This is a genomic window from Paenibacillus rhizovicinus, assembly GCF_010365285.1.
GTDB lineage: Bacteria > Bacillota > Bacilli > Paenibacillales > Paenibacillaceae > Paenibacillus_Z > Paenibacillus_Z rhizovicinus.
This window is the reverse complement of sequence record NZ_CP048286.1, coordinates 4,245,001-4,360,343: the sequence shown is the minus strand read 5'-3', so window position 1 is coordinate 4,360,343 and position 115,343 is coordinate 4,245,001. Positions and strand designations below refer to the sequence as shown.

Below are 115,343 nucleotides of genomic sequence, written 5' to 3'. Positions count from 1 at the left end.
TTCGGCCTTAACGGCAAAACGTTTCGCCAACATAAATGCCGGCTCCGCCTGCGATTCGATTGCCGAAGCCGCCGGGGTAATCCAATTCGCCTGCCATTCCTCCGGCTCGAAGAACGCCGTCTCCCACCAAACGAACGCGCTCCAGGCCGACTCGCGGCCGAAACTGTCCCATGCTTTCACCCGCGCTTGGTAGCGCGTCCGCGAACGCAGCTCGGGCCCGGCATACGCGACTTGAATGGACGCATCCGACTGCACGCGGCCCGAATCCCAGACGGGCGCCGAGTAATCGCCGTCCGCTCCGGCAACCTGAAGCTGGTAAGCCGTCTGCAGCGTGCCTCTGCGGTCCGATCGCAGCTTCCATCCAAAACGCGGCGCCCTGACATCCGTTCCCAGCAGCTCCGTACGATATTCGCAAGTAAGCGATTCCAAGATAAAACCCATCGTTTATCCACACTCCTATTTTCATGTCGCTTGTCCGTTCCTTGCACTCAGTATAAGATGGAAACAAGCGAAATAGTGTGGGGTAATGAGACTTTCAATAAGGGTTAATCAGACAAAATAAACCGAGGTGAAACGGGCAATGACGATCCAGCGATCGATCTTCATGCTTGCCGGGAAAGACCTCTTCGATCCCGCGCTGCCGATCTATGTGAACCGGTCCGTCGAGGACTACAACATTACGGAGCACCGCCATGATTTTCTCGAAATCGTCTACGTCAGCGAAGGGGCGGGCACGCACCATCTCGGCGAAGAGGCGTTCCCGGTCGCGCATGGCGATATTTTCTTCCTGCCCGTGGGCATCTCGCATGTATTTCGTCCTGCGTCGACCTCTCCGCAGCACCCGCTCATCGTCTATAACTGCGTCATTGCGCCCGATGCCGCCCTGCAGCTGCTGAGATCCATACCCGGAGGGACGACGCTGCAGCCTTTGTTGGAATCGCCCAGGTACCGCATGTACCGTGATCCGTACGGCGAATTCCATCGTTTGTTCCAGCGGCTGCATTACGAATATCTCTCCGACCAGCCCGGCCGGGAAACGGCGCTCTATCAAGGCGTTCTCGGCCTGCTCCTGCATCTCTTCCGCTTGGACGGCAAGAGCGAAGCCGCCGGCGCGAATGCCATTGTGCCGAACGGACTCGAGACGGTGATCTCGGCCGTCCACAGCCGCTTCGAACAGGAGCTCCCGGCCAAAGGAATGGCTGCCATCGCCGGCATCGGGGAGCGCCAGTTCCACCGTCTGTTCCTGAAGCAGACCGGGATGTCGTTCAAAGCCTATCATCAGAACGTCCGCATCAACGAAGCCTGCCGCCTGCTGCGCACGACCGACCGCAAAATCAGCGACATCGCTTCGGCCGTCGGCTACCAGGACATGCCGTATTTCAATGGACTGTTCAGGCGGAAGAACGGCGTCTCGCCGAGGGAATACCGCAAGCAAGCATCATCGTGACAATCGAATACGCGGCGGCCATGGAGCAGCATGCTTCGCGCATCAAACCGTGATCGGCCGGCATTGCAGCAAGAACAGCTTGCCCCCTGAGTATGCCCACTCCATATCGAGAGCCGGACCATATAAACGCTCGCATGCGCTTGCCAATGCATCGAGCGCAAGCAAATGTTCGGCAGCTAAACAGTAGGTCTGTCTGCCCGGCGCGGCAATCTCTTCCTCCCGGGTCCCCCCGTCCGGAAGCGGACGAATAGCCGTTTCCTTGCTCCCCAGGCTGGCATGAACGCCAACGCTCCGGCCGCGGCGAAAGCTGTACTGGTCGGGAATAATTCTCCCCGCAGCAACGCTCTCGCCTAGCCCCCATCCAGCCTCGACGAAGCGGATATCTTCACCCGTCACCGGATGACGCGTGAACAGGACGCCCGAGATTTCCGCGGCTGCCATTTGCTGCACGAGCACAGCCATCCGATTGGCAGGTTGATCCCCATTGCCGTCACTGCTATAGGCGGTTGTTCGTCCGCTAGATGCAGAGGACCAGACATCTTGGACGGCAGACAAGACCTGATCGGCATCCGCGGCGTTTAGGACGGTTTTGAAAATGCCCGCATAACTGCTCTCTGCCCCATCCTCGGCCACTGCGGAGGAGCGGACGGCAACGGGGAGCTTGATCGTCGCCAGCGCGGACAACAGCTGCTTCGCGGCATCCGGTTGACCGGCTGCAATCCGTTCAGCTGTCGCAAAGGAAACCGCCAATCCTTCCGGGACAGGAAGCCCGGCCCCGATTGCGTTACATAAACTGGCTGCTTTTCCGCCATATTGAGACCGGTCCGCGGCTTCGCGCAGGGGTACGATGCTCATTTGGCGATCCTCGTGACGATCCCGGCGGTCGTGTCCATCATGATCGGCTCGCCGTCAGGAATGACCTGCGTAGCGTTCCGGCAGCCCACGATGCAAGGCAAGCGGAACTCCCTGGCAAGTATAGCCGCATGGCAGACCAGACCGCCGCGGTCCGTAATCAATCCGGCGATTCGATCGGCGACTTCAAGGAACGAAGGATCCGTCATCGGCGTCACTAGAATATCCCCAGGCTGGACTTTCGCAAGCGCGACAGAATCGAGAATCACCCGCGCGACTCCGGCCGCTTCCCCTCTCGAGGCTCCTACCCCGCTCGTTAAGAAATCGACGCGCTCCGTATCAGCCGCATCATCGCCTTCCGTACTCTCAGGCGCCGGTTCCTGCCGTTCGTTCAACAAATCGCGCAATTCCTTGCTCCACGGCAGCCGATTGGCAATCTCGCCCGACTTTAATCGCGTATGAAGCTCATAGATCGCACGGTCGAAGCAGATGATCAAATCATAGGGGGCCATACGGTCCGGCTGCTTCAGCAGCTCGATATAACGCTGTTTATACGCCGGAATATGCGGTTTGAACCGTTCCAGGAAAGGCATGCAGGATTGTATGGCTGCTCGCATGGATGCTTCAAGCCGAGCCGAACGGTCATGCTGATACAAGTAGATCGCCCGATAAACGGTTTGCAGCAGATGCCGCAGCTCCTCGATGTCTTCGGGAAATAAATTACGGATCGTATTCATCGAACACCTCTTCTATGTGGGATGTTTATTGGGCCTGCACGGCCGCATCGCGGAAAAAGACGGCAAAAAACCCGGGCAATAAGCTGCCCGGGTCGATCCATCGCAAAATAACGGATTAAATACGACGATTTAATCCCGCGTCCGATGAATGAGCGAGGCAACGAAATATGCGGTTGCAGCAGAATTGTAACTTTTCATCGCGCCTCGACTCCTTCCAGTAATTTGTAATCCGAGTTTATTATGATCCGAACCAATAGTCAAGCCCAACAATCAGGAACACGGGAACCGCTATCGCCGGTCGTCCCCTGCCATCCTTAGCGCCGCGGTATTCGTTAACGCCGCAGCAGTGCCTCGATCGCCGGCGCCAACGACTCCGGTTCGACCGGCGTTTCGAATCTTTCCGCCGGGCGCCCGTCCCGGTCGATGAGGAATTTGGTGAAATTCCATTTGACTCCGTTGCCGGCATAGATGTCCGGATATTTCTCCGTCAGAAAATCCCGCATCCACCTTCCGTTCTCGGTCGATGCATCAAAGCCCGCGAACGGCAGCTGCGCCGTTAAATAAGAAAACAACGGATGCGCGTCCGGCCCGATTACGTCCGTCTTCGCCGCAAGCGGAAACGTCACGCCGAATTCGCCCCGGCAATACGCCAGCACGGACGCATCCCCGTCCGGTTCCTTGGCATTGAACTGATTGCAGGGGAAGCCCAGCACTTCGAAACCCTGCCCGCGGTAGGTTTCATACAGCTTCTGAATACCCGCGAAATGGCGCGAATAGCCGCAGCGGCTGGCCGTATTGACGATGAGCAGCACCTTGTCCCGGTATTCGGACATGGCAATCTGTTCGTGATCGTTCCCTTTGACTGCATACGTATAAATCGACATTTTAGATAACCTCCTAGGCCTTGACGGATTTGATTACCATCTTAAGCCGTGAAAAGCCGGAGATCCAATATCCCTTTGGAATAGTCTATATAGGCCGATCCAATAACCGCGCAAGCATCGCTCACACCACTTCGCCCCGCCTGCGCAGCTTCACGTAGAGCACCACGCAGCAGATTGAGCAGAGCAGCGCCATGGCGGCGATGAACTCGTACCCGGCCTGCAGGCCAAGGATACGTCCCCGGTCCGAGCCGTCGCTTCCCTCGAATATGCCGCGGACAAAATCAATGACAAATCCGATGAAGAGATTTCCGATGACGCTGGCAATGCCCATCAGCGTAACCGTGAACGTGATCGCCGTATCCGTTCCCCGCGGATAGCGCTTCGTGATCATCGCCATCACCGTCGGGTAGATCGGCGCAATGCCTGCGCCCGCGATCGCAAACAGAATCGCGCCCTGCTCGCCGATCGCGATCGCCGCCAGGCTGCACAGCCCGGAGAACGCAGCGAAAATCATCACCGACAGCGTATAGCCGATACGGTCGGTCACCGGACCGAGGAACAGCCGGGCGAGCGTGAAGAAGAGGAAGAAGGCGGACAGCATGCCGGACGCGTCGCTCATGCTCCAGCCGTACGCTTTCTCCAGGAAGTTGACCAGCCAGCTCCCCACCGCAAGCTCGGAGACGACGCCGAACGACAGGATCGCGACGATCAGCCAGGCAATCGGATCGCGCATCAGCGCCCGGTACGAGGTCTGCTCCCCCGATTCATGCTTCTCCTCTTCCGGGAACTTGCCCCATAGCGACGGAATGATCGGCAGCACCGCCAGCGCAAGCATGATCAAGTACATCCCGCGCCAGCCCAGCGTTCCGCCGCCGGGTACATGCCAGCCCATCATGGAGGCGGCGATCAGCGGGGCGACGATCGAGCTCAGCCCGTAGAAGAAATGCGCCACGTTCATCATCGTCCCCGTGTTGCGGGTGAAAATCCGGGCGGCCATAATCGCCAGCCCGATCTCCAGCATGCCGTTGCCGATATACATCAGGAAATATGAGGCCGAGAGAAATCCGTAGCCGGATGCCGCGTGCATGAGCACGCCCGAGACGGCCATCGAACCGAACGCCGCAACGCCCGTCCACTTGATGCCGATGCGCCTCGACAAAGCCGACGTGAACGAACAAGCCACGAGATAACCGAGCGAATTGAGCGCGAGCAGCATGCCGAGCTGCCCCTCGTCCAAGCCGAAATCCGCCTGCATGCGGGGGATGGCGGGTCCTTTGATATTTTCAGAGAAGCCGAAGATCAGGAAGCCGCCGAACACGACGAGCAGCAAGAGAATGTCGTTTAATCGGAACGTAAGTTTTCGCAAGCGCGCAACCCTCTTTAAAATCGATTAGGGCCCCGCGGTCGCCCGCGGAGCCCTCTTCATATTCCGCCCGATGGAACAGTTTGTCAACAGCGTTTTCCGAACGGGCAATGCCTTTATTCAAACGTAATCCCTCTCGCAAGCTCGACGACCATTCGCGCTTCGTTCGCGCTGCGCAGCAGCTGCCCGTAGGCGGTGAGGTTCGTGAACGACACGTCCTCGATCAAATGGGCCTCGTCGAAGCCGCGGATGACGGATACGGGAAAAGGACCGTCCACGATGTGGATGTTGCTGAAGCGGATATTACGGACGAAGCCCCGCTCCTCGTCCTTGGAATATTTGGAATGGAGCACCTTGATATCGACCAGCTTCTCCTGCGAATCCTCGATGCGAATATTGTCGTAGCGCACGTTCTGGACGACGGCGCGGTCGCCGTTATGGATCGTGAACGTGCCGCCGGACTGCCAGCCCTCGAATTCGCAGCGGATGATGTCGCAATCCTCGAACACGATGTTCTCGATCGTCTCGCAGCTCGTTTCGTAGCCGATTTCGAGCGCGTTGCCCCATGGCGCGTTCCACATGACGCAGCCCGATACATGCACGTTGCGGACGTCCTTGCAGCCGGCAGGATGGAAATAGCCGACGGCCTTGACCGCGATGCAATCGTCGTTCGAGCGGATGAAACAGCCGGCCACCGTGACGTCTTCGCAGCCGACGATGTCGATGCCGTCGCCGGTTCCCTCGAACGTAATGATGTTCAGATCCGTGATCGCGACATCCCGGCAGGCGATCGGCAGGACATGCCAGCTGTCGCCGTCGAGCACCGTCACGCCCTCAAGCGCGATCCGCTCGCAGTTCACGAGCCTGATCATGTTGCGCCGCTCGTCGTCCGACGTTCGGACGCCGCGCCAGCCGGAACCGTCCAGAACGCCTCGGCCCCGGACGGAAATGCCGGCCGCGTCTTCGGCGACGACCGTGCCGCGGACGACCGCGCCTTCCTCGATGTACAGCGTCTCGTTCGAGCGGAGCACGATGCGTCCGGCATCATATACGCGTCCGCCGGCGTAGTAGTGAACCCGCGGGTCATTCGCATCCGGCTTCGCGCTTTCCTCGGCCTGCACGAACAGCAGCAGCGGACGCTTCGCGCTGCCGTCCAGCTCCACGCTCAGCTTATGTCCGGCGCGCACGGCAAAACGCAGCTTGTAACCGACCGCGGACGGCGTAATGCCCGTGCTCAAAGGGCGCACGACCGCGCGGCTGAACGCGGCGGCCGATTCCACTTCGAGGACAAGCTCCTCCGCGGCCGGGCAGACGATGATCGCGAAGCTCGTGCCTTCGCTGCAGTGGACGTTCACTTCGCGGCCGCCGGCGTAAACCCGATAATCCGCGGAAGGTTTCCAATCCTTCGTTAAGAGCAGCGGCTGCTGCTCTGTCTGCGTCTGCATGCCGTTGCCGCTTCGTTGAACGGCTTGATCTATTCTATCGTTAAGTTCCATATGCGGTAGCACCTCGTTATATAGGAATGTCGCCGAATGTTGGCGGAGCTGCTCGCTGCGCCTCTAACGCTAGCTAGACTAACCCCGCTAATGATCTGTCAAAAGAAGTGTGCAAAACGCCGGCGACGGGCCTCATCGCACGCTACTTTGTACGATTTTTCGTACAAAACCCCGGCGACGGGCCTCATCGCACGCTACTTTGTACGATTTTTCGTACAAACGCCGGCGGCGGGCTTCTTCGCACGCGTACGATTCGTTAGCCGCGTTAATCGTTTGAACCATTAATCAATCGCTTGTGTGGTTAGTCCGCAAGAACCGTTCGCACTCCGCTCCCTCCGCAACGCCCTGCACTCGGCCATTTACAACGTTCCGCTATGCCTTAAGAAGCAGCGCTTCATCGTAACGAATCGGCACGATGCCGAGCCGCTCGCAGCAGGCGAGCACGTCCGGATGCGTATAGATCAGCCGCTCGTTGATTCGGTCCGATACGACCCGTTCGGACGGATAGTCCGGGGAACCCATCCGGCGCATTTCCGCATCGTCATAGCCGGGATGGCCGACGATGAGGTATTGGCCAGGCGGAGCGCTTTCCAGCCGGGCGATGAATGCCGCGACGGGATCGCGCTGCTGCACTTCGCCGTCCGCATGCACTTCGCCGTCCGCATTCGCCGCTTGCGGCAGCGGCTGGCCGTAGCGACGGAAGTTGCGAATGCCTTCGCGCTCGCACCAGCGGTCGAACGGCTCGGCGATTTGCGGCATGGCCCATTCGAACACCATGTGCTGATCCGCGTAGCCGATCGTGAAGCCCAAGCTTCTGACGCGTTCAAGCTGCGCCTGCAATTCCGTCAGCACATCCTCCACCGACGGCGGATGCTGCAAGAAGGCTTGCGGCGTCTGCTTGAACATGCCGCTGCCGGGCTCGACCAGCGATGGAACGGAACTCGCCGGAGCAGCCGGTCCCCAGCGGACATCGGTCCACTCCGCGTTCAACGTCGCATGGATGCCGAAGCAGACCTCTTGCTTGCTTGCCAGCAGTTCAGCCGCATGCTCGATGCTCGGCCCGACGGCCATGACGGAGACGTTGCGGACGATGCCGCGCTCGATCGTCTCCAAGATGGCGCGGTCCGCCGTCCTTGCGCTTCCGGCATCGTCGGCTCTCGTAATGAGCCGGATTCGTTCATTCAATGGATGCATTTTCGGTTCCTCCCTTATATGTTCATCCCTGCTTCGTACTTGCATCGTATTCGAGCGGTCACCGACTCTTCATGCCCGCCATATCCAGCGCGGCGGATCATCGCCAATTCGGCCAATGGCCGCAAGCGTCCCGCACTCCGCATTTCCCTCCCATTATACAGACCGCGCAATCGGCAGAGTGAGGGAAAGCTGTCCGATACGGGTGGATTCCCGTACGCTTCTTCCCGGCGGCGGGCGGGCTGATCCCCCTGCAAAGCTGCTCCAGCGACAGCCTCCGCTGTCACGCACGATGTGTTCGCTGCTCCTGCGGCTGCCTCCGCCGGCACGGGCGATGTGTTCGCTGCTCCTGCGGCAGCCTCCGCCGTCATGGACGACGTATTCACTGCTCCTGCGACAACGCCGTCACGGACGACGTGACCACGAGAAGAGCTGCTCCTGCAACAGCAAACTTCCGCGTCATGAACGTGCGGACATGCCTCATAAGCTGCGCACCGTCAGCCTTTCTGCTGCATCCTACAACGCCAACAAAACCTCCGGCACACTACAACGCCGGAGGCTCCATGGACGATCTTTAAAACTGCAGCACGACTTGCAAAGCAGGCTCCGACTGCGCATCCAGCATCCGGTACGCGTCCGCCGCCTGCCCGAACGGCACGCGGTGCGTGATCAGCTCCGTCAGTTTCAACCGGCCGGATTGCGCCAGTTCCATGACGGTGCGCTCCATCCGAAGCCGGTCCCAGCGGTGCGTGAGCTGCGGATTGATGCCGCTGATCTGCGAACAGATGAGCTGCGCGCGGTTGTGATGAAACTCCTCGCCTAGATACAGCTGCGTTGCGCCCTCTTGATAGAATCCGGCCGTCACGACGCGGCCGTTATACGCGAGACAACGGATCGCCTCATGCAGTGCCGCGGAAACGCCGGTGAACTCGATCGCGATATCCGCGCCCATGCCCCGCGTCAGTTCCTTAATGCGTTTGGCCACGTCGCAGCTGCTTGAATTGATCGTATGATCCGCGCCCAGACGTTCGGAGAAACCCAGCCGATAGTCGTCCAAATCGACGACGATCACGCGCGATCCGTTCAGCCGCGCCAATTGCGCCGCTAGCTGGCCGGGCACTCCCTGCCCGAAGATGGCGACCGTTTCGCCGAGATGAATGTCCGCATCCAGAATGGCGTTCAGCGCGATAGCGCCCATTTGCGAATAGATGCCCGCGACCGGGTCGAGTCCCGCCGGCAGCAGGTGATCCTTGGCGAATTGCCCCGTGACGACATGCGAAGAACGATGTCCCCATGTGCCGTATACGACATCTCCTTCACTGACACCGGTTACCTCGGGCCCAACTTCGGAAACGACGCCAACCTCCTCATAGCCCCAGCCGCCATGAACCGGGTACAGCGAAGATGAAGGCTCCGTGCGCGGTTCGAAAACCCGCAGCTCGTTGTTGAATTGCTTATGCACGAACGGATTGATGCCGCGATAGGCCGTCAGCTGCGTGCCTGCGCTGATGCCCGAATACAGCGTCGTCAGCCTGACCTCGCCTGCCGCCAGCTGCTTCTCTTCCACCTCATGAAACGCGATTTCCTTCGGCGCGATAAAATCCATTCGTTTGCCCATTTATAAACCCTCCCGGTTCCTGCTCATTGTCAGGCCTATCGTACCACCCGCCCAACGCATACTCCATCTCCTAAAGAAAGCTTTTTTTGTCATCGTTACAGGCAGGCCGCAGCAGGCAAAAAGAAAGAGCCGCTCTCTCGAGCGGCTCCGGCCGATACGCAGGGTTATGGAGAACGCGGTCTCCGGCCCTGCGATGTAATTATGAATTCGCCAAGAAAGCGGCAACCTCGGCCAAGCGGGAGGCATAGCCCCATTCGTTATCGTACCAGGTCGCAACGGACAGCAGCTCGCCCTGCACTTGAGTCAGCGGCAGATCGATGATCGAGGAATGAGAGTCGCCCACGATTCGCGATGACGCCCATTCGCCTTCCAGCACGTCCAGCACGCCTTTCAGCTCGCCTTCCTTGGCAGCCGCGCGGAACATATCGTTGATCTGCTCGGCGGTGACCGGCTTCTCCGTCAGCAGGTTCAGCTCGGCGATGCTTCCGGTGCGCGTCGGGATGCGGTACGCTTTGCCCGTAATCTGCAGGTCGTTCCAAATGAATTTGAGCGCCTTCGCCGCACCGGACGAAGAAGGAATAATATTCTCGGCCGCCGCCCACGAATCGCGGCGATCTCTCATTGGCTGATCCGTCAGCGACTGCGTATTGGTGTAGGAGTGAACGGTGGAGAACAGGCCGTACTTGATGCCGAAGTTTTCTCTGACCAGCTTAACGACCGGCGCCAGCGCGTTGGTCGTGCAGCTCGCCATGCTGATGATGCGGTGCTTGTCCGGGTCGAAGCTGTCCAGGTTGATGCCTTTCAGCAGCACGGCATCGCAATCCTCAAGCGACTTGCTCGGCCCGCTGACCAGCACGCGTTTCGCGCCGCGGTCCAGATGGACCTGCGCAACGGGACGAGTTACGGCTCTGCCCGTGCAATCGATGACGAGATCGACGCCAAGCGCGTTCCAGTCCGGTACTTCCTTGGACGAATTGATGTACGCAATCTCGCGGTCGCCGATGATCATCGTGCCTTCCCGGGAGGATACCGCCTCCGGCCAGCGTTTATAGTTGGTATCCACCTCGAACAAGGCGGCCAACGTGCCTTCATCCTTAATATCCGAAATGGAAACCGGTACGAAAAGCTTGTCCTGCAGCGCGACGCGAAGCATCTGTCTTCCGATACGGCCAAAGCCGAATAGTGCGATTTTCCCCATACTCCTCAACCTCCATTGCATGTGATAGTCGACGGCTATAGTTTACTAAATGCCGGACATGGCTGTCTATTCGCCAAAGCTCCTATTCCGTGAAGATCACGTAAAGACCGTCCGGCGGCATGCCGCATGCGTGCCGTACCTATGCCACCGCGTGCCGTCGCTCCATATCGCCGCTCATCGGCTATTCCTCGCCACGACTCCATCGCACCGCTCCATTTACTCCACAGCCAATGGCCGTACGGACACGCCTTCAAACGCCGCCGACCCGAATTGGGCGAAGAAGCGCAGATGAAGATGCCCGTTTGCGCCGTCGATTCTGGAGATCAGCGTCCGGCTGCCGTTGACGCACAGGTCGATCCAGCCGGACTTGACGACCGCCTCCACGGACACCTTCTCCGTCAGCCCCTCGACGTGATAGATGGAGGACGATTCGTCCTCCTGCAGCGAGCGCGCACGGATACGATGGACGCCGACCTTGCGGGCCGACGGTTCGAAACGAACGTCGTGACCGTCCGCGAAACCTGCCGCTCCCGAAACGGAGAAGCCGAAGTACATGTTCGGATACTGCGCGGTGACGTCGAACGCGAGCACATAGTCTGACTGAAACGCCCCGATGCTGCGCGAGACGAATCCGTTGAAGTCAGCCAGCGTGCAGCTATCGATCGACAGCGCCGGACCTGACGCCTCTCTCAGCTCCGGCACGAATGCCAGCCCGAGCGAGCCGTCCGCATGCTGCACCAGCTCGCGGAAGACCAGCTCTCCGGCGTACTGGCCCGGCGAAGACAAGAATCCTGCAGCGATGCGCCGATCTTCCGGGAACGGTGCCGTCTTGGGAACGCGCCACTGCACGCAGTCGAGCACGTCCATCGCCGGCCGCAGCCACGGCCCCGCCATCGTGCGGGAATGCCGGTAACGCGCCAGTCCGTCATTGCTGAAGATGAGATAATACCAGCCGTTCCACTCGAAGATATCCGAGCATTCCGGCTCGTCGTGATAGCCGGGAACGATGAACGGTCCGCGCTCTTCCCATTCGGTCAGATTGTCCGATACGAGATGGACAAGGCAGCCCTGATGGTTAACTTCGCCGCCGAGGCCCGGCGCGACAAGGCTCGTCGTCACGAGCATATGGTACGTCCCGTCCGCATCTTGAAACACATGGGGGTCGCGGACCGAGGAAAGCGTGAATCGCGCGGACAGACGGATCTCGGCATCTGTCTTCGCGAACCGGATACCGTCTTCGCTGACTGCATAGGTCAGGCGTGCCGGCGAACCGTCGACCGCCCGGACGGCATAGTAGGCGTAATAGATCCCGTCTTTCAAGAAGACGGAGCCCGTACAGATCGATCCTTCTCCTTCTTCCGTAATGCCCACCGCGATGGGGTGATGCTCCCAATGGATAAAATCCTTCGTCGAGATTTGCCCCCATTGATGCGCGCCGAGCCCCCACTTGCTGGCATGGCCGCGCCGGTCGTAGAGATAATAGAGCCGGAACGTCGTGCCGTCGAAGAACGGCATGCAGTCGCCGACGCCCGTTCGCATGCCGCGCGGACGCCAGTACTGCACCGTTGCCGGCTCTTTGCCTAGATAGCGTTCGGCAAGCTCCGCCTGCCCCTCAAGTTCGGCACCCTCAGCTTCGGGCGCTGCCGCATCCCTGCTTAGGATGATATTGGCAGTGCCGGCATACGCCCGAACGGCTGCATCGCTCCAATCGACGGTTCCCATCGGCCAATCCTCGTCGACGAGAATGCCATCCACGTACAGCCGAACCGCATGTCCCTCATCATGCAGCAGCACGTCGTGACGTCCGTCCCCGATACGCGCCCATGGAATGGACAGCGAAAGCGGCTCCGTCCGTGCGTCCGTATGCATCTCCGCAATCAAGGATAGCGCTTCCATCTCAGACGTCGACCCCACGTAAATTCGTACCCCTCGGCCTATTGCGGAGGAAACCGCGCTGACCAATTCTCCCTCGCCGGCTCCCGCCGCGATTTCAAAGCCGATCGCGAAGCGGTTCACGCGTCCCCAACTGAACGGCTGCGACGCATCGCCTTGTTCAATGACCAAATCGGCGTACAACGGCGCCTCTGTATTCCCCTGTAAATGGCTCATCTCCGGCTACTCCCCCGATTATGCCGACCGCCGCTTCCGGACGATCGACGCGAATGGCATGTCCTGTATCTTCGACTCTCCCTGAGCCGCCCGATCACTCTGCCTCAATCACGATTTCAACACTGCTCCGCCGCTGCTTGAACGCGTTCCCGGACTCCTTGAACACGAAAGCCAGACCGGACAGGTCGTCGGGCAGCGGCGGCGAAATGACGTAGTTCGCAGCCGAATGCCCGGTGCTCCCTCCCCCGCTCTCGAAGCGGCAGTCGTACTTCTCCCCGACGGAGAGTTCGAAATGACGTGGCCTGTCGGACAGCGATTCCCGTTCGTCATTCACATCCCAGTCGGCCGCAAAAGTGAGCACGCTCGCATTCCCGTATTGCCGGATGGAGGTCACCGTATAGAAGAACGGGCCGTGCTGAGCGGATCGCAGGACGGGGATAAGCGTTCGGAATCCGGCCGGTTCGACTTGCGGCCTGTAATGCTGCTCTCCGATGAGAGTGCTGAAGAATACCTTCAAGTAATCGTCATAAAATCCGTAATCGGCTGCCCATTTCGTTATGTACTCGAACGGCGGATATCCGGGATCGTTCGACAGGTCCTTGCGTTGTTTCAGCAAAGCGCAGAGTTGCTCGTCTATCGGGAACAGCCGCTCGTCATAATGCTCGGTCGGCCGCTCGAAAGGCATCCGTTTCATCTAGATCCTCCTTCGATATCAGAAAACTTTCCCAGCTTGCGCAGCGGTAAGAAAAGCGCCGGTACTCCCCTGACCAGCGCTTCCTTTCATGCATCTACTTGCTATTTTCGCCGATAATACTTGTGCCAATTCATCAGCGCTTGCTCTAACGTATGGCGGCGGTACGCAATATCCCGCTCCCATTCCAATGCGGCCTGCTGTTTGGTTTGGATAAACCGGTAATCGCAGAGGTTCCAGGAACAAAATACTTTGCGGTACCCGCCTCCGGCATTCAGATCGGCGTCGTATCGTCTTACTGCCTTGCTTGCTTGTCGTTTCATCCATTTCGAGCACGGGTCTTTGCAGACCGGCGTCTTCTTGAAGCTTCTGCTCATCATCTCTAACCTCCTTGGGGGAAGTTAGAGATCGTCCAACAATTTCATGCGTTCACCTCCAGAGATACGGTTAGAACTGAAATTCCGAAGCCATTACCGGGATTTCTTCACCAGCCGGGTTGCCGCGAAGCAGGCACAGAAGGTGAGACCGGCAATAATCGCTACGTCCAGCACTTGGGAGTTCGTGATGAGATAGAAATGGAAGGTTTGCGGAAAGTATTGAATGATGTTCGCGGACGGGCTCGTTTCAAGGCTATGAACGATCTCCCGCCTCCGATAGTCATGATAGAGCTCGTCGAGCAGATTCATCAAGCCCCCTGCCAGCGCTGCATAGAGGATGCATCGCATAACGGCTTTCATAACGATTCCTCCTTCGATAACGCTATCCTTAGAGACGTATCCGATCGCAAAAAGTTACGCTGACGAACCCCCTGTGTTCTGCCGCCCCTCGCGTACGCAAGACTGGCCTTCACGCTTGCCCTATCTACGACAAAAGGCCGCCGAAAACCGGCAGCCTTGTCTTGTACTCAAACGATGATCGCCGGACGCATCCGTTTCTCCATCGTGGCCTTAATATCGTGAACGAGCTGGATGGAGGCCTCGATTTCCACTTTTCTCGTCGAGACGCTTTCCACGCTGCAGCCGAGCGGAATGCCTTTCTCCAGGCCGAATTCGAAGATTTCCTCGAAAATCTTTTGCGACAGCCGGATGGACTTGTCCAGCACGTCGTTGGAATGCTTCAGATCGTTCTCCAGCCACTTCGGAATGCTGATGCCGAGCCACTTCATGAAGTCCAGCGTCTTGGCGGATCCGCAAGGGGCCAGGTTGATCAAGATCGGCACCATGTCGATTTCTTGGTTCTGGCAGTGATAATAGTAATCCGACAGGAAGTCTTTCGCCGCCTCGACGTTGTACGCGGCTTGGGAGATGAAGAACTGGCAGCCGCTGCGGATCTTGTCCGCAATGCGCAGATGCTCGTCGTGCTTCTTCTGGTGACGCTCGGGAATGACCACGCCGCCGAAAGCCAGCTTCGGATTCACCGTGCTGCTCAGCTCGTAAGCGGCCGGCAATGTCAGGCTGACCGCCTGCTTGCTGGAGGAAGCACCGACGAACACGGAGAAACGCTCTTGCCCAGGATCGGCTTGCAGCCACTCCGACAGCTGCGATTCCGAGTCTTTGCCCACGCAGCGATAAATGATCTTGGGTACGCTTAATCGGCTTAAATAGTCCCTGCTGTATGTCGTCGGCTCCACCGTCCGCAAATAAGGGAACGGCCTGTCCTGATCGATACGGTCGCTCTCTTCCTGCACGTCGTACAAAATCAAGCCATCTATAGGAAGTCCTTCAAGCCGTTCGCATTGCTTGCGCGAAATTTCGGCGATCTGATCGGGCGGATAGGTTTCCTTCGGCGGCGTCATGCCATAAGTAATTATACCGGTTTCTCTGTTGCGTATTTTCTCGCTTAGCATCGGCTCACGTCCTTGACCACATCATTGTCTGAAATCAAATCTGATCGGAATACTTACTATAGCATACTAATTCGTCTCAAGCACCGGTTATTCCTTTAGGAGATTAACCATTTAGGATGGAAACACTGGCACGCTCGTCCAATTATAGTCGAAAAAGGACTGCCGGCGCGCGGCAGTCCTTCGTTTGCTTATACAATCATTGGACACGCTCGGCATGCCCTGCACGGGGTGCAGTTCTTTGCACAAGATCGGCGTCTCTACGACTGCTTCTCCTTCAGCTTCGCGTTCACCCACTCGCGCTTGGCAAGCAGCCATTCCGCCTCCCGCGGATAACGGCTGAAGCTGATCGGCTCGTCCAGCCCTTCCTCCAAGCCCGCGATTACATAGTCCCTGCCGTACAGTTCCTCCAGCAATCGGAGCGCGCGCAAATCCTGCAGCGCCTCGCGCATGACCTCCAGCCTGATCGACTCGACCGGCTTGCCGTCTTCGCCCGGATAGACGAGGAAAGCGTCGCCGGAAGGGAACGCGTGAATCGCGTCCGTCACCTTGTAAGGGTCGATTTCGTGGCGGGACTGCTGCGAATACCAGAAGTTATAGCCCCATTGCAGAAATCCGGCCAGGTTGAACTTGTACAGCTGGATGCCCAGAATCCGATTGCGCGCCGAAGGCATGCAGAAGAACCGGTTCGCGACCTGCTTGTACTGCCCGCAGCAATAATACGTCCACAGATTCTCGACGCCATGCTCGAGGAACGGCTCGATATGGTCGTTGGCCGGAATCGGGTTCTTCACCAGCCCCCGCTCGTAGAAATCATAATCCGACAGCGCGTCGATGACCGGATAATCCTGCAGCAGCTCCCCCAGCATCTTGCTTGCGGATTCGTAGGATTCCAAATGGTGGATCGAAGGCTCGTCGGATACGTGAAAATAACTGCGGGCTCCCAATCCGTTCTCTTCGATCCACGACGTCAACGCGGGAAGGAACGCATGGATGAATTGGCGGTATTCCTCGCCGCCCGCATCCGTTTCCCAACCGAAGATGCGCTTGTATTCGCCGCCAACCGTCGCCATGATTTTCGGCGCGTGCTTCGCTCCCCACTGCGTGAACAAATGCGAGAATTCGAAATATCGGACGCCCTGCCGATCGCACAGCTCCACCCATCTTGCCAGCCGATCGAAGCCGAACCGATAGGTGCCCGCGTCCGTCTTCGTCACGTCGACCAGCTGAACGGTAGGACGCTCCCCGCCGATTTGGGTATCGAGCGGCGGCGTGAAGAGCGGCGTGAGAATCATATTGATGCCGTGCTTGACGGCCGTTCCGATGAAGCGTTCGACGGTCGCCCAATGCTGCTCGCTGAACACGTCGGTTTTATAATACGTGGCCAGGCAGTCCGTATGGAACCATTCCGTATGAATGAGGCTCTGCTCCGGAAGGGAGAGAGGCAGTACGTCCAGCTCGAAATCCGCTTCGCCTAGCCGCTCGCCGGATTCTGAATCGAAGCAGATCCGAATACCGAACAGTCCCGGCTGCACGGCTGCATCCGGCTCCACCGTTACCCATAGGGAACGCCATTGTCCAGGCAGAACGGTCAATCCTTCCTCCGCCGACAGCTCCAAGAGCGGGTCGGGATACAGGCCGGGAGTCGTACGCAGCACATGCTCGTCATGATCGTGGTAGACCGGCATCTCGGACGGGACAAGGCCAGCGGAGCGCAGCGTGATCGCAGCCGCGAGGTCCGATTCGGCGGTAACCCGCAGGCCCTTGGCCAGACGGTTCGAGCGATAGGCGATCTGAAAAGCGGCCGTCTCGTTGGACAGCGCGCTCGCTTTGCGGTACGGCTGCTCGTTTAATTCCTCGTCCGCGAATACTTTGGCCAGCGAGCTGACGCACCGCAGTTCGAGCTTGAATGGATCATTTCCCATGCAGGTATGGCCTCCCTTAAGATTGAAGTCGAATGTGAATGATAAACATCGCAAAGGTCAGAACACGGCGTGTTCTGACCAGGCGATCAAGCGTATTGCATGCCTATTTTGTTGGGATTACCGTCCTCTTGCCGGTCCGCTTTACTTCACGAATGACAGCGCGCCGAAGTACTGCGGCCTATGATAATTGACCGCCCCGGTCGGACGCCACGCCCAGTAATGGCGCACGCCCTGCCGATCCTCGTCGATCCGGTACGCGTTCCAGCGCCATACCGTTCCTTCGACCGGCATTCGCTTGAAGTTGAGCATCGGAATCCGGACTTCATAGACTCGTCCGCCTTCCGCCTCGGTAACGCTGGTCGTCATACCCGCGGGATGCCAATCCAAATCCGCTTCGATCGAGCCTTGCAGATCATTCCGGACGAGCGCGTCGAAGACGACATTCAGCGGACTGACCTCAAGCTCGTAATATTCCATGCCGTCGCCGGTCTCATCGAGGAAGATCTCCACGACGTCCTCTTCGTATAAGGGGTCGTCATGGCCCGTCATGCGGGCCGCTACATGGTCGTCCTCGCACTCGAAACGGAACCGGAGATCGGCGTCGGTCCAGCATGCCCGAACAGACGTCGCAAGCGCCGGACGGGCGCCCGTGACAACCTCCGTAAGTCCGATCGCTTCGAGCTCGGACCAAGGAACGGAGCCGTCCGGCAGCGGTTCGACGAACCGGCAGCGGTATGTCGCGCTAGCGGCCGGGAGCGTCATCAGCCTATCGCAACCCATTCGCCGGCGCGCGCCGCGGATGCGATTTCCGCTTCGCTGATGCGAATGGTTCCCTGCGTGCTGCGCGGCGTCGCTTCCGCGATCGGCTGGCCGGCAAGCAGCGACTCCACGAAATGTTTCAGCTCGAAATAATAGCCTTGATCCGCGGACAGCTCGGGCGAGAAGCCTGCCCCGCTGTTCGGGTTAACCTTCACGTCGCCGCGGAACAGCACGTTCGCCTGCTCGAAGTTGACGCGGTAGCTCATCTCGAAGCCGAAGTCGCCTTGCAGCGTCCAGTCGACCTGCGCGTTCACGACTTTGCCGTCCGGGTAGCGAAAGTTCGCCGAGACGACGTCGTAGCCGGAGCCCGGAATGAGGTTGCTCGCCAGGCAGGAGACCGCATCCGGCAAGCCGAAGAGCCAGTTAATGGCGTCGGTGTCATGCACGTGCATGTCGAGCAGCGCGCCGCCGGCTTTCTCCGCTTCCAGCAGCCACGGTCCCCAAGTCGGCGTAGCGCCGCCGCGGAAGAACGAGGCGCTCGTTACTTCGCCGTACGTTTTCTTTTCGACAAGCTCCTTCAGGTAGACGTAAGCCGGCCAGAAGCGGAGGCATTGTCCGATCATCAGCTGCTTGCCGCTCGCTTCGGCCGCCGCGATCATCGCCTCGCAGTCGTCCGCGTTCATCGCCATCGGCTTCTCGCACAACACGTGCAGGCCTGCCTGCAGGCATTGAATCGTCACTTCCTTATGCAAATACGAAGGCAGCGCGATGCTGACGGCATCGAGTTCTTCCCGCTCCAGCATCTCCGCGATCGACGCGTACTTGGCGAAGCGCGAGAAATCGATCGCTTCCTCCGAAGACGTATCGATATTGCCGACCGCCGCGCGGCCTTCCAGCTTCGCGGGATCGATATCGCAGATCGCCGTCAGGCGAACGTCCGCGCCTTCCTTCTCCAGACGAAGATAATTATCCATATGCGTGCCGCCCATGAAGCCGAGTCCAATCAAGCCAACTTTAAGCATCGTGTTAGTTCCTCCCCAGAATCGCGCTCATCGAAGCGGACGTGTTGTAAATGATTTGTTTGCCATGGTGCGTGTACGGAGGAATCATTTCTCCGATCACATAGTCGTCGTAGCCGACCTCGGCCAATGCCTTGACGACCTCCGGATAGTTCACGTCCCCTGCGAGCAGGTCGACGAAGCCGGACAAGCCTCCGCTCTCGCGGCGGTAATCCTTGAAATGCACTTTCTTGATGCGCTTGTTCAAAATCCGGATCCAGTGCTCCGGGTATCCCGCGTACACGACATTGCCGACATCGAAATACGCGCCGACGTAGCTCGAGCCCGTCGCGTCGATGAACTGGCGCATTTCAAGCGGCGACAGCAGAAACTTGTTCCATACGTTCTCGATCCCGATGGAAACGCCCGCCGCTTCGGCCGATCCCGCCAGCTTCGTAATCGCTTCCAAAGCAAGGTCGTACGCTTTATCGTAAGGAACGACCTCGCTGTCCGGAATAAAATCGACGCCGACCGCTCCCGGAATAACGAGAATCGTATCCACGCCGAGAATGGCCGCGGTTTCCAGCTGCTTCTTAACGATATCCTGCGCCTTCTCGCGATTAGCCGCGTTAGCGCTCGTCATCGAATAACTCCAATACAAGCCGCTCGCCAGGCTCGTCAGCGCGATGCCCTTGTCCTCCGCCAGCTTGCGAATATCTTCGATCTCCCGCGCGCTGCTCTCCAGGCTTAACGGTCCGTTCTCGTTCAGCGACAGCTCGATGCCTTCGAAGCCCGCGTCCTTGGCGATGGCGATAGCTTCCGCAATGCTCGTCTCTCCCGGAAACGACCAAATGTTGATCCCTTTCTTCATGGCGATCCACCTCCTGTTTATGGTTCTATTATAGAAGCTGGAACGCCAACTAGATTTAGCAATAAAGCCGGAGTTTTTGCACTGCGGCGGCTGTGCTAAGATGGAAGAGCCGGAACTGCCGGGAGAAGCCGATGGCTTCCGCCATTTAACGAAAGGATGACTCCCATGGAATTTACGTCGCTGGCGCTCAGCGAATCCATTACGATTACGAAGCTCTATTCCTTTCATTATTTCGAATATGCCAAAGGATTCGTGTTCGAGGGCGAAGAGCATGATTTCTGGGAGCTGCTCTACGTGGACAAAGGCGAGGTCGAAGTGCGCGCCGATGACCGGACGATCCAGCTCTCGCAAGGGGAAATGCGCTTCCACAAACCCGGCGAATTCCATACCGTGCAAGTCGCGCACCATCATAAGCCGCCGAATCTGATCGTCATTTCATTCGAATCCCGCTCGCCCGACATGGCGCGCTTCGAGGATAAAAGGTTTGCGCTCGGCAAGAAGGAAGCGGAACTGCTCGCTCTCATCCTCCAGGAGGGCTTCCGAACGTTCGCCCCGCCGTTCGACGATCCGCGCTCGCACCGGCTGACGCCGCATCCCGATGCGCCTTATGCCGGCCAGCAGGTCATTAAGGCTTATCTCGAGCTGCTGCTCGTCTTCCTGCTGCGAAGCGAAGGCGCCGCCGACCAAGAACCGCAGAGGCTGACTTCGCTTCAGAAGGACAATGCGGAGCTGTGCATCGAAGAGCGGATCATTGCTTACATGAAGGAACATCTGGCGGATAACCTGACGCTCGATCAGCTGTGCCAAGCGGTCCATCTGGGCAAAACCCGGCTGAAGGAGATTTTCCAAACGCGCATCGGCACGGGAGCGATGGATTATTTCAAGCAGTTGAAGATTAAGGAAGCGAAATCTTTAATCCGCGAAATGCAGTTCAACCATACGGAAATCGCCGCCAAGCTCGGTTACGGAAGCATCCACTACTTCTCGCGCGACTTCAAGCGCTCGACCGGCATGTCGCCATCGGAGTATGCCCGCTCCGTTAAGGCGCGTGCCGAGGGGCGGGACTAGGTGCGGGCCGGGATTCTCGCGGGCGGATAATAAAGAAGATGCCCCGTTGAACGCGGGGCATCTTCTTTATTTCAGCTGACTTAATCGACGCGGGACACAACGTCTTTCTCAAATGCAGTCGTAGCGAGGGCGTCTCCGTTCGCATCCAACAAAGCCCCGTCTTTGAACGTAACCGTAATATGATCGTCCACATTAAGGGATACGCCCGAATCCAGTGTGATTAGGAGCGTGGATGGCAGGAATGACATGACAGAAGGCATCCACTGAATCGCGCTGATAGGTAAAGCCGTTGAACCGTTGACAGTAAGGGAACTGATAAGATCTGCTGCACGGTTAATCGAAAGCGTAGAAGCATTCAGTTCAGGCGAAAGAAAGTTAAGCGTTAGCGTTGCTACACTTCCAGCGTACACGGGTTCAATGGATACATCTTCAATTGCCGGCTGCTGCGACTGCTCCAACGAGCCGCTCATCGGCACCGTGGCGAATGCCACCAATTGGCCGTTCGCATCCGTTGCCGCAAGTGCCATATAATACGTTTCGCTGTTGTAAGTGTAGTTACAATAGCCTGAAAGCTGGCCTCCTGTTAAGGAACAAGGCGCGTAATCGGACATGACCGTACCGGCCCCCGGGGTCAAAAATGGCGAACTGCTCGTGGCGATCATCAGCTGGGTAGCTCCCGTTGGCAAGGAAATGGCTCCGGCGATATTTCCGAAGCCTGGCCCGGAATTTCCGAACGAGAGGCCGCTAATATCCAATAGCGCTGGCACCGACACAGGCGGTTCTTCCGTTTCCACCGTATAGGTTGCGGTGAATACGCCGCTGTTCGTCATGCCGGATTTCACGGCAACCGCTTTGATCGTCGTCGTGGATGTAATAACGATCGGATGGTCGCTGTCGTACAAAGTGCCGTTCGAACGGCTCGGCTTGGTACCGTCTGTCGTGTAATAGATGGCTGCCCCCCGCGTCGCATCGCTCAGCGATACGCTCGTATGCGAATCTACCGTGTCGGCCTCTACATCCGCTCTCGGCGTCGCAACCTGAGCAATGACTGCCGGTGCCTCAGCCGCCGGCGGCTCGGCCGCATGGAAAGTCAGCGAACTGCTGGAGCCTCCCGCATTCAAGTTTATGGTATAATCTCCGCCCTTGCCTTCGCTTGGCATTGTGAACGGCAACGAGTAGATGCCTGATTCACCGCTGCGCGCCGCTTCTACCGTTCTGAAGGAAGCTGATCCGATATAAGGGCTGATGATAGAACTAACCCCAGACAAGTTAGACGCTGGCGACAATAGTAAACTGCCATACTGATCGTACACGTCGAAGTTCACATGATAATCATGCGACCATTCGGCTTGCGATACTTCGTTCCCGTTCGAGTCACGGAGCGAGCCGTTGATCTCTAATTTAGCAGGGATTGGCGCAGTCCCGACTTTAAAGTTTTTAGTGACCGTCACGCGGGTATCCGTATCAACCAGCGTTATGGGTAGAATCGAAATGCCTTGCTGCATGTCCGGTCCCGTGGTATCCGCTATGACAGTCATGCGCTTAAGGTCTATGCTGGCAGCGGCCGAAGGATACACGTCGAGTTTGGGATTCTGAACCGCTTCTCCGTACTGGTTGGTTGCCTTAAACGGAATACTGACCTGTTTGGCATAAGCAATTGTGTCGGAGGCGGAGGCGAATTCAAGCTTGACGACCTTCTCGGCTTGTACATCCACAATGACGGCGGTGTTGTCCACATCCGCAGCATCCAGGCCGGATAAGGTAACCGTATACTTACCTTCCTCCAAATTATTAGCAAACGTCAGGACAGCGCTCTTCTTGTCATCCGCCCAAGCGACCGAGGCGCTGCCTTTCGATACGGATAGCTTCGCCTTCTCCGTGTCGACGGGCTTATTGAGGGTCACGTTGATCTTCTTTACGCCTATCGCTTTCCCTTCCGTGACACTCACTTTCCCTGCAGGTACTACATATTGTTGTTTGGCTTCATATGCGCCCGTGAGGAGCAGATCGCGCGTTGCGTTGGCTTTGCCGCCGAACGTTCCGTCCTCGTTATTGCTCAACAATTTGAGCGCCAGCGCCTCGGCAACATAGCCCTGCGCCCAATCGGTTACCGTTGAATCGGTACCGGTCAGCGTCTTTGCTTCCGCATCCTTGCCTAATATTCGATCCAAGAACGCGGCTAACTGCTCCTTGGTTACTTTGCCGGCCGGATTGTATGTACCCTCGCCATAGCCTTCCGTAACCCCCGCGGCTTTGAGCGCTTCAATGTAAGGCAGCGCGTAACCATTGCCGGGATCGCTCGGACTAACGTCCCTGAAGCTGGACGTCTTCAGGTCTTTATTGACGTCAAGGCCCATAATCAAAGCCGCAACTTTGGCAAACTGGGCGCGGTTCATCTCATCTTTGAGGCCGAAGGTCGTATCGCTGACACCGTCGAAAATACCCGCGCTGATCATGGCGTCGAACTTGGCCTTCGTTGCCGCGTCCAGATCCTTCAAGTCCGTAAAGTCCGCTGATGATTTCGCATCGGCATAGCTGATCGCAGCGTTTGAGCACAGCAGCGCAGCCAATGAAATACCTATGATTCTTTTTTTCATCAGATTCATTCCTCCTGTTGTGTGTTTCAAAGCCATTCGTTTCACGATATCACAGCCAGTCTAAACAATCCCTAAACAACGCGATCACTTCAGCAGCGCATCCGTAAGATTCCGATTCGCAAAGTCTAGCCATCTACCGACGGCTTCCTTCGGCTCCATCCCGAATTCAGTCTGCAGCATCGTCCTTAACGCCTCATATTGCTTGATCGCCGAAATACGGTCATCCGCCAAAACCAGTACCCGAATGAGCAGCTCATGAATGAATTCATTCAGCGGATCCTGTGCAAGCGCCTCCCGCAGCAGCCCCGCAGCGGCATGATAGTGCCCTTCCTTCTCCTCGCGCTCATGAAGGCGAAGCAATATCGCGACATACTCGCTTCCAAGGCGAACTCGCATCGGCTCTGCCCACTCGTACGGCGTGCCCGCCATATAACCCTGTCCGTACAATCGAACAAGCTCGCCTGCATAGTCACGCCATGCGATGTCATCGTTTTGCGCCTCGACGGCCAGCAAACGATCCCAATCATCCAGATCAAAGTCCAATCGGCTCGGATCGATCCGGTAACCGCCTTCCGCATGCTGAACAATGCCGTTAAGTCCCATTTGGCCTAAGACTTTGCGCAAATAGTGAGTCGTTGTATTAAACTGGGCCCCTGCCCGGTCAACCTCTACCTCTCCCCACAACGCATCGAGAATACGATCCCTGCTCACCACTTCGCCGCGATGGTGAACGAGAAAGGCCATGAGCTCCTCGGTTTTGGATGTTCGCCATTTGATCGCTGCGTTATCCTCGGTCTCTATCCGAAACCGCCCGAAACACCGAATCTTAATTCGCGGTCGAGCGCGATAGACATCGAACGCTTGCAGAACGAGATTCGCATAATCGTTCCGCTCCATCGGTCTCGCACCGTTATCCCCGTACGACTGCACATAAATAGACATCAGCTCCGCCATCCCCGGGCCTTCGTCCACGAAGCTGCGGATGAACCCTTGCGGCTTCGCGAGCTGCAGCGCGGTATCCAGCTTCATAAGCGCCTGCTCCGTCCGGCCATCGAGACCTAGCGCCATGCATTGCAAAATCAGAACGTGAATGCGGTCCCGCAGACGGTCTTCCTTCGTCAACAGCCGATACAGCCGCTCGGCGAGCGATAGCGCAGGTTCGATTTGTCCGCACGCGGCAAGGACGCGAACGAGCGCCGACTGTTCGGATACTTGCTCCAGCGTCGCTTCGTCCGAGTGCGACAACCCGCATTGCTTCAACCACCGCCGGGCAGACGCCATGTCGCCTTGACGCACGGCCAAGATCGCCTGCTCGGCATCGATTTTACGAAGGAAGATTTCATAGTCGGGCGAATCGATCTGCAGTTTCAGTTGTTCTAACAGCGCCGCGGCTTCTCGCGAGTTCCCCTTGGCTAGCTGAATTCTCGAAGCAGCCACGGAGAGCTGATACCGATTGCGGGGAACCGGCGCGAAAGCGTCTGCATGCATCATGCGGTTCACCCAGCTCTCGGCTTCCTCCAGCCGGTTCCATTCGTACAATACTTTGGCGTAGGATGCATACATCGGCGTCGCATACGGATGGTTAGCGCGATCCTGCCAATATGCGATCATGCCGGTAAAGAATCGCGCTGCCCCATGGTAATCGTTAATGAAGCTCAGATGGTCGTCAAACTCTTCGACCGAATAATGTTTATTGTTGCCGGCTTGAATAAAGAAGCTTTGCTCGTACGTAAGCCTATCCCCGCTTATAAAATAGTCGGCCGTGTCCGCAAGATCTCTTCTCACATAGGCAGCAGCTCCGCAGAAATAATAGATATCGCCCATCGTCAAGCGCCATGCGTCAGCGTCCATGCGGTCTTTCATCGCTTCGAAACGGATTCGAAGCCGTTCCGCCCGGTCCGGAATGAGATGAAACTGCCGAATGCCGACCATCACGAGCAAATAATAAAGCTCAACGAGCGGCCGGCTCGCTACATACTGCTCGGGCACTTGCATCACCCAACGGGCGGCGACGGTGTTTTTGCCTCCAAGCAGTTCGAACAGATGCGCCTCGATCAGGCGGACGACATCTTCATACAGCCGTCCTGCCAAATAATGCTCCGCCGCTTCTACGATAAACCCGTTATTTTCGAACCACGCTGCGGCACGCGCATTCGCCTGAACCCACAGCTCCGGCTCCGTTCGAGCGAGCAGGGACTGCAGGAAATCGGACAGCAGATGGTGATAGCGATACCAGTTGCGCTGATTATCCAGCGGAATGATGAACAGCTGAAGCTGCTCCAGTTGTTCCAACTGCCGCTGACCTCTCGCTTGCCCGGTCACCGCCTCGCACAAAGCATAATTCATTTGGCTAAGTACGGAAGTTTGCAGCAAAAAGCCGCGCAGCTCATCCGGCAGATCGCGAATGACTTCCTCTAGCAAGTAATCGGATATGTGCTGTTGATGGCCGCGGAATTGACGAATCGTCGCGGCCGCATTGCCGCTTCGTTGCAGGGAGATGGCCGCGAGCCGCAGGCCGCCGATCCAACCTTCGGTTTGGTCGTACAACACGTCTAGCTGCTCCGCCGACAGCTTCAATTCCGTGGACACTCGGAAGAACTCGTTTGCCTCCTCCGGCCGGAACCGCAATTGTTCAATCGTAATCCGCCGCATCTCGCCTTTCGCAAACCATCTTGCCGTTGGAAAGGGGAGGTCGTTGCGGCAGGCGATATAGAAATGAACATGACCGGGGAGGCATTCGAGCAAGTAGCTCATCGACCTCTGGATGGCCGGCGTCGTCGCCAGATGATAATCGTCGATGGCGATGACCAGCTCGCCTTGCAGTTGATTCAACTCGTTCAGCAGCGCAGTCATCGCCGGCTCCATCGAAGCGGAAGACGCAGACGGCCCTTGCGCCAGCAGCGGCCAAACCGTCAAACCAAAGCCGTCGACACGATTTTGGATCGAAGCGACGACGATGTTCCAGAAGGCGATCCACTCATCGTCCTGCTTGCTCAGCGATACCCACGCAACTGCCTTTTTTCGTTGTCTTGCCCATTCGCTTAACGCCGTTGTTTTCCCATAGCCGGACGGAGCGAATAAGAGCGTCAGCTTCGCATCCATGCCCTCGTCGAGCAGACGCAGCAATCCCTGGCGGGCGACCAAGGCATGCCGTTCATGAGGGATGTGCATCTTTGTTGCGGCAATCATCGCGATAACCCTCCAACATCATTAGACAGATTAAGTGTGTTTTCGACACCTGCACGTAAATTCCTGTATTTTGTCGGGGCTTCGTGCAAAAACAACGATGAATATCATAATCTGCTTTCGTCTAAATAAATGGGGAAATTACGATATTGAAGATAGAAAGGATGTTCGTTCATGCGTAAAATCATTCTCTTCATTCACAGTTCGATTAATGGAGTTGTCACTGGCGATCCAAGCGAGGATAAAACCAACTGGACGGTCTGGAGAAATAACGCCGGCATTGAAGAAGGTTCTCGGTATCTATTAAACATTTTCAAGACGGCGGATACCATTTTGCTTGGCCGCGGAACCTATGAAGACCTCTCTAGAAAGTGGCCGAATACTCGAGGTTCAAGCCTGGGTGATCAGATAAACAACGCTCACAAGCTCGTTGTAACAAGCGTCCGCCCGCTCGATCAGCTAAAATGGGGAGAATTTGAAGCGCCAAAACAATTGACCGGCAATAATATAGAAGAGCAAATTAAGGACCTGAAAAATGGTGACGGCGGCGACATTGTTATTTTCGGCAGTCCAACGCTCGTGCGATCGCTTGCAAACGCAAATCTTATTGACGAATATCAGATCGTCATGCACCCGGTTGTGGTCAACGCAGGCGAGCATTTGTTTGACAATCTTCATGAGCAGAAGGAATTTCATCTCGTGGACGTCAAACCACTTCAGGTTGGTTCCCTCTTGGTGACCTACAGACCCGCTACAGCTTAACTCAACCAGAGCAACGGAGCTATCGGGGGAGATGGCTCCCCCTTCTTAACATTAAACTATCTCTTCAAGTTCATATATCATGCTGTGCATGCCTGGATTCAGCCTTTCAAGGTTTGCGGCATCTTCGGCTGATGCTTTCCCTTCTGGCGACTGAAAAGCTTGCCTGATGTCCTCCATACTGTCCCATTGCAGTTCGGCTACGAGATAATATGCGGCGCCTCCTCGAATCGGTGCTATATTGCGACTTATAGAATAACGACGGAGACCCGGAAGTTTTCTTGCCAAGGGAATGTGTACCTCGTTGTAGTAGCGCTCAAATGCCTCAATATCATTCGGCTCGGTGTATAGGACTAAGAATCTAACCATTATAAGACCTCCCCATTGTGGTGAAATGCATGTTTGTCTGCTCCTTTACTGACTGTAGGTTTGTAATTGCCTGTCACCTATTAAAGTCGATTAGAAGATAACGATTTCTACATTCCAGAAACATTTTTTTATGAAAGGATAACAAAAACCTCCACCCCCGCTTGCTTTCGCGGAGATGAAGGTTTATCTGCAAATCAGTATTCAAGAACAGTATGCAAGCCAAGGCGGCAAAAGGACGCCCTCCTTGCGACGGCGCACTGTCCGCCGCCAGTCTTGCTACAGCTCGATCACGCGCTTCTCCGCGCTCGAGCGAATGACCGCGTCCAGCACTTCCTGGTTGCGGTAGCCGTCCATGAAGCCCGGCAAGCCGTCCGAAGCGGAGCCGTCCAGCAGCGACAGGAAGTCTCCGTACTGGGTTACTTTGCACCGCTCCGGCACGTCGATCGCCGCCTTCGCCAGCTGGCCGGGCGCTTCCTCGCGGATCCAGATCAGCTGGTCCGGATTCAGCGTGGACGCGTGCAGCGTACCGGCATCGCCGTAGATCGAAACTTCATGCTGATTGCCCGAGCCGATCGCGTTGCGCGAAGACTGGAAGATGCCGACTTCGTCGCCCGACATGCGTGCCTGGAAGCTCACGAAGTCGTCGACCTTGATCTTCACCATCGCGCCCGTCGCCGGGTCCGGACGCTCGGGGATGAGCGTGCGCATCTGCGCGGACAGCTCCCGGAATTCCCCGAAGAGGAACCGCGCCAGATCGATCATATGCGAACCCAGATCGCCGAGCGTTCCCGTGCCGGTAATGTCTTGGTTAAACCGCCAGATATAAGGTGTATTGTTCGGAGCCGCGCCCCAGCTCTGCAAATACTGGATCGAGAAGCTCCGCACCGTCCCCAGCTTGCCTTCCCGCACGAGCTCGCGCGCATAGCGGAAAGCCGGCGTGTACCGGTAGCTGAAGCCGACCATGCCGGCCGCCGGCTGGCGCTCGAACAGTTCCAGCAGCGGAACCGCCTCCTCGAAGACGCGGGTGAAAGGCTTCTCGGCCAAGAACGGCTTGCCTGCCAGCAAGCAGGCGCGAACGATTTCCGCATGCACGTTGTTCGGCGTCACGGACACGACCGCATCGACGTCCGGATCCTCGATCAGCTGCACGAAGTCGCTGTAGCGCTTCTCCTCCGGGATGCCGAGCTGCCCGCCTTTCTCCGCGAGCGCCGCCTCGTTCACGTCGCTTACGGCGACGATCTCATAACGTCCTTCTTCCGCCATCCACCGCATATGCGAGTGCGCCATCCCGCCAAGACCGATCAATCCGATTCGAAACTTCTTCATCGTATCGTTTCTCTCCTTCTCCTCATGTACTCACGATTCTAGCTGTCCTGTCCGTCCGTTATTCTTCACTTCCCGCCGATCTGCTCCAACGGCTTCGCGTTGCCGTAGAAGGGACGCTCGCGGCGTACGGGCCGCGCCCACTTAACGGCGTTAACGATCACGCGCTGAATAGCCGGGTTATGATACGTCGGATACGTTTCGTGGCCGGGTCTGAAATAGAACACCTTGCCGCTTCCGCGCGTGTACGCACAGCCGCTGCGGAACACTTCTCCGCCCTCGAACCAGCTGGTGAACACAAGCTCGTCCGGCACCGGAATGTCGAAATGCTCGCCGTACATTTCCTCCTGCGGCAGCTCGATATATTCGCCGATCCCTTCGGCGATCGGATGGCCGGGCGCAACGACCCAGAGACGTTCCTTCTCGTCGGCTTCGCGCCATTTCAAATCGCAGCTCGTTCCCATCAGCACTTTGAAAATCTTCGAGTGATGCCCGGAGTGGAGCACGATAAGCCCCATGCCGTCCAGCACGCGCTGCCGCACTTTGCTCACGATGTCATCCTGCACTTCTCCGTGCGCCAGATGGCCCCACCAGACGAGCACGTCGGTGGCAGCCAGCACTTCATCGGTCAACCCGTGCTCCGGATCGTCCAATGTCGCCGTTCCAGCAATCATGCCCGCTTCCTGCAAGAAACCCGCAATCGCGCTGTGGATGCCGTCCGGGTACACTTCCTTCACCTTCGGATTCTTCTGCTCATGGCGGTTCTCGTTCCATACCGTTACTCGCAATGCTTGACTCATGTCTATTTCCTCCTAGCATCCCATGCTGTGTTTGATAATCGCGTTTGAACAAAGCTGCCCCGCAGTCCGTCTGCGGGGCAGCTGCATGCATTATTTCACGGCCATGAAACGGTCGTAGGCATCATTGTAGATTTTGATCAGCTTCTCCAGACCCATCTCGTTCAGCTTCTTGACGTAAGCGTCCCACTCCTCGTCGATGCCGCCTTTCGTGACCCACTTGGCGCGCGTGCTGGCGATATAGCTCTCGATGTCCGTCGTCAATGTCGGAAGATCCGCATACTCTTCGGCCGTGTACATCACATCCGGGAACGGCGTCGTTACGTAATCTTTGCCCAGTTGATCCAGCGTCAGCTTCAGACCGTCGCCGCTGGAAGGATCCAGCTTGATGTTCTTCTCGAATTCGGGGCTGGCGTATTTCGGGCCGAAGTCGCGCAGGGAGCTGTCCCAGTACCAAGCGTCGGCGCTCGTGCCGTCCGGCGGATCCATGAGCGCGTAAGTCCCGTCATCGTTCTTCTTGATGGAAGAGCCGATCGCGCCCCAGAAATTCTGAATGCTGGCTTCGCCCGTGTAGAACTGGTCTGCCCAGCGCGCGGCAACGTCCGGATTCTCGCAAGTCGTCGTAATCAACACCTCGTTGCGGCGGAAACTCAAACCGCTCGGATCGCCGATTTGGTATTTGTTCCCGTCCGGGCCGGCGATCGGTGCGATCGTTTCGTACTGCTTGCTCCATGGGCCGAACACGGCGTCAGGCGTCCACTGGTAGGTGAATCCGATCAGCGCCGCATCCGGATTTTGGCGTTTCGCCGTCAGCATCGTGCTGTCCTGCGTGAAGGTTTCTTTATCGATCAAGCCTTCGGCATATAACTTATGCGCCCACTCCATGCCTGCCTTGTACGCGTCCGAAGTCGGGTAATAGTCCGGCTTGCCGTCTTTGACGACCATATGGTTGCCCCGAAGATCCGTGATGCCGAACGGAGCAAGCAGGTTTACATCCAAGTCCTTCGTATCGCTGTACGGAATTTCATCCGCCTTGCCGTTGCCGTTCGGATCCTGTTCTTTGAACGCTTTCAGCACGTTATACAGATCATCGATCGTTTCCGGCGCTTTCAAGCCCAGCTTATCCAGCCAGTCTTTGTTGATGACCGGCTGCGCGCCGCTCATCGGACGGGACGGCAGCCTTGCAGGCAGGGAATACACTTTGCCGTCCGGGAAGGTGCTCAGCTTCTTCAGCTCCGGCGACTCTTGAATCGCCGCTTTCAAGTTCGGCATGTCCTTCTCGATATACTCGTCCAGCGGCCGGAAAATTTCCAAGTTGTTCACGATATCGGAATCCCCGAACGCCTGGTCGCCGATAATGACGTCCGGCAGCTTGCCGCTTGCCAGCATGACGGATTTCTGATCCGGCCAATCGTTGGAAGAGACGACCTGCCAATTGATTTTGACATTCGAATTCTTCTCCAGGTCCTGCAGCCACGCATTCTTCGTAAACGTATCGCCCATGTTGCCCCAACGGATGGTGAGCACGTTCAGCGTGACCGGCTTATCGACGATCGGCATGCCTTCTTGATGGAAGTTGCCGTCCGAAGCATTGGCGGCCTTACCCGAGTTGCCGTTGGCAGCAGCCGTATTCGTATTCGTATTCGTATTCGTATTCGTATTCGTATTCGTATTCGTATTCGAGTTCGTGTTCGCGTTCGCTTCCTTGTCGTTGCTGCTGCTGCAGCCCGCCAGAACGGACGTGCCCAGCACGGAAATCAAAGCCAATCCCGTCAGCATTTTTCTCTTGTTTCGTTTCGAACGGTTCGCCATGCTTAAATCCCCCTATGTCATGATATAAGTGCCAATCCGAATATTATCGCGTTCTTGCAGCTTTGCAGCCTCGTTACTCCTTCACGGCGCCGACCATCACCCCCTTATTGAAATACTTTTGCACGAAGGGGTAGAAGCACATGATCGGCACGGTCGCTACGATAATGACGGAATAGCGAAGCAGGTTGGACAGACGGAGCGCGATTTGCGCCGCTTCCCCGGTTCCGAGGGCGGTCTGCATCTGATTGGTGACCAGGATATCCCGCAGGATGAGCTGCAGCGGGAACAAATTTTTATTTTGCAAATAAATTAACGCATTGAAGTAAGCATTCCATTGGCCGACCGCGAACCACAGCGCCAGTACCGCGATGATCGCTTTGGACAGCGGCAGCACGATCTGCACATAGAAGCGGAGATTGCCGCAGCCGTCGATTTGCGCCGCTTCCCATAGTTCCTGCGGAATGTTCGTCCGGAAGAAGGTGCGCGCCACGATGATATCGAAGACGGCGACGGAGAACGGCAGGACCATGACAAGCACCGTGTCGTACAGATGAAAATCGCGGATCGTCATGAAAGTCGGCACCAAACCGCCGTTGAAGAACATCGTGAAGATGAAGAAGAGCGACAACCATTTGCGTCCGACAAGGTCCTTCCTCGACAAGGCATAGCCGGCCGAGATATTGACGACGAGCCCGATCGCGGTTCCGACGACCGTATATAAGATCGTGTTCCGATAGCCGATCCAAATATTCGAATGCCTCAGTAATTCCTTATAGCCGTCCAGCGTAAACCCTTTGGGGAACAGCCATACCTTCCCGTTCCCGACCGCGGACGGGTCGCTGAAGGAGGCAATGACGATAAAGTAAAGCGGATATAAGACAATCAATAACATAAATGCGGCCCAGATGTACATCAGCGTCTCCATCAGCCTGTCGCCGGAGCGCGTTTTCTTCGGTTGCAGAACCAGTTTCGTTGCAGCCTCCATCGCTGTTCGACCTCCTCCCGTTACCAGAGACTGTTCTCGGTATATTTCTTCGACACCCAGTTGACCAAGATAAGCAGCGTGAAATTAATGAGCGTGTTGAACAGGTTGATCGCCGCCGAGAAGCTGAACTGGGAACTGATCAGGCCGATCTTGTACACGTAGGTCGAAATGACCTCGCTGCCGGAAATATTCAGGTTGTTTTGCAAGAGGAACGCTTTCTCGAAGCCGACGCCCAGCAGTCCGCCGACCCTTAAGATCAGCAGCGTCACGGCCGTCGGGATGAGCATCGGGATGTCGATGAACCGGATTTTCTGCCACCGGCTTGCCCCGTCCACCGTCGCCGCCTCGTACAGGCTGGGGTCGACCGACGACAGCGCCGCGAGGTAGATGATGCTGTCCCAACCCGTATGCTGCCATACGTCGGACCACACATAGACGCTGCTGAACAAGCCCGGCGACCCCATCAGGTTTGGCGCTTCGGCGCCGAACAAGCGGTAGACGCTTCCGATCAGCCCGTTTCCGGGCGAAAGCAGGATCAGCATCAAGCCGACGATGACGACGGTCGAGATGAAATGCGGCATATACGTGACCGTCTGGAACACCCGCTTGAACCGGTTCTCCCGCAGCTGGTTCACGAAGATCGCGAACAGGATCGGAATCGGGAACGTCGCGAAGCTGTACAAACTGATGACCAGCGTATTCTTGATCGTGACCGAGAATTGATAGGAATGAAAATACTTCTCGAAGTATTTGAACCCGGCCCACGGACTGCCCATGATTCCGAGCGTCGGCTTGAAGTCCTTGAACGCGATAATGACGCCGTACATCGGTTTGTACGTGAAACAAATCAGCAGTACCACGGCCGGCAGCAGGAGCAGATACAAGCCCCAGTTCCTGCCGATCCTCGCAAACGTTTGCCTATTGGCGCTCCATATACTATTGATCAATGACCGAACCCCCTTTTGCGTATGCATCGTCATGCTGCGCCTTCCAATGACTTCAGTATACGTGCAATATCAGATGCCATTTGGACATCATAAAGGTAGTTTCCGGACATTTCGGCGATATGCGGCGGCATCCGGAACGCGGACTTGCTCTCGCGGTCCCGGCAGTCATCCAATCCAGACTTTTTGCTGTCATTATCCGGACATTCGTCGCGGAGAGGCCGTAATCGGCTTGTATTTTCGACCCCCGGCATTATAATAATCAGACAACGCCATGGATGTCGCATTCAGAGGCAGATAGCGAGGAGCTGCGGGGCAGATGGCCAAACAAGCGGAGAGCAAGCTATATCCGATCCAGCATTACGTCAAAATCATTCTCGTCATCTCGTTCTCCGCGCTGATCTTGGACTTCATCATCAGCTTCGCGTCGATCGCGATCGTCAAACAGCAGTCCGCGCGCGACTTGCGGGATACGGCTAACCTGTACATTAACCGGATCAACAGCGATTTCTCGTATCTCAACCATTTCATGGGCTGGACGCTGGCTAACGACGAGAACGTGAAAGTGATGGAGAAGCACGCCACCGACGAAACCGAGTTCATCAAAGCCAACAGCGCGCTCTACCGCCGGTTCGTCGAGCTGCAGCAAAGCTACGGGCAAGCCTATAACTTCTTCCTCTTCTTCAAGGATAAGAATTTCCTGCTCAACTGCGCGCCTATGGGAATGACGTACAAGGAGTATCAGGAATTGCAGCAGCAGATCAACGTCTATATCAAAGACAAGATCATCTATGACCAGTTCTACTCCCGCTGGTCGACCGTTCAGCTGGCCGGGAAATTTTATCTCATTAATATCGTTCCCTATCACGACAGCTATATTATCTGCCTGATCGCCGCGGACGAACTGATCCGCCCCCTGCGCCAAATCAATCTGGGCGAGAACGGCTACGCCTCCTTGGCGACCGCGGACGGCTCGCTCGTCACAAGCCCGATTACGAATAATGGCAAGCTGCTGAATGCGAAGCCGGGCGGGTTCTCGCTCATGAATGTGCTGCAAACCAAAACGACGGTCATCGGCGAGTTTACGAACGCTTCGTTCTTCGTCAAGCTGGTCATTCAATTCGGCGCGTTCGAGAAAATCATGATCGCCCAGCTGCTGATCGTGCTTCTCGCTCTGATCGTCGCCTGCAGCCTGTGCTTCATATTGCTGTATTTCAAGAACAAGGTGCTTCAGCCGATCAAGAGTTTCTCGTATAACCTCGCCTTCTGGACCGAGGACGGCGAACCGCTGGACATCGCCAGCAGCAAGATCGTCGAGCTTGAGAAAGCGAATAAGCAATTCTCTCATCTCGTCACGCAAATCAAGACGTACAAGATCGATATTTACGAACGCGAGATCGAGAAGCAGCGCATCCAGCTGGACTATACGAAGCTCCAAATCAAACCGCATTTCTTCCTCAACTGCCTGACGACCATTCACAGCATGGCGCAGATGGACATGACCGGGGAAATCCAGCAGATGGCCTTGTCCACGTCGGACTACTTCCGCTATATCTTCCAGAACGGACAGGACTTCGTTCGCATGGAGGACGAGATCGAGCATGTACGCATTTATCTCGATATTCAGAAGAACCGCTACCGCGACTCGTTCGACTATCGCATCGAGCTGGCCGAGCCTTCGCGGCATACGCCGATACCGCCGCTCGTGCTGCAAACCTTCATCGAGAACGCGATCAAATACGCCGTTTCGCGGGACAACGAAGCGCTGATTGCGCTGACCGTCGATCGAAGAATCATCGAGGACGAGCCGATGACCGTCATCTGGATTTCGGATACCGGTCCCGGATTCCCCCCGGACGTCTTGGCGAAGCTGCAGCATGGACAGCCGCTCGACCAGACGCACGGAACGCAGATCGGCATCATGAATACCGTGCAGCGGCTGGAATATCTGTACGGCAAGAACGCGTATATCCGCTTCTCGAACCGGGAAGGCGGAGGCGCCTGCATCACCCTGTATCTTCCGGATCCTCCGGCGAATCCAACCGAGATGGGAGCGTAGCCCGATGAACGTATTGCTCGTGGACGATGATTACTTTGTCGTGACCGCGCTGGAGAAGAAGATCGACTGGCTGTCGCTTGGCATCGAAACGGTCTATACCGCCCATAATGTCGCCCAAGCGCGCGAAATTCTGATGAACCATCCGATTCGGATTCTGATCTCCGACATCGAGATGCCGCAAGGAAGCGGTTTGGAGCTGCTAGCGTGGATTCGCGAGGAGAATTACAACGTTCAGGCGATTTTCCTGACCAATTACGCCGACTTCAACTATGCCCAGAAAGCGATCGAGCTGCGCAGCTTCGAATATTTCCTGAAGCCGATTCAATTCGATAAGCTGATGCTGATTATCCGGAAAGCCGTGGAACGGGCGAACGAACAGCAGAAACAGGAGAAGGCCATTCAGGAAGGGTATTACTGGCAGCGGAATCAAGCGAAGATCCTCGAGCATTTCTGGCGCAAGCTGATCAGCGGCAGCGTCTCTTTCCCCCTCAAGCCTGCGGACGTCGCGCGCGCCGTCGAAGAACAGAATCTCTCCTGCGGCATGAGCGATCTCGTGCAGCCCGTGCTGTTCAATCTGTTCCCGTATGACGGCAGCATGGGAAGAGACGAGAAGAACCTGTTCGATTTCGCGCTGCTCAACGTGCTGTACGAGCTGTTCAAGAATCCGCTGTTTACCGTGGAAACGGTACTGGAGTACAGCGCGCATAATTGGATCGCCGTCCTGAAATGGAACCAGCCTCCCGATTCCCAGTTAATCGACGAGCTGTGCGCCTCGTTCATCCAGCAAGCGAACCGCTCGCTGAAATGCGACGCCTGCTGCATCGTCGCCTTGTCCGGCCGGCTCGAAGACATCAGCCCGATTATCCGGCAGCTGCTGCAGCTGAATGACGAGATCGCCAAGCGGCGCAATCAAATCTTCTTCGCGGAGCATTATCTCCGGCCGACCGACGAGGCCTATATGCCGCCGGATCTGGCACGGCTGGAAGACTTGTTGAACCGGAACCTTCCGGATGATTTTCTGGCCGAAACGAACCGGTATTTAACCGCTCCCTCGCGCCATGAGCATTTCACGACGTCCGTCCTCGGCCTGTTCCGGCTGGATATGATGCAGCTCGTCTACGCCTTCCTCAAGTCCAAGGGCATTCAGGCGCATCAGCTGTATACGGGCAAGAATAATGAGCGCTTATTGTCCCATTCCTTGAACTCCATCGAGGATATGGAAGCTTACCTGCACTACTTGGTCAACACCGCGATGGACTACCGCGATTTCGCCGAGCAGCCCAAATCCGTCGCGGAAGAAATCAAACAATACATCCAAGCGCATTACGGCGAGGATCTGACCCGGATCAGCCTGGCGGAAATCGTCTACCTCCACCCCGATTACCTGGCCAGATTGTTCAAGAAAGAAACCGGCGTATCGCTCGGCACCTACGTCATCGGGGCGCGCATCGCCGCCGCCAAGCAGCTGCTCCGCACGACGCATCTGTCGGTGTTCGCCGTCGCGAAGAAGGTCGGCTATGCCAACTACTCCTACTTCGCGAAGGTGTTCAAACAGGAGGTCGGCATGACGCCGAACGAGTATAAGCAGGACGGCGAGTGAACGTGTTCCGCTGTGAGGGCAGACTGGCGGCTTGAACGCGTTCCGCCGCGAGGGCGGGATGGCGGCGGGCGGCGAACGAGTACAAGCAGGACGGCGAGTGAACGCGTTCCGCCGCGAGGGCAGGATGGCGGGGCGGGGCGAATGAGTACAAGCAGGATGGCGAGTGAGTGCGTTCCGCTGCGTGGGCAGGATGGCGGCGGGCGGCGAATGAGTACAAGCAGGATGGCGAGTGAGTGCGTTCCGCTGCGTGGGCAGGCTGGCGGCGGGCGGCGAATGAGTACAAGCAGGACGGTGAGTGAGTGTTTTCCGATGCGAGAGCAGGATGGCGGCGTGAGTGTGAATTGCTGTATTAGTAGGTTCAAACAAGTGGCGCTAACGAACCCAGTCCGCGCTATTCGCTCCATTTTACGACTTTCTGCAACGTAACGAATCCCAACGGCGCTATTTGGCTGAAACCCCCTGCAAGAAAGCTGTTTACGCCGGAATAAGGTGTGTCAGATTCGTTATTCTTACTATGACGCTCATTTCAGCTGTTTAAGGTGCGTACGGTTCGTTAGAGATTGAAAACAGGAAACGGAAGCAGAAAAACGCCGCTACCACGTTCATCTGAACGGGGAGCGGCGTTTTTCTGCCCTCGGCTACCTGCGCCTCGCGGTCTGCCCTCGGCGACTTGCCTGGCGGACTGCCCTCTGCGACCTGCGCCTGGCAGTCTGCCCTCTGCAACCTGCCTTCGGCTACCTGTGTCTGGCGAGTCTGCCGTAGGCTCTACCTTCATTTGGCCATGCAACGCACGGCGATTTGCGCTTAACGCGTAATGCTGCTCTTAGCATAAGCCAGATTTCACCGTGCCCGCGATGCTACGCGCCCGCGCTTTCGGCCAGCGCTGCGCTCTTCTTCCGCCCGTAGACGATGCTCGACAGCAGGACGCTGATTTCATAAAGCAGCACGAGCGGAATGAAGACCATCATATGGGAGATCAGCTCCGGCGGCGAGATGAGGCTGGCGACGACGACGAGGATCAAGTACGCGTAACGCCGCATTTTGCGCAGCACGGTCGGCGTCAGGACGCCGATCTTTGTCAAGAACATGACGACGACGGGGAGCTCGAAGGCGATGGAGAGCGGGATAACGATGTTGCACATAAAGCCGAAATACTGCGCGACGCCGTACGTCTCGACGAGCTGCATGCTCTTCGTGATCTTGGAGGTGAAGGCGAAGCTCATCGGGAAGACGACGAAATAGCCGAATGCGAGCCCTGTCAGGAAGCAGATGACGCTGTACGGCACGTAACGCAGCGCCGCCGAGCGCTCCTCAGGATGAAGGCCTTGCTTCACGAAGCCCCACAATTGATACAGAATATACGGCAGCGATATCGTAAGCGAGAATACGACTGCAATGGTCATGTACATCCGAATGCCGTCCCACGGCGAGAACACGTTCCATGTCATATTCGAGCCGGGCGGGACGCTCTTCAAATAGCGCAGCACCTTCGGCGACAGATACAGCCCTCCGCCCATCGATACGATGAAGACGGCAAGGATTCGCCAGATTCGGGTCCGCAGCTCGGTCAGATGCCCGATCAGCGTCATCGTTTCTTCAACTACTTTCATGCTCCTCACAACCTTCCGGCTTTTCTCAGCTCGAACGTATTGAATCCGTCCCTCAGCTTATCGTTGATCTCCTTCAGCCTCTCCACGTCCCCGAACGAGTATTTGCGCGCGCCGCCCTTCGAGCGAACCGGAAAAATCAACTGCCGCTCCTCATAATACCGAATTTGCCTTTCCGTCAGTCCCGTCAAATCGCAAACGATTCCGATGCTCATTACTTTGTCAGTCATCGTCCAACAGCCTCCCCTAGTACAAGTAGTCGTTGCTAATCGGGTGACTCTCATTACAGAACATGTTATAAAACATAACACAACTATCTTAGTTGGAAATATAACAGCACTTTGGTTTTAATTCAATGGGTCTGACAGCCCGTCCAAATCTGTTAATTACAATTGAAATCGCTTCCATATTATAGAAAAGCTCTATATTTGGGTGTTTTTACCTAACGATGATTAGTCAATTATTATTTTCTATCAGTCTTATAAACTTTATTTATGTTAGATATTCTCACAAAATATTGGCCCCGCCTAAAAAAACCATGCTACATTGCTCTCAAGTCGGACAGACGAACCACAAAGGAGCTGAAGCGCATGGAAACGAAAGAAACGCCAAACGAATGGTCGCGCAGACAATTTCTGACGACCGTGGGCAAGATCGGCGGTGCCGCTGCCGTATTCAGCGTCATGGGAACGATGGGCTTGTTCACGCCAGAAACGATGCAGGCCGCGGAATACGAGCCTCCTTCCAGCTGGGACTTGAAGGGCACGAACCGTTCCGGCAAGAAAATCATCATTCTCGGCGCGGGTCTCGCCGGTCTGACATCCGCTTACGAGCTGGGCAAAGCCGGCTACGACTGCACCATCCTCGAAGCCCGTGCCCGCACCGGCGGCCGGAACTGGTCGGTTCGCCGCGGCACGACCGTGACGGAAGTCGGCGGACAGAAGCAGGTCGCGCGTTTCGACGATGGCCATTACTTGAACGCAGGCTGCATGCGCATCCCGCAATTCCATGTCACGATGGAATACTGCCGGGAATTCGGCATCCAAATGGAGCCGTTCAATAACGTGAACGAGAGCGCCTATTATTACAATACGGGCGTCAACAGCTCCTTGTCCGACACCCGCGTCCGCAAACGCGCCGCGAAGGCCGATGCGAAAGGCTATATCAGCGAACTGCTGGCCAAAGCCGTCAATCAGCCGGGCCTCGACCTGCCGCTCACGCCGGACGAGAAAGCGAAAGTCGTCGCCTACCTCCGTTCCGAGGGCAACCTCGACGTCGACCTGTTCTACAAAGGCTCGTCGCGCGGCGGCTACAAGGACGAACCGGGCTCGCGTCTCGACGCAGGCGTCATCCGTGATCCGTTCGACATGAAAGCCATCATCAACTCCGGCTTCTCGAGCTTCTTCTCGAGCGAATACGAGTACGATCAGCAAATGATGATGTTCCACCCCGTTGGCGGCATCGATGCCATTCCGAAGGCATTCGAGAAGCGGCTTGGCGGCAAGATCAAGCACAATATGGAAGTCACGGAAATCAAGCATGTCGGCGAGAAAGTCATCGTCTCGTACAAAGATCTGCTGAGCGGAGAAGCGAAGCAAATCGAAGGCGACTTCTGCATTTGCACGATTCCGCTGTCCGTTCTGAAGACGATCAAGCATGACCTGTCGCAAGAAATGACGACGGCGATCAACAATACGAAATACGCGAACGCCGGCAAGATCGGCCTGCAGTTCAAGCGCCGCTTCTGGGAGGAAGACGATCAAATCTTCGGCGGCAACACGCTGACGAACATGGACATCTCCTCCATCTATTATCCGCCGACCAACTACATGGCGAAGAAGGGCCTGCTGCTCGGCTACTACGCGCAAGGCGCCAAAGCGGATAAGATCGGGGCTCTGACCTTCCAAGAGCGCGAAGCGCTTGCCTTGGATCAAGGCAGCAAGATCCACCCGCAATATTATAGAGAGTTCGAATCTTCGTTCTCCGTGAACTGGAAAACGATCAAATACAACATGGGCAGCTGGGTGTCCTACTCGGCCGACGACCGGAAAACGAACTATCCGGTGCTGTGCCGTCCCGACAAACGCGTGTATCTCGCCGGCGAGCACATCAGCTACATTACCGCTTGGATGGCAGGCGCCATCGAGTCCGCGCGCTCCGTCGTCACCGACATTCATGAACGCGTCATGAAAGAATAGTCTTTTACCGCCGCTTATTCTTACCGCCGTTCATGTTCAACGGCATCAACCTTCAACAACGTTTCAATCCTATGGCAATCATGCTCGATACTCGCCTTTTGCAGTTGGCGCCAAGCGCCCTCTGGCGCGGCGTCCCATCCGTTACCAGCCCATTCAGGAGGGAATAACTTATGAAGTTTACTCGTAAAGTTAAAATCGCCGCCGGCGTTATCGTGATTTCCTGCCTGGCCGCGACCGCAAGCGTCTATGCCGCCATTACGCCGAGCAAATATCCGCTCGCTCCGATCTACGAGCCGGAATTCTACGGCAGTCCGAAGTCTTCCATCGCCAGCGCCGTCGCTACGCCGGGCGGCACCGCTACCTTCACGACGAGCGGGACGACGCCGTCCGTCATCAACAAGGACGGCAAAACCGTCTACGAGCGCTACGGCGATACGGAGACGCAAGGCAAGAGCATTTTGGTAAATATCGAGAAGCAGCTGAAAGAGCAAGGCTTGTCGTTGAAAGACGTCACGTACCTGCGCGTCTATGTCGCGCCGGATGCGGCGAAGGGCGGCAAATTCGACTTCGACGGCTGGTTCAACGCCTATGCGAAATATTTCAACACACCGGAAAATCCTGTTAAAACCGCCCGCTCCACCGTCGGCGTCGCCGGCCTTGTCAACGCCGACTGGCTGATCGAGATCGAAGCCGTCGCCACTTATCCGAGCAACCATAATCAAGATTAATCCGGATTAATTCAGCCACTCTGCTTCCCTGGCCGAACCTGTCTTCATGCAGCTGCCGCTGCCGCCTGACCAATTAATCGAATGGAGTTGATTCGCATGTTGCAAAACGTAGGTTTCCCGGGTCTCATGATGATCCTCGTTGTCGTGCTTATTATTTTCGGACCTTCCAAGCTGCCTGAATTGGGCCGTGCGGTCGGACGCACCCTGCATGAATTCAAGGCCTCTGCCAAAGAGCTGGTTGCCGATAACAAAGAAGAAGTCACGGAGAGCAAGTCTTAAGCAAGGCCGCCCCCCGTTAGCGACTGTACCATCCCCCGCAATAAACAGGGCCGGTCTCGTGTCTGCGTCATGCAGCCACGAAACCGGCCCTTCCTATATGCGTGATTCCATTTTGCCAAAGGTCATTCGGCTCGCCCCTTGTACTCCGCAATAGCCTCGAATCGAAGATTCGTCAGCTGGAAGCCGTCTCCCTTGTAGGCGACATCCGCCTCGATGCTTCCCACATACTGAGGCGTAACGGCCTTCTCGAACAGAAGCCCGACGCCGAATGACGCATGCAGCCCATCCGCGCTCGCTTCGAAATTAACGATGCTTCCGATGGCAAGCCGCTCGTTCACATTGCCGAATTCGGCATTCTTGAAGCTCTCCATCGTAATCTCGCTGATCGTACCGTTAACGGAAATCTCCCCGACTCGTTTTCCTTCGCGTTCATGCGCGCTGAATTTCACTTCTTGATTAAGCCCCGACAGATAGTCCGCGCTCTCGTATGTCTTCGTTGCAAGCGGACTGTCCACGCCTTCTTCGAACTCGGCCATATGCAGCTCGTACAACGAAACTCCCGTACCCGAGCCGACATTCAGAATCATCGCAAGCTCCTCATGCCCGTCGCCATCGTAATCGCCGGTTTGCAGAACGGGCGGGATCGCTCTTGGCGTCGCATACAGCCAATCGTAATCGGCCTCGCGCTCGCCCGCCTTCAGCCTTACGCCTTCCGGCTCTTTGGCGTACAAATAGATCTGTTTGTCCGGAATCGATGCCAGCAGCGACAACGTCTCCTTCTCCTCCGCCTCCCGTGGCTTGTCGGCCAAAACGACCTCTGCCGCGTTTGCTGCCTCATTGCGAGCGTTTGCCGTCACCTCGTTCTTCGTCGATGCCTGCGGCTGCGCGCCCGCATGATCCGAATCCGTATTCGCGCACGCTGCCGCCAATGCGCTTGAGACGAGCAAGACGGATAACATTTTGGATACCTTCCACTTCGCGGCGACCGCCATGATTCAGCTCTCCTTGTACAAAATCTCCATTTACTGGTATAAACGCACGAAACCGCCAACATGTTGCCGTTCCAAACCAGTCGATTGCAAACAGAAAAGCGGCTGACGATCGCTCGTCAGCCGCTTTTCTATGCGCTATCGCGGTTGTCCCTATAGGTGTCCAGTCCGTTTATGGAATCGATTGATGATCCGTATCGCGTACTCTGTACATGCTCATTAACGCGTCCACGGGCAGCTTGTCCGGCAGCGCCGCTGCACGGTCCTGGTACCAGTAAGCCGTCGACGAGAACCAGTACGGTTTCAAGTGGCTGCCTACCCAAGGGTTAATGAAAGCGAGGCTGAAGCTTTCTTGGAACGCGATCGCGTCGCGTTCGTGGAAGCGGTACATGCTGATCATCGAGCGCAGCGTATCCTTCATCGGCACGCCGTGCAGCTCGCCGAAGAAATCGCCGTCGCGGAAATACCAGCCCCCGTTGAAATAATCTTCGAGTCCGGTACCGACGATTGTCGGCTTCTCCCGATCTTCCGTATCGATGTAGACGTATTCCGGCGCTTCCAGGTAGGAGAGATAGTTCAGCGATTCTCCTTGCATGGATAGGCTGCAGCCGACATAATGTCCCCGCCCCTGAATGTCTACGAGCGGAAGCGGATCTTCCGCGTTCAACCGGCCCGTGCGGAACAGGCAGTGGAAACGGCCCGAGCCCTCAGGCAGCGTGTCGTATTCTTCGTAATTGGCGTTGAAGAACACTTCGACCGGAATGCTGTCGTGCAAATTTTGCAGCTCGATGCGCACCTTCTCGTACGGCATCGGGAAGTAGCTGTAGAAGCCGCCGCTCGACATGCCGAGATACCGCGAGGTGTAATGCTGGAATTCGCAATGGCCGTTGCCGAAGAAATCGCCGACGGGCGCTTCGACGGAAGGGAATTCTTCCCCGTCCCAATACATGCGGATAATGATTTTCTTCAACGTAGAAGGATCATTGACGGAACCGGTATCCCAATGACGCCAGAACCACCCGGGGAACGTCAGCCACAACCGGCTGATCAAGCCGGGCTTGTCGCTTTCGGCCACGGTAACCGCGGGGCCTCCAGGCAGCAGATTTTTGGTTTTGCCTTTCGTAACCGGATCGAAGGTCGTGAATTGCTTGGACGTTACATAACGCAGGTCTGACAGGCTGGTAAACATTTCGTCTCGTCTCCATTCATCCAAATATCGCGATTTCGCCATGGTCGGTAACGGCGCTATCTGAATGAATACTTCAACGGGTTAACGTGAATTCCTCCATGGAAGCGCTCTTTATTTCATGAGGCTAAGCTTTATTATTTACAAGGAAATGGATATGAATTGCCGAATATGTAGGCGTAGGCATTCATTCAATGGCGGGAGTGATAAGCATGTCGGAAAAAATACAAAGCAAGATCAGCCATTTCTCCGCGATCCGGTTCGTTGCCGATCGCAAGCAGGCGTTAGACTATTACGCCAAGCTTGGCTTCTGGTGCGACTATGAAATGGGCTTCGTCGAGCGCGAAGGCCTCCATATGATCGTTCATGAAAGCGATGCAGAGCACGTGAATGCCATTTCTCCCAATAACGAGATTCATGGCCCGCATGCGGTGGATCTCTTCGCCATGGTAGAAGGCATCGAGGAGCTGTACGAGGAGTTCCAAGCCAAGGGAGCCGTCCTCCATTATCCGCTCCGCACGAACGATTACCAGATGAAAGAGTTCGCGATCAAGGATCCGGAAGGGTATACGATCGGGTTCGGTGAGTCGTTGATCTAAAGCGCTGGAGAACGCCGCTGCGCGTGCGGATCGATGATCTAAAGCTGGAGAACGCCGCTGCGCGTGCGGTTCGTTGTTCCGATCGCTGTTGTCCCCGGATTTTTTGGATAAATGGCTTAGCGGTTAAAATCCGGAAACAAAGGCGAACGCTGACGCTTCTCCACAATCGACCGCTCGCTCCGCTTTGTTCCTAGCCTTTAGATTTTATGTAAATAATGAAAAAGTCACGTTGAATCAGCACTACATGATCCAACGTGACTTTTTTATTTAACGCAATACTCACGCTCCCTGCGGCATCCCCGTTCGCAGGTTAAGCTTCCGATAGACTTTCCAATACACCCACGCGGCATTGACGAATAACAACGCGCCGGTTATCAAGAAGACATACTGCACGCCCAAATACGCCGCCACCTGCCCGCCAAGAATCGCGCCTCCGAAGACGCCCAGATACCCCGCCGACATATTGAAGCCGAACACTCTGCCCGTCAGCGCCGACGGCGTGATCTTCTTGACCAGGACGCTGACGGAAGGCATGAGCCCCCCTGCCGCCAAGCCGAATAAGAAACGAAGCCCCATCAGCTCCCACACGTTGCCGACGAAAGCCTGCGGAATGAACAGCAGGCCGGACGCGATCAAAGCGAACAGCATGACCTTGTGCGCGCCGATGCGATCCGACAGCTTCCCCAGTCTTGGAGCGGCGACAATATTGGCCAGGCCCGAAGCCGAGAAGGTCAACCCCGCGAGCAGCGCGACATGGCCGCTGCTGCCGGACAGCTTCTCGACATAGACGGTGACGACAGGCTCCACGGAATACAAAGCTACCGTGAGGATGAAATAGGTGACGAACATCGTGACCGTCAAGCTCTTCTCCGGCACCAGCTTCCACACTTCCTTCATGCCGGGCACTTTCTTCTTAGGCTCGCGGACGAAATCTTCCTTGACGAACAGCAGCGTCGTCACGAACGCGATCATCAGCATGCCGCCCGTGATGAAGAACACGTATTTCAAGCCGAAATTCATTTCGAGAAACCCGCCGATAAGCGGTCCGAGCAGCGAGCCTGAAATCCCCGCCGTAGACAGCGTGCCGAGCGCCCAGCCCGCGTGGTTCTTGTCGGTTTGCGTTGCGATCAATGTCGTGCATGCCGTGCCATACCCTGTGATGATGCCTTGCAGCAAACGAAGGCCGACCAACTCAACCACATTATGCGCGAAGCCCATGCTGAACACGACGACCGCCATGCCCAGACTCGCCCGCAGCAGCATCGGTTTCCGTCCGTACTTATCCGCGGCCAGGCCCCAAATCGGCGAGAACAGCGCGGACAGGATGAACGTAATCCCGAAGGCCAATCCGGAATATTGCGCTATGGCTCCCGCATCCTGCACGCCAAGCTGCTTGATATACAGCGGCAGCACCGGCGCGAGCTGGCTCATGCCCACGCTCGTGACGAACATGCCGAACCAGCAGACGAACAGGTTTCTTTTCCAGATCGGCATCAGGAATTCCGCAGCGCGTTGATCCAAGCATCGACGGTCAGCACTTCTGCCTGGCGAGGGAACACCTTCTCGGCGAGCACGCGGTGAACTTCGGGATCCATGTCGAGGCAAGCATCCGATAGCACCGTAAGCCTGAAGTCTTTATCCGCCGCTTCCCGCAGCGTCGACAACACGACGCCGCTCGTCGAGATTCCGCTGAGAATCAGCGTGTCGATTTGGCGGCCGCGCAGCAGGACCTCGAGGTCGCTGCCGGAGAAGGCGCTGACGCGGCGTTTCGTGACGAGCGGTTCGCCCGGACGCGGCTGCACGGAGACGTGAATTTGCGTCGCTCCGTCGGACTCGCTCATGCCGCCGGAACCGGCGTGCGCGGAGAAAGACTTATTATTCGGACTGATTTCTGGGTAACCTTCGCGGAATGCGACTCGCACATAGATGACTTGAATGTTATGTTGACGGGCGGCTTCCACAGCCTTGCGAAACGGCTCAAGCACCGCTACCTGATCAGCGAAACGCGAGACGATGCCGTTCTGCAAATCCATGACCAGCAGGGCTGTAGTATTGAAGGATGACATACGTTGAACACTCCTTTATTCCTATGCTAATATTAAGCGGAGAACTCTCCTCTTGATATTAAGCGGAGTGGTCTCCGCTTGTCAATAACTGCTTTTCACCGATAACGAGGAGGTGATGCGCCATGAACGAGACCGAACCAGTCCCGCCGCGTCCCGAACGCCGCGATGCCGCCGAGAACCGCCAGCGCATCCTGCAGGCGGCGCTCGAGCTGTTCGAGCTGCACGGCGTCGCGCAGGTCAGCATGAATCAAATCGCCACGGAAGCGAAGATCGGTCCGGGGACCCTCTACCGCCGGTATCGCAACAAGAGCGAGCTGTGCCTCGATTTGATTAAGGACAACCTCGTGCAGGTGTTCGACGATATCGAAGCGTATTTGGAGGAGAACCGACATGCTTCCCCAGCAGTCAGACTCCGCGGACTTATCATTCTATTCATGAGGTTCCGCGAGAAGAAATCGCAGCTGCTGACCGGCGTGGAGGACGCAACATCATCCCCCAATCGACCGAACTCGCGCGCGAAGAGCCCGCTGTACAACGAGCTGCACGAGATGTGCGTCAGGCTGTTCGACGAAATTACCGCAGCCGAAGCCGGGCAAAGCCCGCCGAACAGCACGTTCAAGGCCGATATGCTGTTAATGGCGTTAAGCAGCGATGCTTATCTCTTCCAACGGGACGTACGCGGCTATTCGTCCGAACAAATCGTGGAGCAGCTTTGTTTGACTTTCATCCCGTCTCGCTAAGATTCTCTCCTTAAACGCACAAGAAAGCCGTGCCTCCCTACCGACAGTAGAGAGACACGGCTTTTTGCCGTAGTTGTGACTGCAAACGCAGTAGCCTAATTCGTCCAGTAATTGATGTTGAAGTCGCCGCCTTTGACGAATTCAAGGCGAACCGTATGGTACGAGCCTGCCGGGAACGTGAATGTTCCGGCGTTCACCGTCTCGTATTTATCCGCGCCGCCGGTGTTCGGCACCTTGATCGTCGGGCCCGCTATGCCGTCGATGACGAACCGGAACCGTTTGCCTCCGGTCTTCGAAGCGACGCGCGCTTTCAAGGCAACCGCGCCTTGCAGCGGAACTTCCTTCCACTCCAGCCACTCGCCCGAAGACGCGTCGACGCTCCAGCCGCCTCCGGCGTCCGTCGTTGCCTGGACGTCCATATCGCCGTCTCTGTACAAGCCGTAGCTGTTGCCGGCCGTCGTGTCGGAGTAGCCGTCCGCGCTTTCCGCCTCCACCCTCATGCTCGAAGGGAACGGATTCTGCGAGTAGCTGCGCAGAATATTGATCATCTGATTCGGATAATCATAGTGGGTTTGATCGTAATCTCCGTCTCTCCCCCGCCACATCGCCGCGTTCTCTTCCCAATCGGAGAAGCCTTCCACGAGCGTCACCAGGCTGCCAGGCACCGTCTCATGCAGATTGTCCTTGAACGTCTGTCCGTGGTTCGGGTCGATCTCCATGTTCGTGGAACCGACGACGAAACGGAAGGACGGCACTGCCACGCCGTAATTGCGGCCTTTGAAATACGTAACCGACTTGCCGCCCGGCACGTTGAACCAGCCGTCGACGCCGTCCACCACGTCGGCGACGGTCGGATCTTCCGACAGCCAGGACTGGTCGACGATCATATACGGATCGACGCCGAACTCCGCTTGCGCCTGCTGCTTCACGTATTGAATCATTTTCTTCAAATTGCCGTTGCCTTGGTTCGTGAACGCGAAGTCGCCGATGCCCCATTCATAGATAACCGGTCGGCCGTCGATCTTGAACCGCAGGTTGTCCGGCACCGCCTGGAAGAACGCGCGCAGGTTATGATCCCAAATGTACTGGTACCCGCCTTCGCCCGTTCCGTCCGCATCGCCGACGTCGAACACCGGATCATAGCCGCCCGTGTTGTGCTTGAAGGCGTTCTTCTTGTCCGTCATCGAAGCCGGCGTATCGTCGAGCGCGCTGATCTTCAGCTGGTCGCCCGCGCCTCTGCGGTTAATGGCCGCGACCAGGCCGCTGAGCTTGCGCGTATCGCCGCCGCTGTTGGCGGCCTTCGCCGGATCGAGGTAGCCGCGGATCGTCGGCGCCACGAAATCAACGCCTGCCGATGTCAGCTCTTCGACGTAATTGTCCCAGAACTTGGACTCGTCCGCCGAGCCTTTGAACAAGGGCAGGTTGTAGATATGGTTGCCTTGGTTATTGTACGGACCGCCGTGCAGCGTCGAATCGGAGAATCCGAACGTGACGCCCAAGTAGTGCGGTCCGGAATAGATCGGGCTGGACACGATGACCCGCTCGAACGTTTCCGCTGCTCCCGCCGTCGCAGCGGTCGCCTTCACGGGCACTGTCGACGACGCCGAGGCCGTGACATACAGGCCGTTGGCATTCGACTTGAGATAGACATTGTCGCCGCCGGCGTCGATGATTTGGAACTTCTCGTTGTCCCCGATCGTCGTCGCGGTCGGAATCAATTGATCGTTCGCTTGCTTGGACACGAACTTGTTGTTCGCGTTCGCTTGCAGGGCATACAGGCCATCGCCCGCATCGCGAACGACGAATTGCTCCCAGACGCCGACTGCGGTGCGGTTCGCGAGCATCGGATCGTTGCCCGCGTTCTCGGCGGTGACGATCATGCCGTTCGCCTGCGCTTTGAACGCGATCGTCTCGCTGATGACGGCCGACGAAGCGGTGGTCCGGTCCGGGGAAGCCATGAAAAAGGGCACAGCCAATAAGAATGCGATTGCCGACAGCAGCATTCTTTTTCTCGTTTTCATTATTAGCAAACCTCCATGCGTATAGGTTATATTGCTGGATATGCCTATACCGCCGCTAACCGAGCGGTTCGCGGTCAGATGTCTGTCTTCGGGGCGTGCCTGCCCGCACTTGCCCCCTCTCCCGTAGGACGGTTCGTTTCGTTATCCTTCGGGAGCCATGCCGCCGGCACGGCTCCCGCGGCAACCTTTATTCCTTACTTCTTCAAGAATGCGTCGATTTGGCGCTGCTTCTCCGCAATGATGTTATCGACGCCGGCTTTTTTCAGCTTGGCTAGAAACTCGGCGTATTTCGAATCCTGCTGCGCTTGCGTGCCGGAGCCGCTCTCTAAGATTTTGCGATATTCGGCCACGACGGCGGACACTTTGGAAATTTCGGATTTCACCGCATCCGGATTGAACTCGAAGCCGGCGATGACGGATTTCACGAAATTGTTCGGGTCCGTAATGTAGGCGATCGACGACTTATCCGTTTCGGTGGCGTTAGCCGACAGGCGCGTGTTCTTCCACGGCGTAACCATCCACCATTGGTTGTTGAACGTCTTGGTTGCGTCCAGCCCGTCCGGGTACTTGTATTGGTCGTCTCCGACGGCGATGAAGTCCTTGCCTTCGATGCCGTAGAGGTACATATCGCGAATTTCTTTGTCCGCATAGATCAAGTTCAGGAACTTCAGCACCCGGTCCGGGTTCTTGGAGCTCGGGGAGAGCACCGTGAAATTGCCGGCTTTGAACGAACTGACCATCTTCGTTCCCTTCTCCATGAAGACGGCATCCACGCGGGCGCCGGCTTCGATCTTCGACAGCGCCTCGGAGCGGTCGCCCAGCCAGCCTTCCGGCGCGTTGCCGATGCCGCCGATCGTGCTCACGTCCGTATTGGCATCCGTCGTCACCGTCGATTTGCTGAAGAGGGAATCCCGGTCGACAAGCCCCTCGTCCCAGTTCATTTTCGCCCACTTCAGGTAGTCCTTGTATTGCTGGCTTTCGAACTGGTTGATGACCTTCGGCTCGTTGTTAAGGAGCATGCCCGGGGAATTGAAATCGTTGCTCGGGATGAATTCCCGCTGCGTGCCCAGGAAGGCGATCGATTGGTAGCTGCCCGTGTACTCGCCGTTGAACCGGCCGCCGATTCTCGTTTTATCCGCAGCCATGACTTTCTTGGTGAACGCGGTAATGTCGTCGATCGACTTGAAGCTGTCTGCCGTGAACCCGTATTTGTCCGCCAGATCGGCCCGGTACGTGTAGACCTGCGGATATTCAAGCGGGCCCGGAACCGGAATGCCGTAGATCTTGCCGTTATATTTGTTCGTATCGATGTAATCGGCCGTCAATCCGTTGTACAGGTCCGGCGCGTCCTTCTCGAAGAGATCCGTAATGTCCATGGCGCCGTTCTTGCTCAGCACCTGGGCGTAGTTCTGCCACCAGCCGTCATAGAAGAAGTCGAAGTCCTCGCCGGCGGCCAGCTTCACCAGAATTTGATCTTTGTAGCTGTCCCACGGAATGTATTGGATGCTTAAGGTCGCTTGGATTTTGTCGGTTAGTTTCTCGTTGAGCGCTTTCATGACTTCGTCGTAACGCTGCGGCTTGTCGCCCGGCAAAATCAGCTTCAAGCTGACTTGGTCCAGCTTCTCGGGCTGCGCGGTATCGGCTGCCGCCGCGTTTCCGTCCGTCCCCGTATTCGCATTCTTGGATGCGTTCGCACCATTGCTCGTGCTTCCGTTGTTCGCCGCCGCATTCGTGCCGGATTCCTTATTGCCGGTGTTGCTGCCATTGCCGTTATTGCCGTTGTTGCTCGAGCAGCCTGCGGCTATGAGCGTGACCGCCGCTGCGAGCAGCGTAAGTTTGGAGAGACGCTTGCTCATCTGATGAAACCTCCCTTTGTTTATATGCTATACCGATAATCGGTCAATAGCCAGATTCATCCTTTAATGCTGCCGATCGTAAGTCCCTTTACGAAGTAGCGCTGAATATACGGGTAAACCAGGATAATCGGGCCGATCGAAATGATCGTCGTCGCCATCTGCACGCCGTTGGCCGGCACTTGAATGAACTTGGACGTATCGACCTGGCTGGAAATAAAGGTCAAGTTCGAAATCATCTTCTTCAGCAGCAGCTGCACGGGCACGAGATGGTCGGATTCGATAAAATTCAGCGACAGCCACCAATCGTTCCAGTAGTTGAGCGCGTAGAACAAGCCGATCGTCGCCAGACCCGGGGTCGACAACGGGATAATGATGCTCGTGAAGGTGCGCAGATAGCCGGCGCCGTCCATTCTGGCCGATTCGACGATTTCCTTCGGAATCGTCTCGAAGAAGCTTTTGAGCACGAACATATTGAACGGATTCACGAGGTACGGAACGATCAGCACCCACAGCGTATCTTTCAGATGCAAATACTTCGTGATGAGAATGTACCAGGGCACGAGGCCGCCGCTGAACAGCATCGTCAGCAGCACGAAGCCCAGGATCGCGCCGCGAAACCGCATCTCCCGCTGCGCCAGCGGATAAGCGAGCAGGCTGGTGACCAAGAGCGCCATCAGCGTGCCGAGCACGGTCACCGTAATGCTGACCAGGAACGACTGCATGACCGCGTTCAATTGAAAGACGGTTTGATACGCGAATACCGTGAAATGCTTCGGAATCAGCGCAAACCCGTTGGCCTTCAAATTCGGTTCCGATTCGAACGAGCTTCCGAGCACGATCAGGAACGGAACCAAGCAGATCACGCCAAGCACGCTGAAGAAGAAATAGTTGATGACGTTAAAGAGGCGGAAGCCGAATGTCTTGTGTTCAACCATGAAGCGGCTCCTTTCGTGAAATACGAGAATTTACAGCTTTTCTTAATAGAGAACGCCTTTCTTCTCGTCGCTCATCTTTCTGGAAATCCAATTCGCGGCGACGATCATGATTAATCCCATGAACGATTGGTAGAGACCGACGGCCGAGGTCATGCCCATGTCGCCGAGCGTTCTCATCGAACGGAACACGTACGTATCGATAACGTCCGTCGTGGAGTACAGCTGTCCGTTATCCCCGACAAGCGCGTAGATCATGCCGAAGTCCCCGTAGAAAATCCGGCCTACGGCCAAGATCAGCAGCACCAGGATGGTTGGCCGCAGCTGCGGCAGCAGAATGCGGACAATCTGCTGAAACCGGTTCGCTCCGTCGATGCGGGCCGCTTCGTAATACTCCGGGTTCACGCCGGTAATCGCGGCCAGATAGACGACGACGCCGTATCCGGTCGACTTCCACAGATAGACCAGCACCAGAATCGCCGGCCACAGCCCGGGGCTGTTCATGAAATCGACGCGATCGAAGCCGAAATGCACGAGCACGCTGTCGATGATTCCTCTGTCCGTCGCCAGGAACGTGCCGAGGAAGAGCGATACGACGATCCAGGAAATAAAGTACGGGAAGAAAATAAACGTTTGAAAGATGCGTCCGCTCACTTTGCTCCGGATTTCGTTCAATAGAATGGCCGTGCCGACGGATGCGATGGTCCCGCTTACAATGAACAATACATTCAGGAATAGCGTGTTGTAGGTGACCCGGAACAGATCGGGCGACGTGAAGAAGAATTCGAAGTTCGCGAATCCCGACCAGGGGCTTCCGAAGATCCCGTCCCTGAAATTGTAGTTTTTGAAAGCGATGATGACTCCGAGCATCGGCAAGTAATTGAATACGAGAAAGAACAATATTCCGGGCAGCGCCATCCAATAGAGCACGCTTTGACCGGATCGGCGCAAACGGCGCGGCCGCCTCGTTGCGACCTGCTGCATTTCGCTTCCTCCCTCCTTCAAGGTTCTGTGTGGCTACGTCCCTAATAGTGGACCAACCGAACCTCCGAAAACTAGTTTGAAATCCGCTCTTCTCTCAGAAAAACGGCCAAAACGTGAAAATTGGAGTCCGAATTCCGCTTCTTAGTAGCTGCTCGGGCAGATGCACGGCATGGAAAAAGCCCGGAAAAGATCCGGGCCTCGAGTTCTCGAGCCTCTTGCGCGAGCTCGCATCCCTTGCGCGCGAGCATGCACGTTGTCCGCGAAGCGCGGCGAACGGACGGCATTCCGCAGTAGGTTACCAGCTGTCGATGCCGAGCAGCTTCCAGCCCAATTCGGTTAATTGCGCCGGGCCGTCATTATGGGTTCGCTCCCAGCCTCTCGGATCCTCAGGCAGGAAGGTCGAGCTGTAGTTGCGCCACGAATCGATTCGGGACTTGGCATGACTGACGGGCGGAGCCGGATGCATCGTTATGTACTGCGCGAACCGGATATCGTCCGAGAGATTCTCCCCGTTGCCGTGCGGCAGCAGCACGTCCCAGATCAGCAGGTCGCCCGCTTCGCCCGGAATCGGCATGACATCGTAGCCGGTAATGTCCGGCACGCGGGGATCCCGGTTCGCCGGCTGGCGCTTTATATAACCCTCCAAGTCGCGGAAGATGTCCGGCACGCATTGGAACCCTCCCTGATCGGCGAACGTATCCGCCAGATAGAGCACGCCTTGCAGGCCTCCGGAAGGAATCGTCAGCGGAAACTTCAGGTTGGACGTATCCGTATCCCAGTGAATGAAGTTGGCATTCAGCTGCCCTTTGTTTTCCCGCTTCGGCAGCTTCATGTTGACCCGGTCGAGCGACACCCATAGCTTGCGCTCCCCCAGCAGCTCCGCGAATATATCGTAAACGCGAGGATACATCCGAATGTCCCACAAGCTTTGATCGTGGAAGAATGGCAGCATGCCCCGCTCCTGGTCTTCGAAATAACCGTCCATGCCCGCAGCGGGCTCGTACCAGCCGTCGCGATCGTCCGGCGACTGCCCCATGAACGCGAACATCCGGCTAATCGCCTTGTCGCATAACGCCTTCGGTACGGCGTTCTTCACGAGCACGTAACCGTTGTTGCGAAAAAACTCCGAGTACAAGCTTAATTCCGTCGATTGATCCTTCATTCTTGATTCCTCCATATTAAACGCGGACAAGCCGAGGCGCGCTGCCAAGAACGCAGCGGGCCGCGACTTGCCGCTTATTCATTCGATCATTCGTTCATTCGTTCATTCGTCCATTCTTTCAATCCGTCAGCCCTAGTTGGACCAGTAATTGAGGTTAAAGTCGCCGTCGATCATTTCAATGCGAACCGTATGGTACGACCCGCTCGGGAACGTGAAAGTACCCGCGTTAACCGTCTGGTACGTCTGCCAGCCGCCGGTATTCGGAAGGGTAACGGTCGCGCCCGCCGTGCCGTCGATGACGAAACGCAGCCGCTTGCCGCTATTCGGCGTCGCAATTCGTACCTTCATCGTGACCGTTCCTTGCAGCGGGATTTCCTTCCATTCCAGCCATTCGCCTGCCGCGATCGAACCGACATCCCAGCCGCCGCCGGTGTCGCCCGTATTCTCGACATCGATGCTGCCGTCGCGGTAGATTCCCCCGAACGCACTGCCCGTCGTCGTGTCGTTGTACAGATCGGCGCTCTCCGCTTCGATTCTTCTCGCCGCCGGGAACGGATTCTGCGAATATTTCCGCAAGATATTGATCATTTGGTTCGGGTAATCATATTGCGTCTGCGCGTATGCGCCGTCTCTTCCTCTCCACATGGCCGTGTTCTCCTCCCAGTCGGAGAAGCCCTCCACGAGCGTGACCAGGCTGCCCGGCACGGTCGCGTTTAAATTATCTTTGAACGTCTGCCCGTGGTTCGGATCGATGATCATGCTGGTCGTGCCGGCGACGAAGCGGAAAGAAGGCACCGTTACGCCAAAGTTATGGCCATTGAAGGCCGTGACCGATTTGCCGCCCGGCACAGGAAACCAGCCATCGACGCCGTCCACGACGGAAGCGACGGTCGGATCTTCGGTCAGCCACGATTGATCGACGATCAGATAGGGATTGATGCCGAATTCCGCCTGCGCCCGCTGCCGGATGTAGTCGACCATTTTCTTCAGATTGCCGTTACCTTGGTTCGTGAACGCGAAATCGCCGATGCCCCACTCGTAAATGACCGGTCTGCCGTCGATCTTGAATCGCATGCTGTCCGGAACCGCTTGGAAGAACGCGCGCAGATTGTGGTCCCAAATGTATTGGTAGCCGCCTTCCCCTGCGCCTGTAGCGTCTCCGATGTCAAACGGCGGGTTATAACCGCCCGTGCCATGCTTAAACGCGTTTTTCTTGTCCGTCATCGAAGCCGGCGTGTCGTCGAGCGCGCTGATCTTGAGCTGTCCGGCCGCGCCCCTGCGGTTAATGGCGTCGACCAGTCCGCTCAGCTTCCGCGTATCTCCTCCGCTGTTGGCGCTCATCGCCGGATCCAAGAATCCCCGAATGGTCGGCGCTACGAAGTCGACGCCCGACGTGACCAATTCCTCGACGTAGTTATCCCAGAACTTGGCTTCATCCGCCGTCGCTTTGAACAGCGGCAGATTGAAGATCGAGTTCCCTTGATTGACGTAGGAACCGCCGTGCAAGGTCGTGTCGGAGAAGCCGAACGTCACGCCCAAGTAGTGCGGGCCCTGCAGCTGCGGGCTGGAGATGACGACCTTCTCGAACGTTTCCCATGGGCCCGCGCTCGTACGGTTCGCGATCATCGGCAAGGTCGGAGCAATATCCGCATCCGCGTACAGGCCGTTGGAATTGGACTTGATGTAGATATTGCTGCCTCCGGCATCGATAATCTGGAACTTCTCGTTCGCGCCGATCGTCGTTGCGTTCGCAACCAGATAATTGCTGGTCGTTTGGCGGGAAACATACTTGTCGTTGGCATTCGCCTGCAGCGCATACAAGCCGCCTCCCGCATCGCGGATGACGTACTGCTCCCAGACGCCGGCCGACGTCCGGTTCGCAATGAGCGGATCGTTGCCGGCATTATCGGCGCTTACGTAATTGTTGTTGGATAAGGCCTTGAGGGCGATCGTCTCGCCGATGACCGGCGTCGAGGCATTCGCTTTTCCAGGCGTTTGAAGGAATAGCGGCAAGGCAAGCAGGACAGCTAGTGCCGCGAACAGCATTCTCTTAGGCGTTCTCTTGGGCATCCTCATGATTCTCAACCTCCTAAAGGTGATCTTACAGTTGGAATTTCTCCCATACGCCGATCGTCGCCCGGTTTGCGATCAGCGGGTTCGCCCCCGCATTGTCGGCGCATACGTATTGACCGTTCGCCGCCGCTTGCAGCGAGAACGTATTGTCGCTGTTCGCGACCCAAGTGAACCGTTCGGCGCTGCCGATCGTCGTCGCGCTCGCGATTAAGCTGCCAGCGCCGCCGTTCGAGGCCGTCACGTACTTGCTGTTGGCCACGGCCTGCAGCGCGATCTTGCCGCTGCCCGCGTCAGTCACGACGAATTGCTCCCACGGCCCCGCGGCCGTCCGATTCGCGATCAGCGGATCTGCTCCGGCATTGTCGGCCGTCACGAACAGGCCGTTGGCCATCGCCTTCATCGTAATCGTCGATCCGATCGGAGCTGCGCTGCCGCTGCCGCCACCGCTTCCCGCCGTGTACACCTTGAAGGCATCGATCGAGGCGACCTGTGCCGTTTTGCTGACGATCCTGATCGTATGGCTTCCGCTCGCCAGACCGGTGATGCTGTAGACAACCTGCTGTACCTGCCGTGAACCGCTGACGTTCAGATTGACATTGGCTTTGAACGCATTGTCGATATAAACGTCCACATTGCCCATGTCGCTGTTCTTCTCGCTGTAGTAATCGATGCCCGTCCCCGTGAACGTATACTCGGCCGTGGCTCCGTTCGTCACCGCATAGTGAATGTCGTCGTTGTAATCGCCCAGTCCCCTGCCGTCGCTGTTATTCCATCCGCTGCCGTAGGCGAATCCGGCAGACGCATCGTCATTGACCAGTCCGCCGGTTCCGCCGGAACTCGCGGAGGAGCCGAGAACGCTGGCCGTGCCGCCGAGCGCCTTCGCGCCCTGATTCGCCGTGCCGGTAAGCGAAGTATACGTGTAGCTGCTAAGCGGCTTCGCCGTACGTTCCACTACATACACCGTATTGGCTGCGGTATTGAAGCTGAGCTCGGCACTGGAGGAGGTCATAATAATTGCGTTGTCCGACGCTCTTCTCACCTGTACTTGCTGCGTGCCCCACGGATTCACCACGGTAGCGGGATTGCCGTACAGGCTCTTGATGCCTACGTATTTGATTTCATTGCTTTCCTTCTCCGCGCTTACCTGGAATCCGCCGCTGGCAAGCAGCGTGAATTTGGCGTTGAAGTTCGTGTCGCTCGGCAGCGCCGGGAAGACGCGGATCTTGTCGTTATAGCTTTGCAGCAGCGACTCGTTGACCGCGGACAAATGCACGCCCAGATACTCGAACTCGCCGTTCGAATCGTTCGTCCGTCCGTTCGGCAGCGTCTGGTAACGCTGAAGCATCGTCTTCATCCCTTGGAAGGCGCTGTCGCCGAGTCCGAGCCGCGCCGCTTGAATCGCGCCGGGATCCCAGATGGCGCCGTAGGTGAAGATGCGGCTGTTGAAATTGTTGACCAGCTTCTGGTAATCGGACGCCCCGATGCCGCTGACGCTGTAAGGCCAGAGCAATTCCAGCACGATATTCTCCCCGTTGCGGATCGTGGAAGCCGGCGGCGTGTGCGGGAAGTACTTGTTCGGATCGCTCGGGTCAACTGGATAAGACGCCAAGTTGTCCAGGATATTCTGCCACTGGGCGCGAAGCGTGCCGTCGAGGCCCAGCGTCTGGCTCGACTGGATGACTTTCGGGAAGAGGCTTCGTACGGCAGCCAGATCCGTAATCGCGTTCTGGACGTCCCAATAGGTTTCATGCGCATTGGAAGAAGCCATCTCATACTTGCCGGTGCTGCTATTGAGAGTCAGCTTGCCCGCGTAGAACTTCGCGACTTCCTTCATGAACGGATACGCCGTACCGCTCAGGTAGGCCGAGTCGTTGGTGTATTTATACTGGGCATACATGTTAAGCGCCGCTTCCGCGCCGGTCGAATAGATGTCGTTCACGAAATCGCTGCCGATCGTCCCGGCCGCGCTGCCGTTCCACCCCATCGTCTCGGGCACCCAGATGCCGTCGATGCCGTACCGGGTCATCGTATACGACTTCAACGCGCTGAAATTACGGCTGTACATATTGTTGAACACGTTCATCATGTCGGCATGGTTGGAGGCGAGGAAGGAATTGTAGATGTCCCGCTGGTTCCAGTACCAATACGCGTTGCTCCACTTGCTGCTGTCATCGTCTTTGACCGCGCTGAATACCCCGTTGATGAAGTGAAACGGATAGTTGCCGTATCCGCCGGCGGCGATCATATAGGTGCCGAGGTAATAGATGTTCTCCAAGTAATCTGCGTCGCCGGCCGCGTTGGAATATTGCACGAAGGACTTGGCCCAGAACGCATGCCACCAGTTTTTATAATTCGTTAACGTGGTTGAATAGCCGGTGCCCTTGACTGCATTCAACTGACTCTTGGCCTGGCTCACCGAATCATAGTTCGGCGCGTTCAGCCTGCTTGCGCAGGAAATCCAAATCGTGTAGCTGGACGAAGGCGTGATGTTCAGCCTCACCTTGCTGCCGCTCACGGTCTGCGTCGTGAACCCCGCTCCTTCCACCGTGGCCGCCAGCGTATAGCCGAAGTGATTGGCGTCGGTCTGCCCCCTGCTAAGCCCAACCGTTGTCGCATCCGCGAACGCGGACACCGTTCTCCACGTCGTAATGTCCGGCACGTCGCCTCCGCCGAAACCGGTTACGTCCCACAGGCTTAAATCCAGCGCAACGTTCGATACGCCCGTGCGGCTGTCGTCCACGTGAATGCCGAGGACCTCCGAATTCGGCGACCCGAGAATCGTAACGGTCCGGTTGTTATCGTACTTGGTCGTCACGAGGCCGTCGTATAACGACAGACGCTCCTGGAACGAGGAGTACCCCGTGTCCATCCCGGGGCTTGTCGTGAGATTGACCAGTCCTCCCGATGCAAAGCCTTCCTCCGAAGCGTCCGCGCCGGAGACCTGCATCGTAAGCCCCGTGGCCGCGTTCCATACCATCGCCCCCACCTTGCCGTTGCCCACGGTCAATCCGCTTTTGGGATCCGTGACAGGCGCGTTGAACACGACATCATGCTTGGACAGATATCCTGCGTAATCCACGTTCATTGCACCCGTGGCCGTATTGAACGATTCCGTTGTCGCGCTGGCCGCCGCGGTACCCGCGAAGCTTGCGATCGAGCTAATCAAGCTTAAGCTGAGCAGCGGCAGCAACCCTTTCCTGAACCTTCGTGCAAAGCGTTTCATCAACATCCTCCTCGCCTCATTTTCTCTGTGACCAGCAGCAGCTCTTTTCAGCTAAAGCGCTTTCAATCCAGACTTAGATGGCTTCGTCAGACGCAACGGACTGGTTGCCGCGAGCTGCCTTGCATGCCTCGGGCTGCCGCGTACCGCGAGCCGCCGCTTATCTCCGGCCGCTGCATGTCGCGGGCTGCCGCCCGGCGCGAGGCTTCAACTTGGCGCAGGCCGCGCGCGTGCCTCCGCGTACCGCTCCCTCCCTCCTCAATGGCGTGACTACGTCCCTAATAGTGGACTAACCGGGACTGCGAAAACTAGTTTGAAATCTGCTCTTCTCTCAGAAAAACGGCCAAAAACCACAAAATTGGAGTCCGAATTCCGCTTCTGAGTCGTTTATGGCTTGGCTGATCATGGTGACAGGCCGCGCGGACGAGTCAACGAGTCATGGTTGGCCGGTCAGGATAGCTCATCGCGTTGATAGAACAAAAAGAACCCGGACATTATCCGGGTTCCTCATTGTCTTGCATCCCTTGCATCCTGCGGTGAGCGTTCGGCGTCTGGCCGAATTCCTTCTTGAAGACGAAGTAAAAATAATTGCTGGAGCTGAAGCCGGCCATGGCCGCGATTTCGTTGATCAGCGCATCCGTCTGCTCGATCAGCTCTTTCGCTTTCAGCAGCCGTTTGCGGTTGATGAATTCATGAACGGAGAACGTCGTATGCTCGTTGAACAGTTTATTCAAGTAACTGACCGAATAGCGCAGATGCTCCGCTACGTCCGTCACCGAGAAGTCGACGCGCTGGTAGTTCTCCTCGATGAATTGAATGCCTTTCTCGATCGTGGCGATGCTCTTGGCCGACTTGCCTTCCGCCTTCTCTTCGCTCGCGCCTTTGAATAGCTCCGCGATCGATTCGGCAGCCTCTTCGCGCGTTTCCAGCTTGCTTAATTGGGAATAAACGCCATCATAGCTTAAGGCGGGCAGCGAATTCGGCTTCGCCTGCGTCGACTGTACGGCCTTCGACACATTCACGATCATTTGGGCCAATAGGGCGTACAGGTCGGGATGCGGATATTTCTCCAGGCCGCCCAGCAAACCGTCGATCGCCTCTTTCACCTTCTGCGGCCGGCCCAGCTTCAGCTCCGCGGCGATCAGCTTCTCTTTGTCGTACGGGTAGTCGCCCGTTGAATGGGCAAACATCCGCTCGCGGCTCAGAATCGCGCCCGCTCCGTGGAAGATGCGATAGTGCGATGCGGAGAGCGCTCCCTCGTACGAATAGGCGGCTTCGGCCAGCGACTCGACGGCGTCGCCGATGCCGATCGTCGCGCTGAGCTTCAAGTATTCGCGGACGTTGTCCCTTACTTGACGCAATGCCGCAAGCAGCGCTTCCTCCTCCTGCACCGTCTGATCCGCGATCACGGCGATATGATCGGTGCCGATATCGACGGATAACGTCCGGCAGCTGCCGGCAAGCGATTCTTCGGCAATATTGCAGACGGCGTAGCGAAGCAGATACCGGCTCTCGCTCTCGTAGCTCGCCTCGACTTGCCGGTAATGATCCAGCCGAACCACGATGACGCGAATCCGCTCGGCCGTGCCGAGCTCGATGCCATGCTCCTTCACCATCCGCCGGAACGAGCTTCGGCTCTCCTCGTAGCCCATCAGCAAGCTGCGCAGGAATTGTTCCCGCAGCAGCTTGCGGGTGCGGTACGAGCCGTGCTCCAGCGACTCGTTCTCCTTGATCACGGTAGACAGGACGCGCGAAATCGTCTCGATATCGCCGGCTTTGGCGTAATCCGCGCCATCCTTCGTCTGCTTCTTGGCAAACTGCGTCAGCGAGCGAATCGGCACATAGATGTTCCGGGATAGAAACACGGAGACCAGCAGGCTGGCAATCAGCAGAAACGCGCTGCTGAGCAGCGTAATATCGCGGATGCGAATTAAGCTTTTGAACAAGGTCGTATATGGATAGACGCTGACGTAGACGAAGCCCGTGCTCGACAGATTCGTCTTCTGGAAAGCGATCACGTACTTGTGGCCGTCGATTTTTTCGATGAACGTGCCGCTCTGCGCCTTGGTTTCCTGAATCATGCTATTGTAGCGGAAGTTGGACTGTTCGTCAGCGTATCGGTTCGAATCCGGCGCCGCCACGAACTGCCCGTCGTTCTGCAGGATGAAGAGCTGGTTGATCGGATCGCTGGACATCTCCGTCAACAATTTCTTCAGCTGGACATCGTCGATATTGATGATCATCGCGCCGCGAACCAGATCCGAGTCGGACGAAGGCTCCGTCACGATCATGGACAGCGTCGGGCTGCCCTTCGGCTTGCCCGGCATTGCATGGCGCAGCAAGTAGGGGATGCGCGGCGTATCGTAGTGGAATTTGCGCATGTACATGGTCATTTCCTGGTCGGGAAACACATTCGTTCTCATATTGGGGTACGCGGTAGAGATAACGGATCGAGCTGGAAATTATATAAGTAAATGGATTGCACGATTGGATTGGATTGCAAGAAACGGTTCATGCGGGTAAGCAGATTATGCTGGTCGTACACGTCGACCTCGTCGCCGGAGAACATTGCCGAATAGACGCTGTCGTCGTAATAGAGGTCGTAGCCGCCTTTGATCGTGGACGTATACATGTAGTTGGACACGTTCTGCGTTTGGGCGAGCAGCTTGTGGGAGAGCTGATTGATTTCGTCTTTCATCACTTGATCGGATTTATAATAGAACAGCCCGAAGACGAACATAAGGTTCAGGACGTTAACGACCATGAAGGAAAGCAGCAGCTTCGCGAACGTATTTTTGCGCCAGACATAGGAAGCCGCGCGGAAAACGCCGATCCATCTCATCGATCCCCAACACCCTTCCGGAAAAAAAAGTAAAATTTGGCGAAGTATCTATTACCATATCACGCATCTCTGATAGGCCGCAAGACTAGCGTCAACCTTTCGCCGGAACGCAGGCAGTCCGTAAGCGCAGAAGGTTCTGCGGCCTACGGACGAATTCTGTTTCTCTGTATCTTCTCTGTATCTTCTCTGTATCTTTTCTGTTTCTGTTTCTCTGTTTCATTGTTTCTCGGTTCTCTGTTTCTCTGTCTCTGTTTCTCTGTTTCATCGTTTCTCTGTTCACTGTTTCATTGTTTCTCGGTTCTCTGTTTCTCTGCTTTAATCGATTCGAATCGTCCTGCCCTCTTTGGCGGACGAGTATCCCGCTTCGGTTACCTGCGCCACATGCAGACCATCGCGGAAGCCGGCGCGGAATGGACGGTCCTGGCGCAGACAGTTGATGATGTCCGTCACTTCCCGTTTGTAGTGCTGCGCGTGCGTCGGCCAGCTTTGGTAATCGTGGGGCTCCGCTTCTTTCGGTTTAATATGCGGCTCGAACCAGCTGCCGTTCGCCGATCCGCCTAAGAATTCGGAATACACCTGCAGCTTCGGATGCTTGCTCGTCAGCTCCAGCGAAATCGTCCCTTCCGTTCCGTAAATCTCCAGCGTGTTGCGCATGCCGACATCGATATGCAGGCTCCAGAGCGTATTTAATGTGCCTAATGCTCCGCTGGCGAATTGCAGCACGGTCGCCGCATTGTCTTCCACCATCAGCTGCGGCTTGGCATTGTTCGCCGTCAGCGTGGACACCGCCGCGATATCGCCGGCATACCAGCGCAGCAGATCGATCGCGTGCGCGCCTTCGTCGATGAACGCGCCTCCGCCTCCGCGGACCGGATCGACCATCCAGTCCGTCATGTAATCCGGACAGCCGATTTCCTGGATGCCCGCCAGCCCGATGACCGCACGGGCGCTGATAATCCGGCCGATCAGCCCGCTGTCGATCACTTCCTTCGCCCGTTCGGCTTCGGGAATGAACCGGCTGCAGAAGCCGACCGTCCCCCGCAGTCCGGCGCGCTCCACCGCCAGCGTCATGGCAAGCGCGTCGGCCGCGCTCGTCGCGATCGGCTTCTCGCAGAACAGGTTTTTGCCGGCGGACACGGTGTCGAGCACCATCGATAAGTGATCGGCATTCGCGGAATGAATGAATACGAAATCGATATCCTTGCGCGCAAGCAGCTCCCTGTAATCGCCGTAATACTGCCCCCCGTAACGATTGGCAGCCGCGGCGCCGCGCGCCGGATCGTCGTCCGCGACCGCGACGATTTCAACGTTCTCCATTTCGCGCAGCGCCTTGGAACGAAAATCGGCGTGCACGTGCTCGTAGCTAATCATGCCGATGCGAAGCTTTGTCATTCCCTTTCCTCCTTCAATGAAGTCGCGTGTCCGCGTCACAAGACGACAGGCACGCCGGTTCGCACGGATCGATATGCGGCGTCGACCCATGCCATGATTTCGTACCCTTCCGCTCCGCCCGAGCGGCAAGCCGACTGTCCCCGCATGCAATCCCGAAAATGCATCATCATGTTCAAATGGCCGTCCTTCACGAAATGCTCGTCGACCGGATGCAGCTGCGACACCGTCGCGCCGCCTTCGGCGGAGGTTCCCGTCACCGAACGGATCGGGTGCTGGTAGAGCAGGTCCGCCAGCGCATGCCCTTTGGTGCCGAACACCTCGAACCGCGAGTCGTAGCCGCCGGCCAGCGACCAGCTGTCCTCCGTCTGGCCGATCGATCCGTCCTCGAACCGGATCACGATGACGGACGTGTCCTCCGCCTGCTGCCGATGGAGAAACGTGCCCGCCTCCGCATGCAGCTTCACCGCCTTCTTGCCCGCTGCCATCCACTGCAGGAACGACATCCCGTGCACGGCCATATCGATAATCGAGCCGCCGCCGGCCCGCTCCGGATCCGAGAACCAGGACGCATGCAGCGAGCCGATGCCTTCGCAGGCTTTGAACCGGAAGAGCCGTCCGTACAAGCCGCCATCGATCAGTTCTTTCAACTTGGCGAGCGCAGGGATGAACGGTACGTTCTCCGCGTAATAGAGCTTGCAGTTTCGTTTGTCCGCCTCGTTGACCATCCGGTACGCATCCGCCAAGCTGGTCGCCAGCGGCTTGATGCAGATCACGTCCTTGCCCTCCGCGAAAGCCGCCATCGCGATGTCCGCGTGCAGGTCATTTGGCGCGCAGATGTCCACGACCTGCACATTCGGATCCCTCACGAGCGCCAGATAGTCTTCATGCGCAACGGGAATGTCGAATTGCCCGGCTGCCTGCTCCGCATTCGCCTTGCGGCCGGAAGCAACCGCTTTCAATTCAAAGCCTTCAATCGTTCGAAATGCGGGCAAATGCGTCATTCGCGCCCAAAATCCCGTTCCGACCACGCCTACGCCGATCATCGTTCGCAGCCCCCTTAGATGTGCACGACCTTGGAGGTCCGAATGGATTCGTCGGCCAGCAAGGCGAGCCGCTGCGCGGCGACCGCGTCGGTTCCCGTCGCTTGCGGCGGCACTTTGCCGAGCACGCTGTACGTAAACTGCCGCGCTTCCTGCTGGTAGCCGAATTTCCACAGGACGCCGAGATTGTTCCAGCCTTCGGCCGGATTCGGAGCCTCGGCTTCCCTGTCTTTCTTGATAAACGCCCGGCCGCCCTGCGCTTCCATCAGATCGATGAAGAACGAGCCTTTCGTGCCGTAAATTTCGAGCGTCTTGTCGCCGTAACCGCTGGACCAGCTGCCGTAAATGCTGCCCATTGCGCCATTCTCGAATTTCAGCGCGCACATGATATTGTCCGCCGTGCCAAACTTGCGCGCGCCTTCGAATACGTAGGCTCCACCGTCGGCGTAGATGGACGTTACTTCTCCCGCGTACCAGCGGTACAGGTCGAACGTATGGATGATCGTATCGATCAGAATGCCGCCGCCTTGATCCGGATCGTAGAACCATTCCGCGGACGGCTCCCAGCCGAACACGGCGGAGCGGATCGCGATAATATCGCCGATCTCTCCGGCGTCGAGCCGTTCCTTCACTTCGACGAAAGGAGGCGTGTACCGGATCATGAAACCGACTTGCAGGATAATGTTGTTCTCCAGCGCCGCCGCGTTCATCCGTTCGCACTGCTCCAGCGTAAGCGCCATCGGCTTCTGGCAAAAGACGTGTTTGCCCGCGTTCGCAGCGTCGATCACGATCTGCTCATGCAGAAACGTCGGCGTGCAGACGAGCACCGCATCGATCTCGTCGGAAGCAAGCATGTCTTGATAGCTGTCGTACACGTTCGGGATATTGAATTTGCTTGCCAGCTTCTCGGCCGAAGCGCGGACGACGTCGAAGACGCCATGCAGCTTGGACTCCGGTACCTGCGCATGCGCCGTCGACATGACATGCGAAATTCTGCCCGCGCCGATAATGCCGATTCGTACTTGATTCATCGCGCGACCCTCCCGCCGATTTCCGATAGTTGAACGAGGCGTCCGGTTTCGGAGGAGCGGTAAGCGCCTTCGATTACCCGCAGCGCTTGCAATCCGTCCCGGCCGCTTACGGACAACGGACTGCTGCCCCGGACCACGTTGACGAAGTCCTGCAAGCATTCGCGGTAACACACTTCATAACGGTCGTCGCCCTGCCAATCGTAATATTCCCTGCCTTGGATTCCGCTGCCGGACACTTCCATCTGCGGGCTCTTCTGATAATGGATGTGGATCTCGCCTTCGGTGCCGACGATGAGGCATTCCTCCTGGCTGATCATCGGGGCGTACCAGCCCGGTGCGTGCCATGTGCTTTCGATCGTCACGATTTCCCCGCCGTCCATCGTAACGACGCATACGCCGTAATCGTCGACTTCAAGCTCCTTGTGCTTCAGCTTCGCGACTCGGCCGAAGACAGTCGCCGGCTCGCTGCCGAGCAGGTATCGCATAATGTCCGTGTAATGAATGCCGTGGTCGTTAAACCCGCCGTAGCCGCCTCGTTTCGGATCGACGTACCAGCCGGGCTCCTTCGCGTCGGGCGAATCGGTAATGAAATAGAGCGGGCAGCGAATCGAAATTTTCATCGTCAGCGGCTTGCCGATTACGCCCTTCTCGATCAATTGCCGCGCCTTGATGTAAGGCGGCAAGTAGCGAATCAGATACGCCATCATCAGCACGATGTTCGCATCGTCCGCCGCTTGCACCATCCGCTCGGCCTCGTCCGTCGTAATTGAAATCGGCTTGTCGAGCAGAACATGCTTGCCATGCTTCGCGCAGTCCAGCACGTCTCGCCCATGCGCGCCCGTGTCGCTCATGACGAGCACCGCATCGACGTTCGGATCGGCGAACAGCGCTTCCCTCGTCGGATAGCGGACCGTCAGGCCGTATTCCTGAGCGAATTGCTCCGCCTGCGAAGTCCGCTCGTCGTAAACGCCTGCCCATTCGATGTCCGGTATGTCGCCCTGAGCGATGTAACGGGCCATCGGGTAAATATGATAGTGATTGTGCAGCCCAAGAACGGCCACTCTGAGTTTTCCGCCTGGCATTACCCAACATCTCCTCCCCTAACGTTCTGGCGCGGATTCGCGCAAACGTTAGCCAATAATCGTCAAAATAATTACAGTTTTCCCTTGTGAATATTAATGCGAACGTTCGCACGAATAATATAAATCACACAGGTTAAAACTGTCAATTTGTTTTTTCAGCTGCGGGCGGGCGCTCGATGCGAAGCAAGCCGAAGCAACAAGACACAACGCATAAATTGCTTGTAAACGCAAAAAAGGCAGCCAAACGGCTGCCTTTGCGAGTGGAGATGCTTTTTAGAAACCGGCGCAGCCGGGGGATGTAATGTACCCAGTACACTACATTGCCGGAAAACCGGCGCTTAAAAACAAAAGTGCCGAAAAGTCCGCTGGACTTTCTCGACACTCTCTCAACCCTCAGCAGAAGGATGTTTCGTCATGTACATTATCAAATTCGTCAAACCAGCCGGCAGCAGCCGTCTGTCGCGCCCCGATGCACGATATGAAAGATCGATATGATGCCGTTAAGCATGCACTCGCCCCGCCCCGCCTCGCCCAGCCCTAGCCTTTCACGGGAGCCGTCGACTGCCGGATGACGAGATTCGGACTAATCGTCGTCTTCAGCCGGACGTCTTCGTCTTTCTCGCTGCTGCCGATCTGTTCGGACAAGAAGCGCACCGCGGCTTCCGCCAATCGCTTAAGCGGGATCTTGACCGTCGTAAGCGGCGGATGGATGCATGCGCAGGCGTCAAGGTCGTCGAATCCGACGACGGAGATGTCTTCGGGCACGCGCAAGCCCGCTTCCCTGACCGCGCGAATCGCGCCGAATGCAAGCATGTCGTTCTGGGCGAAGATCGCCGTAGGCTTGTCGTTCGCTCCCGGTTTAAACCACTGCTGACAGACGCGGTAGCCATACAACGGATCGTCTTCCTCCAGCGCGATCCAGTCCGAAGCTTTCGTTACGCCCGCTTCGCCCAGCATGTCCGAATAAGCGCTCAGACGCTGGCGTTTGAAGGAACTGTCCTCTTTGGAGCCGATGTAGCCGATCTTTCGGTGACCCAATTCCAGCAAGTGCCGCATCGCCTTGCGCGCACCGTCGTAATCGTCCGTCGTGACGCAGTTCACGTTCATATGGTTAAAATGATTAAAGAAGAGGACGGGGATGCCAAGCGCGCCAAGCTCGTCATAATAGGCCAGATTTTCCTTCGTCTCCGTCGCGAACACGAGCAAGCCGTCGATGCCGCGTGACAGGAAGCGCTCCACGCCTGCCCTCTCCTGCTGCCAGTTCTTCTGGCTGCTGTAAATAAACACCGAATAGCCCAGCTTCTCTGCCGCATTTTGCACGCATTCCGCAAGTTCGCTGAAGAACGACCACGATAAATTATCGACGAGAAACCCGATCGTATCCGTCCGGTTGCTGACCAGGCTCTTGGCCATCAGATTAGGACGATAGCCCATTTTCAGCGACAGCTTCTTCACTTTATCCCGTACTTCCTTGGAAATACGGGCATCGTCCTTCAGCGCGCGGGAAACCGTTGTTGCTGAAATATTCAATTTCGAAGCAATATCCTTGAGCGTCACCGACATGATCAAACCTCTTCTCAGCATCAGAATTAACGTTTGCATAAATACTAGAGGATTTCTGTCGGATTTTCAACCGTAATTATTCCAGCCTCCAAGGAATCGAGCGCGCCAGCGGCCAAAAAGCCGAGCGAACCGCAGGAAATCATCCCGGTTGCTCGCGTTAAGAATGAATACTGCCAACCTTCGATCGGATAGCGAATGATGTACTGACTTTCCCCATTTTCAACGCCAAGCCATTCAGCTGATATCCAAAAGCGCACCCGCCGTCTATGCCGATTTTGTCGCCGCCAAGCCAAACCTCCGGCACGCCATGAATATCTGTCGCAAGGGTATGGCCGAAAACGACAACCTTCTCCCTGTTTGTTTGGTTCATATAAAATTCTTCTTTGATATACAACATATCGTGAACGTCCTGATCCGCTAATTGACGATAGCGAGGGTTTAAACCGGCATGTACGTAGATATAGTCATCATCCTCGTAATAATACGGAAGTCCTTTCAAGAACTGAATGTGCGGCGAATACCGTTCCATATAACCCCGTATTTCGACTAAATTCTCTGGACCGGCATTCATATCGTGTTGGCCATAACTATGCAACGTTTCGAATCCGCCAAACTTAAAAAACTTCTCGATCTCGTTCTCGCTTGCCAGATTTTCAATCACGCGTACGAAGCGATGGTCGTGATTCCCTTGCAAAGCGATCGCTCCGTGCTCTTGAACGAGAGACATGACCAGCTCTACGACTTCTTTGCTGCTAGGCCCTCTGCTTACGTAATCCCCAAGCAAGATCAGTCGATCTCTGCGAGAGTCGAACTCGGCTAACTCGAGAAGCTCTACAAATTCTTGATAACAACCGTGTATATCGCTTATGACTAATGTTCGAGCGATCTCCGTCATTTGTTTCTCATCCTTCCCCAGACCAAACGATCATGACTTATTTTACCATCATCCTCTGTTTGCAGCGTACCCCCTAATGCAGCGTTCTTATCGTACAAATTATAGTCTGCAGCTGCTTGGATATTTTCCTCGACACGCAAATCGAGTAGGCCCATGCGCATTTGCATGGGCCTCTCACAGATCCGGACGTGCGGGTCATCGCATCCGGCTCTTCCAAGATTATCCCCTTTGGGGATGAAGGACTTTCTGAATTTCAACCAGACTACTTAGACCGATTTCTTCAAACCACTTGTTGGGCATCGCATACTGGGCATACATAGAGCGAGAACTACGCCAGACTGTCATTCTAAGACCTGGCATTTCCTTGCTGTCCCATCCTCGTCTTCGCATCTCTCGGTGCAGCTTCCTTATCTTCCTCCAACTTCGCAGTTGCACCGCGCGGAGCCGTCTTCTTATCCAGGAATCGAGTTCCCGGAAGCGGCTGCTCACATCCCCGGTTCCAAAGTAACTGCCCCATCCCTGAAGGTACGGATTCAGTTTCCTCTTCACCAATTTCTGCACGTTAACCGTTTGGTTCCGTCTTGTTATTTCCTTTACCCGTTCTTTGAATTTCGCCATTGCTTTTGCAGATGGCACCATATACTTTCCTCGCTTAAATTCATGGCCAAGGAACGTAAATGTCTCCTTCTTGCTGTTGACGATTTTCGTTTTCTCCGGGTGCACCGTAAGGCCCATTTCCTTCTCCAACAGTTTCGTGACGGACTCCAATACACGCTCCGCACCTCGTTGTGTTTTGCAACAGATGACGAAGTCGTCTGCATACCGCGTTAACCGGTGACCCCGTTCTGTCATCACCTTGTCTAGCGGATGGAGATAGATATTCGCCAGCAATGGACTTATGACGCCACCTTGCGGTGTCCCTTGCTCGTTAAGGTGGAAACTCCCGCCGTCCATGATTCCGGCCGTGAGGAACTTTTCTAGTAGTTCGAGTACGCTCCCGTCTGTGATTTGTTCCTTTACCCTTGCAAGGAGCTTGTCGTGTGGGATCGTGTCAAAGTACGATTTGAGATCGGCATCGATGACGTACCGATAGCCATCTTCCATATCCTGACGAATTTTCTGAAGCGCCATATGTGCACTTCTGTTTGGTCGGAATCCATAGCTGCAGTCCATGAATATGGCTTCGAAGATCGGTTCCAATATGCGTTTTGCCGCGGCCTGCACGACTCGGTCTCCCACGGTAGGAATGCCCAAGGGCCTTTGCGTTCCGTCTGCTTTTGGAATGTAGACGCGTCTTACCGGCTTTGACCGATAAGTTTTATTCTTTAGCGTCTGTTGAAGCACTTCTAGATGGTGTTCCAACTTCGACTTGAATGCCTGGATGGTCATTCGATCGATTCCTGCCGCACCACGGTTGCGTTTGACCTCTTTGAAGGCTTCCTCCAGGTTTGGTTTTGCCCATATCTTGTCGATGAGGCTGTACCATTTTCGTCCGTTTCGATCTCTTCCTTCACGTGAGGGATTGTCTCGCCTTGGTTCTTCCATGCTCGTTCTCCTTCCCAAGCCGTTCGACGGTTTGTAGCCGTGAAAAAAAAAACTGGCAATCTCCGTCTTCCAGTTGGTACTCGCCCCAGACGGCTTCTTCTTTTGTTCAACCCCGGTTCTTAGCGCTTCTTGGCTCCCCGGCTTCTGTCTGGCACATGGCTTTCCACAATCTCTCCTCTTCCTCGGTTTCGGGCTTCGCACGATTCTCCGCCTTTTGGGTCGGAGACTGTATCGACAACTGCGTGCCGATTCGTTTGCCTTTGCGGCCTTTCTGGCAAACTTCGTCACTACTATCCCTAAGTCTGACTTCTCACCATCCGTAGCCCTGTCTTAACCCTCACGGTCTCGAACAGGGGTTACCGCCTCTCGGCAGAGTCGATGAGATCTCCTTGGGTCGCGTCAACCGACTTTCCCCCGAATCCAGTCCTCTTAACTTCCGAAGTCTCTGGTGGTACTGGACGTTCCCTTCTTTTGCAGGGTTATCCGACTTCGGCAGCCAGCTTGGTTCGCCGCCTGTTCCGGGTTTTACCTTCGCATCCTCCGCACCTTCCCTCACGGGCCAGGCACTATGCGTTAGCTATGCACTTCCGCCACCTAACGGCGTGCTGGAGACTTTCACTCCTTAGTCGATTGCGCTGCCAAGCGCACAAAAGGCAACCGATCCATGATTGGCCGGTCGCCTTCGTTTCTCTACGCTATTGTTAATTCCCACTCGCACTACTCACACTCTCTTTCTATAGGCTCTCATTGCAAAGAAGTAGGCTGCCAGCATAATTCCAACGCACCATGCAAGCGCGATCCAGATATCATTGCCCGCCGGCTGGCCGGCCAGCAGCGCACGGATGGCTTCTACGATCGAGGTCACCGGCTGGTTTTCCGCGAAGACGCGAACGACTTTCGGCATCGACTCGGTCGGCACGAACGCGGAGCTGATAAACGGCAGGAAGATGATCGGATAGGAGAAGGCGCTGGCGCCGTCGACCGATTTGGCGGTCAGTCCGGCAATCGCCGCGACCCAGGTCAGAGCAAGCGTGAACAAGGCAAGGATGCCGGCAACCGCAAGCCATGACAGGATCCCCGCCGAAGATTGAAAGCCCATAAGCAAGGCGACAAGAAGGATGACGACCACCGAAATCGCATTGGAGACGAGCGAGGTCAGCACATGCCCCCAAAGCAAGGTGGAACGCGATATCGGCATCGTATGGAACCGTTCGAAGATTCCCCGCTGCACATCGGTAAACAGGCGGAAGGCCGTATAGGAGACGCCGCTCGCAATCGCGATAAGCAGGATGCCGGGCAACAGGTAGTTGACATAGTTATCTGTTCCGGTTTCGATCGCCCCGCCGAACACATAGACGAATAGCAGCATCATCGCGATTGGCATGATGGTTACCGTAACGATGGTGTCCATGCTGCGGGAAATATGACGCATGGAACGTCCAAGCATGACGCTCAAATCGTTGAAGAAGTGATTCTTTGTCGTCGTCTCCATTTTATATAGCCTCCCTTTTGCCGACGATTGCGAGGAAGATTTCCTCTAAAGTCGGCTGCTTCTCCACATACTCTACCTGTGCGGACGGGAACATCTTCTTAAGCTCCGAAAGCGTGCCGTTCGCGATAATTCGTCCCTCGTGCAGAATCGCGATCCGATCGGCCAACTGCTCCGCTTCCTCCAAATACTGCGTGGTGAGGAGCACCGTCGTGCCACTGCCCGCAAGCTCTTTGACAATCTTCCATACCTCGATGCGCGCCTCGGGATCAAGGCCCGTAGTCGGCTCGTCGAGGAAAATAATCTGCGGTTTGCCCACAAGGCTCAAGGCGATGTCGAGCCGGCGTCGCATACCGCCCGAGTATGTGGACACCCTACGGTCAGCGGCCTCTGTCAGGCCGAAGCGCTTCAGCAAGTCATCCGCAACCTGACGCGGATTTCTGAGGTAACGCAGCTTGGCGATCATGACCAGATTCTCCCGTCCGGTCAATATTTCGTCCACGGCGGCAAATTGACCGGTCAAACTGATGACCTGCCGCACTTTCTCGGGATTTGACGCTACATCGATTCCGTTGATCGCGGCGGTTCCTTTGTCTGCTTGAAGCAGCGTGGTGAGAACCTTGACAATCGTTGTCTTGCCAGCCCCGTTGGAGCCAAGAAGGGCAAATACACTTCCGGTTTCAATCTCGAAATCAACGCCCTTTAAGACTTGGAGCTGCTTGTAGGACTTGTGCAAGCCTTTCACTTGAATGGCCTTGCTCGGCATATCCATTCCCTCCCTTATCTTAGACCGCTTAACCTTAGACAACCGTAACTTTCGCCAAATTAGCTCCCATGCCCTTGAGCGAAGCATACGTCAGTTTATCCATCGTCGCGCCGTCGAAGTTGATCGTTTTGATCGAGCGGTAATACTTATTCGTCAAGGAGAAGAACGGAACGAACGACACGTTTCGGAGCGACGCGCCCTTGAACGAAGCTTCGGTCAACGCCGACTTGTCGAACTTCACGTTGTTGAAGGTTTGCCCGTCGAACCGCTGCCCGCTCAGGTCGGAACTTTCGAAGCTCACGCCGTTAAAGAAGCAATCTTCGAAAATCGTTTTTCTGAGGTCGGTTTTGCTCAGCGTGACGTCGGTCATCTGTACGTTCGCGAAATTCGCTCCGTCAAGCCCGGAGATGTTGAAGCTGGTGCGTACAAGGATCGTTCGATTGAAGCTCGCATTCGAGAGATCATTGGTAGTTAAGCTGACATCGGTCAGATTGGCGCGGTCGAAATTGGCTTCGCGCATGTCGCTGCTCGAGAATGCGCTGCCGGTCAAGTCCGCCCCCTTGAAGTCGGAGCCGCGCAGCGCGCTGGCCTTGAATTGACCCTTGTGCGCAACGACGCCCGCAAAGTCGCTCTCCGCCAAGTTGCTCGCGCTTAGGTTGATCAGCACCTGCCGCTCCAGCGAACGGGAGAGGTTGGCGACTTCCAGAATCGTCTGCTCGATGTCGCCGATGCTCGAGATCGTCATGCTGAACGCGGTATCGTCGTCTTTGCCTTCGGCTTTGAGTTCACGGTAACGTTCTTGCAAATCGGAGAGCAGGTCGGCTTTCAATTCCGTAACGCTCTTCACGCCGTCGTAGGGAGTGAACACGCCGTTCAAATAGTTCGTCAATTTCTGATTATTCATCTCATCAAATCCTCTCTAAAGTAGGTTTTCTAACACGCGCTGCGCATACTCCCAATTGCTCTTGTTGCGGGCGTATGCTTCCTTGCCCTTCTCGGTAATTCTGAAATACTTCCGCCGTCCGCCCTGGGATTCATCGCCCCAGTACCACTCGATGTCGCCGTCCGTCTCCAGCCTTCTGACGCTGGAGTACATCGTCGCTTCCTTCAATTCGTATTCGCCGCCCGAACGCTCGGCAATCAGCTTGACAATTTCGTATCCGTAGCGATCCGCTTCGGACAAGAGCCGCAGAATCATCGTATCCGTATGTCCGCGAAGCAGGTCGGATGTGATTTTGTTGTCGCTCATAACATCACCTCCATATCTGTATAATACGGCATACTACTATTACTGTCAAGGTACTTTGTTAATTAAAATACTTTGATTAAAAAAAGTCCGCACATGCCTCTTATGGCTTGTGCGGACCGATGACCAAATTAACCTTTGAACGTAACCCATTAACGGCTGAAAAAATCGATGACGAACTGCCTGAAGTGAATGGCCGCCTCGGATAAATAATGCTTGCGGTTCCAGGAGATGCCGAACGTGCGCTTGCATCGCGGCTCGGTAATTTGCAGCTGGACCGTCTCGGGACTGGAGGCTCTGCGTCCCAGCGACAACGGCAAGGTAAAGGTAATGCCGAGCCCCATTTCCACAAGCGTTTGGACCGCGCTGACTTCTTCCAGCTCAAACGCGATATGCGGTTCGAACCCGGCCTGCCGGCAAAAGGCATCCGTAATTTCGCGGAAGTTGGAGTTCGAGGACAAACTGATGAACGGCTCGTTGGCGGCCTCGCTCAGCGAGATGCTTCCCCGTCCGGCAAAACGGTGGGCTTTGGGTACGGTCAGGCATAACTCTTCTTCGACGAGCACCAGCCATTCGATGTCCGGTCCCGTAACCGGAGTCGTGGAGATGCAGAAGTCGATTTCGGCATTCTCAAGCTCCGCTTTCATTTCAACGGCCGAACCGAGCTGGCGCTGAATGATCCGCACCTGCGGATGGTACGTCAAGAACTCCTTGAGCAGCGTAGGCAGCACATATGGAAGCGTGACGGAAACCGTTACGACGCCACGCTCCAGGCCTGCCATGTCCGTCACCTCGCGTTCTCCTTCCTCCAGCTCCCGGAAAGCCTGCTCGACGCGGCGAAGATAGGTTTTACCGAACCGGTTGAGCCGGATTCCCTTGCCTTGCCGCTCAAATAGCGGAATGCCAAGCCGTTTCTCAAGGCGGTGAATCGAATTGCTCAGCGACGGCTGCGAGACGTTAAGCTCTTTGGCCGCCATGGTCATATGCTCATGCTTGGCGACGGCCTGAAAATATTTCAACTGAAGAAATTCCATGAAGCGCCTGCCTCCATATCGCAATCATCACGTTCGTGTGATGAATCCATTATAAAATATGTATTATACATGATAAATCAATCGTTTTATAATGATTCAACATCTATAGATGCAAGATAGGAGAGAGCAAGTTGAAGAGAGAGAAAATATGGACGAGAAACTATATTGTCGTTTGCATGAGCAGTTTTTTCATGTTCCTCACCTTTTATATATTGGCAACGGCTTTTCCGTTGTATGTCAAAGAAGGGCTGCACGGCGACCAGCAGCAGATGGGACTGGTCATTACGGTGTACGTCATCGGCGGCGTTCTGCTCCGGCCGTTCTCGGGCGGTTGGGTGGATCGGTACGGGCAGAAGAAAATGGCCATCGTCGGCATGGTTGTTTTCCTGGCCGCCTGCATCAGTTATTTCGGCACGAAGAACGGTATACTCCTGTTTCTGGTCGCGCGGCTGATTCACGGCATGGCTTACGCGCTGGCCTCGACGGCCACGAGTACCGTTGCCGCATCGATCATTCCGGCATCGCGCCAGGGAGAAGGCATGGGTTACTTCAGCATGTTCATGAGCATCGGCATGGTCGTGGGGCCGGCGATGGGGTTATTCCTGTGGAAGGACAAGAACGTTAACGTCCTGCTGCTTGCGATCTGCATAATAGCGGCGATATCGCTTGCGTTCACGATTGCGATGAAGGTACCGGAGAGGAAACGGAACGCGGAGCTGCAGCCCGCTCCGGAGAAGAAACGCAAAGGGTTCCATTGGAGCGACATTGTCGAGCCTTCGGCGCTGCCCATATCGTTTGTCGGTTTCATCCTTTCCTTCTCTTATAGTTCGTTATCCGGGTTTATGTCATCCTTCACGTCGGAAATCAACGAGTCGAAAGTGACAAGCAGCTTTTTCGTCGCCTTTGCGGTCATGATCGTGGCTTTCCGCCCGATGATCGGCAAAGTGTTCGACCGCTATAAGGAGCATTACTTGTATTATCCGGGGATTTTCCTATTTTCGGTTGGCATGCTGATGCTCAGTCAGGCGCATTCGGGTACGATGGTGCTGGTGGACGGGGTCATTATGGGCATCGGCTACGGCGCTTTGCTCCCCTGTTTGCAGGCGCTGGCCATGAAGCTCGCTCCCGAGCACCGGAGAGGCAGCGCGACGGGTACGTTCTTCCTGATGTTCGACTTAGGTTACGGGATCGGCTCCTATATCATGGGACTCATCGCCTCTTATACCGATTACCGCATGATGTACGTCGTAGCGGGCATCGTTCCGATTGCGTCCGTAGTCGGCTACTACCTGCTGCACCACCGCAAGCAGTTTAAACTTGCCGCCGCGCATAAGCAGCATGTAAAGGCAACGGCATAACCGGGAATTAGAAAGCCTCAGGCGCACACGGCACACGGCGCCTGAGGCTTTTTTAGTTAATGGCTTTAAAGACGCCGGGCAGCTCGGGAGACAGTGCTCTCGGCCAACGACCCCGGCGTCCGTTCACGACGTTAATGGTTCAGGAAGTTAATGAGCGCCTTGTTGAATGGTTCGGGGTGAGTCGCATTCACTCCATGCGGACCGCCTTCAATGACAACGAGCTCGCTGCCTTTTACCGTTTCGCTGGTGATCCGGCCGCTTACCTCGAACGGCACGATCGCGTCGGAATCGCCATGGATAACAAGCAGCGGGATATCGAATTTAGCCAGATCGCCGCGGAAGTCCGTCCGGCCGAAGGCCGCGACGCAATCCAGCGTTCCTTTCGGAGAGGCGCCGGCAGCGATCCCCCAGTTGTACGCGCGGGAGGGCTCGCTGACCAGGCCGGCGTTGTCCCCTGCCTTAAAGAACTTATGCGTGAAGTCGTCAAGGAACGCCATCCGGTCTTTGCTCAAGCCGTCTTGGAAGTCTTGAATGGTCGCTTCATCCAGACCGCCTTCCGGATGCTCGGCGGATTTGTAGAAGAACGGCGTAACCGCGCTCGCCAACACGGCTTTGCTGACGCGGCCGGTTCCATAGGTCCCCACGTAACGCGCCACTTCTCCGCCCCCCATCGAGAACCCGACCAATGTGACATCGTTAAGGTCCAGGTGTCCGATCAACTTGTCCAAATCCGCTGCAAACGTATCATAGTCGTATCCGTGATACGGCTGGGAGGATTGTCCGAACCCGCGGCGGTCATAGGTAATTACCCGGTAGCCCGCTTCAATGAGCGCCGGAACCTGGTTTTCCCAAGAGCGCCCGCTCAGCGGCCAGCCATGGATGAGAATGACGGGCTTGCCTTCGCCAAGGTCCTCGAAAAACAATTCAATGGGTTGTCCGTTTTCTGTTCCCACGATTACTTTAGGCATAATCAATCTTCCTTTCGAATTGGGTTTACGTTCATCGGCAGTAAAAACTCTCCCCCTATTACCCCGCTTCGGCTTAATCGCACCTATTCGCGTTGGATTTGATGGCGTGAACAGAAAAGCCCCGACAACTAAATCGTCGGGACTTCACGAATTCACGGTTATTCGGTTACGTTCATCGTTGGCCGCGAACGACTGCCGGCTATCCTTTATGCGCGCTGAACGCGACGCCTTCGATGAACCGCTTCTGGAAGAAGAAGAACAGGACGATCATCGGAATGACGGCCATGATGGCGCCCGCCATGAGAATCGGGTAATTCGTGCTGAACATCGAGACGAGCGTAGCTAGACCCGAGGACAGCGTGAGTTTATCCGGCGAGCTGTTGATGATCAACGGCCATTGCAATTCGTTCCAGGACCATAGCAGCTGAATGATGACGATCGCGACCAAGGCGGATTTCACCAGCGGCAGCATGATATAGCGGAAGGTCTGGAACGGATTGCAGCCGTCCAGAATCGCGGCTTCCTCCAGCTCTTTGGAGATGCCAAGGAAGAATTGCCGCAGCATGAAGGTCGCGAACGGGCTCACCAAGGCGCAAATCCATAACGCCGTGACCGTGTTGACCAAGCCCCACTTGCTCAAGAGCAAGTACTGCGGCGTATAGAACACCGGGTTCGGCACCATCATGACGGAGATAATGATGAAGAACAATACCGTCCGGCCCGGGAATTTAATCCGCGCGAACGCATAAGCGGCCATCGAGCTGAACACGACGGGAAATACCGTTTTCATGAGTGCCGCGAAGGCCGTGTTCAAGAAATAATGCGTAAAATCCGTTTTCTCGAACGCTTTCTTGAAGCTGCTGAAATCCGGGTGGGCCGGGAAAACCTTGACCGGAATCTGCGTCGCTTCCGTAACCGTTTTGAATGCCGTCAGAATCATCCACCCGAACGGGATGACCATGACGACGGACGCCGCGATCAAGATGACGTGAATGATCCAATTGACGTTGCGTTCGACGGCCTGATTGCTTTTCGCCATAAGCTCCCCCCTCAGTCGTAGTTGACCCATTTCTTCTGGAACGCGAATTGTAAGCCGGTTAAGATCAAGTTAATGACGAGCAGCACGTCTACGATCGCCGCACCGTAATTCTGATCGTAATAGACGAACGAATTCTGATAGTAAGCATAGACGAGGGAACGCACGTCGGGCAGCGCGACATTCGTCTTGCCGATTAACAGATAGATCGAATCGAAGATTTGCGTGGCGCCGATCATGAGCACGATGGTCGTGAAGAACAACGTCGGCGTCAGCAGCGGCAAAGTAATATAGCGGAACTTGCGGAACCGCACGGCCCCGTCGATCGACGCCGCTTCGTATAGCGCTTTCGGTATCCCTTGCAAACCCGCCAGAATAAGGAGCATGTTGAAGCCGATCGCTCCCCATACGCCGACGATGACCAGCGCGAACATCGCGAACCGCGAATCGGATATCCAAGCCACGTCCGTGCCGAGCACGTAGTTGATTAATCCGTAGTCATGGGCGAACAGTACGACCCACACCATGGCGGCCGCCGCGGGCATCGTAACTTGCGGCAGGAAGTAGATGACCCTGTAAGCGGATTGACCGCGAATCTTCGCATTGAGCAATACGGCGAAGAACGTGGACAAGACGAGCGTAACCGGTACGAACAGAACCGTATAGTAAAGCGTATTGCGCAGATTATGCCAAAACTCTTGATCCTTGAACAGCTTCTGGTAATTGGCCAGACCGACCCAGTGATTGCTCATCCCGAAATTCTCAGATTTCAGGAAGCTCAGATAGATAGAATAGATGGCCGGCCAGCACCAAAATACGACCGTCCCGAGCAAAGTAGGTGCGATCATGGCATAGGCCCATACATACCTGCTTCTCGAATTCATGGCCTGCCTCCCCTTGATTCAGCGAAGGCATCCCGTTTCCGGAATGCCTTCGACTTCTTCCGATGATAACGCGTTCTCTCTTACTTGTTTTCCGAGATGGCTTTATTCATCATTTCCGCTACTTGCTTGGCGCCTTCCTCGATGGAGATCTTGCCGCCCCATGCTTGCGCCATGATTTCCGATTCTTTCGGGAACCAGACCGGATACGCTTTCGATCCTGCCGGATACGGCGTGGCTTCCGCGGTTTGGTCGATGAACACCTGCAGATTCAGGTCGGGCTTCGATTTCACCCATGCCGCCTGCGTATCCTTGAATGCCGGGATCGCCGCGCCCATTTCCGCCGTGATATCGGCAGCGCGCTTCGAACCGAGGAATTTCAGGAACAGCCATGCTTCGTCTTTATGTTTGCCTTTCGCCGACATCGTGTTGCCCAGGCCGTTGATGATGTCGCCGCGTTTGACTTTGCCTTTCGGCAGCGGAGCCCAATTCCATTTGTCCTTGATAATGTCGCTGCTCGCGATATCGGCCGTTCTCCAGTCGCCTTCGAACGTCATTGCCAGTTTGCCCGACTTGAACATTTCCGTGGCGTCCGTGTCCGTCATTTGTTGATGCGTCGGCGAAGCTTTGTCGAGAATCATTTGGTAGCGCGCCTTCAACGCTTCGATGGAGGCCGGGTCGTCGTAACCGGATTTCGTGCCGTCGGCGGAGAGAATGGAACCGCCGTTCGCGAGCATATCGTTCCAGTAACCGCCTTGCGTATCCATCTTGGCCGCGAAGCCGTAGATGCCTTTGTCCGGCTGGCTCAATTTCTTGGCCACTTCCGCCAGTTTCGCGTAATCCCATGTATCGTCAGGGTACGCTTCGCCGGCTTGGTCGAACAATTCTTTGTTGTAAGCCAGGCCGATCGTATCGAAGTCCTTCGGAATCGCGTAGTTCTGACCGTCTAATACATAGATGGAGCCGAGGTTGGACGCGTAGTCGTCCATGTTGATCTCGCCGGCGGTAACCTTGTCGGTGATGGGCTCAAGGAACCCGCCGGACGCGTATTTGACGAATTGGCCGCTATGCATCCAGAACACGTCCGGCAATGTGCCGGCCGGCGCCGCCGCGGACATTTTCGTCCAGTAGTCGCCCCAAGGAATGACTTCGACTTTCACTTTGATGTTCGGGTTCTCCGTGGTGAATTCTTTGGCGATCGCTTCCATCGCCGGCTGTTGCAGCTGATCCCAGATCGTGTACGTCAACGTCACGTTCTCTTTCTTCGCGTTGCTGCTCGCCGCTTTGTTCGATGCGTTGCCTGAATTGTTGCCCGACGCACTGTCCGACGTGCTGCCGTTATTCGAATTATTGCTGCCGCAGCCCGTCAGCGCGAGCGCCGAAACCACGATCAGGCTCATTGCGGAAATCCAAGCTTTTTTACGAATGGCCATTTTATTTCCCCCTCGTTTCATGATGAAACCGGCGACGGAAAGAAAAAATTTGCGCATATTTTTTCACCTTTCGCCTCTCAAGGTTTCCCTCTTGCTTTCATCATAAGGCACGGCATGCAGGGGTGAAATGCCTCATTCTTAAGATTGAAGCCCGAAAATTAAGATCGTGCTCTTAAGTTTTCGGCAGAGGCTAAAGGGGAACCGTAGGCGAGTTTTCTATAATCCGCGCAATTATTTGCATTATTGGGAGTGGCAAGTGGAGAAGAACGTCCTTCCGTAGGAATCCTGCATGCAATAAAAACGTTCACCTTTTAGATTGGACAATGAGCTGCGCCTGAGACGGCATGGTCGCCGATCATCCAGGCGGTGCTTTTTTCACGAACGACTTATTGCGCACGGACAACGAAAATACTGCAATGAATTCCGTATGGAAAAGAACAAGAACATTGATGATCCCAAAGAGGGCACACTAGCCGTAATTCGTCGTGAACAACGACGCAGGAACGCCTCCTGTCGAGATGACGGGAGGCGTTTGTCTTGTGCAACATAGGACCGTGGAAGAAGTCTTTTGTGCTGTAAGAATCAGAATCACAGTCCGCACGTGGCATCAAGTGCAGGCGTAGCAAGAGGTGTTAATGATGAAATTCAGCCTGACAGGGCGACGGACTTTAACAGATCCGTCTATGGAACCGGTAAGCGTGCACCTAGATTCACAAGATATGGTATTGACTGTGCGGCGGACATGATTAGCCTACTATGTTCGATTCCACATGCATGCACTTTACAGAATAGTCATTTGTTCCCTCGTTCAATAGAAGTCATGCACATGGAATATGCCAAATGCGTCGAACATTGCGTGAGCCGCGGGTTGACTCCTCGCGGACTCGGGGAACTTCTAGCTGCAAACCTTGCTAGGCCTGCGGAAAAACCTCGCGCGAGATTAGGGGAGGCCCCGCGGCTAACGAACCGTAGCGCGCTTATTCCCTCCAGTTCACGCCTAAAAAATATCTAGCGAACCTTAGCGACGTTATTCGAGAAAAAACAGGCGAAACAGCTTGAATTTTCACCATTCTCATAGAATAACGCATCGTAAGTTCGTTACAATTTCAAATGGGGGTTTTCGGTCAAATAAGCATGATACGGTTCGTTAAAGACAAACATCCGCCGCCCTCTGCCACCACAATTAACGAGAAACGAATGTCGCCATAAAAACTAGAAAAGCACAACGAAGAGCAGCAGCCACGGACAACCGCCAAACGGCCCCCCGCTCACGGCAAACTGTTCTTGTACTCTTGCGGCGTCATGCCGTAATGGGTCTTGAACAGCTTGATGAAATATTGCGGCTTCTGATAGCCGACCTCCTGGGCGATCCAGCTGATCTTGGTCTCCTTCTGCTTCAGCAGCCGCAGCGCCGCGTCCATCCGTACGCGCAGGACGTAGTTGGAGAAGTTGTCCCCCGTCTCGTTCTTGAAGAGATTGGACACGTAGACCGGGTGCAAATGAACGTGATCCGCCGCCGACTGCAGCGTCACGTCTTTGACCTGCTCGTTGACGAAACGGACGATGCGGTTGATCAGATCGTGGCGAAGGCTGTTGGACAAGCTCCCGCTGTAGGTTTGCAACTGCTCCAAGCTCCGGAACGACCATTCCCGCAGCGGTTCGATGCTCCAACCGGCGTCGAGCTTCAACATTTTCTCCGCTTCGCGGCCGTAGATATCGTGGAAACTTTTGCCCTTCTTATGCACGTAGAACGAGAAGGCTTGCATGATCGTGACATAAGCTTCGAAGACATGCTCCCGCGTCCTGTTCCCCCGCTGCTCCAATTCCTCGAACACCCGCTTCATCTTCGCCGCGGCGGCGTCCCACTGCTCGACCTCCAGCAGCTGCATGAACGTCGGGCTCGCGTACAGCTCGGACAACGGACGGATCTCTTCCACGTTCCGTTCCTGCATGTCATGGAAGAAGCTCTCCGTCTGGAAGCCGATGTAATCCGTGAATAAGGAGAGCAGGTCGTGATACGCCGCGGGCACTTCGAGCGGGAACGCGCGCCAATGGCTCATCACCACCGATACTTTGATTCTCAGGAAGCGCTTGATCTGATGCTGCACGAGCCGGGCGAGTCTCTCCGTCTCTTCCATCCATTCCTTCGCGTCGCCTTCGGAAGGCTGCTTCGGCTGAATGAGGAAGACGACGTATCCGTAATCGTCCCGGCAATGCCAGATCTCGAAACGCGGCGAGAAAATCTCGTCGGCGATGTTCGTGACGGCATATTCGAGCAGCGACGCGCTATAGACGTCCGTTCCGACGAAGTCTTCCTCGATGCGCATGCACAGCATCAGGAACGGAGCCGCCTCGTCGAACGGCAGCTCGTAGAGCTTCAGTTTGTCGCGCAGCCTGGACGAAGCCGGCAGCTTGCCCGCCAGCAGCTCCTGCAGCAGCGACTCCCGCAGCTTCGGCAAGCTGTCCCTGAACAGGTCAGCCAGCTTCTGCTGGCTGACCAGCGCTTCGCCTTCCAGCTGCAGGTCGCCGATCAAGGCGCGAATCGTGCTTTCGAGCTCGTCGTTCGAGACCGGCTTCAGCAAGTAGTTGCAGATGCCTTGCCGAATCGCTTCCTGCGCGTATTGAAACTCGTCATGCCCAGTCAGGATGACCGACTTGATCTTCGTCCACTTGTCCTTGACGATGGATGCCAGCTCAAGCCCGCTCATGCCCGTCATCTGAATGTCGGTGACGATCAGATCGATGGCGTGATAATGCAGCAGCTCCAGCGCTTCTTCGCCGGAATACGCCTTATGCACCGCCGCTATGCCCATCGCTTCCCAAGGCAAAGCGCTCGCCATGCTGTCCACCAAATGCGTATGATCGTCCACGATCAATATTTCGTACACGCCTTTGCCCCCTTCGCGTCATTGCGCTTCGTCGTCCGGTACTTTCCATGCGAGCTCAGCCTGCAGGCCGCCCCATTCGGACACGCTGAGGGCGAGCCCCGATTGCTTGCCGTACAGCAGCATCAGCCGATGGTGAACGTTCTGCAAGCCGGAGTCGATCCGATCGCTCGACGAATGGCGGATCTTCGCCTGCAGCGCTTCTACTTGGGCCGGGGTCAATCCCGACCCATTGTCCTCGACGGCGAGCCTGGCGATCCCGTCTTCCGACAGGCTTCCCCGTATGCGCACCGCCCCGTACTGCACGGGCTTCCTGAACGCATGCACGATGACGTTCTCGATCAACGGCTGCAGCGACAGCCGCGGAATCCGCATCGTCATCATGGCGGGATCGATCGCGATTTCATACTCGAAATCGTCCGTCAGCATCCGATGGATGTCCAGGTAGTTCACGTTCAGCTCCAGTTCTTCCTGCAGCGTGGCCAAGCTGCTGCTGAGCTTGGTCGTATACCGGTAATATTTGCTTAGATTCATTGTCATCGACACGGCCGCTTCCTTCTCTTCCAGCTCCACCATGCTCTTGATATACGCCAGCGTGTTGTAGAGGAAGTGCGGATTGATCTGCGACTGCAGCTGCTTGACGTTCGCTTCCTTCGTCCGGATCTGTTCCTTCAGCACGTCCTCGATCAGTTCTTCGATTCGCGCGGCCATGGAATTGAACCGGTGGTATAAATAGCGGAATTCCCCCTTGGGAGGGTCCTTCATCCGACTGGTGTAGAAGCCTTTCTCGATGAAATTCATCCCTTGCATCAACTTGCGGAACGGCAGGCGGATACTCCGATAGAGGAGGAAGCCGAGCACGCAGGCCATGAAGAGCATCATGCCGCTGATCGCGTAGAACATCGTCTGGTTGCGCTTGATCGGGGCCATGATCGTGCCGATCGGGACGTAATCCACCAAGTACCATCCCAGCGGCTGCACCATCTCCATATGCACCTGGTATGCGCCGTCGGCCGTGCGGATGAGCAGCGGCTCGAAACCGCCTTCGGTATCCTCCGGATTCAGCTCGGGCAGCATCTCCCGGATCAGGTCTTGATCCGCGGTGTAGTTATAAATCGGCGAATAGCCGGGATGGTAGAGAAAAGGATCTTCCAGTCCGTTATTCTTCATTTCGGACAGATCGCTCTTGATTTCTCCCTCGTCCACCTTGGCGACGACCGTCAGATCCGGTTCTTCGTCCTTGGCGTTCTTGGCCGGATTGGAGATCGTCTCCATGAAGAAGGCGCTGCCCTTGGCATCATGCTCGTAACCCCAGAAACCGTCTTTGTCCGGAAGCACGGCAGGCACGGCGCCGAGGCTCGAATTGCTCTTGATCACCATCCCCGTCTTCGGGTAGACGACCGCGATGACGCCTTTCCTTCCCCCGTAACCGGCCAGCCGGTTGATCTCCTCCGACACCGCCTTCAAGGTGCGGAAGTGCAGCAAATCGTCGCTGAGCAGGTCCGGATAGGCCAGATTGCGAACTTCGGTGCTCTCGTACAGCATCTTCTGATAGGAATCGAATTGGGCGAACATCTGTCCAAGCTGCCCGACGAACGATTCCACCTGCGTGCGCTTCGCCTTCACGATCTCCCCCGTCAGGACGCGGGAACTCGTGCGGTTCGAGTACGCGTACAGCATGATAATGGGGGTCAGCAATAGCAGCAAGGCGATGACCATGTTCGTGAAAATACTCCGCTTCACTTGGATTCCTCCTGATTCGAGCGGGAAGCCTGATCGGCCCGGAAAGCGTCGTATTGCAGCTTAAGCTCGTTCCACACCTTCTCGTAGCCGGCCTTCTTCAAGGCATCCATGGCATCGCCGAAACCCTTGTCGTAGCTGACGATACCCATGTTGATCGGCACGAATTTCTCGTTATACACCGCAAGCACTTTGGCATATTCCGTCTTCACGGGATCCTGATTGAAATGGAACCCGAAGATGCGGGATATCTTCGCATTATCGTCGTTATGGAGCATATCCTGCACGACGGAATCGTCGACGTTCGTCGTCGCCATGAAGTAGTTTTTGTTCCGCCACATCCACTCGTACATCAATTGATCGTTAATCAGCATCTTGATTTTGCCGTTCTCGATGCGGTAATCCTTGCCTTCCACGCCATAGATAATAAAGTTATAGTGCTCCTTGCTCTGCAAAATCCAGTTCATGAACTGCATCGCCCGTTCCGGATGCAGCGCTTTGGCCGGAATCATATACGCCTCGTTGGAAGGCGCGACGATATACTTCGGTTTATCCGGGGACAAATAATACTCGCGCAGCTTCGCATCGGGATCCGCGGCCTGCACCGTTTGCAGATTCTCCATCGCCCGCGATACGGCGCCGACCCGGAACAGCAGCTTGCCGGCGTCCTCCTGGTCGATGTTCGCGGCTAGATTGCCGACCAGCCGTTTGTCGATCAGCCCTATGCGCACCCAACGCTCCCGCACGTGCGCCACGTCTTTGTACAGATCGGATGCCAAGTAATTCACGAGCTGACCGCTGTTCTCGTTGACGGCGAACATCTGATTCTCGTCCAGGAACGTAAGCGGTTGATCCGATAGCTCGCGCCACAGCACGTCTTGCCCGCGATCGTTCTCCAGATAGCCGTAATAACTCGGATCCGCGTCATGCATTTTCTTATAAAAGGCTTCCATGTCGGCGATCGAGCGAATACGCTGCATCCCGGCCGATTCCAGCAAATCCTGGCGCACCATGACCGAGGTGAATTTGCCTGCGGACGTGAACGCCTGCGAGGGAATCGCCCACTGCCGGCCGTCGATTTGGTCCAGCGCGAAGTTATTCGCCGGAATGTTCGCCGTCAGATCTTGGCCGTACGTGCGCAGAAGCCCGTCCAGCGGAAGGATGTAGTTCTTCGCCTTGTAATCGGACACGAACGGCGTGCCATACCAGAAGAGGTCGTAGCTCTCTCCCGTCGACAGCGCAAGCTCGAGCTTCGATTGGTAATCCGCCCAAGGGAAGTAGGTTAATTCCAGCTTGATGTTCAAATCCCGCTTCAGGCGCGCGTTCAGCTCGTTGTCGACGAATTCCCGCATGCGCGCCGATTCGTCCCCAGGCATGATCATGCGCAGCGTTACGAATGGCTGCGTCGCCGAGGGGTTCTCGCGGTCGAGCGCGTCTTCGCCGCCCGTTCCCCTGCAAGCGGAGACCAGCGCGACGAACGCAATCAGAATCAAGCACGCGTTCATGCGAATCATACGTTTCATGCGAATCATGCCCCCGATTGCCGATGATGGACTTCCAATGCGCGGCTTCCCGTACAAATGAACGAACCTCCGGCTCGAGTTACCGAGTCGGAGGCGATACGCTCCCCTCAGCCAGGAAGCGCTTTCAAAATCTTAACATAGGAACGGCTTGTTTGCATGAACGGATTGCCTATTCTATTCAAAACGGATTTCCCGGATTCGGCCGTACCCGACTCGCCATGCCGGAACGACAGCTGCAGTTGTCCCGGCGAAGCTAGGTTCTTATTCCTTATCCCGAGACGCCTGCGTTATCGTTTCAAGCGCTCGAACGATTCCGCCAACCGAACCGTTAACGATCAGGGCTCGACGACGCTCGGGGAAGAGCAGGATTCCCGCTCGATCAGCTCCGTCTTTAAACTGACGTTGACCTCGGCGATCGTCCGGTTCGTGATGAGCTCCGTCAGCATGTTGACGATCAAGCGGCTGATGTCGTACCGGAAACGCCTGACTGTCGTCAGGGGAGGTACCGTATACGCGGACAATTTCAGATCGTCGAAGCCGATCAGGGAGATGTCCTTGGGCAGCTTCAGCTTCAGCTCGGACAACGCCTTCATCGCGCCGAAAGCCATCATGTCGCTGAACGCGAACAGCGCTGTAATCCCGCTCTGCTGGGCGATCAGGTCCTTGGCCGCCTGGTAGCCGTGCGCCGGATCGAACGCTCCCGCCCGGACGTTCCGCTCTTGCCAGCTTAGACCGAGCTCGCGCCATGCGTCCTTGCAGCCGTCCAAGCGATTGCGGCTGACCAGATGATCGTCCGGGCCTGCGATAACGCCGATCGACCGGTGGCCGAGGCCGTGCAAATACTTGATCGCTTCGCTGGCGCCTTTGCGATTATCGTAGTCGATCACGTTCTGAACGCGATCATACCTTCTGCCATTGGTCACCAGATATGGAATGCCGCGGGCGATCAATTCGTCGACAAGCCGGTCATCGACGTAGGAATCGAACACGATCGCGGCATCGACCTTGTTATCGTTCAACATCCTGTAAGCGGGACCGGCCGTCGGGATGCCGCGCGAATGCGTCGCCACCATGAATTGATGGCCGCGCGATTCAAATTCTTCCTTCAAGTGGCTGAGATCGGCCGACGAAGCGGGATCATTGTCGACGAAATCGTGGACCTCCGGCACGAAAACGGCGATCGCGTACGAGCGTTCGCCGATCTTGGCCGGCGAAACGCCGGGCTTCAAGTATTCCTTGGCGGCGTCCATGACCTTGCGCCGCGTTTCCGCGCTGAAATGGCCTTGATTGTTGATGACGCGGGATACGGTGCTGATCGAGACGTTCGCTTTGGCGGCGATTTCTTTTAATTTCATGTTCATGGCCCCCTTCCTGCATGTACGATGGCTATTATCCTCCATTCTAAAATTTGCGCAAAAGGTAGTCAAACGGATTTTCCCGCTCCAGCCGCGTCTCGGATGCCCCATTCTTAAGATCGCCGCCCCATTCTTAAGATCGTGTTTGCAAGCGCGGCGCCACGCGGCATAATGGGAACCACACGGCAGACTTTCGCGAAGGCTTACGCTGCATAAGGAGAGAATGGTATGCAAACAACTTTAGTAAAACTTTTGCCCGGTGAGTACTGGTGGGGCGGCGTCATCAACGACGGCGTCTGCATGCCCTTCGGCGATGCGCCATACGTTCGCGACTTGCGTGTCACGGACGACAATCAGGCGGCGCCGCTCTTGCTATCCAACCTGGGACGCTACGTATGGAGCGAAGATCCGTTCGCGTTCCGCATCGACGATAAGGAATTGACGATCTACGACGCCGGCGGGCAGATTACGTTCGAGGAAGGCCACGGCACGCTGCAAGGCGCCTATCTTCACGCTAGCCGCGCCCATTTCCCGCCATCGGGCCTCATGCCGGATCCGCTCGCCTTCACGGCCCCGCAATACTGCACCTGGGTGGAGATGTTCTACGAGGCGACGCAAGCGAAGATTATCCGCTATGCCGAATCGATCCTCGAGAACGGCATGCCGCCGGGCATTCTGATCATCGACGACAACTGGATGCGCGACTACGGCATGTGGGACTTCGACCGGTACCGGTTCCCCGATCCCAAGGCCATGGTGGATACGCTCCACGAGATGGGCTTCAAAGTCATGCTGTGGGTATGCCCGTACGTGAGCGCCGATTGCACCGCGTACAAACGGCTGCTTGCCGCCGACCTGCTCATGCTTAATCGCGACGGCAGCCCGCTGATTCGCCGTTGGTGGAACGGCTATAGCGCCGTCGTCGATTATACGAAGGAGACGGGAGCCACTTGGTTCAGAGGACAGCTGGACCTGCTGTCCGAACGGTATGGCGTGGACGGCTTCAAGCTCGATGCCGGCGAACCGATTCTTCCTGACGGAGGCGACGTACTCGGCCAGGTCGCGTGGAGCCGCCCGGTGCGCGAGATGGAAGATTGCCAGTCGTACGCGAAGCTCGGTATCGGTTATCCGTTAAGCGAGCTTCGCATGTGCTGGAAGCTCGGCAATCAACCGCTGCTCCAGCGCCAACGCGACAAGCACCATTCTTGGGACAGGTACGGCTTGTCGGGACTGATCCCGAACGCCATCGCCCAAGGCTTGCTCGGCTACGCCTTCAATTGTCCGGACATGATCGGCGGAGGCATGGACGGGGACATCAACTCGCCCGACTTCCGCTTCGACGCCGAGCTGTTCGTCCGCTATGTCCAGTGCTCGGTTCTCTTCCCTGTGATGCAGTTCTCGATGGCTCCTTGGCGCGTCCTGCGGGACGAGCAGCTCGCTTGGTGCCTCGATGCCGTCCGGCTTCGGACGGAGCTCGGGCCGGAAATGCTCGATTTGGCGCGGCGGTCCGCGGAAGACGGCCAGCCGATCCTGCGGAGCATGGAATTCGCCTATCCGGGGCATGGCTATGCAACCGTCCAAGACCAGTTCATGCTGGGAGACCGCTTCTTGGTGGCGCCGGTGCTGGAGAAAGGGGAGACGTCTCGTATCGTGCGGTTTCCCGAAGGCCGCTGGCTCGGCGATGACGGGCAGGAGTTCGTCGGTCCGGCCGAAGCGACCGTCCCGGCGCCGCTCGCCCGGCTGCCCTGGTATCGCAAAATCGGTTAACGTTTGATGAGGCGCGGGAAGTAGCGCAGGGGCATCGCCTACCGCCTCTCGCGCCATCCGAAAAAGCGACAGCCCCGGACCGGAAAAGTCCAGGGCTGCCGCTTTCCTTTTTTAAAAGGCAGGGTAACCTTTCGCAGTCCTATTACCGGATTTACAAATGAGAGCCTCCACTGGCATCGATCATTTGCCCGGTTACCCAGCGGCTGTCGGAAGAAGCAAGAAAAGCAGCTATATCCGCGACATCCTCCGGTTGCCCCCATCTTCCAAAGACAGAAAAATCGGCTCCGTATTTTTGCGAGGCAGGATCTTGCAGCATCGCTGCATTCATATCCGTGGCAACGAATCCAGGCTGGATGGCATTGATCGTAATTCCACGCGAGCCGAGTTGGCTGGATAAAGCGAGTGTTAGCGTGTTGATTGCGCCCTTGGTCATACTGTATGCAGGGATGGCAGGCAGCGAAATTCTAGTTATAGAGGACGACAAGTTAATGATTCGACCTTCGTCTCGTAAACGCGGCAAAGCTTCTTGAGTCAGGAAAAATGGCATTTTTACATTTATTCTCATAATTTCATCGTATGCCTCTTCCGTAGTATCCTCAATCGGGGCTACGAGCGCGATCCCTGCGTTGTTCACGAGTATGTCGAGGCGAATGTCGCCTGTAAGCTCTTTCAACAATTCGTCCAATGTCTGATAAAATGCCCGTATGCTTTCTAAAGAACCGAATTTCGTGCCGATCGTGAATGCAGTTCCTCCATTTTGCTTAATATCTTCAACTACTTTTTCTGCCTCGGCTCGGTTCGTGCCATAATGAACAGCAACCAATGCTCCTTCAAGCGCTAAACGCGTCGCAACGGCGCGTCCGATCCCCCGGCTTGCGCCTGTAACCAAAGCAACTTTACCCTTTAATCTCGTCATGATTTTTTATCTCCTCTTGTGTCAAATTCGTACACGATAGTTATAACACAAGGTGAATTTTGAAATGTTGCCCTCATATTCTTGGGTGCGGGGACTCGCTTAACCTCTCGCGCCATCCGAAAAAGCGGCAGCCCCGGACTGAAAAAAAGTCCAGGGCTGCCGCTTTCCTTTTTTTAAAAAAAGGGGCAGGGAAACAAGATAGTCGGCAAGCTTATCGAAAGCCCCCTCAAGATCTTGTTGAAGCATCGGCGCCATAGCGTTGTAGGATTCTTGTTCCTCTGCCGAAGCGTTCACAGGGTAACCTGTCAGTTTTAAAACCGTTTTGCCTTCGTCATCTTTGAACGTGATGCTATTCATAATCTCAAGAGGCCAGCTCGATCTGAAAGGCGCCCGGACCGTATTGCCCCGCTCATCGGAAAAGGATTGAATATAAGCCACTTTCTCAGGTTCGACAACCTCCAGGTATGCAAATTTCCGCCACATAACCAGTTTTCCGTCGGGAGACGTCTGAAAACCTAAAAACTCGCCGCCTGATCGAGCGTCCATTCTAACGACTTCGAGCATGGCCCCCTTCGGTCCCCACCATTTAGCGAAATGCCCGAGCTCCGTCCATGTTTTAAATACCTGTTCGCGAGGAGCATCGAATATATGCGTAAATTCGAACGATTGATTCGGATTGTAAGCCATGGGCATCCTCCTTGTTTTTACTCTGACCAAGCCCCTATACTATAACCCCCCGGTAAATGCCGCCCTTCAATCGATGCCGAAGAGCATCTTGATAAGCGGGACTGCAATAACCAACTATATTCAAGAGAGGTTGTTTTGTATATTTCATAATAATAATAATAAAATCAATGAATAAAACTAATGAAAAACACAATGCAACGATAAGCTAGTTAAGATAAGACTTAACTGAACTTTTCTTTAAGATAGCTGACGAATCTTTGAGTAGCCGGTGAAAGGAACCTATTCTTTTTGTATTGCAGACCCACTTCCCAAATCCACCCCTTATCCTGGATCTTGATCCATTGTAATCCCTTTAGCTCCAATCCAGCTGTTCTAGGCAATACAGATACTCCGAGACCTGCCGAGACAAAACCCGCCACTGTCGGTAAATCATCAGCATCGTACGTAGAAGCCAGAGTGAAATTCATATGATGGACTCGAGCCAGGAGCGAATCCTTTAGTGAACAGTTTTGCTTTAAGCCTACAAACGGCTCTCCGCATATTTCCTTCAAGCTAATGGATTCCTTATTGGCAAGTGGATGATCGGAAGAGACGACAAGGTAAAGGGGCAACGAAACCATCGGCAGCCACTCAAAAGTGTCTCCTTCGGGTTTTTCAGAGGTAATCATTATATCCGAATTTCCACTCTCAATCTGTTCTACTATTAATCCTTTGTCACCCTGCGACAATTTAAACGTAATTTGGGGATTGGCTCGCTGATACTCTCGGATGAGATGTGGAATTAGATCAACGCCCAAGATATTTAAATACGAAAGATGAATAAAACCTGAATTCGGATTTGAACACTCTTCGATCTCCTGTTTTCCGCGCTCTACCTCCTTCAGTATCTTCTCCACACGCTTTGCAAACATTGTACCGTATCGGTTAATTTGTAGATTTCTGCCCTTTCGTTCAAATAAAGGTACACCCAACTCCGCTTCTAGTTTTGAAATCGAGTGACTCAGTGCAGGCTGCGTAACCGATAGACTTTCTGAAGCTTTCGTTAAATGCTCCATTCGGGCAACGGCCAAGAAATACTCCAACTGTGTGAGCTCCATAACATCCCCCTGATTAATTTTCTGTTATTATACATGAAAATAAATTATATAATCCATAGAAATCATGCAATAGACTCATCGGACATGTGTTGTTATGATTCAGATGTTCAGATTGACCACACACCTTAGTCGCATTTCACAGAAAGGAAGATCATAAATGTTTCAGTTTTATTATTGGTTGCCCCATTAGCAATCGTGTATGCAAACGATATGCGAATTCACGAAATCTCGGAATAGGTGAATAGGAACCAATACTTTTATATAAAGGGGAACTAACATGTCAAATTCATTTAAAATTATACTTCTCGCCATCATTACCTTCTTCGTAGGGACTTCAGAATACGTTATCGCAGGTTTTCTGGATATCATCGCTAAAGACACAGGAATATCCGTCGCATCTGCCGGTCAGCTGATTTCGATCTTTTCACTCAGCTACGCAATCGGCACACCAATACTTGTCGCATTGACCGCTCGAATGGATAGGAAAAAGCTTCTGCTTGCATCCTTGACTACTTTTGTTATCGGCAATGCAATGGTTATTTCCTTGCCTGGATACCTGCCTCTGCTTCTCTCAAGAATTGTTCTTGCTCTCAGTGCCGGTATATTTCTTACGATATCGATCACAATGGCTACCAAGTTGGCAAAACCCGAGAAAATCGGCAGCGCAATTTCCACGGTCGTAATGGGCTTTAGCACTTCCTTTGTAATTGGCATCCCGCTTGGCCGATTGGTTGCTGCGAATATGAATTGGAAACTCAATTTTGCGGCACTGGGGATACTCGGATTGGCTTCGATTTTCGTATTGATGGCAGCCATCCCCCGTACTGAAGGTGAAGCACCTATAAGGTTAGCTAAACAACTGGCTTTCCTTAAAAACACAAAAATTTTAATGGCACTTGTTGTGATTTTCTTTTGGATCCTAGGTTACTCGATCGCTTTCACCTATATTACCCCTTTTCTTCTGAATGCAGCCCACATGAGCACCAGCACAATTAGTGTTGCTTTGTTCGTCTTCGGTGTTGCGAGCATGATTGGCGCTAAAATTGGCGGATCCGCAACGGATAAATGGGGAGTTCGAAAAACATTACTTTCCGGTCTCATTATTCATACCATCTCTCTCGCTCTTCTTGCGCTTAGTGCTCACTCAGTAGTCGCTGTCTTCTTTGTTCTTGTGCTCTGGTCTTTGTCTCTCTGGTCCTCCGGTCCAACCCAGCAGGTTAATCTAGTGAGCCAGGCTCCGGAAGCATCCAGCATTATGATCAGCTTGTATTCATCAACGCAGCAGCTATCCATGGCAATCGGCGCTGGTCTTGGAGGTATTGTCCTTCAGAGCACGTCAATTAACACAGTTGTATGGTTAGGGTCACTTGGGGTAGCAATTGCTGCAATCATCGCAACTCGCGTTATTCGACCTGAATTCAAAAAAGCTAACTAAGAATTTTCTTTACATGAAAAATAGTAATTTAATTCATTAAAATTATAGATTAGATTTATACTTATGGCCGGAGTATGCTAACGAATGTGATTGTGAAAAGTAATGTTAACCTACAAGGAGGATATATAAGTATGAATTTTGCATCGTATGAGAATGAGTTTCAAGGGAAACGGGCATTGGTTACGGGAGGGACAAAAGGAATGGGGTATGCAATCGTGAAGCGGTTGGCTCAAGCGGGAGCTACGGTGCTTACAACGGCTCGTACAATTCCGACTAACTACGATATTCCCGGAGTCCAATTCATTCAAGCCGATATTACAAAGCCCGAAGGCACTGCGGTTCTTGTCGAGGCCGTTAAAGAGAAGTTAGGCGGTATCGACATTCTGATTAATACTGTCGGAGGCGCCTCTACACCTCCAGGCGGGGCATTGGCCTTAACCGAGGAGGATTGGCTGGAAACGTTGAACATGAATTTGCTTGGTTCTGTCCGTTTGGACAAAGGTTTGCTGCCTATGATGGTAGATCAAGGGATGGGCGTCATCATTCACATAAGCTCCATTCAAAGAAAATTGCCCCTGTACGAAACGACTTTGGCATATGCTGCATCAAAAGCGGCGCTAACCAACTACAGTAAGGGACTGTCAAAAGAGTTCTCGCCAAAAGGAATTCGTGTCAACACGATTGCGCCTGGCTTTATCCAAACAGAAGCAGCAGATCGGATGATTGATCGAATTGCAACGGTCGCCGGTAGCCGTGATGCAGCGTTGCAGGAGCTTATGAACTCGCTCGGAGGCATCCCAATTGGTCGTCCCGGCCTGCCCGAGGAAGTCGCGGAGCTCGCCGCTTTCTTGGTTTCCGAACGCTCAGCCTCGATTACTGGAAGCGAGTATACGATCGATGGCGGTACGGTTCCTACCGTTTAAAATTATCTTCTGTTTGCAAAATAAAGGAGGAAATAATTATGATTCAATTACCAAACTCCGTTAAAGCTTATTTTCATGCATCCAACGAAGAACAACTGGATTCGTTTCTTGATGCATTTAAAGAGGATGCCTACGTCTTTGACTTTAACAGGGAATTCAAAGGCCTTGAAGCTATTCGTGACTGGTGCAAATCAGACATATTGGACGTGCACGTTCGCTTTGATATAACCGATGCTTGGGAGCAAGAAGGTGCGTATATTGTCATCGCGTCTCTAGACGGGGAGTTCGATAAAACTAATCTCCCCGATCCATTATTATTGATTCATACGTTTAAGCTGTCTGAGGGTAAGATTCAAGAGTTGCATGTATCACTGCCCTGAACAGATATAGATGAGATAAATAATCGCTCTCTACTAGGCATTTCAAGCCTTGTGGAGAGCGATTATTTAATTACATGTCCTTCTCAAACCAAGGATCGTCGTTTCGCACCCGTAAATGGAATACAGACACCTGGCTTCAGCCTGCTCCTTTGTCTACCGCAAGCTAATCTTTTAATGTGATGTAATGTAATATAACATATTAATGCTCGGTTTTTGTAAAATCCATCAATTACGCCTTGAATTGAACGTGGAATGAGCTATACTTGAATGATAATTGTCTCGTTTACCGAAAGGAATGTGCACCATTGCCAAAGACATCACAACATATGTTAGTTGTACCCGGATTTTTATTATCCATACTCTTATTCGCACTCGCCCCCGCCGTGCTTCAGGCCGACTTGCGAGATGGCACACTGCATTTTCATTGGGCGAACGGTATATCCAGCATCCGCAATTATCTCCAAGGTATCTTCTCTGGCGAATCGTTCCATTTTCTAGCGGGCAGAACGGAACATTCATTCTGGGAGCAAATCGGCGCTTATTTCAAAGTCTCGTTCTTCTATACCGTCATCGGCGGGGTGGTTGGTTTGACCGGCGGGATGTTTCTCGGCGTGTATTTCGCGATTTCCCGTTACAGATGGATGAGGCGTATTCTCGAACTGACGAGCATCTTGCCGGACTTCGTCATCGTTCTATTGTTGCAGTTTCTCGTCGTGTACTTTGCATCGGTTACCGGTGTCGCCGTCTTCCAGGTGGCCAGCGTATCCACGGACGATCCCGCGATTGCCTTACCATTGATCTCAACCATTTTGATTCCGTCCAATTACATGATCCGGAATGTGGCTCTACAAATGAACAACGCGTTCGCTGAGGATTATATCACCTTCGCTAGAGCGCGCGGCCTCGGCAAATCGTACATCGTGTTCTTCCATGCCCTGCCGAACGTGCTGCCCTTCATTAAAGCAGATCTTCATAAATTTATGGGCATCTTGTTTGGCAATCTGTTTATCTTCGAATATCTGTACAACCTAAACGGTGTGACCTTGTTCGTCTTCTCCAACGCATTCGATTACAGCGGGTATCAATACAGTTTCGTGGTTAACGGACTTTTCACGCTGTCCGCGCTGTACTTCATCGTATACGCATTACTTCGCGCCGCCATCTTTGGATGGGAGAAGGTGATCGTAAGATGAACAAAACGCTGTTACTCGGCTTGATCATTACAATCTTCATGCTTTGCGCTTCCCTATTCGGCAAATACGTCGCGCCTCACGACCTGAACGAGTCCGCACAGGTGAGCTCCAGCGGCGGCGAGTTGATAGTTCCGCCGTTCCCGCCGTCGAAGAATTACCCCCTTGGCACCGACAAATACGGATACGATATCCTCGCCAAGCTTCTCGCCGGATCGAAGTACACGATTTTCGTCGCGTTCTCGGTTGCCTTCGCCCGCATGGCGATCGGCAGCACGATTGGCCTGCTGCTCGGTTACTTCGGTAAGGCGAAAGCGTCGCGCGGCGGGCAAGTGCCGATCTGGAACATGCTAAACGGCATTCCGGTCTTCGTCATCGTCTGGATGATCATGATCGGCATATCGATAAATCCTGCGCCTTCCGCGCCAACGATGACGCTCATCCTAGCTGTCGTACTAACGATTCTCGGGATTCCTTCCGTCGCCGGCACGATGAAGGACAAGACGGCGATCATCCGCGAGAAACAGTTCGTGTTGTCAGCCCGCTCGATCGGGGCCGGTTCATGGTCGATTATGTGGAAGCACGTATTGCAGCATTTAAAGGAAAGCTTCCTCATCCTTTTCGTGCAGGAAATCGTGCTCATTCTAGGCTTGTTCGGTCAGCTGGCGATTCTGAACATCTTCGTCGGCGGTACGAGACAATTTAGAGATCCGATCGAATACGTTAGCCGGACGAATGAATGGAGCGGCCTCATCGGCCAGTCGCGCGACTACCTGTTCGCCTACCAATGGGTACTTTTCATGCCACTCGCCGCCTATATCGTCTTCATCCTAGGCTTCCATCTTATCTCACTCGGGTTGGAGAAGCATTACCGTACGACCTACGCGAAGGTATCACAAATATAAGGCATTCAAGAACTTATATCTTCATCTCATTCAATTTGCGTATTCTTTTCACACGAATACCAGTTTTCTCCGACAATAAATTAATAGGCTCCTTCACAAAAAGTCCCGATGACGTGTAGAACATCATCGGGACTTTGCTAGTTAATAATCAAATGCATCGGTAATTCCACAGTTTTTTAACAACAGACAGCAATTTGTACCTGCTACACCTAACCTACTCCACCGTAACGCTCTTCGCCAAGTTCCGCGGTTTATCCACGTCATTGCCGCGAGCCAGGGATGCGTAGTACGCGATCAGCTGCAGAGGCACGACGGACAGGGCTGGCGCCAAGAGCGGCAGCGTCTTCGGAATCGAGAAGAGCTCGTCGACGGATTTGGCGACTTCTTCTTCGTTGCCTGCGTTCACGAGAGCAAGCACATGCGCGCCGCGGGCTTTCACTTCTTTGATGTTGCTCAGCGTTTTCTCGTACAGATCTTCCTGCGTGATAACCGAGATGACCGGAATGCCTTCCTCGATCAGCGCCAGCGTACCGTGCTTCAGCTCGCCGGCCGCATAAGCCTCCGAGTGAATGTACGAGATTTCTTTCAGCTTCAGAGAGCCTTCCTGCGCGACCGCAAAGTCGACGCCGCGGCCGATGAAGAACAGATTGTTGTGCTTCGCCAACGATTCCGCGATTTGCTTCAACACATCCGCGCTTTCCAGGATGCGCTCCACTTGCTCCGGCAATTCATGCATAGCCGATACGACTTCCGCTACGTAGGCCGAATCCCGCGTGCCGATCGTTTCTGCGAGGAACAAGCCAAGCAGGTAGAAGGCGATCAGCTGCGACGTGTACGCTTTGGTCGAAGCGACTGCAATTTCCGGACCGGCTTGCGTGATGATCACATCATCCGCTTCGCGGGCTACCGAGCTGCCGACGACGTTCGTGATTGCCAGCACGCGAGCGCCGTTGCGTTTCGCTTCGCGCAGCGCTGCGAGCGTATCCGCCGTTTCGCCGGATTGGCTGACCACGATCACAAGCGTATCCGGCGTGATGATCGGCGAGCGGTAACGGTATTCCGACGCCACGTCCGTTTCAACCGGAATGCGGGCAAGGTTTTCAATGACGGTTTTACCGATCAGACCTGCATGGAACGCCGTTCCGCAAGCGACGATATGCACTTTGCGAATCGCGCGGATTTGTTCGGCCGTCATGCCGATTTCGTTCAATACGACGGAGCGGCCGTCATCCGAGATGCGTCCCATCATCGTGTTGCGATAGGCTTTCGGCTGTTCGTAAATTTCTTTCAGCATGAAGTGATCGAATCCGGCTTTTTCCGCCGTTTCCAAGTCCCAATCGACATGGAATATTTCCTTGGAAATAAAATCCCCTTCGATCGTCATTAATTCGACACTGTTCTTCGTCAGAATCGCCATTTCGCCGTCATTCAAGATATACACGTCACGCGTATGCTCCAGAATAGCCGGAATGTCGGACCCGATGAAGTTCTCGCCTTTGCCGACGCCGATAACGAGCGGACTTGCGAAGCGAACCGCCACAAGGCGATCGGGTTCGAATTCCGTCAATACGCCAAGCGCGTAAGCGCCCCGCATCCGTTTAACCGCACGCTGGACAGCCTTCACGATGTCGCCGTCGTACTCATCCGCCACAAGGTGGGAGATAACTTCCGTGTCCGTTTCCGATACGAACTTGCAGCCTTTGGCGATCAGTTCATCCTTCAAATCCAAGTAGTTCTCGATGATGCCGTTATGCACGACGGAGAACTTATGCGAGTTGTCCGTATGCGGATGGGAGTTAACGTCCGACGGCTTGCCATGCGTTGCCCAACGCGTATGGCCAATACCCACGGAGCCTTCCAGCGGCTGGCCGTCCAGTTTCTCCTCCAGGTTTGCCAAGCGGCCGATCGACTTGCGTACTTCCAATCCGTTCTTCGTGAACACGGCGATACCCGCAGAGTCATAACCGCGGTATTCCAGCTTCTTCAAGCCTTCGATCAAAATATCCTGCGAATCCCGTTTACCGATATATCCTACAATTCCACACATATGAGTAGACCTCCGTTATCGAGTGTTCCCCGCGGCAACGGATGCCATTGAATAAAAAGCTTAAAAACATGGCGGCGCAAAGCCGCCTTATTCGCCGGCATCGTCCCGCAAAGATAATTTTGACAATAAGAAATAAAGCGCAGCACTCGCGTTTTCGATCACGGGCTGCTATTCATTTGATGATACAATCGCACTTTAACAAGCCGACGTATGCGTCAACACATGCAATACAGTAACGATAAGATTATTCCGCCGGTCCGCCCAAACCAAGTCAGGGCCATCCGTTCATGGCTTCGTCAATAACCAGCAGCAATAACAAACAGCGCTTCCGGCTGCTCGTATCCCTCTGCTTCAAATGCTTCAAACCTTACGCGTACAGACGGCTTCCGTTGCCGCTGTCGCATCGCCTTGCTATGGAGCATCCTGCCGATCGTTTGTCAGACCAGTCGCCCGGCCTATTTGGGAATCGGCTTTCGGTTGAATGCAATACCGGGAGGTCCCCGCCGAAATTTCGAACACCTCCACCTCGTCAGCTTGCCGTTCGTACAGCAGATGAATGACCCGCAAGGTCCGTTCCGAATTGGACCGCTGCAGCAGCTGTATGAATAAGCGCAAGCTCTGGCGCTTGAGTAATGCTGTAACCTCTATCCTCGCTTTCCTTCCTGAATGTCACCTCTTACTATATGCATTTTGACGCGAAGGTGCAACCCAATCTTTCGGTAACCGTTTACAAACCGAGCTGAATCCCGTTGCGGAAACATTTTCCGCCGCCGTGCACCGGAATCGAAAACAACCCCGGGTGCGAACTTCACACCACTAGGGTTGCCGTAAATACCGCCTTCTTATTCGACGCCGATTTCCGCGCGAACCGTGTCCACGATACGTGCTACGAAAGCTTCGACTTGCTCCTTCTCCGGACCTTCCGCCATAACGCGGATCAACGATTCCGTGCCGGAAGGACGCACGAGCACGCGCCCGTTGTCGCCAAGCTCCCGCTCCACGTCCGCAATGACCGCCGCGATAGCCGGATTGCTCTTATAGGCGTTCTTATCCGCTACGCGCACGTTGATCAGCACTTGCGGATATTTGCGCATGAGCTTCTTCTGTTCGCTGAGCTTCTTGCCGGACGCGACGATCGTTTCCGTCAATTGGAGCGCGGTCAGAATGCCGTCGCCTGTCGTATTGTAGTCCAGGAAAATCACATGGCCGGACTGCTCCCCGCCCAAGTTAAAACCGCCGCGGCGCATTTCTTCCATGACGTAACGGTCGCCGACCGCTGTCTGGGCCGTATTCAACCCGATCTTCTGCGCTGCCTTGAAGAAACCGATGTTGCTCATGACCGTCGTCACGACCGTGTCGTTCTTCAGCTTGCCGGCCCGCTTCATCGCGTCGCCGCAGATGCACAGAATAAAGTCGCCGTCGACTTCTTCGCCGTTCTCGTCGACCGCAATCAGCCGGTCCGCGTCGCCGTCGAAGGAGAGACCGAAGTCCGCCCCGTGCTTCAAGACCTCCTCGCGCAGATACTCCGGATGCGTAGATCCCACGCCATCGTTAATATTTAGGCCGTTCGGCTCAGCGCCAACCGTAATGACTTCGGCACCAAGCTCGCGGAATACCGTCGGAGCAATCTCGTGCGCCGAACCGTTCGCGCAGTCCAGAACGATCTTTAACCCGCTGAAGGATTGGGAGACCGTCGTTTTCAAGAAATCGACGAAGATCCGTTTCGCCGAATCGTTCACGGTCACCGTACCGATATCGCCGCCTTCCGGCCGCGGGAGCTCATCGACTTCGGCATCCATTAAACGTTCGATTTCGTTCTCTGTTTCATCGGACAACTTGAAGCCGTCGCCGCCGAAGAATTTAATGCCGTTATCTTCGACAGGGTTATGCGAAGCAGAAATCATTACGCCCGCATCCGCACCGAGAACGCGCGTCAAATAAGCGACTGCCGGCGTCGATACGACGCCAAGGCGAACGACGCTCGCGCCGATCGAGAGCAGACCTGCAATGAGCGATGCTTCCAGCATCGGCCCGGAGATTCGCGTGTCCAGTCCGATCACGACCTTCGGCTTCTCTGCTTGACCGGCAAGTACAAAGCCGCCGCAGCGGCCGATTTTATAAGCAAGCTCAGGCGTTAGCTCGCGATTGGCAACACCGCGAACACCGTCTGTTCCAAAATATTTTCCCATTGTTGTAAGATCCCCTTTGGTTATTGATTTGCGTTTGCTGGCGTATCGTCCGTCTTTGTCTCCTGGCTCCCATTGATACTGCCATTGTTAGACGGCTGCGAACTTCCGGTTACCGGAATTGAATCCGTCCCCGGTTCCGTGCCTGAAGTATTCGTGCTGGTACCGGCGCTGTTGCCCGTGCTGTTCGCGGCACTATTGCCTGTACTTTTACCCGCGCCATTGCCTGTGCTGTTCCCCGTACTATTGGCGGGATTATTCCCGGCACTATTGCCAGCATCCTTGCTCCCGCTATTGCCGCTTCCGCTGTTCACGGCGCCATTCCCGGTGCCCGCCGCGGCACCGCCATTCGATGCCGACTGCCCCGCCGTAGGCGTACTGCCGTCCGTCGTCTCCGTCGTTGGAGGCGTCGTGCCATCCGTAATCATCACCGTGATGCTGAGCGGCGCGTTAGACGGCTGCGTTATGAAACGAGGCAAATGCATATCCAGCGGAACGACATGGCTGCCTGGTCCAAGGCCGCTTAAATCCGCCACCAGCTGCACATCCTTCGAACTGATCTGCGCGAGCATATTCGGAGCACCGCTGATGGATGCATCGACATGCCCGTCAATTGGCAGCGTAATTTGAGCTTTCAAACCTTCGGATAGGCCGATCATCGTAACCGGCAATTTCGGCAATATTTTCGACTGGGCCGGCACGATTGTATAGTCGAACGATACCTTCGCCGGATCTACGGTCGCGACATCTTTATTCGGCTTAACATCGAGCTCCATCGTACCCGATTGTTTCAATTGCGACAAGTCTATCGTCAAATCGTCATAAAATTCATACTTATCGAGTACGTCCTGAGGCCCATAAATCGTAATTGCATCCACGCTCTGCTCGAATGACGAAATCGCTAGTCCTTCTGGCAGGCTTCCCTTGAATCCGACCTGCAGCGGCAGCTTCTTGAACGGTTTCGTAATCGGGATTTCCACCTCAACCACGTTAGGACTGATGACCGCGTCCGTCAGCTCGTTTCCGTCCTTGTCCAGCGCCGCAAGTTTCATTTTCTTATCGTTTACCGTTTCTTCCTCGCCGTCAACGGAAATCGTTCCGCCAACCATCGCCACCTCATTCATCTCGTCGGACGGCAGCGTAACATGGACTCGGCTGTTCGGCTTCACGAGCGGCTGACCGAGCTTATAGCCCTTGCCGGGCGTACCCTCGGTATTAATGGTGACTTCAAATTCTTTCGTAAGGAGCCGCTCCATTACGACCGTCACGTTGCTCGGTCTAGCCTCGATGAGTTCGAGTCCGCGGGGCAGGTTAACTTTAACCGGAAGCACCATGCGTCCGTCACTCGCTTTGCTCAAGTCGACCGTGACCTGATAACCATTGTTATGCGAAGCGAGCAGCAGATCAGACCGCGAACCGCGGACCGTCAGATGTACTTCCTCGGGATCCAGCAGGCGCAGCGCGTAGTTCTTATCGTCCATGCCGATCGGCTTGATCTGCACCGTATCGATTTCCTGCGTTTCCGTCCCCGTCGCAACCGCATTCGGCGTTTCCTCGGAGTCGAAGTGTACCACCGCCCACATCAGGATGCCGATCAGCAGGGAGATGATTTTGAGCGCCGTAGGATGATTGAGCCATTTATCCATGCTGATTGCCTCCTTTCCGCTTCCAGAAAGGAATCTTCATGCCTTGGCGCTCGCGCGTCTTCAGCTTAGGGTTCAGCTCCTCATACAGCTTGGAGATCAGCGATTCTTCTTTAATGTCGCGAACGATCATGCCGCCCACCGCCAGCGAGATCTGGCCCGTTTCCTCGGAGACGATGACCGACACGGCATCGCACACTTCCGTAATGCCGATGGCCGCGCGGTGTCGCGTCCCCAGCTCTTTGCTGATGAACGGATTCTCCGACAGGGGCAAGTAACAACCGGCCGCTTTAATTTGGTTGCCGCCGATAATAACGGCACCGTCGTGCAGCGGTGTATTGGGAATGAAAATGTTAATAAGCAGCTCGGAGCTGACGATCGATTCCATCCGAATGCCGGACTCCGTGTAATCCTGTAGTCCCGTCGTGCGTTCAAATACGATCAGCGCGCCGATTTTCCGCTTAGCCATATAATTCAGCGCCTTAATGATCGCATTGATCCGGTCGCTGATGTCTTGTTCCTCCACGGACGTTCGGCCGAATAATTTCCCCCGTCCGAGCTGCTCCAGCGCCCGGCGAAGCTCCGGCTGGAATATAACGAGCACCGCGAATACGCCGAGCGTGAACATCTGGTTCATGAGCCACTTCAACGTATACAAGTCGAACCACGTACTGATCGCCCAGGTGACCACGAGCACGAGAATCCCTTTGAACAGCTGTACGGCCTTCGTACCCCGAACGAGCAAGATCAGCTTATAAATAATATAGCTAACGACAGAAATATCGATAATATCCTTGATTAATACCGTCCATGTCATATCTGCAAAATAGTTCATCCGTCAACCCCCAAAGATCTAATGTGCACACACACTGATCCTTTTATCGGAATTATAACTTTATTATTTTCTAGAAACGGGGTTGCAAATCCTCTTTTCCTCATAAAAAAACCTCCCGCGTGAGGGAGGCAGTAAATCAATAGGCCAAACTGCTGATGGAAGTCGTAACTTTGTACCAAAACCAGTCCAGCGCCTGGTCAATCTGTTTTACTTCTCCAGAAATATGAGCAGTGGAGGCCTCGTACAACGATCCCGAGATCACCGTAACATCCCCGTCCACCTCGCCAAGTACGTTCGCTTTTCCGTTCTCGACCGTGAGATCGCCGTTAATATGCGCGCCCGCAGGCACGGTGACGGTATCGCCCTTGATTACGACTTCAGCCAAATCAGGTCCCCGAACGGCTAGTTGGCTATCTTGCTGCCACATCGCCAGGAAACTGGAGAACATAACGAGCACGAACACGGCGGCAACCGAAACGGCAGGATGATTCCTGACCCATCTAGAGAAGCCAGAACCGGTTCTGCGGCGCTTGACCGGCAGTGAGCTCATGATGCGCTGTGTTAACTGAGAGGATTGTTCGGCTGTAACGACGAAATGCGTATCCATCATCCTGTGCGTGAGCGCTTCCGTCTGTTCCAGCTGTTCCATCCGGGTGCGGCATGCCGGGCAGGAATCAAGATGAGCTTTAAGCCCGGCGATATCGTCATGGGGCAGCTCGTCGTCCAAATAATCATGCATCAGCATGACAGCGACGTTGCAATTCATAGCAGCCAGTCCTTTCTTCGTTGTAATTTCACAGTAGTATTCGATACGTTAGAAACAAGGGAATGTTTCACTTTTTTATTAAATCCGCAGCTGCCCAATTTCTGGGCGATCGGTGTATAGCCCTGATAGCTATAACTTATGCTCGAGCTTCTTCCGAAGAAACTCACGGCCGCGATGCACCCTCGTCTTCACGGTCGTCACCGGCATTTCGAGCACGTCCCCGATTTCCTGAAGAGAAAGCTCCTCCAGGTAACGGAGCACCATCACCGACTTGTATTTCGCCGGCAGCGTCGCGATAGCCTGATGAATAATCCGCTGCGTGTCCGACAGCAGCAGTTCGCTCTCCGGCGTCCGGTTGTCGCTCGGAATCATCGCATATCCGTCCAACCCTTCGTGCTCGCCCGACTCTGCGTCAAGCGAATAGACAGGCTTGCGTTTGCGCAGGCGGTCTATGCACAAGTTCGTTGCGATGCGATAGATCCAGGTGGAAAACTTCATCGTTGCATCGTAACGCTCCAAATTCTTATATACACGCAGGAACACATCCTGCACAACATCCTCTGCTTCCTGCCGGTTGTACAGCATCCGGTAAGCCATATGGTACAGCTTGTCCTGATACAGCTCTACGATCTCGGCAAAAGCCCGCTGATCGCCCTGCAGCGCCAATCTCGCTAATCTCGCCTCAACTGATATCAAATGCGACTCCTCCAAACCCGTCGTATCCTTTACACGACTTTATGATTATACCGTTAATTGGCGCTCCGAGGCAATGAATGGGGACGGAAAAGGAAATGAAAAGAAATCATTCATGTAATTCTGCTTTCTTTATTCACTGTACCCATCCATTATCCACAGCTTTATCCACATTCTCCCCACAAACGGTGGATTAGTTGTGGATATCATCTCGCAAAAAACGAAAAAAAGCCGGCCCCCGGAATGGATAACATCCATTTCGATGACCGGCCTAATCGGTTATTCACAACATCCATCAACCGGTGTTTCTCAGCCCTGCTGCAATTCCGTTGATGGTGAGCAATACTTCGCGGAGCAGCTCCAGATCGTCTTCCTCGCCTTTGGCGCGGCTTTCGCGAAGCTCCTTCAGCAATTGAACTTGCATGTAGCTGAGCGGATCCACGTACGGGTTGCGCAAACGAATCGATTCCTGGATAACCGATACGTTGTCCAGAATCTCTTCCTGCCCCGTAATTTGCAGAATGAGCGAGGACGTACGAGCATACTCCTCTTCAATTTGCGTGAAGATACGGTCACGGATCGCTTGATCCGCAATCATGCCCGCGTATTCCTTCGCGATCAGAAGATCCGCTTTGGCCAGCGCCATTTGCAGATTATCGATTAACGTCGTGAAGAACGGGAATTTCTCGTACATCGTGCGCAGCGTATCCAAACGCTTCGCATCATCCTGCACGTAGTCCTGCAGCGCCGTTCCTGCGGCATACCATGCCGGCAGCAAGTAACGGCTTTGCGTCCATGCGAATACCCAAGGGATGGCACGAAGATCTTCAAAACGGTCGCTGCCTTTGCGTTTCGCCGGACGCGAACCGATGTTCAGCTCGCCGACTTCCGATAGCGGAGTCGATTCCTTGAAGAACGTCATGAAGTCGGGATCGCGGAAGATCAAATCCTGATACTTCGTCAAAGCCGTCTCCGAAATGCCGCGCGAAATTTCTTCCCACTCCGCCGTAGCGGCTTCTTCCTGCTCCGGATATTTCGCCAGACGCGATGCCGTCACAAGCGCCCAAGTCGCTTGTTCCAAGCTGCGATACGCAATGCCCTTCAAGGAATAGCGGGAAGACAGTACTTCGCCTTGCTCCGTAATTTTGATGCCCCCGCCGACCGTATGAGGCGGCTGCGCCAGGATGCTGCGGTTAAGCGGCATGCCCCCGCGGCCAAGCGCGCCTCCACGGCCGTGGAAGAACTTCAGCTTCACGCCGAATTTCTTCGCCGAGCTTGTAATCGCATTAAGCGCTACGCGCAGTTCCCAGTTCGCAGTTACGACGCCGCCATCTTTGTTGGAGTCGGAGTAGCCGAGCATGATCTCATGCAGGTTACCGCGAGCTTCAACGGCCTGACGGTAGATCGGAAGCGCGAACAGCTGCTCCATAATGCCAGGCGCTGCATGCAAGTCATCGATTGTTTCAAACAATGGCACGGCTTGCAGCGTACACGTAATGTTGCCATTTGCTTCTTTGCGGAACAAGCCAACTTCCTTGGCAAAAACCATGACTTCCAGCATATCGCTGGCACCCTGAGTCATGCTGATCAGGTAGCTGGAGATACAATTTTCGCCGAACTCAGCTTGTGCACGGTAAATCGTATGGTAGACGTCCAGACACTCGCGCGTACCTTCGGTATAAGCAAAGTGAGGCGAAGTGAGCGGACGCGGGTCGTTCAACAGTTTGTGCAGCAATTCGATTTTCTCGTCTTCGGAAAGCGCAGCGTAATTCTCCACGATGTTCATGTTCGCAAGAACTTCCGTCATCGCGTTCTCATGCTCTTTGCTGTGCTGACGAACGTCGAGCGCGGCAAGGTGGAATCCGAACAGCTCCACTTGGCGAATCAATTTACGAATATGCGTATCCGCTACATAGTCCGCGAAATGGTTGCGCAGGCTGCGGTCGATCACGAGCAAGTCTTCTTTAAGCTCATCCGCGCTGTTGTAACGCTTCGCAGAGCCTTTCAGAGACTCATCCAACGCATTAGACAGCTTCTCTATCATGTAGCCAAGCTTAACGCGGTAAGGCTCCTTCTCGTTGCGCCAAATATCCACGCAGCGCACTTCAACCTGCTCGCGGTCCTTCTTGATGGACGCGATCAGTTCGTCCGAGACGTCAATGATATTCGTGCTGAAGCTCAGCTGTCCCATAACTTCTTTGAGCAGCTCTTCGTATTTCTTGAGCGCCAGGCCGCGCTGCAATCTCAATGTCTCCCAGCTTACTTTAGCCGTGACGGAAGGATTGCCGTCCCGGTCGCCGCCGATCCAAGAACCGAAGCGGAGGTAGGTCGGAACATGCCAGTGCTCATCGGAAGGATAGTACTTATCCAAGCAGCGTTCAAGCTCTTCGTAAACGTTCGGAAGCACCTCAAACAGCGTCTCGTCGAAGAAATACATCCCGTTGCGGACTTCATCGATAACGGTAGGCTTGCGGTCGCGCAGCTCATCGGTTTGCCACAGCGTAAGTACTTCGTTGAGCAGCTTCTCGCGCAGCTTCTCGCGTTCGCGGAATGTTAGGGTCGGGTCGTCCAACTCCATCATTTCGGCAGCGATACGTTGATGAATATCGAGTACGTCGCGGCGCGTCGCTTCCGTCGGATGAGCCGTCATAACCAGTTCCAAGGAAATATCCGCGATGATCGCTTTCACATTGTCTACAGAGATGCCTTGATCCTTCAGCACCTGAATGGCGCTTTCGATGGAGCCAGGCTGTACCTTCTCGCCAGACGAACGCTCGTAATCGCGTTTGCGGCGAATCCGGTGGTTCTGCTCAGCAATGTTCACTAGCTGGAAATAAATCGCAAATGCACGAATGACTTGATGACGAGTAGCTGGAGTCAATGCGTCGATAACCTGCTTGAACTCCTCGTCCAGCTCCGGCAGAAACTCCGCACGCAGCGTTTTGCTCATTTCACGAATCTTCTCAACCGTTTCCAGCAGCTCGTGTCCACCTTGATGAACGAGCACATCCCCCAAAATGTTTCCCAGGAAACGCACGTCACGTCGCAGCAAGTTGTTCGCTTGCGGTCGGTTTGTAGTCATTGTTGTACTAGCCTGTTCCGACATTCCTAATCCTCCTTCAGGTTTGCGGTGCGAAACCATGTCTTAAGCTTCTTCGATGGTCAGCAAAACAAACCATTGTATAAGCATAATTTTCGGTTTTTCATGCAAAGCACTGCCTAAAATGTATATTTTGACGGCTTAATCACAGGTTTTGCCTGCAGCAATCCTCACCATAAGCCAAATTAACCGAAAACGACGGTTTTTTAACTCTAATCATCATACTACAAATTAAGTTACGGTAGTAGCTTTTTCACAGGTGGAAGGAATAGGAATCCTTATAAGATAAAACAAAAAGCCTTGGAGTCCCAAGGCTTGGATGGTTATTATGGAGCGGGTGATGGGAATCGAACCCACGCTATTAGCTTGGAAGGCTAAAGTTCTACCATTGAACTACACCCGCAGAAAATATGGTCGGGATGACACGATTTGAACATGCGACCCCCTGGTCCCAAACCAGGTGCTCTACCAAGCTGAGCTACATCCCGATATGTATAATCCAAACAAATAAAAAATGGCGTGCCCTGAGAGATTCGAACTCCCGACCTTTTGATTCGTAGTCAAATGCTCTATCCAGCTGAGCTAAGGGCACAAAATATGGAGCGGAAGACGGGAATCGAACCCGCGACCCTCGCCTTGGCAAGGCGATGCTCTACCGCTGAGCCACTTCCGCATTTCTGTGTCAGTCGCTTTTTCTCAAGCGCGACAATTAATAATATATCATGGTCATAAACAGAATGCAACCCCTTCTCAGAAAAATAATAATAATTTTTCCTAGCTGCATTCTGTTTCTACTGTTCACGATGAAATATCGGTATTAAGCGGCTTCTAGCTTACTTTTACCGGCTCCAGAATGGGCTCGCTCACAAGCTGCGGTACATCGGTTGCAAGAGCAAACGGGAAGCATAGCGGTACGCCAGTACGCGGATCCGGAATAATATCCGTCTCAATGTTAAACACCTCGCGTAACACCTCTTTGGTCATGACAGCCTCTGGGGCACCGACGCTGACGACTTTGCCCTTCTTGATCGCAACCATATGCTGCGCATAGCGGGAAGCGTGGTTCAAGTCGTGTACGACCATTATGATCGTTCTGCCGGCCGTTGCGTTCAACTGATGAAGCAGTTCCAGCACTTCGAGTTGATGTGCCATATCCAGATAGGTTGTAGGCTCATCTAAGAACAGCATATCGGTTTGCTGCGCAAGCGCCATTGCAATCCATGCACGCTGCCGCTGACCGCCTGACAGACGGTCTATAGGCCGATCCTTGAACTCCAGCAGCCCTGTGCGCTCTACTGCCCATTGAATAATGGAGCGATCCTCTTTATTCAGAGAACCGAAACCACGTTGATATGGGAAACGCCCATAAGAAACGAGTTCCGAGACAGTCAGCCCGTCGGGAGCAGTCGGATTCTGCGGCAGAATCGCCAGCTGCTTTGCAACCTCTTTCGTCGATTGCTTGTGGATGGATTTTCCGTCCAGCATTACTGTTCCATTCGATGGCGACATTAGCCTTGCCATCGTTTTCAGAATCGTGGATTTACCGGATCCGTTCGCTCCGACGAGCGCAGTAATTTTCCCTTTAGGAATCGTTATGTTCAGGTCTTCTACGATCAGACGCTCTTCATAGCCAATATTCAGATTGCTCGTATGCATTGCGTTCATGTTATCCACCCCTAACGGTTACATCCACTCATTGATAACTATTCTCACAATTTAACTATTAACAATGATAACGATTCTCAATTGATTCGTCAAGATTTTTAGCCTTAATCCACAAGAAATATCATACTTCTGTGAATAAAGGTTCATATGGTGAAGCTCCTATTGAAAAGCATCCGTTTCAAGCTGTAAGCTGTGGATAAGAAATCAAGCTACCCTTGAATTCACCGCGGAGGATCTGGCTTATTCACAAATTTACGCACAAAAAAACCCTTTTAGATAAAAGGGTCTTTAATCTTATGCGCGTAGAGGGACTTGAACCCCCACGGTCGCCCGCCAGATCCTAAGTCTGGTGCGTCTGCCAATTCCGCCATACGCGCAAGTTATTCAGTTCCATTTTCTTAAATAGAAAATGGTGAGCCATGTAGGACTCGAACCTACGACACCCTGATTAAAAGTCAGGTGCTCTACCAACTGAGCTAATGGCTCAAATATAATGGCTGGGGATCTAGGATTCGAACCTAGGGAATGACGGAGTCAAAGTCCGTTGCCTTACCGCTTGGCTAATCCCCAATATACAAAATGGTGGAGGCTGACGGGATCGAACCGCCGACCCTCTGCTTGTAAGGCAGATGCTCTCCCAGCTGAGCTAAGCCTCCGCCTTAAGAGAGAATGGTGACCCGTAGGGGACTCGAACCCCTGTTACCTCCGTGAAAGGGAGGTGTCTTAACCACTTGACCAACGGGCCGTGTAATACTTGATGGAGCTCTCAACCGGAATCGAACCGGTGACCTCATCCTTACCATGGATGCACTCTACCTACTGAGCTATGAGAGCATGAATGGCTCCCCGAACAGGACTCGAACCTGTGACAACTCGATTAACAGTCGAGTGCTCTACCAACTGAGCTATCAGGGAACGGTATGTACTTCGGGCAACTTACACCCTGAAAACTGGATACGAACCTTTGCGAAGGTTTCTTGCATTAGCTGAAACGAGCATGTTCTTGGATAAGCCCTCGACCGATTAGTATTCGTCAGCTCCACGCATTGCTGCGCTTCCACCTCGAACCTATCAACCTCGTCGTCTTCAAGGGGTCTTACATACTGGGAAATCTCATCTTGAGGGGGGCTTCACGCTTAGATGCTTTCAGCGCTTATCCCGTCCGCACTTGGCTACCCAGCGATGCTCCTGGCGGAACAACTGGTACACCAGCGGTGCGTCCATCCCGGTCCTCTCGTACTAAGGACAGCTCCTCTCAAATTTCCTACGCCCACGACAGATAGGGACCGAACTGTCTCACGACGTTCTGAACCCAGCTCGCGTACCGCTTTAATGGGCGAACAGCCCAACCCTTGGGACCTACTTCAGCCCCAGGATGCGATGAGCCGACATCGAGGTGCCAAACCTCCCCGTCGATGTGGACTCTTGGGGGAGATAAGCCTGTTATCCCAGGGTAGCTTTTATCCGTTGAGCGATGGCCCTTCCATGCGGTACCACCGGATCACTAAGCCCGACTTTCGTCCCTGCTCGACTTGTAGGTCTCGCAGTCAAGCTCCCTTATGCCTTTGCACGCTACGAATGATTTCCAACCATTCTGAGGGAACCTTTGGGCGCCTCCGTTACATTTTAGGAGGCGACCGCCCCAGTCAAACTGCCCACCTGACACGGTCCCTGTACCGGATTACGGTACCAGGTTAGAACTCCGATACGATCAGGGTGGTATCCCAACGATGCCTCCATCGAAGCTGGCGCTCCGATTTCCTAGGCTCCCACCTATCCTGTACAGATCGTACCAAAGTCCAATATCAAGCTGCAGTAAAGCTCCATGGGGTCTTTCCGTCTTGTCGCGGGTAACCTGCATCTTCACAGGTATTAAAATTTCACCGGATCTCTCGTTGAGACAGCGCCCAAGTCGTTACGCCATTCGTGCGGGTCAGAATTTACCTGACAAGGAATTTCGCTACCTTAGGACCGTTATAGTTACGGCCGCCGTTTACTGGGGCTTCGGTTCATAGCTTCGCCTTGCGGCTAACCACTCCCCTTAACCTTCCAGCACCGGGCAGGCGTCAGCCCGTATACTTCGCCTTACGGCTTCGCACAGACCTGTGTTTTTGCTAAACAGTCGCTTGGGCCTTTTCACTGCGGCCCCCTCGGGCTATTCACCCTACCGAGGCACCCCTTCTCCCGAAGTTACGGGGTCATTTTGCCGAGTTCCTTAACGAGAGTTCTTCCGAGCGCCTTAGCATACTCTGCTCGACTACCTGTGTCGGTTTGCGGTACGGGCACCTTCACCTGGCTAGAGGCTTTTCTTGGCAGCCTGAACTCATGACCTTCGCTACTGCAATTTTCGCTCCCCATCACAGCCCAGCCTTATCGATGTGCGGATTTGCCTACACATCAGCCTCACTGCTTGGACGGACATCCATCAGTCCGCGTCACTATCCTTCTGCGTCACCCCATTGCTCGTAACGGCTTACGGTGGTACAGGAATATCAACCTGTTGTCCTTCGACTACGCCTTTCGGCCTCGCCTTAGGTCCCGACTTACCCTGAGCGGACGAGCCTTCCTCAGGAAACCTTAGTCTTACGGCGGACAAGATTCTCACTTGTCTTTTCGTTACTCATACCGGCATTCTCACTTGAATGCGCTCCACCAGTCCTTACGGTCTGACTTCAACGTACATTCAACGCTCCCCTACCCCTGATGCATACGCATCAAGCCATAGCTTCGGTGGTGTGTTTAGCCCCGTTACATTTTCGGCGCAGAGTCACTCGACCAGTGAGCTATTACGCACTCTTTAAATGGTGGCTGCTTCTAAGCCAACATCCTGGTTGTCTTTGCAACTCCACATCCTTTCCCACTTAACACACACTTGGGGACCTTAGCTGATGGTCTGGGCTGTTTCCCTCTTGACAATGGGTCTTAGCACTCACTGTCTGACTCCCGGATATAAGTACATGGCATTCGGAGTTTGACTGGACTTGGTAACCCTTGGCGGGCCCCGCACCCAATCAGTGCTCTACCTCCACGACTCTCAATTCCGAGGCTAGCCCTAAAGCTATTTCGGGGAGAACCAGCTATCTCCGAGTTCGATTGGAATTTCTCCGCTACCCCCACCTCATCCCCGAATTTTTCAACATTCGTGGGTTCGGGCCTCCAGTGCGTGTTACCGCACCTTCACCCTGGACAGGGGTAGATCACACGGTTTCGGGTCTACGTCCACATACTATGTCGCCCTATTCAGACTCGCTTTCGCTGCGGCTCCGGCTCTTCACCTTAACCTTGCATGGGAACGTAACTCGCCGGTTCATTCTACAAAAGGCACGCCATTACCCATATAGAGGGCTCTGACTTTTTGTAAGCGCACGGTTTCAGGTTCTGTTTCACTCCGCTTCCGCGGTGCTTTTCACCTTTCCCTCACGGTACTGCTTCGCTATCGGTCGCTAGGGAGTATTTAGCCTTGGCAGATGGTCCTGCCGGATTCCCACGAGGTTTCACGTGTCTCGCGGTACTCAGGATCCGTCTCGGAGAGTGCTGACTTTGGACTACAGGGCTTTTACCTCTTATAGCGGGCCTTTCCAGACCTCTTCGTCTAATCAACACCTTTGTAACTCCATGTGAGACGTCCTACAACCCCAAGGAGCAAGCTCCTTGGTTTGGGCTAATCCGCGTTCGCTCGCCGCTACTGACGGAATCACTATTGTTTTCTCTTCCTCAGGGTACTTAGATGTTTCAGTTCCCCTGGTGTGCCTCCATGCTACCTATGTATTCAGTAACAGGTGACTGGACATTACTCCAGCCGGGTTTCCCCATTCGGACATCCCCGGATCAGCGCCTGCTTACGGCTCCCCGAGGCATTTCGTCGTTCGCCACGTCCTTCTTC

General features: G+C 55.1%; 89 protein-coding genes, 11 tRNA genes and 1 rRNA gene (2 of these 101 only partly in view). 17 read left to right on the top strand and 84 right to left on the bottom strand.

Annotated features, from left to right (window positions below; translation table 11 throughout):
* Positions 1–441, bottom strand: the beginning of a protein-coding gene (locus GZH47_RS19585; protein ID WP_162642630.1) for an alpha-L-rhamnosidase. The gene continues 2,292 nt to the left of window position 1, outside the view; only the first 441 of its 2,733 coding nucleotides appear in the window; its start codon is at positions 439–441; the stop codon falls past the left edge of the window.
* 139 nt (positions 442–580) lie between these two features.
* Here GZH47_RS19585 and GZH47_RS19580 point away from each other — a divergent pair, with 139 nt between their 5' ends.
* Complete coding sequence (locus tag GZH47_RS19580) at positions 581–1,447, top strand: AraC family transcriptional regulator (RefSeq protein ID WP_162642629.1); 867 nt, start codon at positions 581–583, stop codon at positions 1,445–1,447.
* Between the two features lie 42 nt (positions 1,448–1,489).
* Here GZH47_RS19580 and GZH47_RS19575 read toward each other — a convergent pair whose 3' ends face one another.
* The 17 genes from GZH47_RS19575 to GZH47_RS19495 form a co-directional block, all read right to left on the bottom strand.
* Positions 1,490–2,302, bottom strand: coding sequence for a PEP/pyruvate-binding domain-containing protein (locus tag GZH47_RS19575; protein ID WP_162642628.1), 813 nt, complete (start codon positions 2,300–2,302; stop codon positions 1,490–1,492).
* Positions 2,299–3,036 (bottom strand): PEP-utilizing enzyme, encoded by a 738-nt coding sequence (locus GZH47_RS19570; RefSeq protein WP_162642627.1) that lies wholly within the window; start codon positions 3,034–3,036, stop codon positions 2,299–2,301. Before GZH47_RS19570 ends, GZH47_RS19575 begins: the two co-directional genes overlap by 4 nt.
* A gap of 332 nt (positions 3,037–3,368) precedes the next feature.
* Positions 3,369–3,920, bottom strand: coding sequence for a glutathione peroxidase (locus tag GZH47_RS19565; RefSeq protein ID WP_162642626.1), 552 nt, complete (start codon positions 3,918–3,920; stop codon positions 3,369–3,371).
* A 121-nt stretch (positions 3,921–4,041) separates the two neighbouring features.
* The gene (locus GZH47_RS19560) at positions 4,042–5,286 is read right to left on the bottom strand and encodes an MFS transporter (protein ID WP_192043527.1); all 1,245 of its coding nucleotides are present in this window, start codon (positions 5,284–5,286) and stop codon (positions 4,042–4,044) included.
* Between the two features lie 113 nt (positions 5,287–5,399).
* Positions 5,400–6,779: a glycoside hydrolase family 28 protein gene (locus tag GZH47_RS19555; protein ID WP_162642625.1), complete on the bottom strand. Its 1,380-nt coding sequence runs from the start codon at positions 6,777–6,779 to the stop codon at positions 5,400–5,402.
* Positions 6,780–7,151: 372 nt separating this feature from the next.
* A complete protein-coding gene (locus tag GZH47_RS19550; protein WP_162642624.1) occupies positions 7,152–7,973 on the bottom strand; it encodes a ChbG/HpnK family deacetylase in 822 nt (273 codons plus the stop codon).
* A 571-nt stretch (positions 7,974–8,544) separates the two neighbouring features.
* Positions 8,545–9,588: a zinc-binding dehydrogenase gene (locus GZH47_RS19545; RefSeq protein ID WP_162642623.1), complete on the bottom strand. Its 1,044-nt coding sequence runs from the start codon at positions 9,586–9,588 to the stop codon at positions 8,545–8,547.
* A 199-nt stretch (positions 9,589–9,787) separates the two neighbouring features.
* Positions 9,788–10,786 carry a type I glyceraldehyde-3-phosphate dehydrogenase gene (locus GZH47_RS19540; protein ID WP_162642622.1) on the bottom strand — a complete coding sequence of 333 codons (999 nt, stop codon included), beginning with the start codon at positions 10,784–10,786 and terminating at the stop codon, positions 9,788–9,790.
* A gap of 216 nt (positions 10,787–11,002) precedes the next feature.
* Positions 11,003–12,895, bottom strand: coding sequence for a glycoside hydrolase family protein (locus tag GZH47_RS19535; RefSeq protein ID WP_162642621.1), 1,893 nt, complete (start codon positions 12,893–12,895; stop codon positions 11,003–11,005).
* A gap of 94 nt (positions 12,896–12,989) precedes the next feature.
* Positions 12,990–13,589 carry a hypothetical protein gene (locus GZH47_RS19530; protein WP_162642620.1) on the bottom strand — a complete coding sequence of 200 codons (600 nt, stop codon included), beginning with the start codon at positions 13,587–13,589 and terminating at the stop codon, positions 12,990–12,992.
* Positions 13,590–13,690: 101 nt separating this feature from the next.
* On the bottom strand, positions 13,691–13,966 hold the full coding sequence (locus tag GZH47_RS19525) for a hypothetical protein (RefSeq protein ID WP_225446133.1): 276 nt from the start codon (positions 13,964–13,966) through the stop codon (positions 13,691–13,693).
* Positions 13,967–14,056: 90 nt separating this feature from the next.
* Positions 14,057–14,323 carry a hypothetical protein gene (locus tag GZH47_RS19520; RefSeq protein WP_162642619.1) on the bottom strand — a complete coding sequence of 89 codons (267 nt, stop codon included), beginning with the start codon at positions 14,321–14,323 and terminating at the stop codon, positions 14,057–14,059.
* Between the two features lie 167 nt (positions 14,324–14,490).
* Entirely contained in the window at positions 14,491–15,432 is a 942-nt protein-coding gene (locus GZH47_RS19515; protein ID WP_162642618.1) for a methylenetetrahydrofolate reductase, read from the bottom strand.
* Between the two features lie 257 nt (positions 15,433–15,689).
* Positions 15,690–17,354, bottom strand: a complete 1,665-nt coding sequence (locus GZH47_RS19510; protein ID WP_162642617.1) for a DUF4091 domain-containing protein — start codon at positions 17,352–17,354, stop codon at positions 15,690–15,692.
* Positions 17,355–17,495: 141 nt separating this feature from the next.
* Entirely contained in the window at positions 17,496–18,134 is a 639-nt protein-coding gene (locus GZH47_RS19505; RefSeq protein ID WP_225446132.1) for a carbohydrate-binding family 9-like protein, read from the bottom strand.
* Positions 18,116–19,135: a Gfo/Idh/MocA family protein gene (locus tag GZH47_RS19500; RefSeq protein ID WP_162642616.1), complete on the bottom strand. Its 1,020-nt coding sequence runs from the start codon at positions 19,133–19,135 to the stop codon at positions 18,116–18,118. Before GZH47_RS19500 ends, GZH47_RS19505 begins: the two co-directional genes overlap by 19 nt.
* Before the next feature lie 4 nt (positions 19,136–19,139).
* Entirely contained in the window at positions 19,140–19,982 is an 843-nt protein-coding gene (locus tag GZH47_RS19495) for a sugar phosphate isomerase/epimerase family protein (protein ID WP_162642615.1), read from the bottom strand.
* 165 nt (positions 19,983–20,147) lie between these two features.
* Here GZH47_RS19495 and GZH47_RS19490 point away from each other — a divergent pair, with 165 nt between their 5' ends.
* Positions 20,148–21,050, top strand: coding sequence for a helix-turn-helix domain-containing protein (locus GZH47_RS19490; RefSeq protein WP_162642614.1), 903 nt, complete (start codon positions 20,148–20,150; stop codon positions 21,048–21,050).
* Between the two features lie 80 nt (positions 21,051–21,130).
* On the opposite strand, the gene GZH47_RS19485 is transcribed toward GZH47_RS19490, so the two are convergent.
* On the bottom strand, positions 21,131–23,647 hold the full coding sequence (locus GZH47_RS19485; protein WP_162642613.1) for an S-layer homology domain-containing protein: 2,517 nt from the start codon (positions 23,645–23,647) through the stop codon (positions 21,131–21,133).
* An 84-nt stretch (positions 23,648–23,731) separates the two neighbouring features.
* Positions 23,732–26,836 (bottom strand): AfsR/SARP family transcriptional regulator, encoded by a 3,105-nt coding sequence (locus GZH47_RS19480; protein WP_162642612.1) that lies wholly within the window; start codon positions 26,834–26,836, stop codon positions 23,732–23,734.
* A 171-nt stretch (positions 26,837–27,007) separates the two neighbouring features.
* On the opposite strand from GZH47_RS19480, the gene GZH47_RS19475 reads away from it, so the two are divergent.
* Complete coding sequence (locus GZH47_RS19475; protein ID WP_162642611.1) at positions 27,008–27,595, top strand: dihydrofolate reductase family protein; 588 nt, start codon at positions 27,008–27,010, stop codon at positions 27,593–27,595.
* Between the two features lie 51 nt (positions 27,596–27,646).
* Here GZH47_RS19475 and GZH47_RS19470 read toward each other — a convergent pair whose 3' ends face one another.
* The 6 genes from GZH47_RS19470 to GZH47_RS19445 all read right to left on the bottom strand — a co-directional run bounded on the left by GZH47_RS19470 (position 27,647) and on the right by GZH47_RS19445 (position 33,852).
* The gene (locus GZH47_RS19470; RefSeq protein WP_162642610.1) at positions 27,647–27,961 is read right to left on the bottom strand and encodes an EthD family reductase; all 315 of its coding nucleotides are present in this window, start codon (positions 27,959–27,961) and stop codon (positions 27,647–27,649) included.
* Positions 27,962–28,237: 276 nt separating this feature from the next.
* Positions 28,238–29,287 (bottom strand): Gfo/Idh/MocA family protein, encoded by a 1,050-nt coding sequence (locus GZH47_RS19465; protein ID WP_162642609.1) that lies wholly within the window; start codon positions 29,285–29,287, stop codon positions 28,238–28,240.
* Between the two features lie 65 nt (positions 29,288–29,352).
* Positions 29,353–30,084: a ThuA domain-containing protein gene (locus tag GZH47_RS19460; RefSeq protein ID WP_162642608.1), complete on the bottom strand. Its 732-nt coding sequence runs from the start codon at positions 30,082–30,084 to the stop codon at positions 29,353–29,355.
* Positions 30,085–30,174: 90 nt separating this feature from the next.
* Entirely contained in the window at positions 30,175–31,893 is a 1,719-nt protein-coding gene (locus tag GZH47_RS19455) for a type 2 periplasmic-binding domain-containing protein (protein WP_225446131.1), read from the bottom strand.
* Positions 31,894–31,966: 73 nt separating this feature from the next.
* Positions 31,967–32,878 (bottom strand): carbohydrate ABC transporter permease, encoded by a 912-nt coding sequence (locus GZH47_RS19450; RefSeq protein ID WP_162642607.1) that lies wholly within the window; start codon positions 32,876–32,878, stop codon positions 31,967–31,969.
* A 20-nt stretch (positions 32,879–32,898) separates the two neighbouring features.
* The gene (locus GZH47_RS19445; protein ID WP_162645328.1) at positions 32,899–33,852 is read right to left on the bottom strand and encodes an ABC transporter permease; all 954 of its coding nucleotides are present in this window, start codon (positions 33,850–33,852) and stop codon (positions 32,899–32,901) included.
* A 289-nt stretch (positions 33,853–34,141) separates the two neighbouring features.
* Here GZH47_RS19445 and GZH47_RS19440 point away from each other — a divergent pair, with 289 nt between their 5' ends.
* Together GZH47_RS19440 and GZH47_RS19435 are read left to right on the top strand one after the other, a co-directional pair.
* Positions 34,142–35,881 (top strand): sensor histidine kinase, encoded by a 1,740-nt coding sequence (locus GZH47_RS19440; RefSeq protein WP_162642606.1) that lies wholly within the window; start codon positions 34,142–34,144, stop codon positions 35,879–35,881.
* A gap of 4 nt (positions 35,882–35,885) precedes the next feature.
* Positions 35,886–37,481, top strand: coding sequence for a response regulator transcription factor (locus GZH47_RS19435; protein ID WP_162642605.1), 1,596 nt, complete (start codon positions 35,886–35,888; stop codon positions 37,479–37,481).
* Between the two features lie 857 nt (positions 37,482–38,338).
* On the opposite strand, the gene tatC is transcribed toward GZH47_RS19435, so the two are convergent.
* Positions 38,339–39,091 carry a twin-arginine translocase subunit TatC gene (tatC, locus tag GZH47_RS19430; RefSeq protein WP_162642604.1) on the bottom strand — a complete coding sequence of 251 codons (753 nt, stop codon included), beginning with the start codon at positions 39,089–39,091 and terminating at the stop codon, positions 38,339–38,341.
* Positions 39,092–39,096: 5 nt separating this feature from the next.
* Positions 39,097–39,318, bottom strand: a complete 222-nt coding sequence (locus tag GZH47_RS19425; protein ID WP_162642603.1) for a MerR family transcriptional regulator — start codon at positions 39,316–39,318, stop codon at positions 39,097–39,099.
* Between the two features lie 360 nt (positions 39,319–39,678).
* Here GZH47_RS19425 and GZH47_RS19420 point away from each other — a divergent pair, with 360 nt between their 5' ends.
* From GZH47_RS19420 to GZH47_RS19410, 3 genes are all read left to right on the top strand, one after another.
* The gene (locus tag GZH47_RS19420) at positions 39,679–41,286 is read left to right on the top strand and encodes a flavin monoamine oxidase family protein (protein WP_162642602.1); all 1,608 of its coding nucleotides are present in this window, start codon (positions 39,679–39,681) and stop codon (positions 41,284–41,286) included.
* A gap of 170 nt (positions 41,287–41,456) precedes the next feature.
* Entirely contained in the window at positions 41,457–42,014 is a 558-nt protein-coding gene (locus tag GZH47_RS19415; RefSeq protein ID WP_162642600.1) for a RidA family protein, read from the top strand.
* Positions 42,015–42,110: 96 nt separating this feature from the next.
* Positions 42,111–42,293, top strand: a complete 183-nt coding sequence (locus GZH47_RS19410; protein WP_162642599.1) for a twin-arginine translocase TatA/TatE family subunit — start codon at positions 42,111–42,113, stop codon at positions 42,291–42,293.
* A gap of 122 nt (positions 42,294–42,415) precedes the next feature.
* Here GZH47_RS19410 and GZH47_RS19405 read toward each other — a convergent pair whose 3' ends face one another.
* On the bottom strand, positions 42,416–43,285 hold the full coding sequence (locus tag GZH47_RS19405; RefSeq protein WP_162642598.1) for a hypothetical protein: 870 nt from the start codon (positions 43,283–43,285) through the stop codon (positions 42,416–42,418).
* Positions 43,286–43,454: 169 nt separating this feature from the next.
* Positions 43,455–44,471: a glycoside hydrolase family 172 protein gene (locus GZH47_RS19400; RefSeq protein WP_162642597.1), complete on the bottom strand. Its 1,017-nt coding sequence runs from the start codon at positions 44,469–44,471 to the stop codon at positions 43,455–43,457.
* A gap of 209 nt (positions 44,472–44,680) precedes the next feature.
* Between GZH47_RS19400 and GZH47_RS19395 the strand changes: the two genes are divergently transcribed.
* Positions 44,681–45,067 carry a VOC family protein gene (locus tag GZH47_RS19395; RefSeq protein WP_162642596.1) on the top strand — a complete coding sequence of 129 codons (387 nt, stop codon included), beginning with the start codon at positions 44,681–44,683 and terminating at the stop codon, positions 45,065–45,067.
* A gap of 279 nt (positions 45,068–45,346) precedes the next feature.
* Here the strand turns inward: GZH47_RS19395 and GZH47_RS19390 are convergent, their stop codons facing one another.
* Together GZH47_RS19390 and GZH47_RS19385 are read right to left on the bottom strand one after the other, a co-directional pair.
* The gene (locus tag GZH47_RS19390) at positions 45,347–46,561 is read right to left on the bottom strand and encodes a multidrug efflux MFS transporter (protein ID WP_162645327.1); all 1,215 of its coding nucleotides are present in this window, start codon (positions 46,559–46,561) and stop codon (positions 45,347–45,349) included.
* Positions 46,561–47,133 (bottom strand): cysteine hydrolase family protein, encoded by a 573-nt coding sequence (locus GZH47_RS19385; protein ID WP_162642595.1) that lies wholly within the window; start codon positions 47,131–47,133, stop codon positions 46,561–46,563. The genes GZH47_RS19390 and GZH47_RS19385 overlap by 1 nt, the downstream gene beginning before the upstream one ends.
* Before the next feature lie 122 nt (positions 47,134–47,255).
* On the opposite strand from GZH47_RS19385, the gene GZH47_RS19380 reads away from it, so the two are divergent.
* Positions 47,256–47,873 (top strand): TetR/AcrR family transcriptional regulator, encoded by a 618-nt coding sequence (locus GZH47_RS19380; RefSeq protein WP_162642594.1) that lies wholly within the window; start codon positions 47,256–47,258, stop codon positions 47,871–47,873.
* A gap of 95 nt (positions 47,874–47,968) precedes the next feature.
* Here the strand turns inward: GZH47_RS19380 and GZH47_RS19375 are convergent, their stop codons facing one another.
* The 21 genes from GZH47_RS19375 to GZH47_RS19275 form a co-directional block, all read right to left on the bottom strand.
* Positions 47,969–49,894 carry a DUF5010 domain-containing protein gene (locus tag GZH47_RS19375; RefSeq protein ID WP_162642593.1) on the bottom strand — a complete coding sequence of 642 codons (1,926 nt, stop codon included), beginning with the start codon at positions 49,892–49,894 and terminating at the stop codon, positions 47,969–47,971.
* 194 nt (positions 49,895–50,088) lie between these two features.
* Positions 50,089–51,750 carry a DUF3502 domain-containing protein gene (locus GZH47_RS19370; RefSeq protein ID WP_162642592.1) on the bottom strand — a complete coding sequence of 554 codons (1,662 nt, stop codon included), beginning with the start codon at positions 51,748–51,750 and terminating at the stop codon, positions 50,089–50,091.
* A 56-nt stretch (positions 51,751–51,806) separates the two neighbouring features.
* A complete protein-coding gene (locus GZH47_RS19365) occupies positions 51,807–52,685 on the bottom strand; it encodes a carbohydrate ABC transporter permease (protein WP_162642591.1) in 879 nt (292 codons plus the stop codon).
* A gap of 42 nt (positions 52,686–52,727) precedes the next feature.
* On the bottom strand, positions 52,728–53,666 hold the full coding sequence (locus GZH47_RS19360; protein WP_162642590.1) for an ABC transporter permease: 939 nt from the start codon (positions 53,664–53,666) through the stop codon (positions 52,728–52,730).
* Positions 53,667–53,961: 295 nt separating this feature from the next.
* Positions 53,962–54,828 carry a phytanoyl-CoA dioxygenase family protein gene (locus tag GZH47_RS19355; protein WP_162642589.1) on the bottom strand — a complete coding sequence of 289 codons (867 nt, stop codon included), beginning with the start codon at positions 54,826–54,828 and terminating at the stop codon, positions 53,962–53,964.
* Positions 54,829–54,960: 132 nt separating this feature from the next.
* Complete coding sequence (locus GZH47_RS19350; RefSeq protein ID WP_162642588.1) at positions 54,961–56,904, bottom strand: DUF5010 domain-containing protein; 1,944 nt, start codon at positions 56,902–56,904, stop codon at positions 54,961–54,963.
* A 25-nt stretch (positions 56,905–56,929) separates the two neighbouring features.
* Positions 56,930–60,124 carry a glycosyl hydrolase family 95 catalytic domain-containing protein gene (locus tag GZH47_RS19345; RefSeq protein WP_225446129.1) on the bottom strand — a complete coding sequence of 1,065 codons (3,195 nt, stop codon included), beginning with the start codon at positions 60,122–60,124 and terminating at the stop codon, positions 56,930–56,932.
* Positions 60,125–60,615: 491 nt separating this feature from the next.
* On the bottom strand, positions 60,616–62,508 hold the full coding sequence (locus GZH47_RS19340; protein ID WP_162642587.1) for a helix-turn-helix domain-containing protein: 1,893 nt from the start codon (positions 62,506–62,508) through the stop codon (positions 60,616–60,618).
* 32 nt (positions 62,509–62,540) lie between these two features.
* A complete protein-coding gene (locus GZH47_RS19335; protein WP_162642586.1) occupies positions 62,541–62,963 on the bottom strand; it encodes a hypothetical protein in 423 nt (140 codons plus the stop codon).
* A gap of 315 nt (positions 62,964–63,278) precedes the next feature.
* Positions 63,279–64,355, bottom strand: a complete 1,077-nt coding sequence (locus GZH47_RS19330; RefSeq protein ID WP_162642585.1) for a Gfo/Idh/MocA family protein — start codon at positions 64,353–64,355, stop codon at positions 63,279–63,281.
* Positions 64,356–64,390: 35 nt separating this feature from the next.
* The gene (locus GZH47_RS19325) at positions 64,391–65,398 is read right to left on the bottom strand and encodes a Gfo/Idh/MocA family protein (protein ID WP_162642584.1); all 1,008 of its coding nucleotides are present in this window, start codon (positions 65,396–65,398) and stop codon (positions 64,391–64,393) included.
* 14 nt (positions 65,399–65,412) lie between these two features.
* Positions 65,413–66,426 carry a Gfo/Idh/MocA family protein gene (locus GZH47_RS19320; RefSeq protein WP_162642583.1) on the bottom strand — a complete coding sequence of 338 codons (1,014 nt, stop codon included), beginning with the start codon at positions 66,424–66,426 and terminating at the stop codon, positions 65,413–65,415.
* A complete protein-coding gene (locus GZH47_RS19315; RefSeq protein WP_162642582.1) occupies positions 66,423–67,508 on the bottom strand; it encodes a Gfo/Idh/MocA family protein in 1,086 nt (361 codons plus the stop codon). Before GZH47_RS19315 ends, GZH47_RS19320 begins: the two co-directional genes overlap by 4 nt.
* Before the next feature lie 537 nt (positions 67,509–68,045).
* On the bottom strand, positions 68,046–69,071 hold the full coding sequence (locus GZH47_RS19310; protein WP_162642581.1) for a LacI family DNA-binding transcriptional regulator: 1,026 nt from the start codon (positions 69,069–69,071) through the stop codon (positions 68,046–68,048).
* A gap of 157 nt (positions 69,072–69,228) precedes the next feature.
* Entirely contained in the window at positions 69,229–69,966 is a 738-nt protein-coding gene (locus GZH47_RS19305) for a metallophosphoesterase (protein ID WP_162642580.1), read from the bottom strand.
* A 219-nt stretch (positions 69,967–70,185) separates the two neighbouring features.
* On the bottom strand, positions 70,186–71,511 hold the full coding sequence (ltrA, locus tag GZH47_RS19300; RefSeq protein ID WP_162642579.1) for a group II intron reverse transcriptase/maturase: 1,326 nt from the start codon (positions 71,509–71,511) through the stop codon (positions 70,186–70,188).
* Positions 71,512–72,232: 721 nt separating this feature from the next.
* Complete coding sequence (locus GZH47_RS19295) at positions 72,233–73,003, bottom strand: ABC transporter permease (RefSeq protein WP_162642578.1); 771 nt, start codon at positions 73,001–73,003, stop codon at positions 72,233–72,235.
* Between the two features lies 1 nt (position 73,004).
* Positions 73,005–73,766, bottom strand: a complete 762-nt coding sequence (locus GZH47_RS19290; protein WP_162642577.1) for an ABC transporter ATP-binding protein — start codon at positions 73,764–73,766, stop codon at positions 73,005–73,007.
* A gap of 34 nt (positions 73,767–73,800) precedes the next feature.
* Positions 73,801–74,670: a pentapeptide repeat-containing protein gene (locus GZH47_RS19285; RefSeq protein WP_162642576.1), complete on the bottom strand. Its 870-nt coding sequence runs from the start codon at positions 74,668–74,670 to the stop codon at positions 73,801–73,803.
* A gap of 15 nt (positions 74,671–74,685) precedes the next feature.
* Positions 74,686–75,015, bottom strand: coding sequence for a PadR family transcriptional regulator (locus GZH47_RS19280; protein ID WP_162642575.1), 330 nt, complete (start codon positions 75,013–75,015; stop codon positions 74,686–74,688).
* Between the two features lie 149 nt (positions 75,016–75,164).
* Complete coding sequence (locus GZH47_RS19275) at positions 75,165–76,046, bottom strand: LysR family transcriptional regulator (protein WP_162642574.1); 882 nt, start codon at positions 76,044–76,046, stop codon at positions 75,165–75,167.
* Between the two features lie 131 nt (positions 76,047–76,177).
* On the opposite strand from GZH47_RS19275, the gene GZH47_RS19270 reads away from it, so the two are divergent.
* Positions 76,178–77,404, top strand: a complete 1,227-nt coding sequence (locus GZH47_RS19270; RefSeq protein WP_162642573.1) for an MFS transporter — start codon at positions 76,178–76,180, stop codon at positions 77,402–77,404.
* Between the two features lie 131 nt (positions 77,405–77,535).
* Here GZH47_RS19270 and GZH47_RS19265 read toward each other — a convergent pair whose 3' ends face one another.
* The 8 genes from GZH47_RS19265 to GZH47_RS19230 form a co-directional block, all read right to left on the bottom strand.
* Complete coding sequence (locus tag GZH47_RS19265; protein WP_162642572.1) at positions 77,536–78,372, bottom strand: alpha/beta fold hydrolase; 837 nt, start codon at positions 78,370–78,372, stop codon at positions 77,536–77,538.
* 199 nt (positions 78,373–78,571) lie between these two features.
* Positions 78,572–79,411, bottom strand: a complete 840-nt coding sequence (locus tag GZH47_RS19260) for a carbohydrate ABC transporter permease (protein ID WP_162642571.1) — start codon at positions 79,409–79,411, stop codon at positions 78,572–78,574.
* Positions 79,412–79,422: 11 nt separating this feature from the next.
* Complete coding sequence (locus GZH47_RS19255; protein ID WP_162642570.1) at positions 79,423–80,292, bottom strand: carbohydrate ABC transporter permease; 870 nt, start codon at positions 80,290–80,292, stop codon at positions 79,423–79,425.
* Positions 80,293–80,372: 80 nt separating this feature from the next.
* Positions 80,373–81,722 (bottom strand): ABC transporter substrate-binding protein, encoded by a 1,350-nt coding sequence (locus GZH47_RS19250; RefSeq protein ID WP_162642569.1) that lies wholly within the window; start codon positions 81,720–81,722, stop codon positions 80,373–80,375.
* A gap of 1,268 nt (positions 81,723–82,990) precedes the next feature.
* Entirely contained in the window at positions 82,991–84,610 is a 1,620-nt protein-coding gene (locus GZH47_RS19245; RefSeq protein WP_162642567.1) for a response regulator, read from the bottom strand.
* A gap of 18 nt (positions 84,611–84,628) precedes the next feature.
* The gene (locus GZH47_RS19240; protein WP_162642566.1) at positions 84,629–86,350 is read right to left on the bottom strand and encodes a sensor histidine kinase; all 1,722 of its coding nucleotides are present in this window, start codon (positions 86,348–86,350) and stop codon (positions 84,629–84,631) included.
* Positions 86,347–87,870 carry an ABC transporter substrate-binding protein gene (locus tag GZH47_RS19235; protein ID WP_162642565.1) on the bottom strand — a complete coding sequence of 508 codons (1,524 nt, stop codon included), beginning with the start codon at positions 87,868–87,870 and terminating at the stop codon, positions 86,347–86,349. The genes GZH47_RS19240 and GZH47_RS19235 overlap by 4 nt, the downstream gene beginning before the upstream one ends.
* 335 nt (positions 87,871–88,205) lie before the next feature.
* The gene (locus GZH47_RS19230; protein ID WP_225446128.1) at positions 88,206–89,270 is read right to left on the bottom strand and encodes a LacI family DNA-binding transcriptional regulator; all 1,065 of its coding nucleotides are present in this window, start codon (positions 89,268–89,270) and stop codon (positions 88,206–88,208) included.
* Between the two features lie 183 nt (positions 89,271–89,453).
* On the opposite strand from GZH47_RS19230, the gene GZH47_RS19225 reads away from it, so the two are divergent.
* A complete protein-coding gene (locus tag GZH47_RS19225; protein WP_162642563.1) occupies positions 89,454–90,992 on the top strand; it encodes a glycoside hydrolase family 31 protein in 1,539 nt (512 codons plus the stop codon).
* A gap of 151 nt (positions 90,993–91,143) precedes the next feature.
* Here GZH47_RS19225 and GZH47_RS19220 read toward each other — a convergent pair whose 3' ends face one another.
* From GZH47_RS19220 to GZH47_RS19210, 3 genes are all read right to left on the bottom strand, one after another.
* Positions 91,144–91,908, bottom strand: a complete 765-nt coding sequence (locus GZH47_RS19220) for an SDR family oxidoreductase (protein ID WP_162642562.1) — start codon at positions 91,906–91,908, stop codon at positions 91,144–91,146.
* A 99-nt stretch (positions 91,909–92,007) separates the two neighbouring features.
* Positions 92,008–92,595: an SRPBCC family protein gene (locus GZH47_RS19215; protein ID WP_162642561.1), complete on the bottom strand. Its 588-nt coding sequence runs from the start codon at positions 92,593–92,595 to the stop codon at positions 92,008–92,010.
* A gap of 221 nt (positions 92,596–92,816) precedes the next feature.
* Entirely contained in the window at positions 92,817–93,692 is an 876-nt protein-coding gene (locus GZH47_RS19210; protein ID WP_162642560.1) for a LysR family transcriptional regulator, read from the bottom strand.
* A 277-nt stretch (positions 93,693–93,969) separates the two neighbouring features.
* Between GZH47_RS19210 and GZH47_RS19205 the strand changes: the two genes are divergently transcribed.
* From GZH47_RS19205 to GZH47_RS19185, 5 genes are all read left to right on the top strand, one after another.
* Positions 93,970–95,127, top strand: a complete 1,158-nt coding sequence (locus tag GZH47_RS19205; RefSeq protein ID WP_162642559.1) for an MFS transporter — start codon at positions 93,970–93,972, stop codon at positions 95,125–95,127.
* 131 nt (positions 95,128–95,258) lie between these two features.
* Positions 95,259–96,050 (top strand): SDR family oxidoreductase, encoded by a 792-nt coding sequence (locus GZH47_RS19200; RefSeq protein ID WP_162642558.1) that lies wholly within the window; start codon positions 95,259–95,261, stop codon positions 96,048–96,050.
* Positions 96,051–96,088: 38 nt separating this feature from the next.
* Entirely contained in the window at positions 96,089–96,430 is a 342-nt protein-coding gene (locus tag GZH47_RS19195) for a nuclear transport factor 2 family protein (protein ID WP_162642557.1), read from the top strand.
* 326 nt (positions 96,431–96,756) lie between these two features.
* Entirely contained in the window at positions 96,757–97,623 is an 867-nt protein-coding gene (locus tag GZH47_RS19190) for an ABC transporter permease subunit (RefSeq protein WP_162642556.1), read from the top strand.
* Complete coding sequence (locus GZH47_RS19185; protein WP_162642555.1) at positions 97,620–98,525, top strand: ABC transporter permease; 906 nt, start codon at positions 97,620–97,622, stop codon at positions 98,523–98,525. The genes GZH47_RS19190 and GZH47_RS19185 overlap by 4 nt, the downstream gene beginning before the upstream one ends.
* A 214-nt stretch (positions 98,526–98,739) precedes the next feature.
* On the opposite strand, the gene glmS is transcribed toward GZH47_RS19185, so the two are convergent.
* The 20 genes from glmS to GZH47_RS19085 form a co-directional block, all read right to left on the bottom strand.
* Positions 98,740–100,572 carry a glutamine--fructose-6-phosphate transaminase (isomerizing) gene (glmS, locus tag GZH47_RS19180; protein WP_162642554.1) on the bottom strand — a complete coding sequence of 611 codons (1,833 nt, stop codon included), beginning with the start codon at positions 100,570–100,572 and terminating at the stop codon, positions 98,740–98,742.
* Positions 100,573–101,414: 842 nt separating this feature from the next.
* Complete coding sequence (glmM, locus tag GZH47_RS19175) at positions 101,415–102,761, bottom strand: phosphoglucosamine mutase (protein WP_162642553.1); 1,347 nt, start codon at positions 102,759–102,761, stop codon at positions 101,415–101,417.
* 20 nt (positions 102,762–102,781) lie between these two features.
* On the bottom strand, positions 102,782–104,404 hold the full coding sequence (locus GZH47_RS19170; RefSeq protein WP_162642552.1) for a CdaR family protein: 1,623 nt from the start codon (positions 104,402–104,404) through the stop codon (positions 102,782–102,784).
* Positions 104,397–105,236, bottom strand: coding sequence for a diadenylate cyclase CdaA (gene cdaA / locus GZH47_RS19165; RefSeq protein WP_162642551.1), 840 nt, complete (start codon positions 105,234–105,236; stop codon positions 104,397–104,399). The genes GZH47_RS19170 and cdaA overlap by 8 nt, the downstream gene beginning before the upstream one ends.
* Positions 105,237–105,372: 136 nt before the next feature.
* Positions 105,373–106,002 carry a zf-HC2 domain-containing protein gene (locus tag GZH47_RS19160; protein ID WP_162642550.1) on the bottom strand — a complete coding sequence of 210 codons (630 nt, stop codon included), beginning with the start codon at positions 106,000–106,002 and terminating at the stop codon, positions 105,373–105,375.
* A gap of 129 nt (positions 106,003–106,131) precedes the next feature.
* Complete coding sequence (sigW, locus tag GZH47_RS19155; protein ID WP_162642549.1) at positions 106,132–106,698, bottom strand: RNA polymerase sigma factor SigW; 567 nt, start codon at positions 106,696–106,698, stop codon at positions 106,132–106,134.
* Positions 106,699–106,990: 292 nt separating this feature from the next.
* Entirely contained in the window at positions 106,991–109,801 is a 2,811-nt protein-coding gene (ppc, locus tag GZH47_RS19150) for a phosphoenolpyruvate carboxylase (protein ID WP_162642548.1), read from the bottom strand.
* Positions 109,802–110,124: 323 nt separating this feature from the next.
* A tRNA-Gly gene (locus GZH47_RS19145) sits at positions 110,125–110,198 on the bottom strand.
* Between the two features lie 8 nt (positions 110,199–110,206).
* Positions 110,207–110,283, bottom strand: a tRNA-Pro gene (locus GZH47_RS19140).
* Positions 110,284–110,310: 27 nt separating this feature from the next.
* Positions 110,311–110,387 (bottom strand) — tRNA-Arg (locus tag GZH47_RS19135).
* 6 nt (positions 110,388–110,393) lie between these two features.
* A tRNA-Gly gene (locus tag GZH47_RS19130) sits at positions 110,394–110,468 on the bottom strand.
* 155 nt (positions 110,469–110,623) lie between these two features.
* Positions 110,624–111,460: an ABC transporter ATP-binding protein gene (locus tag GZH47_RS19125; RefSeq protein ID WP_162642547.1), complete on the bottom strand. Its 837-nt coding sequence runs from the start codon at positions 111,458–111,460 to the stop codon at positions 110,624–110,626.
* 297 nt (positions 111,461–111,757) lie between these two features.
* Positions 111,758–111,837 (bottom strand) — tRNA-Leu (locus GZH47_RS19120).
* 33 nt (positions 111,838–111,870) lie between these two features.
* Positions 111,871–111,946 (bottom strand) — tRNA-Lys (locus GZH47_RS19115).
* A gap of 8 nt (positions 111,947–111,954) precedes the next feature.
* Positions 111,955–112,030 (bottom strand) — tRNA-Gln (locus GZH47_RS19110).
* 10 nt (positions 112,031–112,040) lie between these two features.
* Positions 112,041–112,116: transfer RNA gene (locus GZH47_RS19105), tRNA-Val, on the bottom strand.
* Positions 112,117–112,130: 14 nt separating this feature from the next.
* Positions 112,131–112,205 (bottom strand) — tRNA-Glu (locus tag GZH47_RS19100).
* A 13-nt stretch (positions 112,206–112,218) separates the two neighbouring features.
* Positions 112,219–112,294, bottom strand: a tRNA-Thr gene (locus GZH47_RS19095).
* A gap of 5 nt (positions 112,295–112,299) precedes the next feature.
* Positions 112,300–112,375: transfer RNA gene (locus GZH47_RS19090), tRNA-Asn, on the bottom strand.
* An 88-nt stretch (positions 112,376–112,463) separates the two neighbouring features.
* A 23S ribosomal RNA gene (locus tag GZH47_RS19085) occupies positions 112,464–115,343 on the bottom strand (it continues 47 nt past the right edge of the window).

Excerpts from the sequence above, each read along its gene's own strand:
- GZH47_RS19440 (WP_162642606.1), top strand. The coding sequence starts at position 34,142 with ATGGCCAAACAAGCGGAGAGCAAGCTATATCCGATCCAGCATTACGTC.
- GZH47_RS19335 (WP_162642586.1), bottom strand. The coding sequence starts at position 62,963 with ATGAGATGGATCGGCGTTTTCCGCGCGGCTTCCTATGTCTGGCGCAAA.
- GZH47_RS19330 (WP_162642585.1), bottom strand. The coding sequence starts at position 64,355 with ATGACAAAGCTTCGCATCGGCATGATTAGCTACGAGCACGTGCACGCC.
- GZH47_RS19480 (WP_162642612.1), bottom strand. The coding sequence starts at position 26,836 with ATGATTGCCGCAACAAAGATGCACATCCCTCATGAACGGCATGCCTTG.
- GZH47_RS19275 (WP_162642574.1), bottom strand. The coding sequence starts at position 76,046 with ATGGAATTTCTTCAGTTGAAATATTTTCAGGCCGTCGCCAAGCATGAG.
- glmM (WP_162642553.1), bottom strand. The coding sequence starts at position 102,761 with ATGGGAAAATATTTTGGAACAGACGGTGTTCGCGGTGTTGCCAATCGC.
- GZH47_RS19495 (WP_162642615.1), bottom strand. The coding sequence starts at position 19,982 with ATGAAGAAAGGGATCAACATTTGGTCGTTTCCGGGAGAGACGAGCATT.
- GZH47_RS19435 (WP_162642605.1), top strand. The coding sequence starts at position 35,886 with ATGAACGTATTGCTCGTGGACGATGATTACTTTGTCGTGACCGCGCTG.
- GZH47_RS19455 (WP_225446131.1), bottom strand. The coding sequence starts at position 31,893 with ATGGCGAACCGTTCGAAACGAAACAAGAGAAAAATGCTGACGGGATTG.
- cdaA (WP_162642551.1), bottom strand. The coding sequence starts at position 105,236 with ATGAACTATTTTGCAGATATGACATGGACGGTATTAATCAAGGATATT.
- GZH47_RS19530 (WP_162642620.1), bottom strand. The coding sequence starts at position 13,589 with ATGAAACGGATGCCTTTCGAGCGGCCGACCGAGCATTATGACGAGCGG.
- GZH47_RS19255 (WP_162642570.1), bottom strand. The coding sequence starts at position 80,292 with ATGAATTCGAGAAGCAGGTATGTATGGGCCTATGCCATGATCGCACCT.
- GZH47_RS19500 (WP_162642616.1), bottom strand. The coding sequence starts at position 19,135 with ATGCTTAAAGTTGGCTTGATTGGACTCGGCTTCATGGGCGGCACGCAT.
- GZH47_RS19205 (WP_162642559.1), top strand. The coding sequence starts at position 93,970 with ATGTCAAATTCATTTAAAATTATACTTCTCGCCATCATTACCTTCTTC.
- GZH47_RS19470 (WP_162642610.1), bottom strand. The coding sequence starts at position 27,961 with ATGGTTAGATTCTTAGTCCTATACACCGAGCCGAATGATATTGAGGCA.
- ppc (WP_162642548.1), bottom strand. The coding sequence starts at position 109,801 with ATGTCGGAACAGGCTAGTACAACAATGACTACAAACCGACCGCAAGCG.
- GZH47_RS19315 (WP_162642582.1), bottom strand. The coding sequence starts at position 67,508 with ATGCCAGGCGGAAAACTCAGAGTGGCCGTTCTTGGGCTGCACAATCAC.
- GZH47_RS19125 (WP_162642547.1), bottom strand. The coding sequence starts at position 111,460 with ATGAACGCAATGCATACGAGCAATCTGAATATTGGCTATGAAGAGCGT.
- GZH47_RS19540 (WP_162642622.1), bottom strand. The coding sequence starts at position 10,786 with ATGGGGAAAATCGCACTATTCGGCTTTGGCCGTATCGGAAGACAGATG.
- GZH47_RS19280 (WP_162642575.1), bottom strand. The coding sequence starts at position 75,015 with ATGAGCGACAACAAAATCACATCCGACCTGCTTCGCGGACATACGGAT.
- GZH47_RS19190 (WP_162642556.1), top strand. The coding sequence starts at position 96,757 with ATGTTAGTTGTACCCGGATTTTTATTATCCATACTCTTATTCGCACTC.
- GZH47_RS19575 (WP_162642628.1), bottom strand. The coding sequence starts at position 2,302 with ATGAGCATCGTACCCCTGCGCGAAGCCGCGGACCGGTCTCAATATGGC.
- GZH47_RS19260 (WP_162642571.1), bottom strand. The coding sequence starts at position 79,411 with ATGGCGAAAAGCAATCAGGCCGTCGAACGCAACGTCAATTGGATCATT.
- GZH47_RS19490 (WP_162642614.1), top strand. The coding sequence starts at position 20,148 with ATGGAATTTACGTCGCTGGCGCTCAGCGAATCCATTACGATTACGAAG.
- GZH47_RS19195 (WP_162642557.1), top strand. The coding sequence starts at position 96,089 with ATGATTCAATTACCAAACTCCGTTAAAGCTTATTTTCATGCATCCAAC.
- GZH47_RS19425 (WP_162642603.1), bottom strand. The coding sequence starts at position 39,318 with ATGACTGACAAAGTAATGAGCATCGGAATCGTTTGCGATTTGACGGGA.
- GZH47_RS19220 (WP_162642562.1), bottom strand. The coding sequence starts at position 91,908 with ATGACGAGATTAAAGGGTAAAGTTGCTTTGGTTACAGGCGCAAGCCGG.
- GZH47_RS19395 (WP_162642596.1), top strand. The coding sequence starts at position 44,681 with ATGTCGGAAAAAATACAAAGCAAGATCAGCCATTTCTCCGCGATCCGG.
- GZH47_RS19420 (WP_162642602.1), top strand. The coding sequence starts at position 39,679 with ATGGAAACGAAAGAAACGCCAAACGAATGGTCGCGCAGACAATTTCTG.
- GZH47_RS19410 (WP_162642599.1), top strand. The coding sequence starts at position 42,111 with ATGTTGCAAAACGTAGGTTTCCCGGGTCTCATGATGATCCTCGTTGTC.
- GZH47_RS19545 (WP_162642623.1), bottom strand. The coding sequence starts at position 9,588 with ATGGGCAAACGAATGGATTTTATCGCGCCGAAGGAAATCGCGTTTCAT.
- GZH47_RS19450 (WP_162642607.1), bottom strand. The coding sequence starts at position 32,878 with ATGGAGGCTGCAACGAAACTGGTTCTGCAACCGAAGAAAACGCGCTCC.
- GZH47_RS19285 (WP_162642576.1), bottom strand. The coding sequence starts at position 74,670 with ATGAATAATCAGAAATTGACGAACTATTTGAACGGCGTGTTCACTCCC.
- GZH47_RS19565 (WP_162642626.1), bottom strand. The coding sequence starts at position 3,920 with ATGTCGATTTATACGTATGCAGTCAAAGGGAACGATCACGAACAGATT.
- GZH47_RS19370 (WP_162642592.1), bottom strand. The coding sequence starts at position 51,750 with ATGAGCAAGCGTCTCTCCAAACTTACGCTGCTCGCAGCGGCGGTCACG.
- GZH47_RS19385 (WP_162642595.1), bottom strand. The coding sequence starts at position 47,133 with ATGTCATCCTTCAATACTACAGCCCTGCTGGTCATGGATTTGCAGAAC.
- GZH47_RS19390 (WP_162645327.1), bottom strand. The coding sequence starts at position 46,561 with ATGCCGATCTGGAAAAGAAACCTGTTCGTCTGCTGGTTCGGCATGTTC.
- GZH47_RS19290 (WP_162642577.1), bottom strand. The coding sequence starts at position 73,766 with ATGCCGAGCAAGGCCATTCAAGTGAAAGGCTTGCACAAGTCCTACAAG.
- GZH47_RS19375 (WP_162642593.1), bottom strand. The coding sequence starts at position 49,894 with ATGAAAACGAGAAAAAGAATGCTGCTGTCGGCAATCGCATTCTTATTG.
- GZH47_RS19225 (WP_162642563.1), top strand. The coding sequence starts at position 89,454 with ATGCAAACAACTTTAGTAAAACTTTTGCCCGGTGAGTACTGGTGGGGC.
- GZH47_RS19170 (WP_162642552.1), bottom strand. The coding sequence starts at position 104,404 with ATGGATAAATGGCTCAATCATCCTACGGCGCTCAAAATCATCTCCCTG.
- GZH47_RS19340 (WP_162642587.1), bottom strand. The coding sequence starts at position 62,508 with ATGTACATGCGCAAATTCCACTACGATACGCCGCGCATCCCCTACTTG.
- GZH47_RS19485 (WP_162642613.1), bottom strand. The coding sequence starts at position 23,647 with ATGAAAAAAAGAATCATAGGTATTTCATTGGCTGCGCTGCTGTGCTCA.
- GZH47_RS19465 (WP_162642609.1), bottom strand. The coding sequence starts at position 29,287 with ATGAAGAAGTTTCGAATCGGATTGATCGGTCTTGGCGGGATGGCGCAC.
- GZH47_RS19445 (WP_162645328.1), bottom strand. The coding sequence starts at position 33,852 with ATGCATACGCAAAAGGGGGTTCGGTCATTGATCAATAGTATATGGAGC.
- GZH47_RS19525 (WP_225446133.1), bottom strand. The coding sequence starts at position 13,966 with ATGATGAGCAGAAGCTTCAAGAAGACGCCGGTCTGCAAAGACCCGTGC.
- GZH47_RS19515 (WP_162642618.1), bottom strand. The coding sequence starts at position 15,432 with ATGCTAAGCGAGAAAATACGCAACAGAGAAACCGGTATAATTACTTAT.
- GZH47_RS19355 (WP_162642589.1), bottom strand. The coding sequence starts at position 54,828 with ATGAAGGATCAATCGACGGAATTAAGCTTGTACTCGGAGTTTTTTCGC.
- GZH47_RS19235 (WP_162642565.1), bottom strand. The coding sequence starts at position 87,870 with ATGAAACGTATGATTCGCATGAACGCGTGCTTGATTCTGATTGCGTTC.
- GZH47_RS19215 (WP_162642561.1), bottom strand. The coding sequence starts at position 92,595 with ATGGCTTACAATCCGAATCAATCGTTCGAATTTACGCATATATTCGAT.
- glmS (WP_162642554.1), bottom strand. The coding sequence starts at position 100,572 with ATGTGTGGAATTGTAGGATATATCGGTAAACGGGATTCGCAGGATATT.
- GZH47_RS19230 (WP_225446128.1), bottom strand. The coding sequence starts at position 89,270 with ATGGAGGATAATAGCCATCGTACATGCAGGAAGGGGGCCATGAACATG.
- GZH47_RS19345 (WP_225446129.1), bottom strand. The coding sequence starts at position 60,124 with ATGAAACGCTTTGCACGAAGGTTCAGGAAAGGGTTGCTGCCGCTGCTC.
- GZH47_RS19320 (WP_162642583.1), bottom strand. The coding sequence starts at position 66,426 with ATGAATCAAGTACGAATCGGCATTATCGGCGCGGGCAGAATTTCGCAT.
- GZH47_RS19250 (WP_162642569.1), bottom strand. The coding sequence starts at position 81,722 with ATGGCCATTCGTAAAAAAGCTTGGATTTCCGCAATGAGCCTGATCGTG.
- tatC (WP_162642604.1), bottom strand. The coding sequence starts at position 39,091 with ATGAAAGTAGTTGAAGAAACGATGACGCTGATCGGGCATCTGACCGAG.
- GZH47_RS19555 (WP_162642625.1), bottom strand. The coding sequence starts at position 6,779 with ATGGAACTTAACGATAGAATAGATCAAGCCGTTCAACGAAGCGGCAAC.
- GZH47_RS19210 (WP_162642560.1), bottom strand. The coding sequence starts at position 93,692 with ATGGAGCTCACACAGTTGGAGTATTTCTTGGCCGTTGCCCGAATGGAG.
- ltrA (WP_162642579.1), bottom strand. The coding sequence starts at position 71,511 with ATGGAAGAACCAAGGCGAGACAATCCCTCACGTGAAGGAAGAGATCGA.
- GZH47_RS19350 (WP_162642588.1), bottom strand. The coding sequence starts at position 56,904 with ATGAGGATGCCCAAGAGAACGCCTAAGAGAATGCTGTTCGCGGCACTA.
- GZH47_RS19160 (WP_162642550.1), bottom strand. The coding sequence starts at position 106,002 with ATGAATTGCAACGTCGCTGTCATGCTGATGCATGATTATTTGGACGAC.
- GZH47_RS19505 (WP_225446132.1), bottom strand. The coding sequence starts at position 18,134 with ATGGGTTGCGATAGGCTGATGACGCTCCCGGCCGCTAGCGCGACATAC.
- GZH47_RS19580 (WP_162642629.1), top strand. The coding sequence starts at position 581 with ATGACGATCCAGCGATCGATCTTCATGCTTGCCGGGAAAGACCTCTTC.
- GZH47_RS19475 (WP_162642611.1), top strand. The coding sequence starts at position 27,008 with ATGCGTAAAATCATTCTCTTCATTCACAGTTCGATTAATGGAGTTGTC.
- GZH47_RS19520 (WP_162642619.1), bottom strand. The coding sequence starts at position 14,323 with ATGAAAGCCGTTATGCGATGCATCCTCTATGCAGCGCTGGCAGGGGGC.
- GZH47_RS19200 (WP_162642558.1), top strand. The coding sequence starts at position 95,259 with ATGAATTTTGCATCGTATGAGAATGAGTTTCAAGGGAAACGGGCATTG.
- GZH47_RS19365 (WP_162642591.1), bottom strand. The coding sequence starts at position 52,685 with ATGGTTGAACACAAGACATTCGGCTTCCGCCTCTTTAACGTCATCAAC.
- GZH47_RS19510 (WP_162642617.1), bottom strand. The coding sequence starts at position 17,354 with ATGGGAAATGATCCATTCAAGCTCGAACTGCGGTGCGTCAGCTCGCTG.
- GZH47_RS19570 (WP_162642627.1), bottom strand. The coding sequence starts at position 3,036 with ATGAATACGATCCGTAATTTATTTCCCGAAGACATCGAGGAGCTGCGG.
- GZH47_RS19325 (WP_162642584.1), bottom strand. The coding sequence starts at position 65,398 with ATGATCGGCGTAGGCGTGGTCGGAACGGGATTTTGGGCGCGAATGACG.
- GZH47_RS19295 (WP_162642578.1), bottom strand. The coding sequence starts at position 73,003 with ATGGAGACGACGACAAAGAATCACTTCTTCAACGATTTGAGCGTCATG.
- GZH47_RS19405 (WP_162642598.1), bottom strand. The coding sequence starts at position 43,285 with ATGGCGGTCGCCGCGAAGTGGAAGGTATCCAAAATGTTATCCGTCTTG.
- GZH47_RS19460 (WP_162642608.1), bottom strand. The coding sequence starts at position 30,084 with ATGAGTCAAGCATTGCGAGTAACGGTATGGAACGAGAACCGCCATGAG.
- GZH47_RS19310 (WP_162642581.1), bottom strand. The coding sequence starts at position 69,071 with ATGTCGGTGACGCTCAAGGATATTGCTTCGAAATTGAATATTTCAGCA.
- GZH47_RS19305 (WP_162642580.1), bottom strand. The coding sequence starts at position 69,966 with ATGACGGAGATCGCTCGAACATTAGTCATAAGCGATATACACGGTTGT.
- GZH47_RS19265 (WP_162642572.1), bottom strand. The coding sequence starts at position 78,372 with ATGCCTAAAGTAATCGTGGGAACAGAAAACGGACAACCCATTGAATTG.
- GZH47_RS19550 (WP_162642624.1), bottom strand. The coding sequence starts at position 7,973 with ATGCATCCATTGAATGAACGAATCCGGCTCATTACGAGAGCCGACGAT.
- GZH47_RS19400 (WP_162642597.1), bottom strand. The coding sequence starts at position 44,471 with ATGTTTACCAGCCTGTCAGACCTGCGTTATGTAACGTCCAAGCAATTC.
- GZH47_RS19185 (WP_162642555.1), top strand. The coding sequence starts at position 97,620 with ATGAACAAAACGCTGTTACTCGGCTTGATCATTACAATCTTCATGCTT.
- GZH47_RS19535 (WP_162642621.1), bottom strand. The coding sequence starts at position 12,895 with ATGAGCCATTTACAGGGGAATACAGAGGCGCCGTTGTACGCCGATTTG.
- GZH47_RS19415 (WP_162642600.1), top strand. The coding sequence starts at position 41,457 with ATGAAGTTTACTCGTAAAGTTAAAATCGCCGCCGGCGTTATCGTGATT.
- GZH47_RS19380 (WP_162642594.1), top strand. The coding sequence starts at position 47,256 with ATGAACGAGACCGAACCAGTCCCGCCGCGTCCCGAACGCCGCGATGCC.
- GZH47_RS19360 (WP_162642590.1), bottom strand. The coding sequence starts at position 53,666 with ATGCAGCAGGTCGCAACGAGGCGGCCGCGCCGTTTGCGCCGATCCGGT.